This window comes from Streptomyces sp. HUAS MS02, from assembly GCF_055702265.1.
The window spans coordinates 1,930,763-2,046,105 of record NZ_CM146747.1; the positions used below are offsets into that span (position 1 = coordinate 1,930,763).

The 115,343-nt window shown below is 71.2% G+C and carries 86 protein-coding genes and 2 pseudogenes (2 of these 88 running past the window's edge); 37 read left to right on the plus strand and 51 right to left on the minus strand.

Annotated features, from left to right (window positions below; translation table 11 throughout):
- Window positions 1-1,544, minus strand: partial view of a SpoIIE family protein phosphatase gene (locus ACZ9QC_RS08310; protein WP_472919559.1) — the 5' portion only. The gene continues 862 nt to the left of window position 1, outside the view; the window shows 1,544 of its 2,406 coding nt (coding positions 1-1,544); it begins with the start codon at window positions 1,542-1,544; its stop codon lies beyond the left edge, outside the window.
- Window positions 1,545-1,639: 95 nt separating this feature from the next.
- Here ACZ9QC_RS08310 and ACZ9QC_RS08315 point away from each other — a divergent pair.
- A pseudogene (locus ACZ9QC_RS08315) lies at window positions 1,640-2,037 on the plus strand (protein kinase family protein); the annotation flags it as partial.
- A 144-nt stretch (window positions 2,038-2,181) separates the two neighbouring features.
- Here ACZ9QC_RS08315 and ACZ9QC_RS08320 read toward each other — a convergent pair.
- A complete protein-coding gene (locus ACZ9QC_RS08320) occupies window positions 2,182-3,417 on the minus strand; it encodes an IS701 family transposase (RefSeq protein WP_472915873.1) in 1,236 nt (411 codons plus the stop codon).
- Window positions 3,418-3,517: 100 nt separating this feature from the next.
- Window positions 3,518-5,023: a hypothetical protein gene (locus ACZ9QC_RS08325; RefSeq protein WP_472919560.1), complete on the minus strand. Its 1,506-nt coding sequence runs from the start codon at window positions 5,021-5,023 to the stop codon at window positions 3,518-3,520.
- A gap of 646 nt (window positions 5,024-5,669) precedes the next feature.
- Here ACZ9QC_RS08325 and ACZ9QC_RS08330 point away from each other — a divergent pair.
- Window positions 5,670-6,635 carry an alpha/beta hydrolase gene (locus tag ACZ9QC_RS08330; protein ID WP_472919561.1) on the plus strand — a complete coding sequence of 322 codons (966 nt, stop codon included), beginning with the start codon at window positions 5,670-5,672 and terminating at the stop codon, window positions 6,633-6,635.
- Between the two features lie 22 nt (window positions 6,636-6,657).
- Here ACZ9QC_RS08330 and fxsT read toward each other — a convergent pair whose 3' ends face one another.
- The 8 genes from fxsT to ACZ9QC_RS08370 all read right to left on the minus strand — a co-directional run bounded on the left by fxsT (window position 6,658) and on the right by ACZ9QC_RS08370 (window position 18,739).
- Window positions 6,658-10,647, minus strand: coding sequence for an FxSxx-COOH system tetratricopeptide repeat protein (gene fxsT / locus ACZ9QC_RS08335; protein WP_472919562.1), 3,990 nt, complete (start codon window positions 10,645-10,647; stop codon window positions 6,658-6,660).
- Entirely contained in the window at window positions 10,644-11,984 is a 1,341-nt protein-coding gene (fsxC, locus tag ACZ9QC_RS08340; protein ID WP_472919563.1) for an FxsC protein, read from the minus strand. The genes fxsT and fsxC overlap by 4 nt, the downstream gene beginning before the upstream one ends.
- A gap of 4 nt (window positions 11,985-11,988) precedes the next feature.
- Window positions 11,989-12,582, minus strand: a complete 594-nt coding sequence (locus ACZ9QC_RS08345) for a TIR-like protein FxsC (RefSeq protein ID WP_472919564.1) — start codon at window positions 12,580-12,582, stop codon at window positions 11,989-11,991.
- Window positions 12,583-12,826: 244 nt separating this feature from the next.
- A complete protein-coding gene (locus ACZ9QC_RS08350) occupies window positions 12,827-15,343 on the minus strand; it encodes an FxsB family cyclophane-forming radical SAM/SPASM peptide maturase (RefSeq protein ID WP_472921633.1) in 2,517 nt (838 codons plus the stop codon).
- 39 nt (window positions 15,344-15,382) lie between these two features.
- On the minus strand, window positions 15,383-15,538 hold the full coding sequence (fxsA, locus tag ACZ9QC_RS08355; protein ID WP_472919565.1) for an FxSxx-COOH cyclophane-containing RiPP peptide: 156 nt from the start codon (window positions 15,536-15,538) through the stop codon (window positions 15,383-15,385).
- A 195-nt stretch (window positions 15,539-15,733) separates the two neighbouring features.
- On the minus strand, window positions 15,734-16,633 hold the full coding sequence (locus tag ACZ9QC_RS08360) for an ATP-binding cassette domain-containing protein (RefSeq protein ID WP_472919566.1): 900 nt from the start codon (window positions 16,631-16,633) through the stop codon (window positions 15,734-15,736).
- 5 nt (window positions 16,634-16,638) lie between these two features.
- On the minus strand, window positions 16,639-17,715 hold the full coding sequence (locus tag ACZ9QC_RS08365; protein ID WP_230213363.1) for an ABC transporter permease: 1,077 nt from the start codon (window positions 17,713-17,715) through the stop codon (window positions 16,639-16,641).
- Window positions 17,716-17,722: 7 nt separating this feature from the next.
- Window positions 17,723-18,739, minus strand: coding sequence for a sugar ABC transporter substrate-binding protein (locus ACZ9QC_RS08370; RefSeq protein WP_472919567.1), 1,017 nt, complete (start codon window positions 18,737-18,739; stop codon window positions 17,723-17,725).
- Between the two features lie 482 nt (window positions 18,740-19,221).
- Between ACZ9QC_RS08370 and iolD the strand changes: the two genes are divergently transcribed.
- The gene (iolD, locus tag ACZ9QC_RS08375; protein ID WP_472919568.1) at window positions 19,222-21,099 is read left to right on the plus strand and encodes a 3D-(3,5/4)-trihydroxycyclohexane-1,2-dione acylhydrolase (decyclizing); all 1,878 of its coding nucleotides are present in this window, start codon (window positions 19,222-19,224) and stop codon (window positions 21,097-21,099) included.
- Between the two features lie 104 nt (window positions 21,100-21,203).
- Window positions 21,204-21,974, plus strand: coding sequence for a GntR family transcriptional regulator (locus tag ACZ9QC_RS08380; protein WP_472919569.1), 771 nt, complete (start codon window positions 21,204-21,206; stop codon window positions 21,972-21,974).
- Between the two features lie 42 nt (window positions 21,975-22,016).
- On the opposite strand, the gene ACZ9QC_RS08385 is transcribed toward ACZ9QC_RS08380, so the two are convergent.
- Window positions 22,017-23,168, minus strand: coding sequence for a Gfo/Idh/MocA family protein (locus tag ACZ9QC_RS08385; RefSeq protein ID WP_472919570.1), 1,152 nt, complete (start codon window positions 23,166-23,168; stop codon window positions 22,017-22,019).
- A 111-nt stretch (window positions 23,169-23,279) separates the two neighbouring features.
- Here ACZ9QC_RS08385 and ACZ9QC_RS08390 point away from each other — a divergent pair, with 111 nt between their 5' ends.
- On the plus strand, window positions 23,280-24,296 hold the full coding sequence (locus ACZ9QC_RS08390) for a LacI family DNA-binding transcriptional regulator (RefSeq protein WP_472919571.1): 1,017 nt from the start codon (window positions 23,280-23,282) through the stop codon (window positions 24,294-24,296).
- Window positions 24,297-24,353: 57 nt separating this feature from the next.
- Here ACZ9QC_RS08390 and ACZ9QC_RS08395 read toward each other — a convergent pair whose 3' ends face one another.
- Window positions 24,354-24,845 (minus strand): MarR family winged helix-turn-helix transcriptional regulator, encoded by a 492-nt coding sequence (locus tag ACZ9QC_RS08395; protein ID WP_472919572.1) that lies wholly within the window; start codon window positions 24,843-24,845, stop codon window positions 24,354-24,356.
- A gap of 151 nt (window positions 24,846-24,996) precedes the next feature.
- Here ACZ9QC_RS08395 and ACZ9QC_RS08400 point away from each other — a divergent pair, with 151 nt between their 5' ends.
- The gene (locus ACZ9QC_RS08400; RefSeq protein ID WP_472919573.1) at window positions 24,997-25,371 is read left to right on the plus strand and encodes a DoxX family protein; all 375 of its coding nucleotides are present in this window, start codon (window positions 24,997-24,999) and stop codon (window positions 25,369-25,371) included.
- 3 nt (window positions 25,372-25,374) lie between these two features.
- Here the strand turns inward: ACZ9QC_RS08400 and ACZ9QC_RS08405 are convergent, their stop codons facing one another.
- From ACZ9QC_RS08405 to ACZ9QC_RS08425, 5 genes are all read right to left on the minus strand, one after another.
- Entirely contained in the window at window positions 25,375-25,800 is a 426-nt protein-coding gene (locus ACZ9QC_RS08405) for an ankyrin repeat domain-containing protein (protein WP_472919574.1), read from the minus strand.
- A 77-nt stretch (window positions 25,801-25,877) separates the two neighbouring features.
- Window positions 25,878-26,543 carry a hypothetical protein gene (locus ACZ9QC_RS08410; RefSeq protein WP_472919575.1) on the minus strand — a complete coding sequence of 222 codons (666 nt, stop codon included), beginning with the start codon at window positions 26,541-26,543 and terminating at the stop codon, window positions 25,878-25,880.
- 5 nt (window positions 26,544-26,548) lie between these two features.
- Complete coding sequence (locus ACZ9QC_RS08415) at window positions 26,549-27,421, minus strand: carbohydrate ABC transporter permease (protein ID WP_472919576.1); 873 nt, start codon at window positions 27,419-27,421, stop codon at window positions 26,549-26,551.
- Window positions 27,418-28,359 carry a carbohydrate ABC transporter permease gene (locus ACZ9QC_RS08420; protein WP_472919577.1) on the minus strand — a complete coding sequence of 314 codons (942 nt, stop codon included), beginning with the start codon at window positions 28,357-28,359 and terminating at the stop codon, window positions 27,418-27,420. Before ACZ9QC_RS08420 ends, ACZ9QC_RS08415 begins: the two co-directional genes overlap by 4 nt.
- Entirely contained in the window at window positions 28,356-29,651 is a 1,296-nt protein-coding gene (locus tag ACZ9QC_RS08425; RefSeq protein ID WP_472919578.1) for an ABC transporter substrate-binding protein, read from the minus strand. The genes ACZ9QC_RS08420 and ACZ9QC_RS08425 overlap by 4 nt, the downstream gene beginning before the upstream one ends.
- A 64-nt stretch (window positions 29,652-29,715) precedes the next feature.
- Between ACZ9QC_RS08425 and ACZ9QC_RS08430 the strand changes: the two genes are divergently transcribed.
- The 3 genes from ACZ9QC_RS08430 to ACZ9QC_RS08440 all read left to right on the plus strand — a co-directional run bounded on the left by ACZ9QC_RS08430 (window position 29,716) and on the right by ACZ9QC_RS08440 (window position 32,620).
- Window positions 29,716-31,065 carry a Gfo/Idh/MocA family protein gene (locus ACZ9QC_RS08430; protein ID WP_472919579.1) on the plus strand — a complete coding sequence of 450 codons (1,350 nt, stop codon included), beginning with the start codon at window positions 29,716-29,718 and terminating at the stop codon, window positions 31,063-31,065.
- Window positions 31,066-31,434: 369 nt separating this feature from the next.
- Window positions 31,435-31,890: an SRPBCC family protein gene (locus ACZ9QC_RS08435; protein ID WP_472919580.1), complete on the plus strand. Its 456-nt coding sequence runs from the start codon at window positions 31,435-31,437 to the stop codon at window positions 31,888-31,890.
- A 76-nt stretch (window positions 31,891-31,966) separates the two neighbouring features.
- Window positions 31,967-32,620: a class I SAM-dependent DNA methyltransferase gene (locus tag ACZ9QC_RS08440; RefSeq protein WP_472919581.1), complete on the plus strand. Its 654-nt coding sequence runs from the start codon at window positions 31,967-31,969 to the stop codon at window positions 32,618-32,620.
- Between the two features lie 42 nt (window positions 32,621-32,662).
- Here the strand turns inward: ACZ9QC_RS08440 and ACZ9QC_RS08445 are convergent, their stop codons facing one another.
- From ACZ9QC_RS08445 to ACZ9QC_RS08470, 6 genes are all read right to left on the minus strand, one after another.
- Window positions 32,663-33,634 (minus strand): hypothetical protein, encoded by a 972-nt coding sequence (locus ACZ9QC_RS08445; RefSeq protein WP_472919582.1) that lies wholly within the window; start codon window positions 33,632-33,634, stop codon window positions 32,663-32,665.
- A gap of 112 nt (window positions 33,635-33,746) precedes the next feature.
- Entirely contained in the window at window positions 33,747-34,901 is a 1,155-nt protein-coding gene (locus tag ACZ9QC_RS08450; protein ID WP_472919583.1) for an XdhC family protein, read from the minus strand.
- Between the two features lie 69 nt (window positions 34,902-34,970).
- Complete coding sequence (locus tag ACZ9QC_RS08455) at window positions 34,971-36,416, minus strand: NCS2 family permease (RefSeq protein WP_472919584.1); 1,446 nt, start codon at window positions 36,414-36,416, stop codon at window positions 34,971-34,973.
- A 274-nt stretch (window positions 36,417-36,690) separates the two neighbouring features.
- The gene (locus ACZ9QC_RS08460; protein WP_472919585.1) at window positions 36,691-39,078 is read right to left on the minus strand and encodes a xanthine dehydrogenase family protein molybdopterin-binding subunit; all 2,388 of its coding nucleotides are present in this window, start codon (window positions 39,076-39,078) and stop codon (window positions 36,691-36,693) included.
- A 2-nt stretch (window positions 39,079-39,080) separates the two neighbouring features.
- The gene (locus ACZ9QC_RS08465) at window positions 39,081-39,683 is read right to left on the minus strand and encodes a (2Fe-2S)-binding protein (protein WP_472919586.1); all 603 of its coding nucleotides are present in this window, start codon (window positions 39,681-39,683) and stop codon (window positions 39,081-39,083) included.
- Window positions 39,683-40,573, minus strand: coding sequence for an FAD binding domain-containing protein (locus tag ACZ9QC_RS08470; protein WP_472919587.1), 891 nt, complete (start codon window positions 40,571-40,573; stop codon window positions 39,683-39,685). Before ACZ9QC_RS08470 ends, ACZ9QC_RS08465 begins: the two co-directional genes overlap by 1 nt.
- A gap of 274 nt (window positions 40,574-40,847) precedes the next feature.
- On the opposite strand from ACZ9QC_RS08470, the gene ACZ9QC_RS08475 reads away from it, so the two are divergent.
- From ACZ9QC_RS08475 to ACZ9QC_RS08490, 4 genes are all read left to right on the plus strand, one after another.
- Window positions 40,848-42,533, plus strand: a complete 1,686-nt coding sequence (locus ACZ9QC_RS08475; protein WP_472919588.1) for a PucR family transcriptional regulator — start codon at window positions 40,848-40,850, stop codon at window positions 42,531-42,533.
- A gap of 193 nt (window positions 42,534-42,726) precedes the next feature.
- A complete protein-coding gene (locus ACZ9QC_RS08480) occupies window positions 42,727-43,770 on the plus strand; it encodes a trypsin-like peptidase domain-containing protein (protein WP_472919589.1) in 1,044 nt (347 codons plus the stop codon).
- A 3,057-nt stretch (window positions 43,771-46,827) separates the two neighbouring features.
- Complete coding sequence (locus tag ACZ9QC_RS08485) at window positions 46,828-47,133, plus strand: acyl carrier protein (RefSeq protein ID WP_472921634.1); 306 nt, start codon at window positions 46,828-46,830, stop codon at window positions 47,131-47,133.
- Between the two features lie 144 nt (window positions 47,134-47,277).
- Window positions 47,278-48,054 (plus strand): hypothetical protein, encoded by a 777-nt coding sequence (locus ACZ9QC_RS08490; protein ID WP_215450023.1) that lies wholly within the window; start codon window positions 47,278-47,280, stop codon window positions 48,052-48,054.
- Between the two features lie 160 nt (window positions 48,055-48,214).
- Here ACZ9QC_RS08490 and ACZ9QC_RS08495 read toward each other — a convergent pair whose 3' ends face one another.
- Window positions 48,215-49,105: a GntR family transcriptional regulator gene (locus tag ACZ9QC_RS08495; RefSeq protein WP_472919590.1), complete on the minus strand. Its 891-nt coding sequence runs from the start codon at window positions 49,103-49,105 to the stop codon at window positions 48,215-48,217.
- Between the two features lie 198 nt (window positions 49,106-49,303).
- Here ACZ9QC_RS08495 and ACZ9QC_RS08500 point away from each other — a divergent pair, with 198 nt between their 5' ends.
- Both ACZ9QC_RS08500 and ACZ9QC_RS08505 read left to right on the plus strand, forming a co-directional pair.
- On the plus strand, window positions 49,304-50,170 hold the full coding sequence (locus tag ACZ9QC_RS08500; RefSeq protein ID WP_472919591.1) for a (2Fe-2S)-binding protein: 867 nt from the start codon (window positions 49,304-49,306) through the stop codon (window positions 50,168-50,170).
- A 337-nt stretch (window positions 50,171-50,507) separates the two neighbouring features.
- Complete coding sequence (locus ACZ9QC_RS08505) at window positions 50,508-51,569, plus strand: DUF2637 domain-containing protein (protein ID WP_472919592.1); 1,062 nt, start codon at window positions 50,508-50,510, stop codon at window positions 51,567-51,569.
- 155 nt (window positions 51,570-51,724) lie between these two features.
- Here the strand turns inward: ACZ9QC_RS08505 and ACZ9QC_RS08510 are convergent, their stop codons facing one another.
- Both ACZ9QC_RS08510 and ACZ9QC_RS08515 read right to left on the minus strand, forming a co-directional pair.
- Window positions 51,725-52,210: an ATP-binding protein gene (locus ACZ9QC_RS08510; RefSeq protein WP_472919593.1), complete on the minus strand. Its 486-nt coding sequence runs from the start codon at window positions 52,208-52,210 to the stop codon at window positions 51,725-51,727.
- Window positions 52,211-52,656: 446 nt separating this feature from the next.
- Window positions 52,657-54,159 (minus strand): protein phosphatase 2C domain-containing protein, encoded by a 1,503-nt coding sequence (locus ACZ9QC_RS08515; RefSeq protein WP_472921635.1) that lies wholly within the window; start codon window positions 54,157-54,159, stop codon window positions 52,657-52,659.
- A gap of 48 nt (window positions 54,160-54,207) precedes the next feature.
- On the opposite strand from ACZ9QC_RS08515, the gene ACZ9QC_RS08520 reads away from it, so the two are divergent.
- From ACZ9QC_RS08520 to ACZ9QC_RS08530, 3 genes are all read left to right on the plus strand, one after another.
- Window positions 54,208-54,387 carry a hypothetical protein gene (locus ACZ9QC_RS08520; protein WP_472922003.1) on the plus strand — a complete coding sequence of 60 codons (180 nt, stop codon included), beginning with the start codon at window positions 54,208-54,210 and terminating at the stop codon, window positions 54,385-54,387.
- Between the two features lie 977 nt (window positions 54,388-55,364).
- A complete protein-coding gene (locus ACZ9QC_RS08525) occupies window positions 55,365-56,348 on the plus strand; it encodes a helix-turn-helix domain-containing protein (protein ID WP_472919594.1) in 984 nt (327 codons plus the stop codon).
- A 45-nt stretch (window positions 56,349-56,393) separates the two neighbouring features.
- Window positions 56,394-56,876 carry a DUF456 domain-containing protein gene (locus ACZ9QC_RS08530; protein WP_472919595.1) on the plus strand — a complete coding sequence of 161 codons (483 nt, stop codon included), beginning with the start codon at window positions 56,394-56,396 and terminating at the stop codon, window positions 56,874-56,876.
- Between the two features lie 52 nt (window positions 56,877-56,928).
- On the opposite strand, the gene ACZ9QC_RS08535 is transcribed toward ACZ9QC_RS08530, so the two are convergent.
- From ACZ9QC_RS08535 to ACZ9QC_RS08565, 7 genes are all read right to left on the minus strand, one after another.
- A complete protein-coding gene (locus tag ACZ9QC_RS08535) occupies window positions 56,929-57,447 on the minus strand; it encodes a methylated-DNA--[protein]-cysteine S-methyltransferase (RefSeq protein WP_472919596.1) in 519 nt (172 codons plus the stop codon).
- Window positions 57,444-58,820, minus strand: a complete 1,377-nt coding sequence (locus ACZ9QC_RS08540) for a bifunctional transcriptional activator/DNA repair enzyme AdaA (RefSeq protein ID WP_472919597.1) — start codon at window positions 58,818-58,820, stop codon at window positions 57,444-57,446. Before ACZ9QC_RS08540 ends, ACZ9QC_RS08535 begins: the two co-directional genes overlap by 4 nt.
- 120 nt (window positions 58,821-58,940) lie before the next feature.
- Entirely contained in the window at window positions 58,941-60,056 is a 1,116-nt protein-coding gene (rsgA, locus tag ACZ9QC_RS08545; protein WP_472919598.1) for a ribosome small subunit-dependent GTPase A, read from the minus strand.
- Window positions 60,057-60,326: 270 nt separating this feature from the next.
- Window positions 60,327-61,859 (minus strand): cellulose binding domain-containing protein, encoded by a 1,533-nt coding sequence (locus tag ACZ9QC_RS08550; protein WP_472919599.1) that lies wholly within the window; start codon window positions 61,857-61,859, stop codon window positions 60,327-60,329.
- 226 nt (window positions 61,860-62,085) lie between these two features.
- The gene (locus ACZ9QC_RS08555) at window positions 62,086-63,411 is read right to left on the minus strand and encodes a radical SAM protein (protein ID WP_472919600.1); all 1,326 of its coding nucleotides are present in this window, start codon (window positions 63,409-63,411) and stop codon (window positions 62,086-62,088) included.
- A gap of 216 nt (window positions 63,412-63,627) precedes the next feature.
- The gene (locus ACZ9QC_RS08560) at window positions 63,628-63,999 is read right to left on the minus strand and encodes a hypothetical protein (protein ID WP_472919601.1); all 372 of its coding nucleotides are present in this window, start codon (window positions 63,997-63,999) and stop codon (window positions 63,628-63,630) included.
- A 167-nt stretch (window positions 64,000-64,166) separates the two neighbouring features.
- Window positions 64,167-65,174, minus strand: a complete 1,008-nt coding sequence (locus ACZ9QC_RS08565; protein ID WP_472919602.1) for a hydroxyacid dehydrogenase — start codon at window positions 65,172-65,174, stop codon at window positions 64,167-64,169.
- A 187-nt stretch (window positions 65,175-65,361) separates the two neighbouring features.
- On the opposite strand from ACZ9QC_RS08565, the gene ACZ9QC_RS08570 reads away from it, so the two are divergent.
- The 6 genes from ACZ9QC_RS08570 to ACZ9QC_RS08595 all read left to right on the plus strand — a co-directional run bounded on the left by ACZ9QC_RS08570 (window position 65,362) and on the right by ACZ9QC_RS08595 (window position 74,378).
- On the plus strand, window positions 65,362-66,618 hold the full coding sequence (locus tag ACZ9QC_RS08570) for an FAD-binding protein (protein ID WP_472919603.1): 1,257 nt from the start codon (window positions 65,362-65,364) through the stop codon (window positions 66,616-66,618).
- 132 nt (window positions 66,619-66,750) lie between these two features.
- Entirely contained in the window at window positions 66,751-68,052 is a 1,302-nt protein-coding gene (locus ACZ9QC_RS08575; protein WP_472919604.1) for an ROK family transcriptional regulator, read from the plus strand.
- A 249-nt stretch (window positions 68,053-68,301) separates the two neighbouring features.
- Window positions 68,302-69,561 (plus strand): ABC transporter substrate-binding protein, encoded by a 1,260-nt coding sequence (locus ACZ9QC_RS08580; protein ID WP_472919605.1) that lies wholly within the window; start codon window positions 68,302-68,304, stop codon window positions 69,559-69,561.
- Window positions 69,562-69,584: 23 nt separating this feature from the next.
- Window positions 69,585-70,550, plus strand: a complete 966-nt coding sequence (locus tag ACZ9QC_RS08585) for a carbohydrate ABC transporter permease (protein ID WP_472919606.1) — start codon at window positions 69,585-69,587, stop codon at window positions 70,548-70,550.
- On the plus strand, window positions 70,547-71,449 hold the full coding sequence (locus ACZ9QC_RS08590; protein WP_472919607.1) for a carbohydrate ABC transporter permease: 903 nt from the start codon (window positions 70,547-70,549) through the stop codon (window positions 71,447-71,449). Before ACZ9QC_RS08585 ends, ACZ9QC_RS08590 begins: the two co-directional genes overlap by 4 nt.
- Window positions 71,450-71,468: 19 nt before the next feature.
- On the plus strand, window positions 71,469-74,378 hold the full coding sequence (locus ACZ9QC_RS08595; protein ID WP_472919608.1) for a glycoside hydrolase family 2 TIM barrel-domain containing protein: 2,910 nt from the start codon (window positions 71,469-71,471) through the stop codon (window positions 74,376-74,378).
- Window positions 74,379-74,463: 85 nt separating this feature from the next.
- Here ACZ9QC_RS08595 and ACZ9QC_RS08600 read toward each other — a convergent pair whose 3' ends face one another.
- Window positions 74,464-74,970 carry a hypothetical protein gene (locus ACZ9QC_RS08600; protein ID WP_472921636.1) on the minus strand — a complete coding sequence of 169 codons (507 nt, stop codon included), beginning with the start codon at window positions 74,968-74,970 and terminating at the stop codon, window positions 74,464-74,466.
- Between the two features lie 14 nt (window positions 74,971-74,984).
- Window positions 74,985-76,697 carry a PHP domain-containing protein gene (locus tag ACZ9QC_RS08605; protein ID WP_472919609.1) on the minus strand — a complete coding sequence of 571 codons (1,713 nt, stop codon included), beginning with the start codon at window positions 76,695-76,697 and terminating at the stop codon, window positions 74,985-74,987.
- Between the two features lie 247 nt (window positions 76,698-76,944).
- Here ACZ9QC_RS08605 and ACZ9QC_RS08610 point away from each other — a divergent pair, with 247 nt between their 5' ends.
- Both ACZ9QC_RS08610 and ACZ9QC_RS08615 read left to right on the plus strand, forming a co-directional pair.
- Entirely contained in the window at window positions 76,945-78,264 is a 1,320-nt protein-coding gene (locus tag ACZ9QC_RS08610) for a jacalin-like lectin (protein WP_472919610.1), read from the plus strand.
- Window positions 78,265-78,356: 92 nt separating this feature from the next.
- Entirely contained in the window at window positions 78,357-78,941 is a 585-nt protein-coding gene (locus ACZ9QC_RS08615; protein ID WP_472919611.1) for a TetR/AcrR family transcriptional regulator, read from the plus strand.
- Between the two features lie 104 nt (window positions 78,942-79,045).
- Here the strand turns inward: ACZ9QC_RS08615 and ACZ9QC_RS08620 are convergent, their stop codons facing one another.
- Together ACZ9QC_RS08620 and ACZ9QC_RS08625 are read right to left on the minus strand one after the other, a co-directional pair.
- A complete protein-coding gene (locus ACZ9QC_RS08620) occupies window positions 79,046-80,815 on the minus strand; it encodes a DUF2264 domain-containing protein (protein WP_472919612.1) in 1,770 nt (589 codons plus the stop codon).
- Between the two features lie 283 nt (window positions 80,816-81,098).
- Complete coding sequence (locus tag ACZ9QC_RS08625) at window positions 81,099-82,145, minus strand: rhamnogalacturonan acetylesterase (protein WP_472919613.1); 1,047 nt, start codon at window positions 82,143-82,145, stop codon at window positions 81,099-81,101.
- 193 nt (window positions 82,146-82,338) lie between these two features.
- Here ACZ9QC_RS08625 and ACZ9QC_RS08630 point away from each other — a divergent pair.
- A pseudogene (locus tag ACZ9QC_RS08630) lies at window positions 82,339-84,016 on the plus strand (rhamnogalacturonan lyase B N-terminal domain-containing protein).
- A gap of 24 nt (window positions 84,017-84,040) precedes the next feature.
- Here the strand turns inward: ACZ9QC_RS08630 and ACZ9QC_RS08635 are convergent.
- Complete coding sequence (locus ACZ9QC_RS08635; protein WP_472919614.1) at window positions 84,041-85,453, minus strand: RICIN domain-containing protein; 1,413 nt, start codon at window positions 85,451-85,453, stop codon at window positions 84,041-84,043.
- An 11-nt stretch (window positions 85,454-85,464) separates the two neighbouring features.
- A complete protein-coding gene (locus ACZ9QC_RS08640; protein WP_472919615.1) occupies window positions 85,465-86,550 on the minus strand; it encodes a glycoside hydrolase family 43 protein in 1,086 nt (361 codons plus the stop codon).
- A 212-nt stretch (window positions 86,551-86,762) separates the two neighbouring features.
- On the opposite strand from ACZ9QC_RS08640, the gene ACZ9QC_RS08645 reads away from it, so the two are divergent.
- Window positions 86,763-88,880: an autotransporter gene (locus tag ACZ9QC_RS08645; RefSeq protein WP_472919616.1), complete on the plus strand. Its 2,118-nt coding sequence runs from the start codon at window positions 86,763-86,765 to the stop codon at window positions 88,878-88,880.
- Between the two features lie 18 nt (window positions 88,881-88,898).
- On the opposite strand, the gene ACZ9QC_RS08650 is transcribed toward ACZ9QC_RS08645, so the two are convergent.
- Window positions 88,899-89,897: an ArsR/SmtB family transcription factor gene (locus ACZ9QC_RS08650; RefSeq protein WP_472919617.1), complete on the minus strand. Its 999-nt coding sequence runs from the start codon at window positions 89,895-89,897 to the stop codon at window positions 88,899-88,901.
- Window positions 89,898-89,987: 90 nt separating this feature from the next.
- Here ACZ9QC_RS08650 and ACZ9QC_RS08655 point away from each other — a divergent pair, with 90 nt between their 5' ends.
- Window positions 89,988-90,479: a peptidase inhibitor family I36 protein gene (locus ACZ9QC_RS08655; protein ID WP_472919618.1), complete on the plus strand. Its 492-nt coding sequence runs from the start codon at window positions 89,988-89,990 to the stop codon at window positions 90,477-90,479.
- A gap of 57 nt (window positions 90,480-90,536) precedes the next feature.
- Here the strand turns inward: ACZ9QC_RS08655 and ACZ9QC_RS08660 are convergent, their stop codons facing one another.
- A complete protein-coding gene (locus ACZ9QC_RS08660) occupies window positions 90,537-91,919 on the minus strand; it encodes an amino acid permease (protein WP_472919619.1) in 1,383 nt (460 codons plus the stop codon).
- Between the two features lie 152 nt (window positions 91,920-92,071).
- Between ACZ9QC_RS08660 and mmuM the strand changes: the two genes are divergently transcribed.
- Window positions 92,072-93,025 (plus strand): homocysteine S-methyltransferase, encoded by a 954-nt coding sequence (gene mmuM / locus ACZ9QC_RS08665; RefSeq protein WP_472919620.1) that lies wholly within the window; start codon window positions 92,072-92,074, stop codon window positions 93,023-93,025.
- 104 nt (window positions 93,026-93,129) lie between these two features.
- Here mmuM and ACZ9QC_RS08670 read toward each other — a convergent pair whose 3' ends face one another.
- The 3 genes from ACZ9QC_RS08670 to ACZ9QC_RS08680 are packed head-to-tail and all read right to left on the minus strand — an operon-like array spanning window position 93,130 to window position 95,590.
- On the minus strand, window positions 93,130-93,942 hold the full coding sequence (locus tag ACZ9QC_RS08670; protein WP_316725082.1) for an ABC transporter permease: 813 nt from the start codon (window positions 93,940-93,942) through the stop codon (window positions 93,130-93,132).
- Window positions 93,939-94,892 (minus strand): ATP-binding cassette domain-containing protein, encoded by a 954-nt coding sequence (locus tag ACZ9QC_RS08675; RefSeq protein WP_472919621.1) that lies wholly within the window; start codon window positions 94,890-94,892, stop codon window positions 93,939-93,941. Before ACZ9QC_RS08675 ends, ACZ9QC_RS08670 begins: the two co-directional genes overlap by 4 nt.
- A 26-nt stretch (window positions 94,893-94,918) precedes the next feature.
- The gene (locus ACZ9QC_RS08680) at window positions 94,919-95,590 is read right to left on the minus strand and encodes a DUF4097 family beta strand repeat-containing protein (RefSeq protein WP_472919622.1); all 672 of its coding nucleotides are present in this window, start codon (window positions 95,588-95,590) and stop codon (window positions 94,919-94,921) included.
- Window positions 95,591-95,881: 291 nt separating this feature from the next.
- Here ACZ9QC_RS08680 and ACZ9QC_RS08685 point away from each other — a divergent pair, with 291 nt between their 5' ends.
- Window positions 95,882-96,613 carry a GbsR/MarR family transcriptional regulator gene (locus ACZ9QC_RS08685; protein ID WP_472919623.1) on the plus strand — a complete coding sequence of 244 codons (732 nt, stop codon included), beginning with the start codon at window positions 95,882-95,884 and terminating at the stop codon, window positions 96,611-96,613.
- On the opposite strand, the gene ACZ9QC_RS08690 is transcribed toward ACZ9QC_RS08685, so the two are convergent.
- The 3 genes from ACZ9QC_RS08690 to ACZ9QC_RS08700 all read right to left on the minus strand — a co-directional run bounded on the left by ACZ9QC_RS08690 (window position 96,593) and on the right by ACZ9QC_RS08700 (window position 101,293).
- Complete coding sequence (locus tag ACZ9QC_RS08690) at window positions 96,593-98,257, minus strand: nuclease/transposase family protein (protein WP_472919624.1); 1,665 nt, start codon at window positions 98,255-98,257, stop codon at window positions 96,593-96,595. The genes ACZ9QC_RS08685 and ACZ9QC_RS08690 overlap by 21 nt on opposite strands.
- A 237-nt stretch (window positions 98,258-98,494) precedes the next feature.
- Complete coding sequence (locus tag ACZ9QC_RS08695; protein ID WP_472919625.1) at window positions 98,495-100,078, minus strand: carboxylesterase/lipase family protein; 1,584 nt, start codon at window positions 100,076-100,078, stop codon at window positions 98,495-98,497.
- Window positions 100,079-100,369: 291 nt separating this feature from the next.
- On the minus strand, window positions 100,370-101,293 hold the full coding sequence (locus ACZ9QC_RS08700) for a LysR family transcriptional regulator (protein WP_472919626.1): 924 nt from the start codon (window positions 101,291-101,293) through the stop codon (window positions 100,370-100,372).
- Window positions 101,294-101,452: 159 nt separating this feature from the next.
- On the opposite strand from ACZ9QC_RS08700, the gene ACZ9QC_RS08705 reads away from it, so the two are divergent.
- From ACZ9QC_RS08705 to ACZ9QC_RS08715, 3 genes are all read left to right on the plus strand, one after another.
- On the plus strand, window positions 101,453-102,655 hold the full coding sequence (locus ACZ9QC_RS08705) for a cysteine desulfurase-like protein (protein ID WP_472921637.1): 1,203 nt from the start codon (window positions 101,453-101,455) through the stop codon (window positions 102,653-102,655).
- A 657-nt stretch (window positions 102,656-103,312) separates the two neighbouring features.
- Window positions 103,313-104,353 carry a LacI family DNA-binding transcriptional regulator gene (locus ACZ9QC_RS08710; protein WP_472919627.1) on the plus strand — a complete coding sequence of 347 codons (1,041 nt, stop codon included), beginning with the start codon at window positions 103,313-103,315 and terminating at the stop codon, window positions 104,351-104,353.
- Between the two features lie 190 nt (window positions 104,354-104,543).
- On the plus strand, window positions 104,544-106,673 hold the full coding sequence (locus ACZ9QC_RS08715; RefSeq protein WP_472919628.1) for an alkaline phosphatase family protein: 2,130 nt from the start codon (window positions 104,544-104,546) through the stop codon (window positions 106,671-106,673).
- Window positions 106,674-106,790: 117 nt separating this feature from the next.
- Here ACZ9QC_RS08715 and ACZ9QC_RS08720 read toward each other — a convergent pair whose 3' ends face one another.
- Entirely contained in the window at window positions 106,791-107,444 is a 654-nt protein-coding gene (locus tag ACZ9QC_RS08720; protein WP_472921638.1) for a hypothetical protein, read from the minus strand.
- Window positions 107,445-107,572: 128 nt separating this feature from the next.
- Between ACZ9QC_RS08720 and ACZ9QC_RS08725 the strand changes: the two genes are divergently transcribed.
- Entirely contained in the window at window positions 107,573-107,977 is a 405-nt protein-coding gene (locus tag ACZ9QC_RS08725) for a VOC family protein (RefSeq protein WP_472919629.1), read from the plus strand.
- A 115-nt stretch (window positions 107,978-108,092) separates the two neighbouring features.
- On the opposite strand, the gene ACZ9QC_RS08730 is transcribed toward ACZ9QC_RS08725, so the two are convergent.
- Entirely contained in the window at window positions 108,093-108,779 is a 687-nt protein-coding gene (locus tag ACZ9QC_RS08730; protein WP_472919630.1) for a helix-turn-helix domain-containing protein, read from the minus strand.
- A 218-nt stretch (window positions 108,780-108,997) separates the two neighbouring features.
- The gene (locus ACZ9QC_RS08735; protein WP_472919631.1) at window positions 108,998-110,122 is read right to left on the minus strand and encodes a YihY/virulence factor BrkB family protein; all 1,125 of its coding nucleotides are present in this window, start codon (window positions 110,120-110,122) and stop codon (window positions 108,998-109,000) included.
- A gap of 592 nt (window positions 110,123-110,714) precedes the next feature.
- On the opposite strand from ACZ9QC_RS08735, the gene ACZ9QC_RS08740 reads away from it, so the two are divergent.
- Window positions 110,715-113,201: a Pls/PosA family non-ribosomal peptide synthetase gene (locus ACZ9QC_RS08740; protein ID WP_472919632.1), complete on the plus strand. Its 2,487-nt coding sequence runs from the start codon at window positions 110,715-110,717 to the stop codon at window positions 113,199-113,201.
- Between the two features lie 13 nt (window positions 113,202-113,214).
- Window positions 113,215-115,343 carry the 5' portion of a non-ribosomal peptide synthetase gene (locus ACZ9QC_RS08745; protein WP_472919633.1) on the plus strand. It continues 379 nt past the right edge of the window, so the window shows 2,129 of its 2,508 coding nt (coding positions 1-2,129); it begins with the start codon at window positions 113,215-113,217; its stop codon lies beyond the right edge, outside the window.

The window sequence follows — 115,343 nt, forward strand, 5'->3', positions numbered from 1 at the left end:
GCCCCGGCGGACGTGGCCCCGGCGGGCGTGCCCCGGACGGTCCCGGCCTCGTCGTCCGCGTCGCCGTTCTCGCCGTTCTCTCGGTTCTCTCCGTCCGCGTCGTTCTCGTCGTTCTCGTCCACCTCGGCGGCGAGGCGGAGCACGACGTCGTCCAGGTGGGTGAGGAGTTCATCGGGTGGCAGATCGATGTCGGCCAGGGTGCGTACGGCGGTCCTGAGGCGCCCCATGGTGGCGGCGGCGTGGATGCCGTGCCCCACCACGTCGCCGACGACGAGCGCGACCCTGGCCCCGGAGAGGGGGATGACGTCGTACCAGTCCCCGCCCACGCCGCCCTGGGCGTCGGCGGGGAGGTAGCGGAAGGCGACGTCGACGGCGGACTGCCTCGGCGTGCGGCGCGGGAGCAGGCTGCGTTGCAGGGTGAGGGCGGTGGCGCGGGCGTGGGTGTACCGGCGGGCGTTGTCGACGGCGATCGCCGCCCTGGCCGCGATCTCCTGCGCGAGGAGCAGGTCCTCGTCGTCGAAGGCGTCCCGGTTGCGGTCCCGGCAGAACTGCGCGACCCCGAGCGTGGCACCGCGCGCCCGCAGCGGCACCACCAGCGTGGAGTGGACCCGTCGGCGCCGGCCACCACCGCCCCCGCCGTCGCCGTCGGTCTCCACCGCTCCCTCACCGTCCACCGCACCGCAGCCACCCTCAGCGCCGGCCTCGCCCGCGAACCCGGCGGCCCCGTACGGCCCCAGGTGGTCGCCGTCGAGGCGGTGCCTGGACGGCTGGCCCGTGGCCAGGGCGCGGGCCGGCGGGGAGCCGGGCGGGAAGGTGTGGGGCGGTCCGGGAGCGGGCGTGGGCGCCGGGGCGGGGTGCGCAGCCGATCGCTGGGCGACCCGGTGGAGCACGGGTGACGCGGGCGGGTCGTCCGGCGCGGCGTCGTGGGCGCCGAGCGCGGAGTCGAGCAGGTCGACGGTGACGAGGTCGGCGAAGTGCTCGGTGGCGAAGTCCGCCAGTTCCTGCGTGGTGCGGGCGATGTCCAGCGTGGTGCCGATGCGGACGCTCGACTCGTTCACCATGGACAGCCGCCAGCGCAGCCGCCGGTCGCGCTCCTGCTCGTAGGCCACGACGCCGTGCTCGGAGGTACGGTCCACGTACCCGGTCGCCGCCACGATCAGGCGGCGCGCGGCCTCGCTGACCAGGGCCGCGTCGTCGGTGCACCGGGGCATCTCCGCCAGCAGGTGGTCGAGGATGATGCCCTCGCCGAGCCGGAAGGACCGCAGGACCGCGCTCACGGGGACACCGTGCCGGGCGACACGGCGTACGCGCTCCAGTTCGGCGGACGACACCTCGATGTCGCCCAGGTCGAGGCCGTGCTGCAGGGCGGACAGCACCGCGACGACGTGCTCGGTGACGTTGTCCGAGGCCATGGCGTCGGGGTGCGCCCACAGTTCGGGCATCTCGCGGCGCAGGCACTGCTCCACCTCGGCGGTCAGCTCGTCCGCTCTGGGGAGGAGCTCCCGCGCGACACGGGCCACGAGACCGTCAGCCGTGGAGTCCACAGTCACGACGGTACGCCGGACAACCGCTTGGGCCCCACCGCGCGCCCTCCCGCCCCGCGCGCCCGGGACCGCCCCGGGGCGGTGCTCCTCGCGGCATGGACACGGTGTGGCGGGCCGGGGACGAGGCCCTCGAACGTCAGGTCGCGCTGACGCGTCTGCACGTGCAGGCACATCTGTCGCCCGACGACCTCACCCTGTACGAGCGCACGCGCCGCGAGGCCCGCAGCGCGGCCCGGATCGCGCACCCGAACGTGATCGTCGTCCATGACGTGGTGGACGACCACCTGGACACGAACGCCGACGGCCCCGTGGACGGTCTCCGGGGCGGCGCCGGGGCCGCCTCCGGTGACGGCCGGGCCCTGGTCCGGGCACGGTCGCCGCGCTGCGCGAGCCACGTACGCCGCGGGGCGTGCTGCACCGCGGCGTCAAACCCGGCAACGTCCCGCTCGGGGCCGAGGGCCGGGTCGTCCTCACCGACTTCGGCATCGCGATGCCGGCGGACGCCTAGTAGTGCTTCGTTAGGTTGTGGGCTGTCTGCGGCGTCTCCGAGGGCTGGGTAGGGGGCGGCCGCAGGTGGTGCAGGTACCGGTCCAGCACCTCAGCAGGTCCTGAAGGACGTCGAGGACCTGGTAGAGGGTTAGGCCGGTGTGCGGACTTTTGGGTCGAGCCGCCGCAGGGTGAGGAAGGCCTGGGCGGCGGTGACGAGGGTGACGTGGTGGTGCCAGCCGCGCCAGGTGCGGCCCTCGAAGTGGTCCAGCCCCAGGCCGTGCTTGAGCTCGCGGTAGTCGTGCTCGATCCGCCAGCGCATCTTGGCCCATCGCACCAGGTCAGCGGCCGGTGTGGTGGCAGGCAGGTTCGATATCCAGTAGTCCGTGGGAGTGTCCTGGCCGTCCGGCCACTCGACAAGGAGTGTCTGGACAGGCAGGACGCCGTCCCACCGGTTGCGGCCGCCGCCCGCCTCCTGGGCTGCGGCCAGGGACTGCTTGCCCGCGGGCCGCACCCTCAGCACCGCGAACCGTGAGGTCATCGCGCCCTTGCTGCCCTGCCTCCAGGTCACCTCGGTGAACCGCTCTGCCCCCGCCTGTGCTGCGAGGACACAAACGGCTCGCGGTGGGGTGCGGTAGCGGGGAAGGGTGGGCGGTCCGAGCCCGCCATAGGCAGGCCGGCCAGGCTCGGCATCCTCCGCATGGGCGACTTCCTTCCCGGTCAGGGCCAGGACATAGGCCAGCCCGCGCTCCTCCAGACCGAGCCGGAAGGGGGTGCTGACGCCGTAGCCGGCGTCGGCGACCACGACCGGCGCCTTCAACTGCCAGGTGGCGAGTGTGTCCAGCAGGCCGAGCGCCAGACGCCACTTCTCCCGGTGCACCACGCCGTCGGGGACGCCTGCCCTGCGGCATCGGTCCGGCTCGTCCGTCCACTCACGCGGCAGATACAACTGCCATTCCAACGGGCACGAGGCGGTGTCGGTGGCGGCATGGACACTGACCGCGACCTGGCAGTTCGCCCGTTTGCCGACCGCTCCGCAGTACTGGCGGGCCACCCCGACCGACGCCGTGCCGCACTTGGGGAACGACACATCGTCGATCACCCACACCTCGGGCCCGACAACTTGGGACAGCCGCTCGGCGATCCGCCGCCTAACCGGCAGCGGATCCCACGGTGACTGGCTCACGAACTGCTGCAGGGCCTGCATGTTCCCGTCCGGCAGACGCTCGGCCATCGGCTGGACCGACTTGCGCCGACCGTCCAGCATCAGACCCCGCAGATAACACTCGCCCCACCGCCGCTGATCACGCCGCGACAACGACCCGAACACATCGGCAACGAACTCCGCCAACTCACCCCGGAGCCGTTCCACCTCCCCCAACCTCACCCGAGGAAGCTGCCCACGAACAGCCGAGATCACCCAACGTAACGAAGCACTACTAGACCCTGACCGAGACCCGTCTTCGACACGGCCAGGGACGGCTTCGTCACGGGCGCCGTGGCCAGGACCCCGTGAGCGCCCGGCCTCCCGCCGGCGCCACGTGCAGCCGGAACCCCGCGACCTCGTGCGCCGGCCACCCCCGCGCGTACTCGGGCGGCCCGCCGCCCGGTGCGACGAGCGCCGCCACGGGCATGCGGTCGGCGGTGCGCAGGATGCCGCCTCGGGTGATGTTGGCGTTGTTGCCGCTGGTGTGGCCGGAGGAGCAGCCCGCGTAGTAGGCGATGGGGATGGCGTAGTCGCCGGTCAGCAGACACGGCGGCCGTACACCGAGGCGCCGCAGTTCGGCGGCGACACGGTCCCAGTCGCGGTGGAAGGCCGTGGTGCGGGTGACCGTGCGCTCCAGCACCGCGTACTGCACCGCCAGGTGCCCGACGAGCCCGAGGGCCACCACGGCCCCCGCGACCGGTCGCCAGGCCCCGCCCGGCCCTCTGACGAGATCCCACAGCGCGTCGGCGACCGGGATCGCCAGCAGGGCGTACGTGGGCAGCAGGAAGCGGGGGGCGGCGTACCCGATCAGGAACAGGTACGGAACGGCGGCCGTGGCGGCGCAGACCAGCGGGACCGCCGTGGGCGTCGCCCGTCCGGCCCGGACCGCGACGGCCAGGCCGAGAGCGGCCAGCAGCGGCAGGACGAACCACCAGGCGATGACCGCGGGGTGCGGCAGGTCACCGGTGCACGGCCGGCACAGCGTACGGCCCACCAGGCTGCGCACCTGGTCGTCGACGGCGATGTTCCAGCCCAGCCCGCCCTGGATCCGTGACGCGTCGGCCAGCCGCCGGGCGGGCCCGCCGAACTGGGCGTACGCCTCCACGACCCACGCGAGCACCCCGGTGGCGAGGCCGGCCGCCATCACCCCCAGGAGCCGCGGCCGCCGCCACCGCCGTACGAGGACCAGCAGCGTGAACAGCGGGAGGGTCACCCACACGGTGTCGGTGGGCCGCATCCACGCCATCAGGGCCGTGGCCGCGCCCGCGCCCCACAACGCCGCCCGGTCCTCCGGATCGTTCCGCGCCCGCAGGAAGCACCCCACGCAGCCGAGCGCGCCGATCGCGACCCAGTGGTTGGGCATGGCCTGCGGCCCGTAGAAGAGGGTCACCCACAGGGAGGCGAACAGCGCCCCGGCGAGCGCCAGCGCACGCGGCGGGAAGAGTCCTCGCCAGGCGCGCAGGGCGAGGTAGAGCCCCACCCCCGACAGCACCGCCAGATACACCCTCAGCACCACGGTGGACGAGGTCCAGACGACCACCGGTGCCACCAGCAACGGCACGCCTCGCGTGCGCGGGGCGCTGAAGAACGCCGCCGGCGCGTGCGGGCTGACCTGGCTGACGTACACCGTCTCGTCCCACCCGAGCCCCATCCCCGGTGGTACGAGCAGGAGTTGGGCCAGTGTGAAGGCTCCGGCGACCACGGCGACGGGGCCGGGCCTCGACGGCGCGGCCGCCCGGACGGCTACGGGCGCGACGACCGGAGCGGCATTCGAACTCATGCGCATGGACCCATCCCGGGGCGACACCGACAGACCTCTTACCCGACAAATGCATTTAAGGGGACAAAAGGATGTGCCGCCCGCCACGGCCCGGCGCCCCGGCGCACGTCCCGTGGTCCGCCCTCACCCACCCGGCGCAATGGGCCCGCCCCGCGCACGCCGTCAGCGATATGACGGCCGCTCAGCGCGTCACTGCGGCTACCACCGGCTCACCCCGGGATTCTTCGCACAGTTCCGGGTACCCGTCCCCCATCCGGAACGGGTCGTGGACGCGGTACCGGACCACGCCCGTGACACCCGCTCTTTCGGTGCGGGCAGTGAGACGCACCACTTCCCGGAACGTCAGCGTCCGTACTGCTCCTTACGGGTGGTCGCTCCTTCACCCAGGTGCGGGGGGCGGACAGGACCTCGGGAGCACGGTGAGGAGGCATACCCCATGACCCACTCGGTCATCACGAATTCCTCCCTCGTCCGGCGACCCGTGTCCCGGTGCACTACCTTGGGCCGTGCCCAGCCGGGCGGCCCACGTTTACCCAATTCTTGCCACATGAAGCCAGAACGGCTGAGCAGCTACTAGGAGCGGGGCTTCCCATGCGTAATGCTGGGAGGTCCCGCGCTTCACTCCACAGCCGCTGGCACGGGAGGGCATCGGGTGGTTAAGACAGTGAAGACGCCGACCGGCGGACGGACGATCGCCTACGAGACCTGGGGCGATCCCGACGCACACCCGGTGTTTCTGCTGCACGGAACTCCCGGAAGCCGACTCGGGCCCCGACTGCGCACGTTCGACCTGCACAAGCTCGGGGTGCGCCTCATCGCGTACGACCGGCCGGGGTACGGCGGTTCCGACCGTCATGAGCGTCGCAGAGTGGTCGACGCCGCCGAGGACGTCGCCGTCATCGCCGAGGATCTGGATCTCAAGAAGTACTCGGTGGTGGGCAGATCGGGCGGCGCTCCCCATGCCCTGGCCTGCGCGGCACGGAACATCGGCAGCCAGGTGGCGAGTGTCGCCGCGTTGGTCTCGCTCGCTCCGCCGAAGCCCGACAGCGAGGACGACAGCCCGGGCGACGCCGCCACCGACGGACTCGACTGGCCCGAGTGGCACAAGGAGATGTCCGAGTCCAATGTGTCGACCTACGAACTGCTGCGGCGCCACGCACCCGATGTGACCGAGCTGGGTGCGCTGCTGGCCCGCAACGCCGAGACCATCCGGCGCGACCCCACCGTGTTCCTCGCGTCGCTCCGCGGCGAGATGCCGAGCGTGGACCGGGTGATCGTCGAGGACGCCGGGATCCGCCAGGCCCTGCTCAGGAACTACCTGTCGGCGGTGGGCGAGGGGGAGGCTGTCGACCCCCGCGCGCCGATGGGCTGGGTGGACGACCTGGTCGCGTTCCGGCGGCCCTGGGGATTCGATCTCAAGGACGTCGACGGTTCCGTGCCCGTGATGCTGTGGCACGGCGAACACGACATCTTCGCCCCGGTCGCCCATTTCCGCTGGCTGACCAAGAAGATCCCCTCGGCCATGCCCAAACTGCAGCCCTCCGCGGCGCACTTCGCGGCGCTGCCCGCCCTGCCCCAGGTGCTGGCCTGGGCCCGGGACGAGGCCGGGCCCTCCTAGCGCCGGTCGCCCGCCCCGCGGATCAGATCGGGTGCGGCTCCAGGTCGAGACAGCTGAGTTTCCAGTCCTTCAGGGCCACCACACGGGGATGGTCCCTGCCGATGCGCTTGCTCAGCGCGGCCAGCGCGTCGTGATGGGTGGTGCGGGCCTCCTCCGCCCGGCCCAGATGGCTGAGGACGACGGCGAGGTTCCCGGCACAGGTCAAGGTCGACGGGTGCAGCGGGTCGAGAACCTCCCTGAGCATCTCGAACGACCCGACGCTGATTCTGCGGGCCTCGTCCCAGCTGCCGAGCGCCGCCTCCGCGACGGCCAGGTTCGCGTGGCAGATGAGCGCGAACGGGTGGTCCGCGCCGTTGAGTTCGGTGAACCTGGCCTGGGCCTCGCGGAGCAACTCCCGTGCCTCGGTGGCGGCTTCCGGGTGGATGGACCCGATGTCGTGCAGGAGCAGCACCGCGTGGTTGACCGAGCAGGCCACCGTGTGGGAGTGCCCTTCCCCCAGCGTGTCCCTCAGGTTCTCCTGCACCCTGCGGATCAGGTCGAGTCCTTCGTCGACCCGGCCCTGGGCGGCCATGTCACCGGCCAGGCTCATCTCCAGCAGCAGTTCCTCCGAGGTCGACTTCTCACCGTCCGGTGTGCTTCTGAGCACGTGCCGTACGAGCTCCTCGGCCTCCGCCGCCCGGCCCGCCCTGCGCAGGGAACCGGCCAGCCCCTTGGCCGTGTTCAGCACGGTCGGTGAGCCCTGGGTGAGGCGGGGATTGCGCAGACAGCGCTCGTAGGCGCGCCTGAGCAGCGCGACCGACTCGTCGTAGTCGCCGCAGTCACGCAGGTCACGGCCGAGGTTCACCGCCGACTCGATGGTCAGGGGGTGGTCGTGGAGCTGGATCGCCTCGCGGAGTTCCAGTGTTCTGCGGTCGAGATCGCGGGCCCGGTAGTAGTTGCCGGAGAGCCTCAGGGCTACCGCGAGGTTGTTGGCCGCGCTGAGCGTGCGCGCGTTGTCCTCGCCGTAGTTCTGGTCGTATCTGCGGTAGGTCTCCTCGTCGTACTGCAGGGCCTCGGTCAGCCGGCCCAGACCGCGCAGGTCGGCGGCGATGCTACTGGTGGTCATCAGGATGTGCTGGTCGTCGATGTCGTCCAGCACCTCCAGCTGCCGCTCCAGGACCTCCTGGTCCAGGGCGAGGGACTCCTCGTACTTGCCCTGGGCGCGCAGGATGTTGGCGATCTGGAAGCGCATGTGCAGCGTCCAGCGTTCGTCGGGCGACTCCTCCGCGGACCAGGCGGCCACCCGGCGCAGGCTGTAGTCCATGGCCTGGCTCAGCTCGCCCCGGCGGCGCAGCTGACGGACCCGGTCCACGTAGAGTTCCTTGATGCCCTCGTCGGGGGCCATCTCGGCCCAGGGGGTACCGAGGTGGGGCCAGATGATGCGGTACTTCTCCCAGGTGTTGGGGTTCTCCGGGTCGTCCCCGCTCGGCCGGGCGGCGATCAGCGAACGGTAGACCGCCTCCTGCGCGGCGTCGCGCTCCTCGGCGGTCATCTCCTCCCGCATCGCGCTCTGCATCATCCGGTGCACCGTCACGCTCCGGGCCTTGCGGTCCAGCGTGACCAGGGAGAACTTACTGAGTTCCTTGTAGGCGCGGGAGACCGTGCGCACCCCGCCCAGGGCGCGGGAGACCTCGTAGCCCTCCAGGAGATCCATGGAGATCTCCTCGGGGCTGTAGTACGAGCAGATCTGCAGCAGCTTCACCGCCGGCGGGAAGCTCTCCCGCAGCTGCCTCAGGCCGAACTCCCAGGTGTTGGTACCGGACTTGACGACGGCGCCCACCGAGTTGTCGTCGGGGGCTCCGGTGGCCTGCGGCTGGAGCTTCTTGATGTAGTCGCGTACGTCGGCCCGGGTCTGCTCGATGAAGGCCGCGGCCCGTTCGATCGCGATCGGCAGGTCGCCCAGGGCCTCCGCGATCTGGTCGGCCTCCGTCCAGCCGCAGTCGGGCAGCCTGCTGTGCAGGTGGGCGATGCTCTCGTTCCGCTCGAACACCGGGATGTCCACGGTGTCCACGAACCGTCCCCAGCCCTCGGCCCGCTGGCTGGTGACCAGGATGTGGCCGCTGCGGCCGTCCATCATGTACTCGGGCAGGTGGTCCGCCTCCGGGACGTTGTCCAGGATCAGCAGCCAACTGTCGTACCGGTCACCGTGGTTGAGGGCCTCGTACACCATCTTGGCCGTGTCGGTGGGGTTGGTGCGCGCGGGCAGGCCCAGCGCCTCGGCCATACCCGCGTACTGCTCGACGGCCAGGATCTTCTGCTCGGCCTGGATGTGCCAGACCACGTCGTAGTCGCTCTTGTAGCGGTGGGCGAACTCCTGGGCCAGCAGGGTCTTTCCCACCCCGCCCATGCCCTTCAGCACCAGCGCCCGGGTGTCGTCCTTCCAGAGCTTCTCCCGGATGCCCTCCAGGAGTTCCGTACGGCCGGTGAACGACGACGTGCGCAGGGGGACGCCGAAGACCGAGGGCTCGGTCTTCGGGAACCGGGGCAGTTTCGGCTCGTCGCCGGTGAAGTGGCTGCGCGAGAGGGAGTCGGCGCTGCGGCCGAACCAGGTCAGCAGGGCGTCGCGGCCGGCCTCACCGTCGTCGCAGCCCGTCATGTCGGCGAGCTGCTCCGTGAAAGGGGCCTCCAGGGACACCTGGTCGTCGACCTGCATCGAGACCAGCTGGTGCGTGCGCCGGTCGCTCTCCGCGTAGACCGCCTCCCAGGTGGTGCGGAAACGGGACGACCTGAGGTACGCCTCGGAGAAGATGACCAGGGTGTGCGAGGCCGACTCGACGCCCCGTTCGATCTCCTCCCGCACCTGCGAGCTCTCCGTGGTGCCTTCCTGCGCCAGGTGGACCTTGAAGCCCGCCTGCTCCAGCACCGCGCCCGCCCAGTTGGCCCAACTGCGGTCCTGCGGGACGAAGCTGACGTACACGTCGGAGATCCGCGGCGGGCGGTGGCGGGTGTACCGGTCGAGGGTCTTGTGACGCAGCGACTCGTCGATGCGGGGCATCGACTCGACCTGGCCGTCGGTGATGACCTCGGTGAGTCTCTCGTAGGCCGCGAGCAGGCTCTTGGGGTCCCCCGGCTTCTCCCTGAACGGGGCGAGGGTCTCCTCGTAGGAGTAGATGGGCCGGTAGGGGATCTCCACACTGCCCCAGTAGCTCTCCGGGTCCCGGTCGGGGATGTGCTTGCGCACGATACGGTCGAAGCGGTACTGGATCTGTCCCCGGGCGGCGTCGAGCCGGTCGGCCTCGGCGTTCTCCACCCGCATGGGCACGGGCAGGATCCGGATGTCCCGGTTGCCGTACAGCATTCCGTCGATGCGCTCGGCGACCCCGGCGGCGCCCTCGATGCTCTGGCTGCTCGGAGTGAAGCAGGTGACCACGGTGTGCGGCAGATTGACCGTGCAGATGTCGGAGATGTCGTTGAGCCCGGTGCGGCTGTCGATCAGGACGTAGTCGAAGTTCTCGACGAACTCGCGCTTGAGCCCTTCCAGGAACCTGGTGGCCAGGGGCCCGTCCATGAAGTCCTTCCAGTCGAACTGGGAGAACGCCGAGAGATAGCCCTTGTTCTTGGTGCCCGCCGGCATGTAGTAGAGCTGGCCGCCCGAGGGGAAGTTCCAGTCGACCTGGATGAGGCAGCTGTTGAGGGTGATCCCGTCGGCCGTCTCCAGGTCGGACGCGCTCGCGTAGTCGGAACCCAGCTCGAACTGCGGGAAGGTCTCGCCCCTGCTCTGCATCGAGCGCGCGAACTGGGTGGATCTGCTGACCAGTTCGAGCACGCCCGGCGTGGTCCGCAGCTGACTCTCACTCAGGAAGGGGTGCAGGAAACGGTCCAGACCGGGGGCGTCGAGGTCCCAGTCGACCACCAGGACGCGATTGCCCGCGGAGGAGAGGATCCAGGCCGTGTTGGCGAGCGCCATCGTCCGCCCCGTACCACCCTTGTACGAGTAGAACGTGATGATCCTGCGCGCGTCCTCGCCGGTCATGGCCTGCCCTCCACGCGACTGCCGTCGCTCGATGCCCCGTCGCCCCGGCCGGTGTCGGGCCGTCGGGGCAGGTCCGCACCGGTTTCCGAGATGCCCCGGGGAGCAGTGTCACCCCGGGGTAATTGTGAGTGAATGTACCGCAAGTACCGGATCTTGGTTGCCTCGGCCAGTTCGCCGAACCACCGGGTGAAGACATCCGCCCCGGCCAGCCCTCGTACCGCTTCCTGCTCCCCCACCCGGCCCTCGCTGATGAACCGGGGGAAGTTGGCCGCCAGCAGCCCGCGCAGCCGGTCGGACTGCTCCTTCGTCTGGAGGTCGTCCCCCGCCAGAGTACTCAGCACCGCGGTCCACGGACGCCGGGCCCGGTCGAACTCCCTTGCCTCGCGCGCCATTTGGGAGTTCTCCAGCGCCCAGGGGTCCACCACCAGGATCCATGGGGCGGTGGGGAGTTCGGTGTCCCGCAGCTCCGTCTGGAATTTGTCGAAGGGCTTCACGGTGGGCTCGAAGCCCAGGTTGCGGGCCAGCGCCTCCAGCAGTTCGACCAGCGGTCCCACGGCCGGGCCGTAGGGGCGCCAGTCGTCCACCCGCGGACCGTAACGCGTGCTGTCGCGGCCGACCGGTAATCCCCCCTCGGTCGGGGCGAGCACGGTGATGTGCAGCGGAGAGGCGAAGGGCGGATCGGCGAAGGCGTCGTCCAGGCCCGCCAGCGTCTCCGGCTGCGGCGCCCTCCCCGCGCCGCCCGCCGGCCGCGGCCGGGTGGGCCCCGTGGCCGCCAGGTCGACGATGCGCTGGGCCAGCCAGTCGGTCACCTGGGCGACCTGGGCGGAGACCCGGTCCGCCGCGCCCTCGTCCTCCGGGTCCGGCCGTTCGGACAGGTCGAGCACCTGGTCGAGCAGCCGGTGCAGCCCCATGGACGCGTAGTTCTCGGCGGCCTCGCCGATGCCGTCCGGCACCTGCGGGTACTGCTCCTTGACCTTCTTCGGCAGCGACGTGGGCGAGTACGGCGTCCACAGCACCGGCACGATGCTCGGCCGGTCCTCCGGGGTGGCCCCCTGGGTGACGGCGGTCCACTGCCGGCCGCACTGGGGGTTGCTGAAGTACCGCTTGGAGTAGAGCGGAACGAAGACCTGGCAGTCGAGCAGCGCCTGGACCGACTTCTCCCCCGGCGTCCCCGGCCGTTCGACGAAACCGGCCTCCTCCCGCGTCACTCTCGCGCGCCGCGCCACGTTGCCGCACAGTTCGTCGAAGAACTGGAAGACCAGACGATTCGGATCCTGTGCGGCGTCCCGGTGCCGGGGAACAGGAACCCGCGCATAGCTCATGAAGAACATCGGCATCCTGCTACTCCCCCTCGAAGACGTTCCGGAGGTCTTTGAACAGCTCCGTGTCGCACGGTTCAAGGCTGGTCTGCTGGGCCACCTTGACGATCATCTGGGCGAGCGCCCACACAGAGCTGCGGTACTTGGCGTGGCGGCCCGCCTGCTTCAGTCCGTAGAGGCCCGACTGCAGGTAATCCTTACCCAGATCGGGGTGGGCGTACTGCACCTTCGCCGCCACCGGCGGCAGTGTCAGATGCTGCTGCCCCACCCAGAGGACGGGAATGATCGCGTTGCCCGTGTACGGCCGGGTGCGAAGCTGTTCCTCCTGACGCCGGGCGAAGGCGTCCCATTCCTTTCCGCACCATTCCCTCTTGAAGTACCGGCTGTTGTAGATGGGAACGAAGACCCGGCAGGTGGCCAGGGCGTGTTTGAGTCTGCCCTGCCAGTCCTCGCCGAGGTCGATGCTCTGGTCGAGGAATCCGGGCGATTCCTCGCCGTCGTGATCCGTCAGCTGCATGATGTCGCTGCATAAATGGGCGTGGAACTGCTCCAGAGCCACGTCCGACGGGTCTTTCTTCGTCCTCGTGCCCGTTATCGGCAACCGTGCGTAACTCATGAAGAAAACGTACGGATCGGAGGAAACCGACGCCGGTGTCACCTGAGAAGCCGGATGAATCATGGACTCGCCTTTCCCCTCCCCCGTCGCCCACCTCGGGTCTCCCCATCCCGAGCATCACAGCTGAATCTCCTCCAGGATCCATTGGAACGCGAAACCCACTGTGGGTGCCAGGGGTCGACCCGAGCAAGTTGTACCGGACACCCGTGCCAAACCCGTGCCGAAAAGGGGAGTTGACCGGAGATCAGACCGCGATCGGACCGGTTTCGGCCACTCCGCCCAAGCTCTCGGCCTCACCCCGTAGCCCGCGTACGAAGCGGTGTCCCAGGGCGGTCAGGGAGCCGGTTCCGGCCACCGTGTCGAGGGCGTCCAGCACCGCCGTGCGCCACTTGTCCGCCTCGACGCGGGAGCGTTCGTACAGGGCCGGGCCGACCCCGGCCGCACCGCGGCGGACCCTGAGTCGCCAGATGTCGGCGACCGCGAGGTGGGCGTACGCGCCCTGCACGATGGCGTCCAGGGGCCGGGCGTCGGGGCGCCACAGCACGCGGTAGCGGCGGTCGTCGAGACCGTCGAGCAGGTCGAACATGTCGAGCATCGCGCCCAGTTTGACGTGCTGGTACTCGTGGACGATCAACATGGCCAGATCCTCGGCCGAGCGGGGCAGCGCGATGCCGACCGCCCCGAAGGCGTGCCGGGAGGTGGCGCTGACGTCATCGCCGGACGCCGCGGGCGCAAGCGGGGTCACCGTGGTCAGGCCTGCGGCGATCCCCTGCGCGTACTCGGGGTACTCGGTCCTGATCAACTGCCAGGCCTCCCCGAACATCGTCTCCCACCGTCGGAATTCGGCCTCGGACAGCCGGGGCAGGGGCTGGTAGCCGTAGCAGTCGCGGGAGGGGTCGAGGTCGTCGAGGGCCACTTCCAGCCCGTCGGCGGACAGATGGCGCAGGGGCTGCCAGCGCATGCCGTCGGGGGGCAGTTCCTGGCCCAGGGTCCGTCCTTCGACGGTGAGCGCGGTGTCGGCGGCCGTCACGGTGAGCGTCCCGGAAGCGCGACGACGGCTGTCGGCACCCAGCGACAGCCGTCCCAGGCCGGGAAGATGGATCGCCGCCCCCTCGGGCTCGTGCCGCAGCGGGACGGACAGGGTCAGCCGACCGCCGGCGCGTGCGACGGCCGACAGCGCGGCCTCCGCCGGCCGCCCCTCGGCCCGCCGGCGCACCGGCTGCCCGCACGCGAGGGCCCACACGCGCAGGTACGGATCGGCCAGCAGGACGTCCAGCGCGGCGGCGGGCAGGGCCAGGATCGCCTCCCAGCCGGGTCCCGAGTCGACCGGATCGCCGATTCCCGAGCCCGCGCCCGCAGCCGAAGCCACACCCGTACCCGCACCCGCACCCGAAGCCGCCGGAGTCGGCCCGGCGGTCAGTCCCGGGCCGGAGCGGGGGCCGGGGACCGGCCCTCGGCCGGGCGCCAGGGCCCGGCCCGGACCCGGACCCTGGGTGTCCGCGCGGCGGGCCGCCGCCAGCAGTGCCCTGCGCTGGCTGTTCTGGGCCGCCGCGAGGGAGCGGACGGCCGCCGCGCTGCCGTATCCGGCGGCCAGTTCGTCGAAGTGGGTCCAGGACAGGCCGTGCCAGCCGTGGCGGACGTCGGCGTCGTTGCGCTCCGTGGCCTGGACGTACTCGATGATCTTCAGCAGGTCGGCACAGTAGACGGAGGGGTTGTCGAACCCGTTGGAGGCGCGGTGGCGGTGTCCGTAGAGGCCGCCGCCGCAGACCGAGACGACGGGGCAGGCGCGGCACTGTGCGCTCAGTCCGTCCAGTCCGGCGCGGCGGGCCTGGATGCCCCGGTGCTCGGCGGCGTCCTCCAGGCGGTGGGTGGCGAGGTGCATGCCGGTCGCCGGGGCTCCCGGGTAGGCCGTCTTCAGCCAGTCCGCCTGTTCGAGGGCACCGTCGGTCTCGATCACGAGCAGGTCCGAACTGCCCAGTCCCAGTGCCTCGGTGAGGCTGCCACGGCCCCGGGTCAGCCGGCCGATGGACTCGAACATGCGGATGCGCATCGGCATGCCGTCGGCGGTCCACTCCTTGTGCACGGCGATCAGCCAGTCCGCGTAGTCGGTCTCGCCGCCGGGGCGGGGTGGCGGGAACTCCCAGGTGGCGTGCGGCAGCAGGAAGTCGACGGCGGGCGGGCGGAGTTCGGCCAGCGCCCGGTACACCTCCACCGGGTCGTTCTCGACGTCGATGGTGCAGAGCAGTCCGCCGAAGGCGGCTCGATGGGGAGGTGCGCCGAGGAGACGTACCGCGCGGACCGTGTCACGGTAGGAGCCGGAGCCGTCCCGTCTGATCCGGTGGCGGTCGTTGGACGCCTCGTCGCCGTCGAGCGAGATGCTGGTGACGATGGACTCGTCGACGAGCATCGCGCAGAACTCGTCGTCCAGGCGGAGGCCGTTGGTCTGCATGCGCAGGTCGAGTTCGGCCACGCCGTGCAGCGCAGAGCGGAGCGAGCGGGCGAAGCCGCGCAGCCGTTCCCGGCCTGCGAGCAGGGGCTCACCGCCGTGCAGGACGACGTGTACCCGGGTGAGGCGGTGCGCGGCCGCGTGTTCGGCGATCCGCCCGGCCGCAAGGCGGAACGTTTCGTCGGACATCGTCACCGGACGCCCGCGCCAGCTCTGGTCGGCGTGCTGGTAGACGTAGCAGTGGTCACAGGCCAGATCGCAACGGCTGTGCACCTTGATCACAAACTGGCGGAAGGGCCGCGCCGCCACCGTCACCGTCACCGGTACGATTCCTCGTCGTTCCGGCCAGGCCGGTCAGAGCGACGACTGGAAGGCGGCCACCGGCTCTCCGCCACCTGCGAGCATCCTTGCCATGGCGGACTCCTGCGCGGACTCGGGCACCTCGTCCAGCGAGGTGTCGTGCAGGTCCCTGACCACGCTCTTGGCGAAGGGCTGCTCGTACTTGTTCATAGGCGTCGTCTCCTCGGGCGTACGGCTCCGGGCGGCACACCTCATAGTGACGGCCCGGTAACCGAACAGCAAGGCGATCGCAAGCCAAGTCCGCTGACCGGCGGGAAGTCGTTCGCCGACCGGCGAGGGGGCCTTCGCGAGAGGCGCCCTCGCCGTGTCGTCGGCCGCGTGGCCGCTCACGAGGAGCAGCCGGGGTCAGGCGGCCCCGTCCTTCGAGGAGACCACGGGTGCGGTGAGGTCGTCCTCCTCGGGGAGTTCTTCGACGTCGACGCCGCGGACTTGGGCCAGCTCGTGCTTGAGCGCGGCCAGTTCGGTGCCGCCGGCCATGTGGTTGGTGAGTTCTTCGAGGCTGACCCGGTCGCGGGGGGCGCTCAGTTCGAGGGTGCCCAGGCGCAGGACGCTGAAGTGGTCGCCCACCATGTAGGCGTGGTGGGGGTTGTGGGTGATGAAGATGACGCCGAGGCCGCGGTCGCGGGCGGCGGCGATGTACTTCAGGACCACGCCGGACTGCTTGACCCCGAGCGCGGCGGTGGGCTCGTCGAGGATGAGGACGCGGGCGCCGAAGTAGACGGCGCGGGCGATGGCCACGCACTGGCGCTGGCCGCCGGAGAGGGTGCCGATGGGCTGGTCGAGGTCGTCCAGGACGATGCCCATGTTCCGCAGTTCCTCGTCCGCGGTCTTCTTCATCTTCTCGATGTCGAGGCGGCGGATCGGCCAGGGGCCCTTGGTGAACTCGGAGCCGAGGAAGAAGTTGCGCCAGACCGGCATCAGGGGCACGGTCGCCAGATCCTGGTAGACGGTGGCGATGCCGGCGTCCAGGGCCTCGCGCGGGGTGGTGAACCGCACCGGGTTCCCGTCGACGAGGACCTCGCCCTCGGTGTGCTGGTGCAGACCGGAGATGATCTTGATCAGGGTGGACTTGCCGGCGCCGTTGTCGCCCAGCACGCAGGTGACGCGGCCGGGGTGGACGGCGAGGTTCACCCCGTGCAGGGCGCGGACGTTGCCGTAGGCCTTGCCGGTGTCGCGCAGTTCGACCACGGGCGCCTGGTCGTCGGCCGCCGCTTCGGGGTTGCTGGTGGTGTTGCTGGTGGTCATGGGGTTCACCTCCGGGTGGCCTGGGCGCGGACCCACAAGTTGACGAGGGCGGCGATCAGGAGCATCACGCCGAGGAAGGCCTTGAACCAGTCGGGGTTCCAGTTGGCGTAGACGATGCCCTGGTTGACCATGCCGAAGATGAAGGCGCCGATGACCGGGCCGATCGCGGAGCCGTAGCCGCCGGTCAGCAGGCAGCCGCCGATCACCGCGGCGATGATGTAGAGGAACTCGTTGCCCACGCCCTCGTTGGACTGCACCGTGTTGAACGAGAACAGCAGGTGCATGCCGACGAACCAGGCGCCCGCGCCGACGCCCATGAACAGGGCGACCTTGGTGAAGTTCACGGGCACGCCGACGGCCCGCGCACTGTCCTTGTTGCCGCCGACGGCGAAGATCCAGTTGCCGAACTTGGTGCGCAGCAGCAGCCAGGTCGCGATGGCCGCGAAGACCAGCCAGTAGAAGATCGTGATCTTGAAGTCGACGCCGCCGATGGAGATCTCGGAGGCGAAGACGCTCTTGGCCTGGTCGAAGCCGTCCATGTCGGCGATCGAGTCGGAGGCCACGTTTCCGGTGAAGATCTTCGTCACCGCGAGGTTGGAGCCCTGGAGGATCAGGAACGAGCCCAGGGTGACCAGGAAGCTCGGCAGGCCCGTCCTGATCAGCAGCCAGCCGTTGAACGCGCCCACCGCCAGGGAGACGACCAGGGCGACGAGCACACCGGTCCACACGTTCACCGTCAGCTGGAAACTCAGGATCGCCGCAGTGAGGGCGGAGGTGGTGACCGCGACACCGGCGGACAGGTCGAACTCCCCGCCGATCATCAGCAGCGCCACCGGGAGCGCCATGATGCCCATCACCGAGGCCTGGTAGAGCACCGTCGCCAGCGAGCTCGCCTCACGGAAGGAGGGGGCGACGGCGAAGAAGAAGACGTACACACCGATCGCGGCGATCAGCGCGCCGACCTCGGGGCGGGCCAGCAGCCGCCGGCCCAGGGAACGCTGTGCGGTACGGCCGTCCTTCTGGGCGGCCGGCGGAGCCGGCGACGAGGAGGAACCCGTCGCCGGTGCCGTTGCGTGGGTCATGATCGGATCACCGAGTGCCCTTCGCGGCGAACTTGGCGATCTGGTCCACGTTGTCCTTGTCCACGAACGCCGGACCGGTCAGCACGGGAGCCTCGCCACCGCCGCTGTAGTTGCCGTTGTTCTTGTAGAGCCACAGCGAGTCCACGGCCAGGTAGCCCTGGAGGTAGGGCTGCTGGTCCACGGCGAACTCGATGTCACCGGCCTTGATCGCGTCCGTCAGCTCCTTGTTCAGGTCGAACGTCGCCACCTTGGCCTTGCTGCCCGCGTCGTCCACGGACTGCACGGAGGTCAGGGCGATCGGGGCGCCGAGCGTGACGACCTCGTCGATGGAGGTGTCCTGCTTGAGCTTCGCCGTGATGGTCGACTTCACCGACGGCATGTCCGTGCCGTTGACATAGAGGTTCTCGGTCTTGCCCTCGAACGTCTTCTTCACGCCGGCGCAGCGCGCCTCCAGGGAGACGTTGCCCTGCTCGTGGATGACACAGACCGCGTGCTTCGCGCCGGTCTCGTTGAGCTTCTTGCCGAAGGCCTCGCCCGAGACCTGCTCGTCCTGGCCGAAGAAGGAGAGCAGCCCCTGCTCCTGCCACACCTCCATACCGGAGTTGAGACCCACGACCGGGATGCCGGCCTTCTCCGCCTTGGCGATGACGTCCTTCATCGCGTCCGGCTTGGCGAGGGTGACGGCGATGCCGTCGACCTTCTGGTCGATGGCGTTCTGTACGAGGTTGGCCTGGTTGGCCGCGTTCGGGTCGTTCGAGTAGACGAGCTTGACGTTGTCCTTGTCGGCGGCCGTCTGGGCTCCCTTGCGGACAATGTCCCAGAAGGTGTCACCCTGCCCCGCGTGGGTCACCATCGCGACCGTCATCCGGGGGGTGTCGGCCTTGCCCGCGGAGGCGTTCGACCCGCCCTCCTCGGCCTCCTTGCCGCCGGAGTCGCTGGAGCAGCCGGCTATCAGCAGCGCGGAGGCCGCGGCCATGGCGAAGAAGGGGGCCACTCTGCGCGAGCGGGAGTACGTGCGGTCCATCTTTCCTGCACCTCACTGTGCGACAGGGGGAAAGGGAACGGGACAGCGTCGGGCGGATGCCCGCGCGACGCCGGACGTTCGAAGTCCGGATCATTGTGCCGGTAGGCCGTCTGCGCTGTTTCGTTGGGACGGGATACAAACCCCTGCCGGACCCCCCTGTCAAGACTTTGTTAAGACATCATTTCAGGAGCAGGTCAGGATGTCAGTACAAAACCTTGACAGGGGGTCGGTTCGGGTCCTAAACCTGGGATACATCCGGACCCGGGCGTTCGCACCCCCACGCGCGGCGGGTCTTCGCCGGCCCGCATCCCCCCACCTGAGGAGCGACGCGCATGCCCGAGCCCGCCGAATGCCTCGATCCGATCACGACGGCCGTATCGGAATCGATCTCCATCCGTTGCAGACCGGCGTCCCCGTCGCGCGTGTCGAGCTGAGCCCACCCGTACGAAATCCCCGCCACCACCCCAACCCGTGAGGTCCCGATGCCCCAGTCCCCCACCCGCCGGCTGACCGTCGCCCAGGCGCTGGTGCGGTTCCTGTCCGCGCAGTACACCGAGCGCGACGGTGTGCGCCATCGGCTGATCGCCGGAACCTGGGGCATCTTCGGCCACGGCAACGTCGCGGGGCTGGGCCAGGCACTTCTCGAGGCCGGTGAGGAGACGATGCCGTTCCACCAGGGCCGCAACGAGCAGTCCATGGTGCACGCCGCCGTCGGGTACGCCCGCCAGCTGAACCGGCTCTCCGCGCAGGCGGTCACCACCTCCATCGGCCCCGGCGCCACCAACCTGGTCACCGGCGCCGCCCTCGCCACCGTCAACCGGCTGCCCGTACTGCTGCTGCCCGGCGACTACTTCGCGACCCGCACCGCCGGCCCGCTGCTCCAGCAACTGGAGCACCCCACCGAGGCCGATGTCTCGGTCAACGACACCCTGCGCCCGGTCTCCCGGTACTTCGACCGGATCACCCGCCCCGAGGCGCTGATCCCGGCCGCCCTGAACGCGGTGCGGGTGCTCGCCGACCCCGTCGACACCGGCGCCGTCACGCTCGCCCTGCCGCAGGACGTCCAGGCCGAGGCGTACGACTGGCCGGAGGAGTTCTTCGCCGACCGCGTGTGGAACGTACGCCGACCCCTGCCCGACCCGGTCGAGCTGGCGGAGGCGGTGCGGGCGGTCCGTGCCGCGCGGCGGCCGCTGATCGTCGCGGGCGGCGGCGTCCACCACAGCGAGGCCGAGGAGGCGTTGCAGGCGCTGGTCGACGCCACGGGCATCCCGGTCGCCTCCACCCAGGCGGGCAAGGGCTCCCTGCGCCACGACCACCCGGCCGACCTCGGCGGCATCGGCCACACCGGCACGGCGGTCTGCGACGACCTGGCCCGGACGGCGGACCTGATCGTCGGTGTCGGCACCCGGTACACCGACTTCACCACCGCCTCCCACACGCTCTTCCAGAACCCGGACGTCCGTTTCGTCAACCTCAACGTCGCCGCGTTCGACGCCCACAAGCTGGCCGCCCGGACGGTGGTCTGCGACGCGCGGGCCGGACTCACGGCGCTCACCGAGGCGTTGGAGGGCCACCGGGTGGACGAGGCGTACGAGGCCGAGTACCGGGCAGGCAAGGAGCGCTGGGAGCGAGTCGTCGAGGCCGCGTACGCCGTCGCCGACGAGCACGCCGTGCCCACCCAGACCCAGGTGCTCGGCGCCCTGGACTCGGTCGTGGGCGACGAGGACGTGGTCATCAACGCGGCCGGCTCGCTCCCCGGCGACCTGCACAAGCTGTGGCGGGCCCGCAGCCCGCGCCAGTACCACCTGGAGTACGGCTACTCCTGCATGGGCTACGAGATCCCCGCCGGGATCGGCGTCCAGCAGGCGGCGCCCGGCACGGCCGTCTGGTCGCTGGTCGGGGACGGCACGTATCTGATGATGCCGACGGAGATCGTGACGGCCGTCCAGGAGGGCCTGCCGGTCAACCTGGTCCTCATCCAGAACCACGGCTACGCCTCCATCGGCGGCCTCTCCGAGTCGGTCGGCGGCGAGCGCTTCGGCACCGCCTACCGCTACCGCACCGCCGACGGCACCTTCTCCGGCGCCCCGCTCCCGGTGGACCTCGCCGCCAACGCGGCCAGCCTCGGCATGGACGTCATCCGCGCCAAGACCGTGAAGGAGCTGCGCGACGCGCTGGCGGCGGCCCGCGCCTCGGACCGGCCCACCTGTGTGTACGTCGAGACCGACCCGACGCCCACCGCTCCCCCGGCCGAGGCCTGGTGGGACGTCCCGGTCGCGGAGACCGCCTCGCGGCCCGCGGCCGTGGAGGCGCGCACCACCTACGACCGCGAGGTGGCCCAGCGGCGCCGCCACCTCTGACGGAGCCGCCGCCCTCCGGGGCGGCGGCTGCCGACCCCATCCCGGACCATGTAAGGACAATGCGTTGACAGGGGTTCCTGTCATCCGGACGGACGGATACCCTCATGGGCGTGACCAGCGCGACTACGGGGAGTACAGGGAGTCTCGGCCTCAGTGTCGACCGGAGCAGCCCGGTGCCGCTGTACTACCAGCTGGCCCGCCAGCTGGAGTCGGCGATCGAGCACGGTGCTCTCGGCCCGGGCAGCCTCCTGGGCAACGAGATCGAGCTCGCCGGCCGTCTCGGCCTGTCCCGGCCGACGGTACGGCAGGCCATCCAGTCGCTCGTCGACAAGGGCCTGCTCGTACGCCGCCGGGGCGTCGGCACACAGGTGGTGCACAGCCAGGTCAAACGGCCGCTGGAACTGAGCAGCCTGTACGACGACCTGGAGGCGGCCGGGCAGCAGCCCACGACCAGGGTGTCGCTGAGCGAGATCCGGCCGGCCTCCGCCGAGGTCGCGGCCGCCCTGGGCATCGCCGAGGGCGCCGACGTGCACCTCTTCGAGCGGCTGCGCCTCACCCACGGGCAGCCGGTGGCGTTCCTCTCCAACTTCGTCCCGGCCGGGCTGCTGGAGCTGGACACCGAACGCCTGGAGTCGACGGGCCTGTACCGGATGATGCGCAACGCCGGCATCACCCTGCACAGCGCCCACCAGAGCGTCGGCGCCCGTATCGCCACGGCCGAGGAGGCCGACCGCCTCGGCGAGCCGGAGGGCGCCGCACTGCTGACCATGCAGCGCACGGCGTACGACGACACCGGGCGCGCCGTCGAGTACGGCACCCATGTCTACCGGGCCTCCCGCTACTCCTTCGACTTCCAGCTGCTCGTCCGCAACTGACTCCTGGGCCAAGGGAGTTGGGGCGGGCGGCCCACCGGGGGCTCAGAGGTCCACCCAGGCGCCCGACTCTGCGGAGCGGCTCATCGCGTCCAGCGCGGTGGCGCTGTGCACGGCGTCGGCGAGGGTGGTGCCGTGCGGGGTGCCGTCGGCGATGGAGCTCAGGAAGTTGTACGCCTCGATCACCTTGAGGTCGTCGTAGCCCATGGCGTTGGCGGCGCCCGGCTGGAACGCGGAGTACGTGCCGTGGCCGGGGCCGACGTAGAGGGTGTGGACGGACTGGTCCTGGTAGGCGTCGCCCTTGCTGACGCCCAGTTCGCCCATGCGGCGGAAGTCCCAGAAGAGGGCGCCCTCGGTGCCGTGGATCTCGAAGCCGTAGTTGTTCTGCTCGCCGACGGAGACCCGGCAGGCCTCCAGCACGCCCCGGGCGCCGGAGGCGAAACGGAGCAGGCAGTTGACGTAGTCCTCGTTCTCGACGGGGCCGAGCTCACCGCCCGAGGCACGGGTGTGGCCGGCGGTGGCGCCGGCGGGCCGGGCCCGCTCGGGGACGAAGATCGCCGTGTCGGCGATGAGCGAGGCGATGTCGCCGAGCAGGAAGCGGGCCAGGTCCACCCCGTGCGAGGCGAGGTCGCCGAGGACCCCGCTGCCGCCGCGCTGCCGCTCGTACCGCCAGGTCAGGGCCCCCTCCGGGTGGGCCGCGTAGTCGCTGAAGAGGCGGACGCGGACATGCGTGACCGTGCCGATCTCCCCGGCCGCGATCAGTTCGCGGGCGGCTTCCACGGCGGGCGCGTTGCGGTAGTTGAAGCCGACGGTGCCCTGGACGCCGGCCTTCGCGACCGCGTCGGCGACGGCGCGGGCGTCGGCGGCGGTGAGCCCGACCGGCTTCTCGATCCAGATGTGCTTGCCCGCCTCGGCCACGGCGACGCCGATCTCCCGGTGCAGGAAGTTCGGCGCGGTGATGCTGACCGCCTGGATCCGCGGGTCGTCGAGCACCTCGCGCCAGTTCCGGGCGGTGCCGGCGAACCCGAACTGCCGGGCCGCCTCCTCGGCGCGCCCGGGGACCTCCTCGACGACGGTGACCAGCTCGGGCCGCAGGTCCAGCTGTGGGAAGTGGTGGGCCACCCGCGCGTACGCCTGGGTGTGCACCCGTCCCATCCAGCCGAACCCCACGACGGCGACACCGAGCCCACTCACCATGACTACCCTTCTTTGGACCGTTCCAAAAGCGTACGCCGCTCACACTGCGGGCATGCTCGGGCACTGTCAAGCCCTTTGACACGGACACCCCGCTGTGGAACGGTCCAGGCCATGAGACCTGGACCCGCGAGCCCGACGATCCGCGACGTCGCCGAGCGGGCCGGCGTGTCCAAGTCGCTGGTCTCGCTGGTGCTGCGCGGCTCGCAGCAGGTGCGCGAGGAGAAGCGGCAGGCGGTGCTGGCCGCCGTGGACGAGCTGGGGTACCGGCCGAACGCCGCCGCGCGCAGCCTGAGCGAGCGCAGGACCCACACGGTCGGCGTCCTCCTCAACGACATGCGCAACCCCTGGTTCGTGGAGCTGCTCGACGGCCTCAACTCCCGGCTGCACGACAACGGTCTGCGCATGCTGCTGGCCGACGGCCATCTCAACCGGCGGCTCGGCGAGGATCTCACCCGCACCTTCACCGAGCTGCGGGTCGACGGGCTGATCGCGGTCGGCACCCTGCCGCCCTCCGAGGCGCTGCGCACGGCGGCCGGGCTCGTCCCGACCGTGGTGGCGGGCGCCCGCGAACCCGCGCTCCCCCAGGTGGACGTCGTGGCGGGCGACGACCAGCACGGCGCCCGTCTCGCCACCGAGCACCTCATCGGCCTCGGCCACCGGCGCATCGCGCACATCGCGGGGGACGGTGTGGTCGGGGCGCTGCGCCGCCGCAGTTTCGAGACGGTGATGCGCGAGCACGGGCTGGGCGATCTGGCGGCCGTCGAACGGGGCGACCTGACGGAGGAGGGCGGCTACCGCGCCACGGTCCGGCTGCTGAACCGCTCCGAACGGCCCACCGCCGTCGTGGCGTTCAACGACATGGCCTGTGTGGGCGCGCTCTCCGCCGCCGAGGAACTGGGCCTGAGGGTGCCGCGCGACCTCTCCCTCGTCGGCTACGACAACACGTACGTCTCCCGGCTGCGCCACCTCTGGCTCACCACCGTGGACAACGCCAGCCACGACGTGGGCCGCACCGCCGCGCAGTGCCTGCTGGACCGCATCGCCGATCCGGGACGCCCCGCCAAGGTCGTCCTGACCACGCCGACGCTGGAGGTCCGGGGGACCACGGGTCCGCCGGGCGGCCGCTGAGAGGTCGTCCGGGCTCGTCGGTGTCGACCGCGCGCCCCGGGGCAGGGTGACGAGCTGTCAGCTGGATGGCGGCAGGCAGTGGTCGTCGGGCGCGACGGCCTGCCAGATGCGCCGTCCGATGTCCCTCAGCTGCCGCTGCTGGGCCCTGGTGAGCACGTCGAACACATAGCGGCGTACGGCGTCGGCGTGGCCCGGCGCGCTCGCGACGACCTTGGCGTGTCCGGCGTCCGTGAGGACGGCCAGGGTGTAGCGCCCGTCGGAGGGATCCGGCTCACGGCGCACCCAGTCGCTCTTCTCCAGCCGCTTCACCAGGTGGGAGAGCCGGGACAGCGACGAACCGACGTACCCGGCCAGGTCGCTCATCCGCAGCGTGCGCCCCTCGGCCTGGGACAGCATCGCCATCACCACGTACTCGACGTGACTGACGCCCGCCTCCCGCTGCAGCTCCGCGTCCAGCGCGCTCGGCAGCCTGAGCATCACACCCGCCAGCGCGTGCCAGGTCTCCATCTCCTCGTCGGTCAGCCAACGCGACTGGTGCGGTGTCTCCATGGCGCCCACTCTACGTGCAGCCGCCATCGACCAGGCCTGTTTCGGCCCGCCGAATGACTTGACGCTTCAAGTCGATCAGCCTACGTTGAGCCTCCACTTCTCTTGAACATTCAATCCATACGTACTCGTCTCCCCTGAGGAAGAACCTGCCATGAACGTCACTCTCTGGATCATCGCGGGCCTGCTCGCGGCCGCCTTCCTCGCCGCCGGCCTGATGAAGACCGCCCAGTCCAAGGAGAAGCTGTCGGCCTCCGGCATGACGTGGGTCGACTCCTTCTCCCCGGGCATGGTGAAGACCATCGGCGCGCTGGAGGGCCTGGGCGCCATCGGGCTGATCCTTCCGGCGGTCCTCGACATAGCCACGGTGTTCGTCCCGCTCGCGGCGACCGGTCTCGCCGTCACGATGCTCGGCGCGGTCGTCTTCCACCTCCGCCGGGGCGAGACCAAGGAGACGGCACCGAGCCTGGTGCTGCTGGTCCTGGCGACCGTGGTGGCCTGGGGCCGGTTCGGGCCGTACGCGTTCTGAGTCCTACTCCGCGTCAGGACGGGCGCCGCCCGTGAGCAGCACGGCCGCCGTCTCGGTGTGGAAGCCGGCGGCCGCCCAGTCGAGCGGGGAGCGGCCCGTGCCGTGGTCCTCGCGGAGGTCGGGATCGGCGCCGTGGGCGAGGAGTTCGCGCACCGCCTCGATGTGTCCCCAGCACGCGGCACCGCACAGCGGGGTGCCCTCCGCGCCGTGTCCGCTCTCGGTGTCGGGCGAGGCCCCGGCCGCGAGCAGCAGGCGCACGGTGTCGGCGGCCCCGTGGACGGCGGCCGCGTACAGGGGCGTCGTCCCCTCGGCGTCCGTCGTCTCGGCGGGGGCTCCGGCGCGCAGCAACGCGGCGACGGCGGCGCTGTCGCCGATCGACGCGGCCGACACCAGCCGGTGCGACAGTTTCTTCCGCCGCCGTCTGTTCACCGTCGCCCTGTCCCTTCGCGGTACGCCCGGGGCGTCGGCACGTCACACGGCGTCGGCCCGTCAAGGGCGTCAGCCCATCACACGCCCTCCCGTGTGGCGACCGCTTTTCCGCGCCCGTCGACCGGTCCGTGCACGTCGCCGAGCACCTCGCCGCGTACATCTCCGCGTACGTCGACGGCCGTGAGCGCCAGCGCCAGCAGCCCGGGCACGAGGAACGCGAGCGGCAGCAGCATCCAGGCGCTCGCCGCGGCAGTCGCCACGGCGAGGACGACCAGGGCGCTGCCGCCCGGATCACGCACCGCGTCGCGGGCCGCGCCCCGCACCGCCGCGGGCCAGTCGTCGACCGACTCGGGACGGGCGCAGGCCCGCAGACCGATCACGGCGGCGCCGGTACCCAGCGCGGCGGCGAGGAGGGCGAAGGCCCGGCCACCCGGGAGCCCGGCACCGGCGAGGGCCACGTCGACCAAGGCGAGGAACAGGCCGGTGAGGGCGAGGAACCCGGCGGCCAGGTCGCCCAGCCGCAGTCGCCGGCGCAGCGCCCCGAGGAACCGGGCGGCCGTGACCGGGCGGTCCTGCCGTACGCCTCGCAGGACCGCGCAGGCGGTGGAGAGCGCGGCCGGCAGGGTCACCAGCGGAAGGCTCACCACCGCCACCGCGACGCCCACGCTCAGTACGTCCGCGAACAGCGTCATCCGGGGGCCGAAGATCTCGCCCGCCTCCTTGTTCGTCCGCACGGGGCGCACCGCCCTCACCCCTTGATCCCGGAGTTGGCCATGCCCTCCACCAGGAACCGCTGGAAGGCGAGGAAGAACAGCACGATCGGGAGGAGGGCGATGACGGACATGGCGAACATCGGGCCGAACGCGGAGGTGCTGGACGCGTCCACGAAGGACCTCAGGGCCAGGGTGAGGGTGAACTTCTCGGGCGAGAAGAGATAGATCAGCTGGGTGAAGAAGTCGTTCCAGGTCCAGATGAAGGTGAAGATCGCGGTGGTGATCAGGGCGGGCCGGGTGAGGGGCAGGATCACTGAGAGGAAACTCCGGAACGGGCCGCATCCGTCGATACGGGCCGCCTCCTCCAGCTCCCTCGGCAGTCCGCGCATGAACTGCACGATGAGGAAGACGAAGAAGGCCTCCGTGGCGAGGAACTTCGGCAGGATCAGCGGCCAGTAGGTGTTCACCATGCCGAGCTGGTTGAAGATGATGTACTGCGGGATCAGCACGGCGTGGTGCGGCAGCATGATCGTCGCGATCATGAAGGCGAAGAGCGGCCCCCGGAAGCGGAAGCGCAGCCGGGCGAAGGCGTACGCGGCCAGGGAGCACGACAGGACGTTCCCGACGACCGCGCCACCGGCGATCAGCAGGGAGTTGCCGAGCAGTCGGCCCACCGACACGTCGTTGACGCCGTCGAGCGCGGTCTCGTAGTTGGACCAGTGAAGTCGGCTCGGCAGCAGGTCGAGACTGGCGATGACCTCGTCCGCAGGCTTCACCGACGTCGCCAGCAGCCAGGCCAGCGGGTACAGCATGACGAGGAGAGCGGCCAGACAACCGGCGTGCAGCGCCACCCGTCGCCAGGCGACAGGCTTGCGCAACAGGGGCGTTGCGGGTGTGGTGCTGGTCATCGGTCCCCCTCGGAGGCGTAGAAGACCCAGGAGCGGGAGGTGCGGAAGAGGATCGCGGTGACCGCGCCGATGGCGAGCAGCAGCACCCAGGCCATGGCGGAGGCGTAGCCCATGTGGGAGGCCACGAAGCCCCGGTCGTAGAGGTAGAGCGTGTAGAAGAGGGTGGAGTCGGCGGGGCCGCCCTTGCCCGCGCTGATCGCGAAGGCCGGGGTGAAGACCTGGAAGGCCTGGATGGTCTGGAGGACCAGGTTGAAGAAGATCACGGGCGACAGCATCGGGACCGTGATCGACAGGAACCGGCGCCAGGCGCTCGCGCCGTCCACCTCGGCCGCCTCGTACAACTCCCCCGGGATCTGCTGGAGTCCGGCGAGGAAGATGACCATGGGGGCGCCGAACTGCCACACCGTGAGCAGGGCCACCGCGAACAGCGCCCAGCCGGGCCGGTTGACCCAGCCGCCGGTGCCGAGGAGGTTGTCGACGGTGCCGCCGTCGTTGAAGATCGCCCGCCAGACCAGGGCGATGGACATGGAGGCGCCGAGGAGGGAGGGGGCGTAGAAGGCGGAGCGGTAGAAGCCCCGCCCGCGTTTCATGTTCCTCAGGGCCAGGGCGACCAGGAGGGCGAGGGCCAGTTGGAGCGGGACGGCGATGACGACGTACATCAGGGTCGTCGCCACCGAGCGCCAGTAGCGCGGGTCCTCGGTGAACATCTGGGTGTAGTTGCGCAGGCCCACCCAGTTCGGGGCGTTGAAGAGGTCGTAGTCGGTGAAGGAGAGGTAGAGCGAGACGGCCATCGGGAGCAGGGTCAGGACACAGGCCCCGAGCACCCAGGGGGAGAGGAAGACCCAGGCCGCGCCCTCGCGCCTACGGGGGCGCCCGGACCGGTCCGGCGGAGGAACTCCCTTCTTCCGTACGGTTGTCGGCAGTTGCGTGGCGGTCATGACCTCAGCTCCGCCTTCGCCTCGGTGAGGTAGTTCTCGGCGGCCTCACGGGGGGACATCCGCTCGTAGGACACCTGGTCGTAGTCGCGCTGGAAGGTGGTCTGCAGGGCGCTGTCGCCCGACGGGGGCGCCTGGGGCGGCGGGTCGAGCTTCCCTTCGACCGTGGCCTGGTAGTCGTAGATGGTCCTGTCGAAGTCCTTGAGGTCGGCCGCGATGTCCTCGCGGATCGACTCGTTGACGGGGATGCCCCGGGTGGCGCCGAGGATGTTGGCGGCCTCGTCGTCGTTGAGCAGGAAGTCGACGAGCCGGGCGGACTCCTCCGGGTGGCCGGAGTCGGCGGCCACCCCCATGAACATGGAGGGCTTGAAGTACTGACCCTGGGTTCCGTCCTCGCCCGCCGGCATGGGCGCGAGCGAGATTCCGGAGGGGACGAGCGCGAGGTAACCGCTCGCGGGGGCGTCCCAGTTGACGTCGGAGGCGGCCTTGCCCCGGCCGAGCGGGGTGTTCTCGACCGAGCCGTCGAGCTGGGTCGTCTGCTCGGCGGGCGAGACGGCACCCTCTCTGCGCAGCCGGTCGGTGAAGGTCCACCAGCGGGTCAAGTCATCGGCGTCGAAACCCGGTCGGCGGTCCTCGGTGTACAGGGCCTTGCCCTGGCCGCGCAGCCAGATCTCGAAGGCGTCCTCGCTCTGGCCGGGGTCGGTGCCGCCCGGCTCCCCCGTCTTCTCGGCCACCGTCCGCATGGCGTCGGCCCATTCGCTCCAGGTCCAGCCGACCCGGGGCGGTGCGAGTCCGGCGGCCCGCCATTTCTCGGTGTCGTAGACCATGGTCTCGGTGCCGCGGCCCTGCGGAACGGCGTACTGCCTGCCGTTCACCCTGCCGGTGGCGAGCAGTCCCGGTTCGAACTCGGCGGTGTCCAGGGCGCGTCGCTGTTCGGCGAGGTCGAGGAGCACGCCACCGGACGCGTACTGGTCGATCATCCGGTAGTCGAGCTGCATCACGTCCGGGGCGTCGCCGCCGGCGGCCTGGGTGGCGAGTTTCTGCTTGTACGCCTCGTAGCCGGCGAAGGAGGTCTGGATGTCGATCCCCGGGTTCTTCTTCTCGAAGAGCTCGACGGCCGCCTGGGTTCTGGCGGCCCGGTCGGGGTTGCCCCACCATGTGTAGCGCAGGACGACCTCGCCGCCGGTGCCGCCCGACCCGTCCGGTCCGGAGCAGCCGGTGAGCAGCGCGCAGAGCGCCAGCGCGGTGGCCGCCGCACGGGGTATCCAGGACTCCCTCGTCCTGATTCGGGGCATGAGTGGGTCACCTCTTTCGCTAGAAAGCGCTTCCCCCCACGTAGTGACCCTAGGGAAGGTCCGGATGTCACAACAAGACCCCTGCACCACCTCCCCGCAACCCCGCCGTGCGGCCGTGGTGGGTCTCGGTGCCCGGGCACGGATGTTCACCGAGGCCCTGACGGGTCCCTTCGCGGAGCGGATCGAACTGGTCGGCCTCTGCGACCCGAACGCGCACCGGATGGCCGTCCACAACGCCTGGATCGCCGCCGACCACCCGGGCCGTGCGCCCGTACCCGCCTACGCCGCCGGGGAGTTCGAGGAGATGCTGCGGCGCGAGCGGGTCGACCTGGTGGTGGTGTGCGGTGTGGACCGGACCCACGACCACTACATCGTGCGGGCCCTGGAGGCGGGCTGCGACGTCGTCACGGAGAAACCGATGACGACCGACGCGGAGCGCGCCCGCCGCGTCCTGGACGCGTGCCGCCGGACGGGCCGCGAGGTGCGGGTGGCCTTCAACTACCGCTACAACCCCGTCCACTGCGCCGTGCGGGAGCTCCTCGCGAGCGGGGAGATCGGCGAGGTCGGCTCGGTGCACTTCGAGTGGCTGCTGGATCTGCGGCACGGCGCGGACTACTTCCGCCGCTGGCACCGCGTCAAGGCGAACTCCGGCGGGCTGCTCGTGCACAAGTCGACCCACCACTTCGATCTGGTCAACTGGTGGCTCGGCACCCGCCCCGAGACCGTCTTCGCCCAGGGCGGCCTCTTCTTCTACGGCGACGAGGCGGGCCGGCGCCGAGGGCTCGCCCGCGACTACGCCCGCGCCCACGGCTCCCCCGCCGCCGCGGACGACCCCTTCGCGTTGCGTCTGGCGGACTCACCCGTCCTCAGCGCGCTCTACCTGGACGCAGAGGGGGCGGACGGCTACCACCGCGACCAGAACGTCTTCGGTCCCGGCGTGACCATCGAGGACGACATGGCGGTCCTGGTGCGCTACGCGTCCGGCGCCACCCTGACCTATCACCTGACGGCCTACTCCCCCTGGGAGGGCTACCGCATCGCCTTCAACGGCAGCGAGGGGCGTGTGGAGCTGCTGGTGGAGGAGTCGACGTGGACCCGGCCGCACGTCCCCGTCACCGGGGCGAGCCCGGTCCTGCACGGCACCGAGGCGGGCGAGGAGCCGGGCAGGACACAGCTGCTCGTACGGCGGTTCTGGGAGCGGCCGCGCGAGGTGAAGGTCGAGACGTCCGAGGGAGGGCACGGCGGCGGCGATGTCCGCATGCTGGCCGACCTGTTCGGGGAGCGAGTGCCGGACCCGTTGGGGCGGGCGGCCGACGCGGTGGACGGGGCACGGTCCCTGGTGACGGGCCTGGCGGCGAACCGGTCGCTGGAGACGGGAGTGCCGGTGGTGGCACGGGATCTGTTGGACGTGTGAGCCCGCGCCGGGGCGGTCGGCGCGGGGCGGCGCGAGTGTCTCGCCCCGACCGGCCGGGCCAGGCGAGCGGTTCAGGAGGTGCGGCGGGTCACCAGAGGAGGTCGAGGCGGTCCGGGGAGCGGTGGACCAAGGCCGTTCGCATGGTGATCCGTCGGCCGTCCGCCAGGCACAGGCCCGGCAGGCGGCTGATCAACACCGCCAGGGTCAGGCGGAGTCGTTCGCGGGCGAGTGGCGAGCCGGGGCACGTGTGGGTGCCGAAGCCGGAGGAGCCAGGAGGGCCTGGTGGGCGTCGGGGCATCCGGGCGCGACGCGGCCCACCGAGCGCCCCGGCACCCGCCTCCGCCCCGGCTGTTCCCTTACGCTCGCTCCGTGGTTCTCTTCCTCCTGGAACGCCTCGCTCCGCTCCCCGCGGACCACGCCTGGCGGCTCCTGACCGACTGGCCCCGGCACGCGGACGTCGTGCCGCTGACCCGCGTCACCGTGCGCACGCCTCCGCCGACCGGAGAGGGCACGGTCTTCGTGGCTCGCAGCGGTGTGGGGCCGCTCGCCTTCGACGACTCGATGGAGGTCACGCTCTGGCAGCCGCCGGAGGTCGGCGCGCCCGGCAAGTGCCGTCTCGTCAAGCGTGGTTCGTTCGTCACCGGCTGGGCCGAGATCGAGGTCCATCCGTACGGTGACGGCGCCTCCCGCACGGTCTGGCGCGAGGATCTGCGGGTGCGATGGCTGCCGCGCGTCTTCGACCGCCCGCTGGCGTGGACGGCGAGACGAATGTTCGGCCGAGCCATGGACGGACTGCTCGAAGCCGACGGCCGACAGCCGCACTGAGCCACCCGCTCCGACGAGCCCTTCGTGGCCCGCCGTTGGAACATCGTTGTCAGACCCTCCGTCTACTGTCCGAAGCATGAGCACACACCGCCACACCACCACCCGGGAGTCCTACGACACGGTCGCCACCGACTACGAGAAGCTGCTGAGAGACGAGTTGGCGAAGAGCCCGTTCGAGCGGGCCATGCTCGGAGTGTTCGCCGAACGGGTGCTGGGTGCCGGGGGCGGACGCGTCGCGGACCTGGGATGCGGGCCGGGGCGGATCACCGGGCATCTGGCCTCGCTGGGGCTCGACATCTGTGGCATCGACCTCTCGCCGCAGATGGTCGCCGTGGCCCGCTGGGCCCATCCGCGACTCCGGTTCGACGTGGGCACGATGACCGCGCTCGACTTCGAGGACGGCTGCCTGGCGGGAGCGCTCGCCTGGTACTCCACGGTGCACACCCCGCCCCACGAACTCCCGCTTGTGTTCCGGGAGTTGCATCGCGTCCTCGCCCCCGGCGGGCTCCTCGCGATGGCGTACAAGGTGGGCGACGGGTCCGCCCACCTGACTCATGCCTACGGGCACCCCCTCGACCTCGACGTCTACCGTTTCCCGCCCGAACGGATCGCCGAGATGCTGGGGGACGCCGGGTTCGTGGAGTCGGCCCGGCTCGTCCGGGAGGCCGACGGGCCGGGCACCACGGCGACCACCCCTCAGGCGTACGTGCTGGCGCGCAAGCCGGGGTGAGCCGCAGGGCGCCGTGGGCCGGGTATCTGACGCGGAACGGCGTCAGGACGGGCCCGGGTCTCCGTTGCGGTGGGTGGACAGGCCGTCGCGGCGGTCGCGGTCGCCGTCGCCCGTCGTGCTGAGGAGGGTGTCGCAGATCTCGCGGAGCTTGTCGGTGGCCTGTTTGGAGAAGAGTCCGCACAGCCCGGCGATGCCGGAGAAGCCGTACGGGTTGGTCGCCCCGGCGCCGGAGCTGCCGGCGAACAATCCGCCGCGCAGCAGGAGATAGACCAGGAGCGCCAGGGCCACCCCGATGCCGGCCCGCAGGAGGTACCACCACAGCCAGCTCGCGTAGAGCCGCCGGTTGCCGACGTACGTCGCGAACGACGTGGCCGCGTGGACGAAGCTGCCGAGCGCGCTGCACACGACCACGGCCAGCAGCATCGCGGTGTCGGCGGTCAGCGACCAGTCCCCCAGCCCGAACGGCGACCAGCGCGCGGTGGCCGTGGGCTCCGCCCCGGGCTCCACCGTCGCCAGCACCACCGGCCAGAGGGTCACCAGGGCTCCGCAGACGAAGACGACGTCGGTCAGGAGGAAGAGGCCCAGGATCGCCGTCGAGACGGTCGACAGTCGGCGGCGGTCGTCAGCGGTGCCCTCGCTTCCGGGGGCGGCGGAGTCGGCGTCGCCACCCGATCCGTCGTCTCCCTCCGAGCCGTCGTCGCCCTCCGAGCCTCCGTCAGCCCCGTCGCCCTCAGCGGTGCGAGGCTCGTCACCGCCGAGGGCGTCACCATTCGTGCCCGGGGCATCGCCGCCATCGGCGTCACGGTCCGAGGGCGCGTCGCCGCCGTCGCCGTCCCCGGCGGTTCTGGTGCCGGCGTTCCCGGCCGTGCTGCCGCCCGACCGCGTGCCGTCATCCGCCGCGGGCCCGGTGGCGGCGCCCCGCCGCCGCTCGTCCGCCTCCGCCTGCGCGCCCGTCGCGAGCCCGCCGTCCTGCCCCTCGGCCCCGCCCCCGTGCGGGCGCCCCCCACCGGTCATCGTGGTCAACTGTCCGCCCCCGTCGTGCTGTTGTCCTGTCGCAACGGTCGGGCCTGTCGTCCCGGGGGTCAAGTCGGCGGCACGGGCCGGGGTCAGGAGACGCCGGCCGGGGTCAGGAGACGCGGAGGCTCGGCAGTTCCGTGAGGGCGCGTGGGGCGTCGTGGTGGATCGGGGTGTGCGCGCCGGTCAGGGAGACGCCGCTGCCGCCCCGCCGGTCGGCGACGATCTCGGCGGCGATCGACAGGGCCGTCTCCTCCGGCGTGCGGGCGCCGAGGTCGAGCCCGATCGGGGACCTGAGCCGGGCCAACTCCAGCTCGGTGACGCCGACTTCGCGGAGGCGTTGGTTGCGGTCCAGGTGGGTGCGGCGGGAGCCCATGGCGCCGACGTAGGCGACGGGGAGCCGCAGGGCGAGACGCAGGAGCGGGACGTCGAACTTGGCGTCGTGGGTGAGGACGCAGAGGACCGTGCGGGCGTCGACGGAGGTGCGCTCCAGGTACCTGTGGGGCCAGTCGACGACGATCTCGTCCGCCTCGGGGAAGCGGGTGCGGGTGGCGAAGACGGGCCGGGCGTCGCAGACGGTCACGTGGTAGCCGAGGAACTTGCCGATCCGGACGAGCGCCGACGCGAAGTCGATCGCACCGAAGACGATCATCCGGGGCGGCGGGACCGAGGACTCGACCAGGACCGTGAGCGGCGCTCCGCAGCGTGAGCCCTGCTCTCCGATCTCCAGGGTGCCGGTGCGGCCGGCATCCAGGAGGGCGCGGGCCTCGGCGGCGACCGTACGGTCCAGTTCGGGGTGGGCGCCGTACCCGCCGTCGTACGAGCCGTCCGGGCGGACCAGGAGGGCCCGGCCCCGCAGTTCCGCCGGGCCGGAGACGATCCGGGCGAGGGCCGCCGCCTCCCCGCCCGCCGCCGAGGCGAGCGCGGCGGCGGCCACCGGGCGGACGGGGTCGCCCGCCCGCACCGGTGTCACCAGGATGTCGATGATCCCGCCGCAGGTGAGACCGACGGCGAAGGCGTCCTCGTCGTTGTAGCCGAAGCGTTCGAGGACGGGTTCGCCGTCCTCCAGCGCCTGCCGGCACAGGTCGTAGACGGCGCCCTCGACGCAGCCGCCGGAGACCGAGCCGATCGCCGTGCCGTCGGCGTCCACCGCGAGGGCGGCGCCCGGCTGCCGGGGGGCGCTGCCGCCGACGGCCACCACGGTGGCCACGGCGAAGTCACGCCCCTGCCCGACCCACCGGTGCAGCTCTTCGGCGATGTCCAGCATCTCTCGGTCTCCTCACAGACAACGGCTGCCCGGACGGTACTCGGCGGTGGGCCGCGAGGCCCGGACCGCCTAGTGGACGCCCAGCCAGCTCTCGATGGGGTCGAGGGCGAAGAAGACGACGAACACCGCCGTCAGGCCCCACATGAACGTGCCGATCTCCCTCGCTCGGCCCTGGGCGAGCTTGATGGCGACGTACGAGACGACTCCGGCGGCGACGCCCGCGGTGATGGAGTACGTGAACGGCATGATCACGACGGTCAGGAAGACCGGGATCGCGGTGGCGCGGTCGGACCAGTCGACGTGCCGGGCGTTCGTCATCATCATGGCGCCGATGACGACGAGCGCGGCCGCGGCGACCTCGCCGGGCACGATCGCCGTGAGTGGGGTGAAGAACAGACAGGCCGCGAAGAACAGGCCGGTGACGACGGAGGAGAGGCCCGTGCGGGCGCCCTCGCCGACCCCGGTCGCCGACTCGACGAACACCGTCTGGCCGGAGCCGCCGGCCACACCGCCGATCGCGCCGCCCGCACCGTCGATGAACAGCGCCTTGGACAGGCCGGGCATCCGGCCCTTGTCGTCGGCGAGCCCGGCCTCCGTGCCGACGCCGATGATGGTGGCCATCGCGTCGAAGAACCCGGCGAGGACGAGCGTGAAGACGATCATGCCGACCGTCATCGCGCCGACGTCGCCCCAGCCGCCGAACTCGACGTGCCCGAAGAGCGAGAAGTCCGGCATCGAGACCGCACTGCCGTGCAACTCGGGTGCGCCGCCCGCCCATTGCTTCGGGTCGACGACGCCGAGGGCGTTGAGGACGACGGCGAGGACGGTCCCGCCGACGATGCCGAGCAGGATCGCGCCGGGGACGCCCCGGGCCTGGAGCATGAAGATCGCGAGGAGGGTGACCGCGAAGAGCAGGACGGGCCAGCCGGCGAGTTCGCCGGTGGGGCCGAGGCTGACCGGGGTCGCCTTGCCCTGGTGCACGAATCCGGCCTTGTAGAAGCCGATCAGCGCGACGAACAGACCGATCCCCATGGTGATCGCGTGCTTCAGGGCCAGCGGGATGGCGTTCATGATCATCTCGCGGAGGCCGGTGACGACCAGAAGCATGATGATCACGCCGTACATCACACACATGCCCATCGCCTGCGGCCAGGTCATCTGCGGGGCGACCTGCGAGGCGATGACGCCGGAGACGGAGAGGCCGGCGGCGAGCGCGAGCGGGACCCGGCCGACGACGCCCATGAGGAGCGTGCTGACGGCCGCGGCGAGCGCGGTCGCCGTGATCAGGGCCTTCTGGCCGAGGGTGGCGCCGACGGCGTCCGGGCCGGAGAGGATGAGCGGGTTGAGCAGGAGGATGTAAGCCATCGCCATGAAGGTGGTGACGCCGCCGCGGACCTCTCGGGCGACCGTGGATCCTCGGTGGGTGATGTGGAAGTACCGGTCGAGACGGGACCGGCCGGCCGGGTCGGGGGTGCCGTCGGGGGCCGTCCTCGGCTTGAGCGACTGCTGGGTCATGGGGGCGTTCTCCCAAGGTTCACAGGGACACCCGGCCGTTGCACTGGGCTTCGGCGGGATTTGGGAAGGTGCGCCCGACGCGGGGGACGGCCCGAGACGAACGTGGTGGGTGTGTTTGTGGGGTGCGTTGTCGGGTGCGGTCCGGTGGGGGCTGGTCGCGCAGTTCCCCGCGCCCCTGGTTTTTCAGGGGCGCGGGGAACTGCGCGAGAAGCCCCACCGGACCCGCGGTCGCCAAAGATCCCGCACCCCCGAGCTCATAGGCGCCCGGCGGCCCCTATGCCGTGCCGGTCAGATGCTCCGGCCGTACCGGCGTCCTGTTCAGCTCCAGCCCCGTCGCGGAGCGAATCGCCGCGAGCACGGCCGGAGTCGACGACAGGGTCGGCGCCTCGCCCACCCCACGCAGCCCGTACGGCGCGTGGTCGTCGGCGAGTTCGAGCACGTCGACGGGGATGGTCGGCGTGTCGAGGATCGTGGGGATGAGGTAGTCCGTGAAGGAGGGGTTGCGCACCTTCGCGGTCTTCGGGTCGACGACGATCTCCTCCATCACCGCGATGCCCAGCCCCTGGGTCGTACCGCCCTGGATCTGGCCCACCACGGAGAGCGGGTTGAGTGCCTTGCCCACGTCCTGCGCGCAGGCCAGTTCGACGACCTTGACCATGCCCAGCTCGGTGTCGACCTCGACGACGGCGCGGTGCGCGGCGAAGGAGTACTGGACGTGCCCGAAGCCCTGCCCGGTGCGCAGGTCGAACGGTTCGGTCGGCCGGTGCCGCCACTCCGCCTCGACCTCGACGGCCTCGTCCCCGAGGACGTCCACCAGGTCGGCCAGCACCTCACCGGCGTCGGTGACGACCTTGCCGCCCTCCAGCAGCAACTCGGCCGTGGCCCAGGCGGGGTGGTACGTACCGAACTTGCGGCGGCCCAGCTCCAGCACCTTCTCGCGGACCAGCTCGCAGCTGTTGCGGACGGCGCCGCCCGTGACGTACGTCTGGCGGGACGCGGAGGTCGATCCGGCCGAACCCACCTGGGTGTCCGCCGGGTTGATCGTCACCTGGGTGACGCCCAGCTCCGTGCGGGCGATCTGCGCGTGGACGGTGATGCCGCCCTGGCCGACCTCCGCCATGGCCGTGTGGACGGTGGCGACGGGTTCACCGCCGACGACCTCCATCCGGACCCGTGCGGTCGAGTAGTCGTCGAAGCCCTCGGAGAAGCCGACGTTCTTGATGCCGACCGCGTAACCGACGCCCCGGACGACGCCCTCGCCGTGCGTGGTGTTGGACAGGCCGCCCGGCAGCTGTCGTACGTCCGCCGCCTCGCCCGCCGTGAGCCACTGCTGCTCGGGCGGCAGGGGCATCGCCTTGACGCGGCGCAGGAGTTCGGCGACCGGGGCCGGGGAGTCGACGACCTGTCCGGTCGGCAGGGCGGTGCCCTGCTCCATGGCGTTGATCTGCCGGAACTCCACCGGGTCCATGCCGAGCTTCGCCGCCAGCTTGTCCATCTGTGCCTCGTAGGCGAAGCACGCCTGGACCGCGCCGAAGCCGCGCATCGCGCCGCAGGGCGGGTTGTTGGTGTAGAGGGCGAGGGCCTCGATGTCGACGTCCTCGATGACGTACGGGCCGGCGCCGAGGGAGGCCGCGTTGCCGACGACGGCCGGGGAGGCGGAGGCGTAGGCGCCGCCGTCGAGGACGATACGGGCCTTGAGGTGGGTGAGCTTGCCGTCGCGCGTGGCCCCGTGCTCGTAGTGCAGCTTCGCGGGGTGGCGGTGGACGTGCCCGAAGAAGGACTCGAAGCGGTTGTAGACGATCTTGACCGGTTTGCCGGTGCGCAGGGCCAGCAGGCAGGCGTGGATCTGCATCGACAGGTCCTCGCGGCCGCCGAAGGCACCGCCGACGCCGGCCAGGGTCATGCGGACCTTGTCCTCGGGCAGGCCGAGCACGGGCGCGATCTGGCGCAGGTCGGAGTGGAGCCACTGGGTGGCGATGTAGAGGTCGACACCGCCGTCCTCGGCGGGCACGGCGAGGCCGGACTCGGGGCCGAGGAATGCCTGGTCCTGCATGCCGAAGACGTACTCGCCCTCGACGATCACGTCGGCGCGCTCGCGGGCCGCCGCCACGTCGCCGCGGATGATCGGCTGGCGGTGGAGGATGTTCGGGTGCGCGACATGCGCGACGTGGTGGTCGTCGCGGCCCTCGTGGACGAGGACGGCGTCCGGCGCGGTCGCGGAGGCCTCGTCGGTGATGACCGGCAGTTCGCGGTACTCCACCTTGATCTTGGCGGCGGCGCGGCGCGCGGTCTCCGGGTGGTCGGCGGCGACGATCGCGACGGGCTCGCCGTGGTGGCGGACCTTGCCGTGGGCGAGGACCGGGGTGTCCTGGATCTCCAGGCCGTAGTTCCTGACGTCGGTGGGGAGGTCGTCGTAGGTCATCACGGCGTAGACGCCGGGTGTGGCCAGGGCCTCGGACGTGTCGATGGAGACGATCTCGGCGTGGGCGACCGTGGAGCGCAGGATCTGGCCCCAGAGCATGTCCTCGTGCCACATGTCGGAGGAGTACGCGAACTCGCCGGTGACCTTGAGGGTGCCGTCCGGGCGGAGCGTGGACTCGCCGATGCCGCCCTTGGTACGGGAGCCCTGGGTGAGGTTGGTGGGCAGGCCGGTGGTTCCCATGATCAGACCCCTTCGGACTGCCGGGCGGCCGCGAGGCGGACCGCGTCCATGATCTTCTCGTAGCCGGTGCAGCGGCACAGGTTGCCCGAGAGCGCCTCGCGGATGTCCGCGTCGCTCGGGTTCGGGGTGCGCTCCAGCATCTCGTCGGCCGCGACCAGCAGACCCGGGGTGCAGAAGCCGCACTGGACGGCCCCGGCGTCGATGAACGCCTGCTGGATCGGGGAGAGTTCGGTGCCTTCTCCGGTGTGCGAGTCCTGCCCCTGGGCCGCCCACCGCTTGGCCTCGTCGAGCGAGGTCCCTCCCGTGGCGGGCGTACCGCACGCGCCGGACGCGCAACCACCGTGCGCGGCCCGCTGCTTGGCGAAGTCCGCGAGCCCCTCGACCGTGACGACCTCGCGGCCCTCGACCTGTCCGGCGGCCACCAGGCACGAGCACACCGGGACGCCGTCGAGGCGGACCGTGCAGGACCCGCACTCGCCCTGCTCGCAGGCGTTCTTGGAGCCCGGCAGCCCCATCCGCTCCCGCAGCACGTACAGCAGGGACTCGCCCTCCCACACGTCGTCGGCTTCCTGCGGACGGCCGTTGACCGTGAAACTGACACGCATTACGCGACTCCCTCCGTGGCGCGGGCGGTGCCGCGGTACGACTCCCAGGTCCACATGAGCGTGCGGCGGGCCATGACACCGACCGCGTGGCGGCGGTAGCTCGCGGTGCCGCGTACGTCGTCGATCGGGTTGCAGGCGCCGGCGCACAGGTCCGCGAACTGCTTGGCGACCGAAGGGGTGATGATCCGGCCGTTGTCCCAGAAACCGCCCTCGTCGAGGGCCGCGTTCAGGAACTCCTCGGCGGCCCGGGCCCGGACGGGGGTCGGCGCGGCCGAGCCGATGCCGGTACGGACGGTGCGCGACGACGGGTGCAGGGCGAGTCCGAAGGCGCACACGGCGATGACCATGGCGTTGCGGGTGCCGACCTTCGAGTACTGCTGGGGCCCGTCCGCCTTGTCGATGTGCACCGCGCGGATCAGCTCGTCCGGCGCGAGGGCGTTGCGCTTGACGCCGGTGTAGAAGTCGTCGATGGGGATGAGCCGCGAGCCCCGTACGGACTCGGCCTCGACCTGGGCGCCCGCCGCGAGGAGGGCCGGGTGGGCGTCGCCGGCCGGGGAGGCGGTGCCGAGGTTGCCGCCGACGCCGCCGCGGTTGCGGATCTGTGGGGAGGCGACCGTGTGCGAGGCCAGGGCGAGGCCGGGCAGCTCGGTACGGAGGTCCTCCATGATCCGGGTGTACGGGACGGACGCGCCGAGGCGCACCGTGTCCTCGCCGACCTCCCATTCGGAGAGTTCGCCGATGCGGTTCAGGTCGAGCAGATACTCGGGCCGACGGTGGTCGAAGTTGATCTCGACCATGACGTCGGTGCCGCCGGCGATCGGCACAGCCGTGGGGTGCTCGGCCTTCGCGGCGAGCGCCTCCTCCCAGCTGGCGGGGCGAAGGAAGTCCATCTGACCGGCTCTCTTCTTCGTCTCGAGTCGTTCTGTTTGAGCCAGATCGTGTGCGGCGGGCCCGGCTCGTTCATGTGCTGTTCATGTGTTCTGGGACTCAGTACACAGCGCCCTCCTCCACCCCGGTCAGTCACGGAAACTCTGAAGGAGTTGGCTGGCCAGGGCCCGCATCTTGTAGATTCGTATGAACAGAGGCCCTCTGCAACCTCTTGGTATTCCCCCGGAAACATCCTTGTTCCCGACAGGTCTCGACACAGGAACGGCGGCGACGAGAATGCGCCTGCGCGCACTGCTGGACACCGACGCGCTGGGCCTCAGGCTGCTCGGCGGCGAGGACGAGCTGGACCGCACCGTGCGCGGTGTGATGACCACCGACCTCAGAGATCCCAGCCGCTATCTCTCCGGCGGCGAGCTGGTGCTCACGGGCCTCGCCTGGCGCCGCGACGCCGCCGACTCCGAGCCCTTCGTCCGGATCCTGGTCGGCGCCGGGGTCGCCGCGCTGGCCGCCGGGGAGGCCGAGCTGGGCAACGTCCCCGAGGACCTCGTCGTGGCCTGCGCTCGCCACCGGCTGCCGCTCTTCGCGGTCAACGAGTCGGTCGCCTTCGCGACCATCACCGAACACGTCGTACGGCAGGTCTCCGGCGAGCGCGCCGGGGACCTCGCGGCCGTGGTGGACCGGCACCGCCGGATGATGACCTCCGGCCCGGCGGGCGGCGGCCCGGACGTGGTCCTGGACCTGCTCGGCTCCGACCTGGACCTGCGCGCCTGGGTGCTCTCCCCCGCCGGGCGGCTCGTGGCGGGCCCCGAGGACGCCGGGGGCGCCGGGGGCGCCCTCCCCGCCGAGCTGCGGGCGCGGCTGTCCGCCGAGCATCTGGCGGCGACGCGCTCCGGGCGGCGCGGACCGCACCGCGTGGCCGTCGGCACCACCACGTACTCGCTCTTCCCGATCAGCGGCACGGGCCGGGGCACGGGCTCCGGCGCCCGCGACGTGCGCGAGACCCTGCTGTCGGACTGGCTCCTCGCGGTCGAGGCCGACGCCGGGGACTGGCCCGCCGAACGGCTCGACCTGCTGCACGGCGTCACCCAGCTGATCGCGGTCGAGCGCGACCGCCGCGACGCGGCCCGTACGGTACGGCGCCGGCTCGCCCAGGAGGTCCTGGAGCTGGTGCAGGCGGGGGCGGCCCCGGCCGAGATCGCGGCCCGGCTGCGGGTGGCCGCACCGGTGCTGCTGCCCGGCCTCGGGGCGGCGCCGCACTGGCAGGTCGTCGTGGCCCGGGTGGAGTGGGAGGGCGACGAGGTCGGCAGCGGCCCGGTCACCCAGGCGCTCCTGGAGGAGATCCTCGTCGACCCGCTGTCCACGGGCCCCGAGCCCTCCGACCGCATCGCGGTCGCCCATACGGGTGAGGAGGCCATCGCCCTCGTCCCCCTCCCGGCGGTCTCCTCCGAGCACGACGGCTCCGAGTCCGGCATCCACGCCGACGCCCTCCTCGCGGCCGTACGGACCCCGCTGGGCGCCGGCCTCGACGACGACGGACGGCTCACCCTGGGCGTCAGCGCGGCCGTGCACTCCGCCGAGGGGCTGCGCGGCGCCCTGGAGGAGGCCCGGCACGCCCGCCGGGTGGCGGCGGCCCGCTCCGGCCGGGTGTGCGCGGCCGGCCACCAGGAACTGGCCTCGCACGTGCTGCTGCTCCCCTTCGTCCCCGACGACGTGCGACGCGCCTTCACGGCCCGGCTCCTCGACCCGCTGCGCGACTACGACCGGCGGCACCGTGCCGAGCTGATCCCCACCCTGGAGGCGTTCCTGGAGTGCGACGGCTCCTGGACGCGCTGCGCCGCGCGCCTCCATCTGCACGTCAACACACTGCGGTACCGGGTGGGCCGCATCGAACAGTTGACGGGCCGGGACCTCTCCCGCCTGGAGGACAAACTGGACTTCTTCCTGGCCTTGCGCATGAGTTGACACTCCACGAGCCTCCGCTCGCCGGACGCGACCTGTGCTTCCCGGCTCGCCTCGCACTCCGTTCGCCACAACATTCCGGCACGGCTCTTCAACTCCGTGAAGAGGGCGCGTCTGAGCGCGGGAGGCACACGTCGGCGCTTCAAATGGCACCATGGTGAACTCGGCATGCGCCGAGGTCACGGGGGAGGTTCCCATGGTCGAACTGACGCTTGAAGAACGCCAACGCCTCGTCACACTTCTGGCATCCATGCCGATCCTTTCCAACGAGTCGGGGCGGTCGGAAACCCTTGCCCTTGCGGGCCTGTCCGGCCTGGTGCCCCATATCGACCTCACAGGCCCGCCCCTCGTGGCGTCGAGTCGGATCGTCACCCACCTGTCGTCGTACGGACGGTATTCGCGCGAGCACGAGGCACTCGGCCTCTTCCTCAACCTCGTCCGAACGCTTACCGGCAAGGAGCAACAGGATTTCCTCGCGGACCTGTTGTTGCGGCATCGCATGATGGTCCCTGTGTCGCCCTCCCCCAAGGTCACCGCCTGGATGGGCCCCGACACCGCAGCGGGCATCGAAGAGAAGATCATCACGAGCAATACGCTCCGGCCGGTCCATTTCCTGGAACGGGCTCTGACTGCGGCCCGAGCGGTGTGCCACATCGAGGTTCGTTCGGGAGCGAAAGGCTGGACCGGAACAGGCTTTCTCGTCTCACCGGATCTGGTGCTCACCAACGAGCATGTACTCCCGGCTGCTGATCTACTCAGAGGGACCCGCTTCCAGTTCAACTACGAGGACGATCCGGCGGGCCATCCCCGCCCGATCGATCCCGTCGAGGCCAGCGGCCGTCTATTTATCTCCGACAGGAGCCTCGACTTTGCCCTGGTCGAGTTGGCAGGCGTGCCTGGCGACCGCTGGGGCTGGCTCGACGTAGCCGGAGCGCCACCGCAGCCGGGAGGACGTGTGAACATCGTCCAGCACCCCGGAGGACAACCCAAACAGATCGCGATGCAAAGCAACTTCGTGGAATACGTCGATGAGAACGTGGTCCAGTATGTCACCGCCACTCTCCCGGGTTCCTCGGGTTCACCGGTACTCACCGACAATTGGCAAGTTTGCGCGGTCCACCACGCCGGCGGCAATCTCAAGGAACCCGCGTCCGGCAGACACTACTTCCGTAACGAGGGCTTCCGCATGAGCAGGATCCTTGAGCAGCTTCCCACGGACGTTCTCTCCCAAATCAGCTGATCGACGACGAAGGACATCACGATGCACGACCAGGAGCCAGGTAGCCTGCGCGGCAGGCTGATCCAGAGCCTTGCTTCCCTCCCCGGTATGAACCAACCAGGACAACGGGAGTTTCTCCTGGAAAACGCCGGTTACGGAAACCTCACCAGGACTCTGGACGTACACGGAGGCAGTGCGGTCGCCCTTTTCACCTCTCTCGTCAACAGGCTCGCGCCACAGGGCCCCGGAGCGCTGGCGGACCTCATCGCCGACCTGGCCCGAGTGGCCGTCGCCGGAGTGGACCGCAAGGACCAACTAAGCGTTCTCGCGGACGAGATCCGCCGCATGGATCCAGCCGATCTCCAGGAACTGACCGCAGCCGGTACCCCTTTCGCGAACCTGCGTACTCGTGCACGCGAGAACACCCTGAGGGAAATCGCCGAAGTCAGCTCGAAGTATCTCCGCGACCTGTACTTCCATCACGAGGACCTAGAGGACCGCGTGACGGATTTCCTCTCGGACGACAGCGTCTGTCTGCTGGTCGTCTCGAAACCGGGACGCGGAAAGACCAATCTGCTGTGCTCTCTGGCCGAACGGGCCATGGACGAGTCATTGGCTCTGTTGATGTCCGCCCGTGTTCCAATCTCGGACCCCCACAGCTTGCTGACCCTGATCGCTGGCCGACTCGGCTACGGCTCTGACTGGCCGAGCTGTTTCGCCGACCTCGCCCGCGTGAGTGCCCTAGGCCAGCGCCCGCTGCTGTTACTCGACGCCATCAACGAATCTCCCGCCAAGCCGGACGACATGAAGGCTGCTCTGCACGAGTTGCTGCGCCAAGCGGAGAACGCGGGCCTCAAGGTTGTGATCACCTGTCGTACCGACTTCTGGCAGTTCTACCGGGCATCGTTCTGGTCGAGCTACGTACGCCAGCGGACCCTCGTCCCCACCGGCATCAGGCCGTCGGTCACCCATGTCGAGGACGTCCCGCTGTTTCCCGCGGACGCCTTCCCGCGCATCGCTGCACAGTACTTGGCCGCGTTCGGCATCCGTGGTCACCTTCGCGGTGAGGCCGCCGAGCGTTGCCGCCATGCTCTCGTGCTGCGCATTCTCTGCGAGGCCTACCGCGGCCAGGACATGGGCATCATCGACGACTTCCGACTCTTCAGGCTGTTCAAACTGTTCTGGGAACGGAAGGTCGAGCAGGTCGCAGACACGACCGCGCTCAAAGGAAAAGGGCCGGTGGCCGAACTCGTGCTGGAGGTCGCCCGCCTCATGCGAACGACTCGCAGTACTTCGGTTTCCCGCATCGCCGTCGCCGACCGATTGCGCTGCACCTCGGCTGAACTGGACAGCAGTGACTCTCTGTACAGTCGCGTACTCGACGAGGAAATCATCCTCGAGGAGAGCATCGACGAAGAATTGGGAGTACGCAACGTCGTCTTCATCTACGACCGGTTCGCGGAATACGTGCTCGCGCTCAGTCTCTACCTCGACGGGGGCTGGACGTCGAAGAATCCAGCCGCCGTCGTCTCTGACGCCAAGGCCTTAATGGATGAAGAGAGTGGATTCCCCTCGCTGCGCGGCGCCTTGGAGTTCCTCGTCCTCCGCCTGGAGGACATCAGAACCCCGGACCTGGTGCACATTGACGTGGTACGCACCATGCTCAACCACAACTGGAAGTGGCGGGGTATCGCGACACTGCTGGCCTTTCAGTTCGACCGCCGGAACGAGGCGCCGTTCTGGGACTTTCTCCACGAACTGGCCACGCACGAGGTCGACTTCGTGCGCCGCATCGTCGCCGAGCAGTCCCCACGGGTGACGGCGGACGGCGATCCGCGCGCCCTGCGGCTCCTCAACGATCTGCTATGGGACCCCAATAGAGGAGTGCGTGATGCAAGCCGACAGGCCCTGCTCCGCCTCTCCCCGGCGGCGGTGCCGCTGGAGGTAGACCTGCTTTTGGCGACAGCCCGGCAGGACGCCGCACTGCTCGCCGCGCGGCTGCTGGTCGAGGCTCCCGGTGACGACTTCGCGGAACTTCAGCGACGCGCGCAGTGGCTGGCGACGCACGGGAACAGCGGCCTGCTCACACAGGCCCTGGAGAAGGTACTCGCGACCAATCGCGACCTCGCCTATACAGAACTGCCCTGGCTGGCCGCTTGCAAAGCGGCCTTCAGTTCTGCGACAGGGCCGCATGCCGAGCGGTACCACGCGGCCGTGGTTGCCTGCCACGAGGAGCGCCTGGCGGAACTGGAAGACGACCGGCAGTTTGTCATCCGGCTCTACGAAGCCATCAACGAGGTGCTGCGCACGGCTGCGAACTCGGGGAAGGAGATCAACCCCCAGCAATATCTCGTCACGAGTCTCCACGAAAGCACCCAGGAAGAGCGCGACACGTGGCAACCTGCGCACTTCGGTTACGACCCCACGTACCGACGGGTTCCCAGCCCGGCGGTGACCGTCTGGCAGCGTCTGTTGCAGACACCTGATCTCCGGCCCCAGCTCATCCGGGCGCAGGTAGAACTCACGGGCTGGATCGAGCCACAGCGGATCGCCGACCTGTGGCATGCGACCTACCGAGTGGCCATGGCGCTCCAGGCGGTACGCGATCCGCGGCAGACCAGGGACAGCTGGCTCTCCTTCTGCCGGAACGTCGCCGCGCAAACCGGACTGGAGATGACGAATAGTACGGCCGCCGCGCTGGCCCACCCGGAGCAGCTCGCGCTGTGGGTGTGGCACAGCGAGTTGAAGCGCCGAGAGCGCAGTGGTGGAATCGGTGCGCTCGTCTCGCGGCTAGAGGCACTGCCGCCCGGCGAACTCATCAAGGAATTCGAGGCGTACCAGCATCATGTGCAACTGGCCCCGCGACCACTGGCCGATCTCCTGGAGGCCCTGTGCCTGGTGCTGCGCGGCAGGTCGACGCAACCCTCGCATATTCTCGCACCCCTGGTGATTTGGCACGAGTCGCACGACAGCAGGATCTTCGACGAGGCACTCGACGAGCTGCATTGGCTTGATCCCGACTCGTTCTGGTTTGTCGTCCAGTCTCTCCTCAACCACCCCGACCAGCGTCTCGTCAACATGGCGACGCGTGCCGGCGAGCGGGCGGAGGTGGTCGACGAGAGCCGGTCACGCAGCAAGCGGGAGATCCTCGACGGCTTGGCAGAGATCGTCAACGAGATCGCGGGCATTCCGATCGAGGACGTCTACATCGGAGCATCCTTTGCGGACGATCTGGACATCGACTCCCTGTCCATGGTCGAGCTCGTCGTCGCGTCCGAAGAGCGCTTCGAGGTACGGATCCCGGACAATGAGGTCAGGCACCTGCGCACCGTACGCGACGCCGTGGATTACATCGCCCGGCACAGCGATGCCGCCAGGACCTGAGATCCACCTGGCGCATCCAGCAATCTCGCCCCCGCGACTCACGACTTTGTGAATACTTTCACCCGCCCCCTTGGCCAGGCGGCGATGTTCGTGCTGAGATGCCGCCACCACTCAAAGCTCAAGGGCGTGCTCGGGGAGGGCAACGTGGCGCATACCGCCATGTCTGGTGACGGAACGACAGCCGGTGACGATCCACTCCAGACCGCGGTATGGCGGCTGCGCTCACGCGCCTGCTGGGTCGACGCCGCCGCCCTGATCGAACCCGACGGCCCACAGGCGTCCCTGCAGCGGACCGCGCTCCTCGTCGAGCGCTGTCTCTACACCGAGCAGGGCTGGGAGGACGCCGAGGACGCCCTGCGCACGGCGGAGGCGCAGGCCCGCACCGACGACGAGCGCGGCGCGGCGGCCTGCGAGCGCGGTCAACTGGCGTACGCGGCCACGCTGCTCGGGATCCGGGACCGCTCCGACGAGGCGCGGGCCGCGCTCGGCCGGGCGGCGGCCCTGATCGCCCCCGGCGCGCCCGGCCGGGCGCTGCTCGACTTCCGGCGGGGTCTCATCGCCGAGAACCTCGCCCGCTCGCCGCAGGCCGCACGGGCCGCCTATCGCCGGGCCCATGCGGGTGCCACCGCCCATGACGACCTGCTCCTGCAGTCCTTCACCTGGCGGCATCTCGCCGGACTCGCGCTGCGGGAGGGGGAGTTGGCCGAGGCGCGGCACGGCTTCGCCGAATCCCTGCGCATCCGGGAGGAGTTGGGTTACCTCGTGGGTACGGCGCCGGCGCTCGTGTCCCTCGCCGAGACCGAGACGGAGCCGGAGGCGTCGCGGCTGCGGGAGGAGGCGGGGCGGTTGTTCCGGCTTCTGGGGGGTGTACCGACGTGGTTGGCGCGGCAGTTGGCACCACCGCCGGCGGCGACGGCGTGACGATGGGGTGCGGTGAGGTGACCGGCGAGGGGCGCGTGCGGGTGCGTTGCCGGGTGCGGGTGAGTGGGGGCTGGTCGCGCAGTTCCCCGCGCCCCTGAGAAGCAGGGGCTGCGCCCCATGCTTTTCACGACCCCCACCGGGCCGCGGTCGCCGACGCCCCTCAGCCACCCACCCCGAAATGCTTCTCCACCAGACAGCACGCCGCTTCCAGGTCCTGTGCCACCAGCGCGTCCAGCAACGCGATGTGCTCCGCCGCGTCCGCCATCAGTTCCACTCGGCCACCGCCCCCGGCGACCCCCACGTGACCGCCGCCCAACGGCAGCTGTGTACGCCGGTGGAGGTCGTCCGTGATCTGCAGCAGCTGCTCGTTGCCGGACAGCCCGAGGACCCCCCGGTGGAAGGCCCGGTCCGCCTCGCCGTACGTCGCGCGGCAGCCGGAGGACGCCGCCCGGGCCGTCTCGTCGGCGAGGGGCCGCAGTTCACCCCAGCGGTCCGCCGGCACGGTGCGCGCGAGCCGCATGATCACCGGCACCTGGAGCAGCGCGCGCACCTCCGCCAGTTCGGCCAGCTCCCGGGCGCCCCGCCGTACGACACGGAAGCCCCGGTTGGGCACGACCTCGACCGCGCCCTCGATGGCCAGTTGCTGCATCGCCTCGCGCACGGGGGTCGCGGAGACCCCGAACCGCTCGCCTAGCGCGGGCGCGGAGTACACCTCACCCGGCGTCAGCTCCCCGCCGGCGAGCGCGGCCCGCAGCGCGTCGAGGATCTGCCCCCGCACGGAGGACCGCTGGAGGACCGGACGCCCCGGACCGCGCGGCAGCGGGATCGGGACCTCGCTGTGCGTGTGCTCGCCCCGGGCGGCGTCGGCGCCGGGCCCGCTGTCGCCGCGCACCGGGGCCGCCGCGCCGTCGGCCGCGATGCCCCGCTCCCGGTCGATGTCCGCGACTCCGGGCTGCGCGGGTACGCGATAGGCCGACGCCGGGCGAGCGGCGGCGGGGTCCGGCGCGCTCACGGCCGTGGCCTCGCGCGGTCGCGCTCCGGCCTGCTCCACGGGTCCTCCTCCGAGCCGAGTCGAGTGTCGAGTGGGCCGAGCGGTGCGGCCGACGGGGTACATGGGGGCGGTTAGGTCACTACTCGGGTTGTTACCGGTCGTAAAGCACCATAGGCGCACATGCCCTCAGTTCAAACCTCCACCACCTCGGGTAAGGTAAGCCTTACTTGGCAGCGATGGTGAAACGGCGGTCCCCGTATGCCCCAGTCAGCACCGGCACCGGCACCCACTTCACGCAGGTCGCCCGTGACGGCGGCGTACGCACGCCTCACCGAGGTCCTGCCCATGATCAGCGTGACAGAACTCTCCCCGACCGATCGATTGCCCGAAGGTGAGGGGTGGGTCTCCGCCGCCGGACTCGCGGCGGCGGGAGCCGAGCTGGACGCGTTCCTGGCGTGGGACGAGGCCCAGATACTCCGGGATCACGGCCGAAAGGGCCGCCCGGACGTGGTGGCGACCTTCGGACTGCACCGTTACTCCTGGTACGCCTGTCTGCTCTTCACGGTCCCCTGGTTCCTCCAGCGCCGGGTGCCGCGCTTCCCCGCCGAGCACGTGGCGTTCCAGCGCGAGCAGAGCCGACTGGTGGTGCGCGGTGAAACGTTCAGCTGCCTGCCGGACGATCCGGCGGCCGGTGACCCCGGCGCCCGCGTGGTCCCGGACGAGGAGGCACTGCGGGCCGAGGTGCGCGCCGCGTTCGCCGCGCACATAGAACCGGTTCTCGGCGGCTTCGGTCCGCGGATGCGGCGGCGCGGGCGCGCGCTGTGGGGCATGGCGACCGACGAGGTCGTCGAGGGCATCTGGTACGTGGCCGAACTCCTCGGCCCCGACGAGCAGGAGCGCTGCCGCCGCGAGCTGGAACTGCTGCTCCCGGGCGCGACCCGGCCGTACGTGGGCGCCGCGGGCTTCCGTGAACTGACCGGCCCGGGCGGCGAGTCGCTGCCCACCCGGGACCGGGCGAGCTGCTGCATGTTCTACACGCTGGCCCCGGAGGACACCTGCGCCACCTGCCCGCGCACCTGCGAGCCGGAGCGGATCTCCAAGCTGACGGCCGCCGCCACCGGTTGACGGCCCCTCACCACCGCCGGGCGGCGACCCGTCGGACGACCCCCCGGCGATCGCCCGCGGCAAGTGCCGTAAGATCCACTGCGGGTGGGAGCCTCGTTGGGTTACAGCTGGTTCACAAATTCCTCACTTTTCGCAGGAACTTTCCGTGGAACCACTCGAACGGGTAATCTCACTCGCACTCAACTCCCGTCCCTCGCGCGGTAGTTCGAGCAGAATGCCGCCTGGCGTCACTCATTGCACTTCTTTGGCGGTCTCTTGCCCCGAAACCCCCTGAGGGCCGCGAGGATTGGGCCACTATGGCGGGCGTTACGCCCTATCCCAATGCAAGGGACCCCTGATGAGATTGACCGACATATCGCTGAACTGGCTGCTTCCGGGCGCCGTACTGCTCCTGGGCATGCTGGCGGCGGTTGCGGTGCTCGCGCGCGGCAAGCGCGCCGGGGAGCACGCGAAGACAGAGGATTCATGGGAACGCAGTGAGGAGCGCCGCAGGCGCAAGGAGGCCCTCTACGGCACCTTCTCCTACATCCTCCTCTTCTGCTGTGCCGCGGTCGCCGCCGCACTTTCCTTCCGCGGCCTGGTCGGCTTCGGTGAGCAGAACCTGGGCCTCACCGACGGGTGGCAGTACCTGGTTCCGTTCGGCCTGGACGGTGCCGCCATGTTCTGCTCGGTCCTCGCCGTACGCGAGGCCAGCCACGGTGACGCCGCCCTCGGTTCCCGCATACTCGTGTGGACGTTCGCCGGTGCGGCCGCCTGGTTCAACTGGGTGCACGCGCCCAGGGGCCTCGGCCACGACGGCGCCCCGCAGTTCTTCGCCGGCATGTCCCTGTCCGCCGCGGTGCTCTTCGACCGCGCGCTGAAGCAGACCCGCCGTGCCGCGCTGCGCGAACAGGGCCTCGTGCCTCGTCCGCTGCCGCAGATCCGTGTGGTCCGCTGGCTTCGGGCCCCGCGTGAGACGTACAGGGCCTGGTCGCTGATGCTCCTGGAGGGCGTGCGCAGCCTGGACGAGGCCGTGGACGAGGTCCGCGAGGACAAGCGGATGAAGGAGGAGAACCGGTCGCGCAAGCGCGAGCAGGAGCGTCTGGAGCGTGCCCACCTCAAGGCGATCAGCCGGGGCCACCGGGGACTGCCCGGTCGTGGCGGCGGCGGTGGCGGTGGTGGCGGACGCCAGGTCGACACCACCGTGGAGCGTGTCCCGGCGGCCCAGGTGGCCTCGGACTCCGCCATATCCACGCCGGAGCAGCTGCCCGTGCGTACACGTCCCTCCCTGCAGCCCGTTCGCCACAGCGCTGACAAGTCGATCACGGTCGACCTCACCGCGGAGGACGACACCATGGCCCTGCCGCGGCTCGACTCCCTGGAGCGCAAGCTCAAGGACCTGGAGCAGCAGTTCGGCTGAGCCGACTGAGCGGTACGAGCGACACATCGGACAGGGGCGCGGCAGCGAGCCGCGCCCCTGTCCGTTGTCGTCGTCCGTTGCCTGTTGCCCGTCGTCCGTCGTCCACCATGCGATGTGCGAATGTGCGACGAGCGACGTCCGTGCGGTGGCGCCCGTCAGCCCTGGGTCAGCCCGCCGTCGAGGTCGAACCACACCGCCTTGCCCACCCCGTGCGCCCGTACGCCCCAGGCGTCGGCGAGGGACTGGACGAGAAGGAGGCCGCGGCCGTTCGTGCTGTCGTCGGCGGGCGGCACCCTCGGCCTGGGCCTGCGTCCCACGAAGTCCCGCACCTCCACGTGCAGTCCGTCGGACGAGACGGTCGCGGTCAGCACCGCGTCATGGTCGGTGTGGATGATCGCGTTGGTGACCAGCTCGCTCGTCAGCAGCTCCGCTATCTCCGATTTTCCCGGACGCCCCCATTGCCGCAGCAGTTCCCGCAGTGCCCTGCGGGCCTCGGGCACCGCCCTCAGGTCGGCCCGCCCGAGTCTGTGCCTCAGCTGTTCGGCGCCGGCCTTGTCCGCCGCGTCGCCGACCGTCTCCTCCACCTCTGCCGAGAAGGCCCCTGCCGCCGTGGGACCGCCCCCTCGCGCCTGCCTTTTCATGACCCCCGCCCACACGCCGATGACTAGTCCCCTCCTGCTCGAACACGTACACGGGGATCCATGCCCCGTCCGGATCGCGGCACTCATGTCGAATCGTCAACGACCGTCCGTACGCTTTCAAACGCACAGAGTCAAGCCAGCTGCCGGTACCGTGTGACAGCGCTTCCCGTCTCGTGAAAGCACCGCACAGCCCTACGAACCCGGCACCCCGGCCTTCTCCGGGCAACCCGGAGCGAACCCGCCCATGGGCCCCAACTGCCCATGCGGGACTGCCGATCCAGCCGTATGCCAGCGGGACACGACTGGCGTGGGAGCGGCGTATACCCCGGCCGGGCCGGACCACGCCCCCCGATGATGTTGATTGGCCGGAATGGAGCGCTGGTACAGGCCAACTCACGGCCCGGTGCGGCTGATTGACGCCCCTCCCCGCCCGCCGGTGGACTCCGTCAGGCCTCCCACACGGCGGCGGCCGTACGGTCGTCCGTGTACCCCTTGACCCTGACCTGGGCGTCGGCGAGGAAGGCGGCGAGACCGGGCGGCTCGGCGGCTGTCCAGCGGGCCGCCAGATGCTCGGCGAGCGGCGGCTCCCCGCGCAACGGTTCGGCCAGACCGCCGGTGCACAGCAGCAGGACGTCGTCCTCGCGGGCCACGGAGGCGCGGAAGCGGAAGGGTTCGCGGGGCGGGGCGGGAGCGGGTTCGTACGGGCTCGGGGGTGTCGTGATGCCGAGGTCCATGGTGAGGCGGTCGCCTTCGGGGGTCTCGTGCGGCAGCGAGCCGAAGCCGACCACCGGGGCCCCGGGTGTGTCGGCGACCCGGGGCTCTATGTCCTGCCACTCGCCGCCCCGCAGCCGGAACAGGCCACCCGCGCCGACCCCGAAGAACACGCGTGTACGGCACCCCGGGTCGGCCGGAAGCAGCAGACAGCGCAGGCTCGCCGTGTACTCGTCCGGGTCGAGCCCCTGTTCCACGGCGCTGGCGCGGAGCTTGCCGAGGCTGCGGTCGGTGAGGCGGTGCAGCCCCGACTTCAGATCGCCTCGCCGGGCGGCCCTGATGTCCTCCACCAGCCGCACATGGCTCAGCCCGACGGCCCGGCCGATCCAGCGGCACGCCTCGGCCGCCGCGCGGTGGGCTCCCGGGGTGGCCCGGGCACCGGTGGCCATGGCCACCAGGACGAGCGCCTGTTCGCCGAGGCCGAAGCGGGCGGTGAGGAGCGCGTCGCGGCGCGGCTCGCCCCGGTAGCGCGCGGAGTCCCCGCGCAGCGACGCGGCGCGCAGCGTGCACGCCCCGTAGCGCGCGCCGTCCAGCACCGTGTCCGCCACCACGTCCCCCAGGTCCTCCGGGTCCGCGGGCGGCAAGGCGGTCGGCTCCGCGTCGTAGGTGGGCGGGCCGGACCCCACGTACTCGACCCGCACCCGCCCGCTCTCCCCGACGAGCGACACCTCGTCCGCCTGGAGGGTGGGCAGGTCGAGCTGGGTGGAGGGCCGGGCGTCGGCCGGTTCCGGAGCCGGGGAGGGCTTCTCGCCGGGGCCGGAGGGTGGCTGCGCGGGGATGGGCGGCTGCGGCTGCTGAGGGCTCCGGGCGGGCGGCCGGCGCCATGGCATGGCCGCGCGGAAGCCCGGCGGTGTCGGCCCGGGTGGAAAGGTCAGGGGGCCCGAGGGCTGGGCCGAGGGCGGCTCCCAGGGCGCGGGCCGGGGAGTGAGCCCCCCGAGCCGGGGGTCCCGCACGGGCGCGGAGGCCGGCGGGTCGAGGGGTTGACGCGGGACGGAGGGGAAGGACGCCCGCGGAAGGGGTTCGGCGGACGAAGCGGAACCGGACGACCCACGCGGACCGGCATCCACCGGCGACGCGGCGGCAGGGCTCGACGAGGGGCGCGGAGGGACTGCGGGCGGGGCAGGTGCCGGGACGGGAGGGGCGGCCGGCCGGGTGGCCGGGGCGTCCCGGCCGTTCAGGTCGCGCCCTTCTTGGCCGTCCCGTCCGGCCGGGGCATCCTGTCCGCCTTGATCGGCACGCCCACCCAGGCCACCGCGCCCACTTGGGCCACCGCGCCCGCTCAGGTCGTCCCGGCCGCCTACGCCGTCACGCCCGCCCGGGGCATCGCGTCGGCCTTGGCCTTCGCGCCCGTCGAGGCCGCCCGGCGATTCCTGGCGCGGCACCCGGTCCGAGGGAGCACCCGGTGAGCCTTGAGGCGGCACCCGGTCCGAGAGGGCGCCCGGGGGGCGGTTCGAGCCGTACGGGGCCGTGCGCGGGACGCTCGGCGAGGCCGTCCCGGCGTCCGAGGCGCCCTCCCTGCCCGGCCGGCCTTCGGAAGCGTCCGCCCCGCTCGTCCCGCTGTCAGAACCACCCACTCCGGACGGCCGGCCTTCGGAACCGCCCGATCCACCCGATCCGCCCGGCCCGCTCCCCGAGCCGGCCGTCCGGCTCGGCCCTCCTCCCGGCTCCCCTCTGGCAGCCGACGTGCCCGGCACGGCCGCCCAGGCTCCCGACGTCCCCGGGACCGCTCCCCAGGCACCCCGCGCATCCGGCGGCGTACCCGGGCCGCTCGGCGTACCCGCGGAGCTCGTCGGCGTCGACGCAGCCGGTCCACCCGGGGAACCCGGCATCCCGTCCCCGACCGTGTTCGCCGCGGAGGCGTAGCGGTCGTCGAGGGAATCGGCCGCCACCGAGGGGCCCGTGTCCCCGCTCGTGTCGTCGTACAACTGCCGCCACCAGTCGTCCTCGTGACCGGTCGGCCTCTCCCCCTGCTGGCTCATGCCCCTAATTGTCCACCTCGGGGGCCGTATGAAAACGGGGCATCCGGAAAATCGGCCCCCGCAGCCGACGGCCCGTCGGCGTGTCGGACTACATGCCGAACTCCGGTGCGAGACAAGGGAGTCGGGAGGAGGACGGGAGGTGGGGGAGATGGGAGAGATGGCGGAAATGTGAGGGATGCGAGAACTGGAGGGGAGAGTGGCGTCCAGGAGCGCGCCGGGGTGACCGGGGCGCGGTGCGGGCGCGTCGGTCGGTCGGTCGGTCGGTCGGTCGGCCCGAGTGTGCGGCACGTTCCTGGGGTGCTGCTGTGCGACCCCGACTGCCGAAGGGACGCGCGGTGCGGTGATGATGGGCCGACGCGGAAGTGCGCCGAAGGGGCGCGGCGAGTGAGGGGCGGCGTCGCCGGATGCTGGGAGCGATCGGTCTCGACGAGACCCACGAGTCGGCGTACCGGGCCCTGGTGTCCGTGGGCGCCGCCGACGTACCGGACCTGGCGCGCCGGCTCACGCTCGGGGAGCAGGACACCGAGCGCGCGCTGCGCCGACTGGAGCGGCACGGTCTCGCCGCCCAGTCCTCCGCGCGCCCCGGCCGCTGGGTCGCCGCGCCCCCCGGTGTGGCCCTGGGCGCCCTGCTCACCCAGCGGCGGCACGAGCTGGAGAAGGCCGAACTGACGGCTGCGTTGCTCGCCGAGGAGTACCGGGCGAGCGCGGCTGAGCCCGCGGCGCACGACCTGGTCGAGGTGGTGATCGGCTCGGCCGCGATAGCGCAGCGCTTCCTGCAGCTCCAGCTCGGGGCCACGGAGGAGGTCTGCGCGATGGTCACCGGCGCTCCCATCGCGGTCTCGGGGCCGGAGAACAACCCCGCCGAGGAGCAGGCGACCGGTCGCGGCGTCGGTTACCGCGTGGTGGTGGAACGGGCCGTCCTGGACGAGGACGCCGGCCTCACCGAGCTGTCGGCCGCGCTGGGCCGGGAGGAGCGGGTGCGGGTCATGGACGAGGTGCCCACGAAACTCGTCATCGCCGACCGCACGCTCGCCATGGTCCCGCTCACCACCCACACCGCCGAGCCCGCCGCGCTCGTCGTCCACGCGAGCGGTCTGCTGGAGCTGCTGTCGGGTCTGTTCGAGTCGGTCTGGCGGCAGGCGCTCCCCCTGCGCCTGGGCTCCGGCCGGGTCACCGAGGACATCCCGGACGCCCCCGACGACACCGATCTGGAGATCCTCTCCCTGCTGCTGGCCGGCATGACCGACGCGAGCGTCGCCAAACAGCTGGAGCTGGGCCTGCGGACCGTACAGCGCCGGGTGAGACGCCTGATGGAGCTCGCCGGGGTGACGACCCGGCTGCAGCTGGGCTGGCACGCGTACGAGCGAGCCTGGGTGACCCGGGACTGACAGCACTGACCTGCGCTTTCTCCCACGGTCCGGCACTCTGGGCAGATGGGAGCGTGGGAACTCCTGCTGGTCGGGGTCGTACTGCTGCTCGGCCTGTGTGGAGTGCTGGTGCCCGGGATTCCGGGGTCCTGGCTCGTCTGGGCCGGGGTCATGTGGTGGGCGCTGGAGGACCCGCGGCCCATCGCGTGGTGGGTGCTGGTGGGCGCGACCGCCGTGCTGCTCCTGTCCCGGGCGGTCCGCTGGGGCCTGCCGCCCCGGCGCCTGGCGGAGAGCGGCGCGACCCCCCGGATGGGCGTGTACGCGGGGGCCGGGGCCTTCCTGGGTTTCGTCCTGGTCCCCGTGCTCGGCGCGATCCCCGGCTTCGTCGGCGGCATCTACCTCTCCGAACGGCTCCGCCTCGGCCACCCCGGCGCGGCGAGGGCCGCGACCCGTACGGCGATGCGCTCGGGCGGTTCGAGCGTCCTGGCGGAGCTCTTCGCCTGCCTGCTGGTCGCGGGGGCGTGGGTGGGCACGGTGTTCGGCGGCTGAACCGGCTGGGGCAGCCGAGACGGGCTCGGGCCGCCGCGGCCAGGACCTGGCGTCACATCCCCGTCCGGCCCGCGACTTCCGGCACGCCCTCCAGACCGAGGAGGAGGCGCTTGCGGCCGAGGCCGCCGGCGTAGCCGGTGAGGGTGCCGTCCGCGCCGACCACCCGGTGGCAGGGGCGGACGATGAGCAGGGGGTTCGCGCCGATCGCGCCGCCCACGGCCCGCACGGCGGCGCGGGGTGCGCCGATCCGGGCGGCGACGGCCCCGTACGTGATGGTCGCGCCGTAGGGGACGTCGTCGAGCGCGGCCCAGACGCGCCGCCGGAATTCCGTGCCCTCCCCGCGCAGCTCCAGCCGGAATTCCCTGAGTTCACCGGCGAAGTAGGCGGCAAGCTGTTCCTCGGCCGCCCGGAAGGGGGCCGGGTCGCGCAGCCAGCCCGGCTGCGGGACCCTGCCGCCCTTCTGCTCCGGTACGGAGAGGGAGGTGAGGGCGCCGGACTCGTCGGCGGTGAGGAGGAGTGGCCCGACGGGACTGTCGACGACGGTGCAGTAGGTCCGCTGCTCGGTGCTCACGACTGAACTCCCTGTTTCTGTGTCCGAAGATGTCTGAGGGCGTACGACCGCCAGGGCCGCCAGCTGTCCGGCACGGTCTCGGCCGGGGGTGCCACGTCGGGGTCGCCGAGCGCGCGGGTGCGGATCGCGGCGACGGTACGGGCGTCCAGGCCCGGCAGCCCGAGCAGGGCCGTCGCGGCGGCGTCCCGGTCGGCGCCGACGTCGAGGCGGCAGGTGCCGTCGTTGAGGGCGGTGGCGAGGGCGCCGAGCGGGCCGCCCGCGTCGGCCAGTGCCGCGGGTTCGGGGAACAGGTGCGTCAGCGTTCCCTGCGGTGCGTCCAGCCGCTTGCCGTACACCTGTACGAGCAGCGCCGCCTCGGCGCGACCTACGAGCGCGCGTACGGCGTACTCCTCCGGGTCGGCCGTGCCCGGCGAGCGCAGCCCCGGTCTGGCGGCGACGAGCGGGGCGAGCCGGGGGTCCTCGCCGAGGCGCTCGTCCACGGCGTACGGGTCGGCGTCCAGGTCGAACAGCCGCCGCAGCCGCTGCACGGCGGTGGTGAGGTCCCGGGGGTCGGTGAGATGAAGCCGGGCGTCGAGCCAGCCGCCGGAACGGCCTTGGGGGCGGACGCCCGGTCGCTCGTCGACCTCGGCGATCCCGGTGCCGTACGGGAGACGGAGGGTGCGCCGGTATGTGCGGTGGCCCGCTTCGCCGGTCGCCTCCTCGACGCCGGTGACGGCCTCGGCGGCCAGGACGTCGAAGAGGTCGGTGGACTGGTACGGGCCCCGGTAGGCGAGCCGGAGCGGGATGCCGGCCGTCCGCGGGCCGGTGGGCCGCCGGGGTGCGCCGGCGCGCAGGGCGCTGGGTGTCATGGCGTAGACCGCCCTGATCGTGTCGTTGAACTGGCGCACGCTGGCGAAGCCGGACGCGAAGGCGATCTCGGTGACCGGGAGGGTGGTGGTCCGCAGCAGGACGCGGGCGGTGTGCGCCCGCTGGGCGCGGGCCAGGGCGACGGGCCCGGCGCCGACCTCGGCGGTGAGCTGCCGCTGGACCTGCCGTGCGCTGTAGCCCAGCCGCACGGCCAGTCCGGCGACGCCCTCCCGGTCCACGACGCCGTCGCCGATGAGCCGCATGGCCCGGCCCACGGAGTCGGCGCGCACGTTCCACTCGGCCGAGCCGGGCACGGCGTCCGGCCGGCAGCGTCGGCAGGCCCGGAATCCGGCGGCCTGGGCGGCGGCCGCGGTCGCGTAGAAGCGGACGTTCTCCCGTTTCGGCGTCACCGCCGGGCAGCTCGGCCGGCAGTAGATCCCGGTCGTCCCGACGGCGAAGAAGAACTCCCCGTCGAACCGGCCGTCCCTGCTCCGCACGGCCTCGTACCTGGTGTCTTCGTCCTTCATGCCATCAAGTGTCGGCGACGCGGAGGAGCCGGGCTGGCGGCTTTCGGACACGACGCTGCCCCGCGCCCAAAGGGGCGCGGGGAACTGCGCGATCAGCCCCCACTCACCCGCGGCCAAAGATCAGCGATGGCCACCCCTCTTCGCCTCCATCGCCGCGCGCCCCTGCGCACCCCGCCGCTTCCACTCCTTGCGGATCTCCGCCCGCAGCCGGGCGTCGCTCTTGGCGACGATGCGCTGGTTCTCGCGGAGCAGCTTGCGGTAGCTGTCGAGCCGCCGCTCGGGCAGTTCACCGGACTCGACGGCGCCGAGGACCGCGCAGCCGGGCTCGGCGAGGTGCGCGCAGTCGTGGAAGCGGCAGTCCGCGGCCAGTTCCTCGATCTCGGCGAAGACCTGCCCGACCCCGGTCTCGGCGTCCCAGAGGCCGACACCGCGCAGCCCGGGGGTGTCGATGAGGACTCCGCCGCCGGGCAGGGCGAGCAGGTTGCGGGTGGTCGTGGTGTGCCGGCCCTTGCCGTCCACGTCGCGGGTGGCCTGGACGTCCATGACGTCGTCGCCGAGCAGCGCGTTGGCGAGGGTGGACTTGCCGGCGCCGGACTGTCCGAGGAGGACGGAGGTGCCGCCGGAGATCACCGCCGCGAGGACGTCGAGGCCCTCGCCGTGGGTGGAGCTGACCGTCAGCACGGGGACGCCGGGCGCGATGGTCTCCACGTCCTGCACGAGGTGCCCCAGCGTGACGGCGTCCGGGACGAGGTCGGCCTTGGTGAGCACGACCACGGGCTGGGCCCCGGACTCCCAGGCCAGCGCGAGGAACCGTTCGACACGGCCGAGGTCGAGTTCCACGGCGAGCGACACGGCGACGACCGCGTGGTCGACGTTGGCGGCGAGGATCTGTCCCTCGGCGCGCTTGGAGGAGGTGGAGCGGACGAAGGCGCTGCGGCGCGGCAGGTACGTGCGGACGTACCGGGGGTCGCCCGCGGGTTCCACGGCGACCCAGTCGCCCGTGCAGACGACCCGCATGGGGTCGTGAGGGGTGACGAACGCGGTGTCGGCCCGCAGCGGACCGTCCGCGGTGACGACGTCGCACTGCCCGCGGTCGACACGCACGACCCGTCCGGCGATCAGACCCTCGGCGTCGTACGGGGCGAAGGCGTCCGCCCAGGAGGTGTCCCAGCCGTACGGGACGAGGGGGTGGGAGGAGGACGACAGGGACGAGCCCGGGAAAGAGGAGAGAGACAAGGGGGACCCTTCACAGGGGTGGCCCGGCGGCGTCCGCGGACGCGAGAGAGGAGAGAAGTCAGCCGGTGGCCACGGAGGTGGACTGGATGGATTCCTGGATGCGGGCAGCGCCCTTCGCAATGACAGCCATCGGTCGACACCTCCTGTCTCACTGGTCGTGGCGACGGCGGCCGGAACGGCCGCCGTGCTCGGTGATCTCACCCTAGCGGGGGCCCGTGGGCCCCCGTCAATCGAATTTCCGCGCCGCGTTCCGTGCGTCGCGTTCCGCGCTCACTTCGCCCGGTCGCACTTCTTCCCGTTGAGCGTGAAGTCCACGGGAGCGGGGTTGTCGTAGCCCTCCCAGATGCCGAGGAAGCCGAAGCCGAAGGTGCCGCCGGCGGTGACGGTCTTGTTGTAGTCGGCGGAGGTGGCGGTGACCTTGGTGCCCTCCTGGTCGAAGGTGCCGTCCCACATCTGGGTGACGCGCTGGTCGGCCGCGTAGGTCCAGGCGATGTGCCAGCCGTCGAGGGCCTTGGTGGAGGTGACGGTGACGGTGCCCTGGAAGCCGCCGGGCCATTCGTTGACGACCTGGTAGCGGACGTGGCAGGTGGCGTCGGAGGGCTTGCCGGGGTCCACGGGCTGGTGGGTGACCCGGGCGGGCGACGAGGCGTCGCCCTGGGGTTCCTCGTTGCTGTTGCCGCCGCCCTTGTTCTCGCCCTTCCCGTCGTCCGTGCCGCCGGAACCGGGCTCCTCGGGCCGCGACGTGCTCTGCAGCTCCGACGACCGGCCGTCGGACGGGGCCCCGGTCACCGGGAACCTCGGGTCCTGCTGCACCACCGACGAGTCCCTGGCCGACGAGCCCTCCGCGAGGGTCTCGTCGTCGCCGAACGGCATGAGGGAGACCGCGAGCGCCAGCACGGAGACGAGGCCGGCTCCGACGAGCAGCCCGTTGCGGCTGAACCGGGGCTTCGCCTCCCTGCCCGGCGAGAATCCCCGGTCGGTGCCGGTGGAGTCCGCGCGCCCGGGGAGCAGTCCGGCCTCGGCCGCGCGGCGGCGGCGCTCCAGGTAGGCCAGTCCGCTCCAGCCGATCACACCGCCGGCGAGGGCGGCGGGCAGTCCCCCGCCGTGCAGGCCGAGGCAGGCCGCGGCCTCGGCGCACTGCACGCAGGTGGCGAGGTGGCGGGAGAGGTCCTCGGGAGTGTCGGTGCCGGGCGAGCGGGTGACCGCGTCCAGCAGCCGGGCGTAGGTGCGGCAGTCGGCGTGCAGCGGCGCGTCGAGCTGGCCGCGGTGGCAGCGGTCCCGGAACAGTGCGCGTACCTGGTGGAGTTCGGTTTCGGCGACCGCCGGGTCGAGGCCGAGCCGGCGGGCCACCGAGCCCAGCGGCAGCGACTCGACCTCGGCCAGCCACAGCAGGGCCGCGTCGGGTTCCTGCATGTCCCGCAGGGCACGCAGCGCGAGGGGGCGGTACAGCGGCGGGCCGGTGTACCGGGCGGCCTTGTCCGAGTTGAGCCAGAGACGCAGCTCGGGGTCGAGCCGGTGACCCTGGCCGCCCGCCTCCCAGGCGGCGGCGCTGGTCCTGACCCAGGTCAGGAGGAACGGTATTCGAGGCAGGCGCAGGGCGCGCCGTCCGGCACCGCGGTCGGCTCCCGCCTCGTACTCCAGGGCGTGTGCCTCGTGCATGCCGTTCGTGAAGGCCTCGGTGGCCAGTTGGGTCGCCGCGGCCGACCCGGACGTGCACAGGTCGGCGTACGACAGGACCGCGTCCCAGCACTCCGAGAACAGCGCGGCCTCGGCGGCGTCCTGGGGCTTCGGCAGGTCGGGCATGGGTCTCCTGCATCCAACAGAGCGAGGGGGGAAGTGGGCAAAAGTAGTCAACTGCCCTTTAAATCCAAGGCAGTTGGGGGGACCACCTTGCGATGGCCCAGAGCTTTTCACGCTTCCCACACAACTGACAAGCTACGTCTTCAAAACGTGGTTACCAGTGGTCACACTGTTGAGTTGTACGTACGCCGTCCCCGATCGACTCAACCGCCTCAGGAATTACCAGGAGTTACTCGGCGGAAACCTCCTCGACGGCCGGGAGGCTGTCCATGAAGGAGCTGACGGAGAAGACGGCACGGCCGGGTCCGGGCGGGCCGTATCCGGGCGGCGACGACAGCCCGAACTCGTCCATCGTGGCGCGGTAGGCCTGCAGCAGACGGATGTGGTACTCCAGCGGCGCGCCCTGCGGGTTGGCCTTGCCGAGCGGGGTGGTGGGCTCCGGGCACCAGGTGGTGAAGCGGGGCGTGATGCCGTGCGACATGAAGAAACGCAGACCCTCGGTGGTCGAGGCGATCGCCTCGTCGACCGTCTTGAACCCGAAGGGCTCGGCCATCTCCACGCCCGCCACGAAGTTGGGGATCACATTGCGCGCGCCGAAGACACCGGCCGAGTCCAGGATCCGCTTGTGCCACTCGTCGCGGCCGACGTACCGCTCCTTGCCGGGGCAGTACATCTTGAACAGGTACTCGTCCCACACCTCGTAGTTGGGGTGGTAGATCTTCACGCCGTAGTCGTGGAAGCGCTTGACGTCGTCCAGCGGCAGCGCCTGCGCGACGACCTTGCCGATCCAGCGGTCCGGGAAGCGCTCCTCGATGGCCTTGGCGTAGTGGCCGTAGAAGTCGGCCTCGTCGCGACCCGCGACCGTCTTGGTGATGGCGCCGCCGGTGAGCGTGTACGCGGTGGACGTCTTCGCCGTGTCGTACCGGTCGATGATCTCCAGGGCTTCGAGGACCTCGTCGACGTCCTTCACACCCGTGTACGGCCGGCCCGCCGCCTTGTGCTGGCGCCAGTTGTGGTTGATGTCGCAGTACTGGCACTCCTCCTTCGCGCCGAAGTACTGGCAGACGCGGAAGACGGTCAGATAGATGAGGTAGCCCCACTGGATGGTCGGGGCCACCTCCATCACGGACTTCCCGTTGGAGAGGGTGTGCTTGTAGTACTCCGGCATGGGCGGGACGCCGACGTCCGCGATGCGCTTGCCGTCGAGGTACAGGCCGAGGAGGCCGTCCTCGTCGGACGCCACCCGGTAGGGCGAGGACGGGTTGACCCGTACGGAGACGACCGTGCGCCGCAGGTCGTACGGGCCGCCGGTGAGGATGATCTCCTCCGGCGGGCGGCGCAGGGCGGCCTCGCCGAGCTCGGGGAGGGTGCCGTGGTCGAAGGAGAAGATGAAGTACGACTTCGGCTTGACCTCGCCCTTCTCGTTGTCGCTCAGCGCGGAGGCGTCGAAGGCCACGCCGCCCCTGAGCAGGTCCTCCTTGAAGACGGCTTCCCGTGGCACGTGCGGGAACCTCTCCATCAGGTCCTCCACCAGTGCGGTGCGGCTGCCATCCATCCCGTTGTCTCCTCGCTCCCGACGACGCGCGGGGGTCGCCCGCGCGCATTCCCCACGGTATGCCTCCGGCGGTCGGGCGGAGGGGGTGGGGGGTGGTTCGGGGCGTGGCGCATCCCAGCTCGGGGGTGGGGTGCGTCGGCTGGTGCGGGTGGTTCGTGATCGCGACAAGCCCCCACCGGAGTGGGGGCTCGAAGGCTCGGGTGCGCCTCGCGTGGGTCAGCAGTCGCGCAGCGGGTCCGTCTCGCTGTAGATGGCGGTGTCCTTCATCCAGCCGGACTGGCCGTTGTCGGCGACGGTCCTGAGCCAGCGGGTCGGGTGCGGCCCGCCCACCCAGGCCTGGTTGTCGAGCTTGCAGTAGAACCAGCTCGGGTTGGTGTTCATGGTCCCGACGACCTGGTTCGGGTTGGGGTAGAGGCGGTTGTTGCCGACCGATCCGTACACCGGGGCACCGGAGACGTTGTTGCACCACCACCTGATGCCGTCCTCGTGCCGCCAGCAGTTGGTCGCGGCGGACGCGGACGGCGCCGCGAGGGTGGTGCCGAGCGCGGCGGCCAGGCCGGCGGTGGCGACCAGCCATCGAAACCTCATGGACGTGTTCCTTTCCTCAGCACGTGCGTGTCCCGCACCGAAGCCTGCCGACTCACGAGGCGCGGTCGCGCCCCCTTTCGACCAGGGTCGAAAGCCGCTGGTGAGAGCTTTGTGGCCGTCGGCCGAGAGCCGGTCGCCGACCGTGGCGCGGCCTGGGGGGCCAGTGCTCAGGCCGTCCGCTCCAGTGCAGCCCGGTCGAGCGCGTACGCCGGCTCCTCCCCGGCGGCCAGTCGTTCCGCCTCCTCCGTGACCGCGAGACCGAGGCGGGCGACCTCGTTGCCCTGGGAGCCCGCCAGGTGCGGGGTGACGAAGGCGTTCGGGAGGTCGAGCAGGGGCGAGTCGGCGGGCAGCGGCTCGGGGTCGGTCACGTCGAGGATCGCGGAGAGGCGCCCGGCGCGCAGCTCGTCGACGAGGGCGTCGTGGTCGACGAGGGCGCCGCGCGCGGTGTTGATGAGGGCGGCCCCGTCGGGCATCAGGGACAGGGCGCGGCGGTCGATCAGGCGGTGGGTCTCCGGGGTGTCGGGGGCGTGCACGGTGACGATGTCCGAGGTGCGCAGCAGTTCGTCGAGCGGGAGCAGGGGGACGCCGAGGGCGGTGGCCCCGGCCTCGTCGACGTAGGGGTCGGTGAGGCTCACCCGCAGGTCGAAGGGGCGCAGCAGTTCGATGACGCGGCGGCCGATGCGTGAGGCGCCGATGACGCCGACGCGGCGGCCGTGGTTGCCGATGCCGGGGACGAACCCCCAGCCCGGCGAGACGCGCTCGGCACGCAGGCGTTCGCGGCGGCCGAGGATGTCCTTGCCGGCGAGCAGGATCATGGCCAGCGTGTACTCGGCGACGGGCAGGGCGTTGGCGGTGGCGGCCGTGGAGACGGTGATGCCGCGTTCCCAGACGGCCGGGGTGACGAATCCCTTCACCGAGCCCGCCGAGTGCAGCAGGGCCCGGAGCCGGGGGGCCGCGTCGAGGACCGTCGCGTCGATGCGGGGGCAGCCCCAGCCGGTGACCAGCACCTCGGTCCGGGCCAGCGCCGCCCGGACCCGGGGATCGGTGAAGTCCTCGGCGATCAGGGCGGGGTCGATGTCCACGGTCTCCCGCAGGCGGGCCAGCACGTCCGGCGGGAAGACCTGCGGAACGTTCTCGGCCGTCATGGCGAACAGTGCGCGGGGACGCTCGGGCAAGGAAGGACCTTCCGGCTGGAAAGACTGGGAGAGCTGGGAGAGCTGGGGGGGTCGGGAGAGCGCGAGGTCAGGGGACAGTAAGCGGTCTCTACGGTAGGCAGGGGCTCGCGGGGAGGTCAATGAACCGGCCGTCGCGCGGGGCGGAGAGGATGACCTCGACAGCTACGGCCAGCGGAGGGCATCAGGCATGACGACCGAGACCATCACCAACTGGGCCGGGAACATCACGTACACCGCCGGGCAGCTGCACCGGCCCGGGTCGGTGGACGCGCTGCGGGCCCTGGTCGCGGGCAGCGAGAGGGTGCGGGTGCTCGGCAGCGGCCACTCGTTCAACGAGATCGCGGAGCCGGGACCCGGGGGCGTGCTGCTGTCCCTGACCGGACTGTCGCCGGAGATCGAGGTGGACACGGCGGCCCGGACCGTACGCGTCGGCGGCGGTGTCCGCTACGCGGAGCTGGCCCGCGCGGTGCACGCCCACGGTCTCGCCCTGCACAACATGGCCTCCCTGCCGCACATCTCCGTCGCGGGCTCGGTGGCCACCGGTACGCACGGCTCGGGTGACGCGAACGGGCCGCTCGCGGCGGCGGTGCGCGAGGTCGAACTGGTCACGGCGGACGGCACCACGCTGACGCTCGCGCGCGGCGACGACCGTTTCGGCGGGGCGGTGACCTCGCTCGGGGCGCTCGGCGTGGTCACCGCGCTCACCCTCGACCTGGAGCCGGCCTTCGAGGTCGCCCAGCGGGTCTACGGTGAACTCCCGCTGGCGGGGCTGGACTTCGCGGCCGTGTCGGGGGCGGCGTACAGCGTCAGTCTCTTCACCCGCTGGCGGCACTCCGGATTCGACCAGGCGTGGGTCAAGCAGCGGGTGGACCGGGACGCGGCCGACTTCCCGTGGGCGGCGCCCGCGACCGAGGCGATGCATCCGGTGCCGGGGATGCCGGCGGTGAACTGCACCGAGCAGTTCGGGGTGCCCGGCCCCTGGCACGAGCGGCTGCCGCACTTCAGGGCCGAGTTCACGCCGAGCAGCGGGGACGAGTTGCAGTCCGAGTATCTGCTGCCGCGCTCGTTCGCCGGGGAGGCGCTGTGGGCGCTGGACGGGATCCGGCATGTCGTCGCGCCGGTGCTGCAGGTGTGCGAGGTGCGTACGGTCGCCGCCGACGAGCAGTGGCTGAGTCCCGCCCACGGCCGGGACACGGTCGCGCTCCACTTCACCTGGGTGGCGGACCCGGCGCCCGTGCTGCCCGTGGTCCGGCGGGTCGAGGAGGTGCTCGCGCCGTTCGAGGCCCGGCCGCACTGGGGCAAGGTGTTCACGGTCCCGGCGGCGGAGCTGCGGGCGCTGTACCCCCGGCTGGACGATTTCCGGGCGTCGGCCGAAGTCCTGGACCCGGCGGGGAAGTTCCGCAACGCCTTCGTACGGGAGGTGCTCGGCGAGTGGGTCGAGTGAGTCGAGCGAGTCACCGGGGGGACTTTGTAAACCCCCTTTCCTAACCCCTTGTAGAAAGTCCCTCCTCGCCATAACCTTGGCGCCGCGCCGGGGCAACAGGCCTCGTCATGGCCTGGAGGGATCGAGGGGATCATGTCGTCGGTGAAGCGCACCTCACGCGACATCCGCACCGCGAACCGCTACGAGGTGCTGCGCCAGATCATCGCCAAGTCTCCCACCTCCCGGCAGGAGCTGGCGGCGGCCACCGGGCTGAGCCTGGCCACGGTCGCCACGCTCGTCGGCGAACTGCTCGACCTCCGCATGATCACCGAGGTCGGGTTCGAGGACTCGGCGGGCGGGCGCCCCCGTGGTCTGGTGGCCGTCAACGCGTCGGGGGGCGCGTTGATCGGCGTCGACATCGCGGAGACCTACGTCCGTGTCGAGCTGTTCGACCTGGCGCTGAACGTGCTGGCCCGCGCCGAGGAGAACGTCCGTCCCGGTGAGAGCCTGCCCGAGCAGATGGTGGGGCACGTGGCCGCCGCCGTCGGCTCCGTGGTCGCGCAGGCCGGCACCGAGGGCGCCCGGGTGCTCGGCGTCGGGGTGAGCGTGCCGGGGCAGGTCGACCGCGCCACCGGCATCTCGGAGTACGCGCCCAACTGGGACTGGCACGACGTGCCGCTGCTCGATCTGCTGACCGAACACATCGCCTATCCCCTGCACCTGGACAATCCGCTGCGCGCGGTCGCGGTGGCCGAGCTGTGGTTCGGGGCCGCCCGCGGACGCGGGGACGCCGCGGTGATCACCCTCGGCACCGGCGTGGGCGCCGGGCTCGTCCTGGACGGCGGGCTGCACCGGGGAGTGAGCAACAGCGCCGGCGAGTGGGGCCACACGACGATCGTGCTGGACGGACGGCTGTGCCACTGCGGCAACCACGGCTGCGTGGAGACGTACGTGGGCGCCCCGGGGATCATGCTGAACCTCCGGGAGCTGAGTCCGCGCAGTACGCTGCTGCACCCCGAGGACCAGACGGCCACCATCGCCGCCCTGGCGCGGGGCGTGGCCCGGCACGACCCGGTGGCGGTCAAGGTGGTGCGCGACACCGCCCGATATCTCGGCGCGGGCATCGCCGACCTGGTCAACCTCTTCAATCCCGAGGTGGTCGTGCTCAGCAGCTGGGTCGCGGCCGCCCTGGGCGAGCCGCTGGTCGCGGAGGTGCGCGAGGCCGTCGCCCGGCACGCGCTGCCGCGTCCGATGGCGGCCACCGAGATCGTGCTCTCCCCGATCCCGAGCGATCCGGCGTGCCTGGGCGCGGCGACGTTCGCACTGGAGGGCGCGCTGCAGTCGGTCGGACAGAAACCGGGCACCCGGGCGGCGCCGACCGCGTCGCGGAACAGGCCCGCCGTACGCCGCCGAGGGCGGCCCGAAGAGCGCGAAAGCCTGCGCGAACACCCCTGAGCCGAGGGCCGCCGGACCCTGACCCGGCGGCCCTCTCTCCCCACGTCAACCCGCTTGCACCGCCCGGACGTTCGGAACGCCGAACCGAGTACAACGCTTCGAACAGACTTCGTCCAACCCCTTGCCGAAGCCTTAGTCGAAGGTTAACGTCCCGCACCGCAAGCCTCTTTGAGCCACTGAGCCATTCGGCACCGAGCCGCCGAGCCATGAGCGCAGAGCCGCAGCCGTACTCGAGACAAGGACGTCAGCATGTCGGCATTCAGGAACAGCAACTTCGACCGCCGTACCGCCCTGCGGGCCGCGCTGGGTCTGGCCGCCGCCGGCGGACTGGCCGCGTGCGGCGGCAACACCGGCCGAAGCAGCGGCGGGGGCCCCGGCCTCACGCAGTACTTCCACGCGTACGGCGAGCAGGGCACCGAGCAGGCCATCAAGCGGTACGCGAAGGCCTACAAGGAAACCAACGTCACCACCCAGTGGATCACCGGTTCCAACTTCGAGAGCAAGCTGTTCGCCACGCTGCTCACGGACAAGGCCCCCGACTGCTTCGAGTTCCACCCGCAGCTGCAGATGATCGAGAGCGGGCAGGTCGCGGACCTGACCGACCTGATAGACCCCGTCAAGGACGACTTCAACCAGGCCGACATCCAGTCGCACACGGTCGACGGCAAGATCTACGGCATCCGGATGATCGACGACCCGCAGTTCTTCTTCTACCGCCCCTCGCTGTTCGAGAAGGCCGGTGTCGAGGTCCCGACGACGCTGGAGGAACTGGCCGAGGCCGCCGCCAAGCTGACCACGGACAAGGTCAAGGGCGCCTACCTGGGCAACACCCTGCACTCGATGGTCAACCCGTTGATCTGGTCGGCGGGCGCGCAGCACCTCGACGACAAGAACCAGATCGCCTACCACACGGACGCGGTCGTCGACGGTTTCAAGCAGCTGCGCAAGATGTTCACCAGCGGGGACCTGCTGCTCGACGCCCCGACCGACTTCTGGGACCCGTCGGCGCTCAACCAGGGCCTGACCGCCATGCAGTGGTGCGGTATGTGGGCGATGCCGCAGATGCAGGAGGCGCTCGGTGACGACCTCGGCATCTTCCCGTTCCCGAAGGTCGGCAGCGCCGGCAAGCAGTCCGTCTACAACGGCGGCTGGTCGATGTTCGTCAACGCCAAGGGCAAGAACGTCGACGAGACCAAGGAATACGTGAAGTGGCTGTGGATCGACCAGAAGGAGTACCAGGAGGACTGGGCGCTCTCCTACGGCTTCCACATCCCGCCGCGCACCTCGATCGCGGAGTCCGCCGACAAGCTGAAGTCGGGTCTGCCCGCTGAGGGCGTGAAGCTCTTCAACGAGTTCGGCCACTTCGACAACATCGGCTGGACCCAGGCGAGCATCACCGCCCTGGAGGACGTCCTCGCCAACTCCGTGCGCAAGGGCGGCGACCCGGACAAGGAGCTGACGAAGGCCGACGCAAAGGTCAACAAGGAACTGAAGAAGCTCTTCGGATAGGCCGGCGGACAGGTACTCACGACATGTCGACCATCACCAAGGACGGCGTCTCCAGCCCCGCCCCGGCCAAGGCCACCCCGGTCAAGCCGCGGCGGGGGCTGCGGGGCTCCCCCACCTTCAACTTCTGGCTCTTCACCGGGCCGTTCCTGATCGGCCTGGCGATCTTCGTCTATCTGCCGATCCTGTGGAGCCTCTACCTGTCGTTCTTCGAGGCCCGCTTCACCGTCACACCGAGCGAGTTCGTCGGTCTCGACAACTACGTCACGATGCTGACCGACGAGGAGTTCATCCGCTCTCTCGTCACCTTCACGATCTTCGCCGTCTTCATCGTGCCGCTGACCTGGGGCACCTCGCTGGGCCTGGCGCTGATGGTGAACCGGCTCCGCTTCATGCGGGCGTTCTTCCGCTCGGTGTTCTTCCTGCCGACGGCGGTCAGCTATGTCGCCGCCTCGCTGGTCTGGAAGATGTCCATCTTCAACGGTGTCCGCTTCGGTCTCGCGAACACCTTCCTGGGCCTGTTCGGCATCGACAACACGGCGTGGCTGGCCAGCCCCGACCCGCCGTGGTACTGGATGGTCATCCTGACCGTTCGTCTGTGGCTCCAGGCCGGCTTCTACATGATCCTCTTCATCGCGGCCCTGCAGAACATCCCGCAGGAGCTGTACGAGGCCGCCTCGATCGACGGCGCCAGGCCCGGCTGGCAGACCTTCTGGCACATCACCCTGCCGCAGCTGCGCGCGACCTCCACCGCCGTGATCCTGCTGCTGCTCGTGGCCGCGTACCAGGCCTTCGACGAGTTCTTCAACCTGCTGAACAAGACCACCTGGGGCAGACCGCCCCTGGTCGAGTTGTACTACAAGGCCCTCGGCGACGCCCAGGACTACGGCGCGGGCAGCGCGGGCGCGCTGATCCTCACCGTGCTGATCTGCCTCGTGACCCTGCTCCAGGGCAAGTTCCTGGGATTCGGAAGGGGTGAGGAGTCCAAGTGACCACCACCACGACACCTCCGGCGGACCGCGTGGACCGGGCCGACGTATCGGCCAAGCCGCGACGGGTCCGGACCGGCAGTGTGATCGGCTCGACCGGGCTGTACCTCGCCACCGGCATCGCCGCGGCCCTCTTCCTGATCCCGTTCTATCTGATCGTCCGCAACGCGCTGATGACGGACCCGGAGATCACGGGCGAGGAATGGAAGTGGTTCCCCACCGACATCCAGTGGGGCAACATCAGCGAGCCGTTCGACGATCCGTCGGTCGACTTCGCACGCTCGCTGTGGAACTCGGCCGTCGTCGGCGTCCTGCACACCGTCGGCACGCTGCTGGTCTGCTCGCTGGCCGGCTACGGCCTGGCCCGTATCCCGTACCGGCACGCCAACAAGGTCTTCTACGCCGTCCTCGGCACCCTGATGGTCCCCACCGCCGTGACCTTCGTGCCCAGCTTCGTGCTGGTGTCGTCCCTCGGCTGGATCGACACCTACCGGGGTCTCATCATTCCGGGGCTCTTCAGTGGTTTCACCTGTTTCCTGTTCCGGCAGTACTTCCTGGGGTTCCCCAAGGAGCTGGAGGAGGCCGCACGGGTGGACGGGCTCGGTTACATGGGCGCGTACTGGCGGGTCGTCGTACCCAACTCGCTCAACTTCTTCGCCGCGATGGCGACGATCACGTTCATCAGCGGATGGAACTCCTTCCTGTGGCCCCTGGTCATCGGCCAGGACCCGAGCGCGTGGACCGTCCAGGTCGCGCTCTCGAACTACATGACCGGCCAGACCGTCAATTTCCACCTGATCTTCATGGCGACGGCCATTTCCATCCTGCCCCTGGTGTTCGTCTTCCTCTTCCTCCAGCGCTGGCTGGTGCAGGGCATCGCGCAGACTGGCATCAAGGGCTAGGGAACAAGCAAGGAGACCGATGTCTTTCCGCACCACCGGCACCACCGGCACCACCGCCACGACCGGCGCCGCCACCCCGTCCGTCGACTACGTCGAGGACGTCTCGCCCGGCCGCGGGGCCCTCGCGCCCCGCGCCTGGTACGCGTCCTCCGACGCCCGGACCCTGTCGCTGAACGGCGACTGGAGCTTCCGGCTGTCGCCGACCGCCGACGCGGAGGACGACTCGTTCGCCGCCGAGGGGTACGACGCCGGGGGCTGGGACCGGGTGGCCGTCCCGGGGCACTGGGTGATGCAGGGTGACGGGGCCTTCGGGGCGCCGATCTACACCAACCACCTGTACCCGTTCCCGGTGGACCCGCCCAGGGTGCCGTCGGAGAACCCGACCGGTGACCATCTGCGGTACTTCGACCTGCCGGACGGGTGGCCTTCGGACGGTGGCGCCGTGCTCCGCTTCGACGGTGTGGAGTCGTGCGCCCGGGTGTGGCTGAACGGCACGGACATCGGTGAGTTCAAGGGCTCCCGGCTGCCGCACGAGTTCGCGGTCGGGCACCTGCTGAAGCCGGCGGGGAACGTCCTCGCCGTCCGGGTCCACCAGTGGTCCGCGGGCTCCTATCTGGAGGACCAGGACCAGTGGTGGCTGCCCGGTATCTTCCGGGACGTCACCCTGCTGCACCGCCCGGCGGGCAGCGCCCTCGACTTCTTCGTGCACGCCTCCTACGACCACGCGGGCGGCATCGGGACGCTGCGCGTCGACTCCGACGTCGACGGCCGGGTCCTCGTGCCCGCCCTCGACATCGATGTCGCCACCGGCGAGCCGGTGACGGTCCCGGTCGAGCCGTGGACCGCCGAGACGCCCCGGTTGTACGACGGTGAGCTGGTCACGGCGGGCGAGCGCGTCCCGCTGCGGATCGGTTTCCGTACCGTGGTGCTGGAGGACGGCCTGCTGAAGGTCAACGGGAAGGCGATCCTCTTCAAGGGCGTCAACCGGCACGAGTGGCACCCCGTCAAGGGCCGCGCGCTGGACCTGGAGACCATGCGCGAGGACGTGCTGCTGATGAAGCGGCACAACCTCAACGCCGTGCGCACCTCGCACTACCCGCCGCACCCCGCCTTCCTCGACCTGTGCGACGAGTACGGCCTCTGGGTGATCGACGAGTGCGACCTGGAGACCCACGGCTTCACCGAGCAGAACTGGCGGGACAACCCGGTTGACGACGACCGCTGGACCCCGGCCCTGCTGGACCGCGCGGCCCGCATGGTCGAGCGCGACAAGAACCACCCCTCGGTGGTCATGTGGTCCCTCGGCAACGAGGCCGGCACCGGTCGGGGCCTGACCGCCATGGCCGAGTGGATCCACGGGCGCGACGGCTCGCGCCTGGTGCACTACGAGGGCGACTGGGACTGCCGGGACACCGACGTCTACTCCCGGATGTACGCCGACCACGCCGAGGTCGAGCGCATCGGCAAGCGTCTGGACGGCGGCACCCACAAGCGGCGCGAACTCCCCTTCATCCAGTGCGAGTACGGGCACGCCATGGGCAACGGTCCCGGCGGCATCGCCGACTACCAGCGCGTCTTCGAGGCGCACGAGCGCCTCCAGGGCGGCTTCATCTGGGAGTGGATCGACCACGGGATCAAGCACCCGACGCTGGGCTACGCCTACGGCGGTGACTTCGGCGAGGAGCTGCACGACGGCAACTTCGTCTGTGACGGCCTGGTCTTCCCGAACCGGACGCCCTCCCCCGGCCTGATCGAGTTCAAGAAGGTCATCGAACCCGTCCGGATCGAGGGCGACGGTTCGGCGGGGACGGTCCGGGTGCGCAACGCGTACGACTTCCAGGACCTGTCCTCGCTGGCCTTCGAGTGGGCGTACGAGGTGGACGGGAAGACGGTGGAGGCGGGCACCCTGTCCGTGCCCGACCTCCGGCCCGGTGAGTCGGCCGAGGTGAAGCTGCCGCAGCCGCCGGCCGGCGGACCGGCGGGCGAGGCGCTGTGGACGGTCCGGGCGCTGCTGGCCGAGGACACGGCCTGGGGGAAGAAGGACCACCAGGTGGCGTGGACCCAACTCCCGGCGGTCGAGCGGCCGTTGCCGACGCTGGTACCGGATCACGGCCCTGCGGCGAGCGAGAGGCTGATCTATCTCGGCCCGGCCTCCTTCGACGTCCGCACGGGTGCGCCGAAGACCATCGGCGGCGTCGACGTGACGGGGCTGCGGCTGGACGTGTGGCGGGCGACCACGGACAACGACGAGGGCGCCTGGAACGGCAACACCTGCTACAGCGAGCTGTGGCGGGAGCTGGGTCTGCACCGGGTCCGACACCGCCTGGACGCGGTGGAGTTGGGCGAGGACGCGCTGACCGTACGGACGCGGGTGGCGCCGGCGGCGCGGGAGGTCGGCCTGCGCGCGACGTACCGGTGGACCGCCGACGACACCCGTCTGAAGCTGACCGTGTCGGTGGAGCCGGACGGTGACTGGACCGTTCCGCTGCCGAGGCTCGGCATCCGCTTCGGGCTGTCGTCGGCGAACGCGGTGACCTGGTACGGCGGTGGCCCCGGCGAGGGCTACCCCGACACCAAGTCGGCGTCCATGGTGCGCCGTTACCACTCCTCGGTCGATGAGTTGCAGACGCCGTACGTGCGTCCGCAGGAGAACGGAGTCCGGCCCGACGTCCGCTGGGTGGAGCTGGGCGGTCTACGGATCGACGGCGACCCGGAGTTCGGGTTCACGGCCCGCCGCTGGACCACCGAACAGCTGGACGCCGCCGCCCACCTGACGGACCTTCAGGCGGGCGACACGGTGTGGGTCATCCTCGACCACGACCAGATGGGCATCGGCTCCCAGTCCTGCGGGCCGGGCCCCCTGCCGCAGTACCACCTGCCGGCGGAGCCGACGGAGTTCTCGTTCGTGTTCTCGGCGACGGGGTCGTAGGGCGGCGGGGACGGGAGGCGGTCGGCGGCGGCCCGGCCGTGACGCAGCCGCGTCCCGTCCCCGGCACCGCGTTTCGGTGGTCCGCTCAGTGGTCCGCGCAGCACGGTGTCGGTTCCGGGACCTCGAAGGGGACGAGGGTGCCGCCGACGGCGGGCATCGTGGTGAGGACCAGTTCGCCGTCCTGCCAGTACGGGCGCACATGGTCCTGGGTCATCAGCGGGGTGTCCGGGGACGGTTGCGTGGGCGTGCCCAGCACCGTCACCCGGGTGATCGCGGAGCGGTCGAGGACGTCCGCGACCGTCAGGGTGCCGGTCAGCGTCGTGACGCCGGGGTAGATCACGGCCCGCCCCATGGCGTCCGGAATGCCGGGCGCCACCTCGTGGGCGCGGGCCGCCAGCCGCTCCTGGACGGTGCTCAGGAGCGGCCGGGACGGCACCGCGAGGGACAGGGCGACCCGTGGCCGGTCCCCCCGTATCAGGTGGGTGCAGCCGAACGTGCCCTCGGGGAGAGCGAGTTCGGCCGCCAGCGTGTGGAGCAGGTGGTCTGCCGCGCGCAGGTCCCTGACCTCGGCGTCCACGGTGAGGGCATGCATGGTCGTGGTCGTGGTCACGAGGGCAGGACCCACACCGGGTTGGAGTAGAACCACAGGTCGCGCCACGGGTCGGCGTCGCCGACGACGTCGATGGCGGGGCCCGCCGGGTCGACGGCCGCGCCCATCGGGCCTACGGCCGAGCGGTTGCCGTCGCTGCCGCGCAGGCGGACGTAGAGCGGGCGGTCGACCCGGCCGAGTTCGTAGGTGAGCCGGACCGTGCCGGTGGACTTGTTCACCTCGTAGGACTTCACGACCTTCGCGGTCGGCGCGGTGAAGGTGTCCTTGTCGGCGGCCGTGCCCGTCACATCGCCCTGGATGACGTCGACGCGAGCCAGCCTGGGGACGAATCCGGCCCAGTTGGGGCCGCCGGCGAGCGCCACGTCGACGCTCAGGGTGACCTTGGTGCCCTTCTTGACGTGCAGGGCGCCGCCGAGGGTGGCCCAGCGGCTGCCCCCCAGGACGCGGACGTCGAGGCCGCTGACGAGCTGGCCGTGGTCGACCCAGACGCGGCCGGCGCGGATGCCCTCCATGACGGCGGCGTAGGTGAAACCGTCGGCGCCGACGTGGGTGCGGCTGTACTGGCCGGGCCAGTAGTCGCCCTCGGTGAGGTCGATCTTGCCGCTGTAGACGGGGTCGGTGTGCTTGCCGTTGGCGGTGTAGTCGCTGTCGGGACCGCCGCGCTTGGCGGTGTCCGTGTAGACGTTGTGGGAGTCGGAGTTGGCGGTGATCCACCAGGGCTTGCCCTCGGCGAGGAGGCTGTCCCACAGGCCGCCGACGGTGGCGGTCATCCAGTCGAAGCCGCCCCAGGTGCGGTAGCTCTCCAGGGGATAACCGGCGAAGGAGTTGGCGCCCGGGCTGCCGTCGTACAGACCGCGGGCGCGGCCCATGCCGACGGACTTCTCGATGCCGGCGGCCTGGTGGCCGGGCGCGCCCTCCATGCCGACGGCGATCCGGTGGCGCGCGGACGTGGCGTCGCGCCAGGCGCGGATCTCGTGCGGTGAGTCGATGCCCTTGCGCGCCGGGTGGTTGGCGAGCATCAGGATGTCCTTGACCTTGCGCCGCCGGACCTGCTCCGCGAGGAAGTTGAGGCCCGCGATGGCGAGGGCCTCGTTGGCGGGCGTCGAGTCGGTCGCCTTCTTCACACCGCCGTCGTAGTCGGTCTCGAACTGCTTGAGGACGGAGACCTCGTTCCTGCCGGGGTGCACGAAGACCGTGCCGTGCTCGGCGGCCGGGATGTTCCACTCCAGACCCTGGAAGACGAGGGTGTCCTCGTACGCGGCCCGGGCCTCCTTGATGTCCGGGTTGACCTTCTCCACACCGATCTTGGCGTGCGTCTCGTTGCCGTGGTCGGTGATGACCAGCCAGTCCATGCCGTGCTTGGCGCCCTGGCGGACCTGGTCGACGACGCGGTACTTGCCGTCGTTGCTGTACTGGGTGTGGATGTGGTGGTCGCCGGCCAGCCACAGGAAGCCGCCGCGCCTGCGGCTGTTCGGGGCGGCGTACGCGGGGGCCGTCGCCGCCGGGGCGAGGACGCTCGCGGCGGTCAGGCCCGCGCCCAGCAGACCGGCACGGCGCAGCAGGGTGCGGCGCGACTGCTGCTCGGGGGTCAGCGCCTCGTCGGGCACGGAGGTGTCGAAGGCGGCGGGGAGGGCGGCCGCCGCCCCGTGCTCGTGATCGTGCCCGTGGTGGTGATGCCCGTGGCCGTGGTGCGCGTGCCCGTGTCCCATGAAACGCCTCCTGGATGCCGCTGCCTTCCGCGGCCGCCTTCCGCGACGCGATCGCGCCGTCTGTGGAGGATCGAGGCGAAACATGAACGCTGAACGATCAGGGAGTTGCCGCCCGGTTCCCTGGATACGGCAAATCGCCACGCCCCTCACTGTTTCCCCAACTTACCTTGCACGTCACACTAGTTGACGTTGAACCTGAACACCGTTCATCTTCCCCTCACCCCTGCCCCGCCCTCGGAGAGTCCCCATGAGAAGACTGCTCGGCACCCTCGCGGCCGCCGCGCTCGCCGTCACCGGCCTCGCGACCACCGGCGCGACGCCCGCCGCGGCCGCCACCACCGGCACGTTCAACGTGCTCACCTACAACGTCGCGGGCCTCCCGGAGGGGCTGAGCTCCGGCAAGCCGGCGACGAACACCCCGCTGATCTCCCCGCGCCTCGGGGCGTACGACATCGTCAACGTCCAGGAGGACTTCAACTACCACGCGGCGCTGTACGCGGGCGACGACCACCCGCACCGCACCGCGACCAGCGGCGGCGTGCCCTTCGGTGACGGCCTCAACACCCTGTCGGACTACGCCTTCGAGGACTTCCAGCGGGTCAAGTGGAACAACTGCACCGGCACCAACTGCCTGACCCCGAAGGGCTTCTCGCTGGCCCGGGTCCGGCTCGCCGAAGGCGTGTTCGTCGACCTCTACAACGTGCACACCAACGCCGACTCCGACGACGCCGCCCTCGCCGCCCGCCGCGCCAACGTCACCCAGCTCTCCGAGTTCATCAAGGCGAACTCGGCGGGCAACGCGGTGATCGTCATGGGTGACACCAACACCCGCTACACGCGCACCGGCGACAACATCCGCTCCCTCGTGTCGGAGAACGGGCTCACGGACCCGTGGGTTCAGCTGGTCAAGGGCGGTGTCGCCCCGGCGCTGGGCGCGGACGCGCTGCTCTGCCCGACGACCGCGCCGACCAACGACTGCGAGGTCGTCGACAAGGTCTTCTACCGGGACAGCAACGTGGTCGACCTGACCGCCACCCGCTACAACAACGACTGGGCCAAGTTCCTCGACTCCGCGGGCGCCAACCTCTCCGACCACTTCCCGCACGCGGTCGACTTCTCCTGGACCGTCAACTCCAGGCTCCGGGCCAGCGACTTCTTCGGCGGCCCGCACGGCACCGCGTACTCCGACGCCGACAACCTGCCCTCGACGGTCTCGCCCCGCACCCTGACCCTGCGCGGCGCCTCCCGCCTCGACGCGGTCTCGCTCACGCACGACGGCGGTACGACGCTGACCCACGGCGGCACGGGCGGCACGGCGACCTCCCTCACCCTGGCCTCCGGCGAGCACCTCACCTCCGTGAAGCTGACGCAGGGCCAGAAGGACGGCCGTACCCGGATCTTCTCCGCCTCCTTCGGCACCGACAAGGGCCGCACCCTCGCCTCCGGCACGGCCACCTCGGACACGAAGACCTTCACGGCCCCGTCCGGCTGGCAGATCGTGGGCTTCACCGGGCGCGCGGGCGACGAGATCGACAAGCTGGGCGTCCTGTACGCGCCGATCGGCTGACCTGCGCTCCAGCCGTCGCACGGCCTCCGGACCCTTGATCACCGGGCGGTAGCCTTGGCGTTCCGGGTCCCCGAGGTGAAGAGGTGGTCTCCATGGCCCGTGCCGGGCTCACCGTCGACCGGGTCGTGGAGGCCGCGGCCGATCTCGCGGACGAGATCGGGTTCGAGAAGGTCACCCTGTCCGCCCTGGCGCGGCACTTCGGGGTGAAGGACGCGAGTCTGTACTCGCACGTCAAGAACCTCCAGGACCTGCGAACGCGGGTCGCCCTGCTGGCGGGCGGCGAGATGATCGACCGGATCGCCGAGGCCGTGGCCGGGCGCGCGGGCAGGGACGCGCTGGCCGCCTTCGCCGGGGCCTACCGGGAGTACGCCCTCGACCACCCCGGCCGGTACGCGGCCACGCAGCTCCCCGTCGACCAGGTCCTCGTCACCGACTCCCCCGCCCTGCGCCGCACCGCCGAGATCACTTACGGCATGCTCCGCGCCTACGGCCTCGACGAACCCGACCTGACCGACGCCGTACGCCTGCTGCGCAGCACCTTCCACGGCTACTGCGCCCTGGAGGCCGGCGGCGGTTTCGGCGCGGCACGGGACGTGGGCCTGTCCTGGGACAAGGCCGTGGAGGCGCTGCACGTGGCCCTGACCCACTGGCCCCGGGACGACCGGGAACGGGCCTAGCCACACCTACGGGCACACACGGATCTCCGGTGACATCGCGGTCCTGAAGGACGGGACGCCGACCTGGGCGTACGCGCCCGCCACCCCGTCCCGCACGGCCTCTCTCAACGCGGCCTCACCGACCACGAAGACCCTGAGGACCGCCCGTCCGACGCCGTGGCCGCGCGGTCGAAGCGGAACGCCGCCCGCTCGCCGTCGGCCCACGTCACGACCACGTCGTGCGGCCCCTCCGCCGCCACGGACACCAGGTCCGTGAGTGGCAGGGGGTCGGGGTCGGCGGTGAGCCGGGCGAGGACGACGAGGAGGGTGACGTCCTCCTCCGTCCGGCCCTCGCATCCGGGCCCGTCCGTCTCCGACAGGCCCGGGCCGTGCACGGGCAGGAGTTCGGCCCGTACGCCCTTCGCCGCCGCCCACCCCGTGACCCGCACCGGGGTGCCGGGTGCCGCGCCGCTCACCAGATGGGCACGTACCTCGACCGCGCCCCGGGCCACGACGAGGCTGGTGACCCGCACACCGCTGTCACCGACCGCGTGCCGGGACGCGGCCCACCCCTCCCCCACGCCCAGCGGCTCGATGTCGACACGTCCCGCGTCGCCGTCGACGATCACGCTGTTGTCGTACGTCCCGGCCGGCTGCGCCAGGGGTACGGGCTCCGTCACGGTCGAGTACGCGAGGCGGGTGTAGAAGGGGTCGTAGCGGACGTCCTCACTGCCGTGGTTGTGGAGGCGGACCAGGCCGTCCGAGCGTGTGGACTGCAGCAGCCAGTTGGGCGGGCCCACGGGGCGCAGCTCGTCCTCGCGTTCCACGGGACCCGGTTCCTCGGTCGCCGTCCACACCTCGTGGTCCGGCGGCAGGAGCAGGCCGAGGAAGCCCTTGCTGGCCCAGTACGGGGAGGCCGGTCCCGAATAGCCTTGCAGGACATCGGGGTTCGGGCCGTGCCAGCCCAGGGACAGCAGGCCCCGGTCGTCCACCGCGCCCCGGTCGAGGAAGTACTTCAGCGCGCCCGAGGCCAGCCGCCGTGTCTCGCCGGGCGACAGGGGGGTACGGCCGGTGAGGGCGCCCAGCCAGAGCGGGACGGTCGTCGCGAAGCGGTAGGTGAGGGAGCGGCCCTGGTGGAGCGGGGCGCCGTCGCCGCCGAACAGGCGGGCGTAGTCGCCGAGATGGGCCGCGAGGCGGTCGCCGTAGCGGGCGAGGAGGCGGTCGTCGTGCGCGAGCCAGGCGTGCAGCACCGGGTAGAGGTGCATGGCCCAGCCGTTGTAGTAGTCGAACTTGCGGCCGTCGCCGTCGGTGTACCAGCCGTCGCCGAGGTACCACTGCTCGATCCGGTCGAGGCGCTGCTCGACTACCCGGCGGGACAGCTCCGGTTCGTACCCGATCTCTTCGAGGAAGCCGCCGACGGTCACCGGGAACAACTCCCAGTTGCAGGGCCAGGGTTCGGCGGTGAGCGCGTCGCCGAGCCAGGCCGCCGCGCGCCGGCGGACGCCGTCGTCGAGGCGGTCCCAGAGCTGCTCGCGTGTCACGCGCAGCGCGAAGGCGATCGACGCGGCCTCGACGAGGGGCTGGCTCCGGTCCTCGATGCGCGGCCAGACGCCCGAGACGCCCGCGGCCAGGCCGTCGGCGTAGCGGCCGAGCGCGGTCTCGTCCCGGCGGAAGGCGGCGAGCAGGAGGGTGCGGGCGTATCCCTCCAGGCCGTCGGAGAGCCGGCCGGACCAGCTGGTGCGGTCGCCGGGCAGGTGGTAGAGGGCGCCGTCGGCCGTCGCGTACGGCTCCACGGCGGCCAGCAGCGTGTCGGCTGCCGCCTCCCAGTGGGCGCGGGTGTAGCCGGTGTACGGGCTGAGGGTGTGGTCCTCGTGGGGCTGCTGCGGGGAGGGCATGCGCTGCGCTTTCTGCTGTGGGTCGGGGGCGCCTGATAGCTCGGGAGTACGGGTGCCTCGGGCGGGTGCGGGTCGGTGGGGCTTCTCGCGCAGTTCCCCGCGTCCCTGAAAAGCATGGGCCGCGCCCTGTGCTTTTCAGGCCCGCGGGGGCCTGGTCCTTCAGGGGCGCGGGGAACTGCGCGAGCAACCCCGGCGCACCCGCACCCGACAACGCACCCACCCGGCTCCCACTCAGCCCCGGACCTGGGGCGCCCCGGTTCCGGTCGGGACGCCCCAGGCGTCTCTACCCCACCCTGGTCCGCCCCTCGGGCACCAGCCCCTGGGCGACGAGTCCGTCACGGACGAGGCCGGCGTAGACCGTCGCCCCGTGCACGGACGTGTGGGTGTTGTCCCGCTTCTCGTTGTACAGGTACAGCGCCTTGGACCCCTCGGTCCCCAGCGCCTCCACGAGCGCCTTCGTCCCGGCGGTGAGGTCGATCAGCGGCACCCCGCCCGCCGCGGCGACCTCGCGCGTGACCGCCGGATGGTCGACGCCGAGGCCGTTGACCAGCAGGGCGGTGCCGTTGTTCAGCGTGCCGTCGGCGTTGAACCAGCGGCGGACGATCGGGGTGACCAGGACCGGCCGGCCGCCCTTCTCGCGGACGCCCGCGACCAGGGTCTCCAGGTTGGCCCGGTAGGTCGCCCCGTCGGTCTGCTTGTCGTTGTGGGCCAGCTGGATCAGGACCAGGTCGCCCCGGCGGATCTGCGGCTGGACGGTGGCCCAGAGCCGGGAGTCGGCGAGGTAGGACACCGTGCTCTCGCCGGAGTCGGCGTGGTTGGCGACCGAGACGCCCTTGCGCAGGTACTGCGGGAGCTGCTGGCCCCAGCCGGAGTAGGGATCGCCGGGCTGGTCGCAGACCGTGGAGTCGCCGACCAGGAAGATCTGGCGGGCGCGCTTGGCCGGGGTCACCCGGATGTCGGCCAGCGCGGGCGCCGTACCGCCGATGACCAGGTCGAGACCGGGGGTGCCGTCGGGGCCCGTGGGCTCGCCCTCGGGGGTGCGGACGTTCACGGTGAAGCTGCGGGAGACGGGCTCGCCGGCCTCCGTGGCCGTCTCGGCGAGCAGCGTGCGGCGGGTCTCGCCGGTGACCTTCGTGCTCGCCGCGCTCTCCCCGCCGAGGCGGACCGTCACGTCGTACGTGCCGGCCGGGACGTCGAAGTGGCAGGCGTTCGCGGCGCAGTTCTCCAGGCCCGGTGCGGGGCGGCCCCGGTGCGCCTCGGCCGGTGCGGCCGCCAGGACGGTGCCCAGGGTCGCGGCCGCCGTCAGCGCGGCGACGGTGAAACGTCTCATTGCGGCTCCTCGAAGGGGTGACATGACCCGGCGGCTGGACGGTACATCTTTTGGCAAGCGCTTTCTAGCTGTCCGGCCACTTTCACAAGATTGTCAACTTCCCTACGGCGAAAGCCCTTTCGCGATAACGATTCAACTGTCACCCTTCCGAATCACCCGCACACCCCCCACGCACCTCCGAGGAGGCACCCCCATGTCCGCAACCCCCGACCGCTCGACGCTCGGCCGACGCGGCTTCGTCGTCGGTACCGCCGCCACCGCCGCCGGCGTCGCGCTCGCCGGGCCGCTGGCCGGCACCGCCCGCGCGGCGGCCTTCGGTTACACCGACGACGGCACCAACTACGTGATCGACACCGGCGCGAACCTCGTGTTCAAGGTCAGGAAGAGCAACGGCGACCTGTCGTCGCTGGTCTACCGGGGCGTGGAGTACCAGGGCTACGGCGGCATGAACTCGCACATCGAGTCCGGCCTCGGCACCTCCACCGTCACCATCAGGCAGTCCGGCTCGACGATCCTCGTCTCCGTCGCCCACGGCACGCTGCGGCACTACTACGCGGCCCGCAGCGGCGAGAACAACGTCTACCTGTGGACGAACAAGGCCGACACCTCGGTCTCCGCGACCCGCTTCATCGTGCGCGTGAAGGCGGGCCTGTTCCTCAACGACCAGCCCGACTCCTACACCTACGCGCCCACCACCATCGAGGCCTCGGACGTGTTCAGGAAGTCCGACGGGCAGACCCGCTCGAAGCACTTCTCCAGACTCCGGGTCATGGACTACGACTACGTCGGCTGGTCGGCGAACGGCGTCGGCCTGTGGATGGTCCGCAGCAACCACGAGAAGGCCTCCGGCGGCCCCTTCTACCGCTCGCTGCTGCGCCACCAGAGCGCGGACGGCGGCGGCCTCTACGAGATCCTGTACTACGGCCAGAACCAGACCGAGGAGCAGCGGTTCGGCCTCCAGGGTCGTCATCGCCTTCACGGACGGCGGGGCGCCCTCCTCGTCGCTGTTCCCGGGCACCCTGACCACCACGTGGGCGGACTCGCTCGGCCTGTCCGGGTACGTCTCCGCGAGCGGCCGGGGCCGGGTGGCGGGCGTCGGCATCACCGGGCGGAACACGGCGTACGCGTACACGGTGGGGCTCGCCAACTCGGCCGCCCAGTACTGGGGTTCGGCCCGCGCGTCGGACGGCTACTACTCCATCCCCGGGGTGCTCCCGGGGACGTACACCCTCACGGTCTTCAAGGGTGAGCTGGCGGTGTACACGACCTCGGTGACGGTCGCGGCGGGCGGTACGACGACGCTGAACTCGATCGCGATCCCGTCCACCAACGACCCGTCGAACGCGTCCGCGATCTGGCGGATCAACGACTGGAACGGCACGCCGAGCGGCTTCAAGAACGCCGATCTGATGACGTACGCGCACCCCTCGGACAGCCGGGCCGCCGCCTGGACCGGCAACGTGGTGATCGGCAGCGGGACCGAGACCTCGGCCTTCCCCTGCTACCTCTGGAAGGACGTGAACAGCGGGCTCCTCGTCTACTTCCGGCTGACCGCCGCGCAGGCCGCCGCCGCCCACACCCTGCGCATCGGGGTGACGACGGCCTACGCCAACGGCCGGCCGCAGGTGGTCGTGAACGACACCTGGACCTCGGCGATCCCCTCGCCGCCCACCCAGCCGAACACCCGCTCCCTGACGAACGGGTCCTACCGGGGCAACAACCACACGTTCACCTACAACGTCCCGGCGTCCGCCTGGCTGACGGACACGAGTCAGTACAACGTGCTGCGGATCAACGTGGTGAGCGGTTCGGGGACGACCTCCTACCTCAGCGCGGGGACGGCGATCGACGCGATCGACCTGCTGAGCTGATCGTCCGCATGGACTGACATATCGTCATGTTCCGCGCGTCCACTGCTGGTTCGTACCGCCATTGCACGTGTACGTGATGACGGCGGCCGAGTCGGCGGTGGACGCGCCGTTCACGTCCAGGCACTCGCCGCTCGCGCGGGAGACGACGTTGACGTGACTGCCGGAGGTCACCACCGACCACTGCTGGGCGGTGGAGGAGGCATCGCAGTTCTCCTGGGTGACCGTGGTGGCGTTCTCCTGGACGCACAGGGAGCTGTGCCGGGTGGCCAGCTGGTAGTAGCCGCTGCCGACGGACTTGAACCAGTACTTCTGGTTGGTGCCGCCGTTGCAGGCATACTGCTTGATCTGGGCCCCCGGCCACTGCGACCGGCTGGTGACGTCGGCGCACTTGGACGAGTGGCGGGCGATCAGCGTGTTGTACGTGGCGCTGGTGCCGCTGATCGTGCCGGTGGCCGTGTCGACGGTGACCTCCGGCGACCAGGACATGGACATCGTGGTCGAGGTGGGGAAGGTCAGCGGCAGCCAGACGTAGCGGGAGTCGTTCACCGTGCCGCCGAAGGAGTTGCCCCAGCGGTCGCCCAGGTAGAGGTACGAGGTGGTCGAGGTGCCCTGCACGGGCAGCACGTACGCGGTCTGCGAGCCGAAGGTCGTGGAGTCGCCGACGTCGGCCATGGCGGTCCACGGGCCCGCGATGCTGGTGGCGGTGGCGTACTGCTGCTGGTTGGGGTCCCAGCCCGTGGCGCCCGACGTGAGCATGAAGTAGACGCCGCCCCGCTTGAACAGGGCCGGGGCCTCGCGGTGGCCGCCGTGCCAGGGGTCGGCGACGAGGGCGGCGATGCCGGTGTAGTCGGCGGTGAGCCGGTAGATCTGCAGGTCGTAGTTCTCGCGGGCGGCGGAGATCATGTAGCCGGTGCCGTCGCTGTCCACGAAGGTGGTGATGTCACGTGACATGTGGGTGCCGAGCGGGCGGAAGCTGCCCCGCCAGGTGTAGTTCCCGTCGACGGTGTCGGAGACGGCGACGGCCGCGCGCGCCTCGCTGTAGTCGACGCCGTTCTCCTTGTGCATCCACATCACGTACTTGCCGGTGGCCGCGTTGTACATGACCTTCGGCCGCTCGATGTTGGCGGTCGCCAACTCGGGGTCGGTGGCCTCGGTCAGGACGTGATTGCGGAACTCCCAGGTCTTGAGGTCCGTGGAGCGGTAGGCCGAGACGTACCGGAAGGTGTTGTCGGTGTTGCGGTTCTCGCCGAACCAGTAGTAGTACGAGCCGACCTTGATGACGCCGCCGCCGTGGGCGTGCAGGGGGTTGCCCGAGGTGTCCTTGAACTGGGTGCCGTTGGGGACGGTCTGCGGTGCCGCCTGGGCGGGGCCGGCGGTCACGAGGGCGCCGGCCAGCGCCAGACAGAGCGCGAGGAGCATCGCGTACGCACGTCTCATCTCTGCTCTCCTTACCGGGTGTTCGGGGTGGGCGAGTCGGCCACGGGGACGCCGAAGTCGGGGGTGCCGTCGGGCTTCCAGCCGAGGCGCTGGATCCGGGTGTGGCGGTTGGGGTCGTCGAGGGGGTCGCCGACGATGTCCTTGTACTGGCGGGCGTGGTAGACGAGGACGTCGGTGCGGCCGTCCTCGGCGACGGTGAAGCTGTTGTGGCCCGGCCCGTACTGCTTGGTGGTGTCGTTGCTGGTGAAGACCGGTGTCGGGGACTTCGACCAGTTGGCGGGGTTCATGAGGTCGGCGTCCGCGTCGACGGTGAGCAGGCCCATGCAGTAGTGGGAGTCGGTCGCGCTCGCCGAGTAGGTCATGAAGAGCCGGCCATTGCGTTTGATGACCGACGGACCCTCGTTGACCTTGAAGCCGATGACCTCCCAGTCCAACTCCGGTGTCGTCAGGCGCACCTGAGGTCCCGTCAGCGTCAGCGGGTCGGCCATCCTCGACAGCCAGACCGCCGTGTTGTTGTTCATCCCGGGCTCGTGCTGCGCCCAGGCGAGATAGCGGGAGCCCCGGTGGGTGAAGGTGGTGGCGTCCAGGGAGAAGGTCTCCCAGGCCGTCCTCAGCTGCCCGCGCTCGACCCAGGTGCCCTTGAAGGGGTTCGGGTGGGAGTTCTCCAGCACCCAGATGCGGATCGCCCAGATGTCCTCGGCGGGCGCGGAGGCGAAGTAGATGTACCACTTGCCGTCGATGCGGTGGATCTCGGGCGCCCAGATGTGCGCGCCCATCACGCCCGTGGCGTGCTTGCGCCAGATCACGGACTCGGCGGCCGTCGACAGACCGCGCAGGGTGCGGGACCTGCGCAGGATGATCCGGTCGTACTCCGGAGCGGTCGCCGTGAAGTAGTAGAAGCCGTCGGTGTGCCGGTTGATGTGCGGGTCGGCGCGGTTGCGGACCAGCGGGTTGACGTACGGCGGCCTCGCCGCGTGCCGGGAACCGGCCGCGTGGGCGGCGGTCGTGGGCACCGCCGTGAGGGCACCGGCGGCCAGGGCGCCCTTCAGGAGCAGCCGGCGGTTCGGGGGTTCGGGAACGGTGTGGTCGCGACCCATGGGGCTGTGGCTTCCTCTCGGAGGGGGGAACAAAAGGAAACAGAAATGTTCGACATATCGCACAAGATCTTTCATTCCGAACGCCGAAAAGGTAAGGGCGTGTTACAGGGAGGTCAACGGGTTGCGCGCGACCAACACAGGCTCACAGGAACGGAATCGGGGTCCGGCGAGATTTCTGTTATCGGCGCGGACCCCGGACCGTCCCCCATGACGTGCGCACCCATATCCACAAGACAGCGTCGGCCGCCGGAGCCCTGGCGGTCACCGCCCTGCTGCTCGGCGCCCCGACGGCGACCGCCGCCGGCCCGCGCGACGCGACCGCCGACGTCCTGGCCGGGCGGGACGTCACGCTCGCCGGGGACACGGTGGTGACCGTGCCGTCCGGGACGACCACGTACGACGGCGTGTTCAGCGGCACCGGCACACTCACCGTGCGCGGCACCGGGACGCTGGTCCTCACCAGGGACAGCGACTTCACCCTGCCGAAGTCCCGGCAGCGGCAGCGCGTGCGCGTCCTCGGCGGGAACCACCCGTACGTCACCGTCACCCGCCCGGACCCGCCCGCCGTGACCGTCGCGAAGGGCGCGACCCTGCAGTACGGCGACAGCGGCTCGACCGGGGTGATCGGCCACTACCCGTACGGCACACCGGCGTTCCGGCTCAACCAGAACAACATCCGGGTCGACGGCACCCTGCGGCTCGCGCTGAGGGACGTCGCATACAACCTGGGCACCATCAGCGGCTCCGGCCTGGTCAGCCAGCCGAGGTTCCTCTGGGCCACCTGGGACCTGTCGGGCACCCACCCTTTCACCGGGGTCATCGACAACGGCACCCAGGTGAACGCCGGACGCCCGGAGTTCGCGACCTCGCTGCCGCGCGCCCGCAAGGTCCTCAACCAGGGCACCTGGACCGTCGACACCCCGCTGGGCCAGACCGTCACCCAGGGCATGGACTTCTACCAGCGCGAGTACGGCAGCGACATCAACGTCCAGTCGCGGCCGGGCAGCAAGGTGGTCCTCACCGGGCAGTACAGCTGGTCGGACCGGGGCGGTGACACGAACCCCTCGCTCAGCGACCCGGCCCTCAACTGGACGCCCGCACGCAAGAACGTCAACAAGCGCGGCACCAACATCAAGGGCGCCAACGTCCAGTGGGGCGACGGCACGACGAACAAGATCTTCATGCCGGGGACCGCCGAGACGGTCTACATCAACCTGCTGGCGGCCCGGTCGCGTTCCCTGCTCACGTTCGACTACAACGGGCCCGTGACCCTGGGCGCCCCCATCGGCGGTGGCGTCTTCCACGACACGCTCTCCGCACCCGGCGCCGGGGACGTCGTCATCAAGGGCACCAGGGGCAACGACGTCACCTTCGCCGCCGTGCAGTACTACAACGGCTCGACCACGGTCGAGAAGGGCGCGGTGCTGCGGCTGGGCAGCGGCAGGTCCGGGGGCGACGGCGGCCTGTACACCCGGGGCGACCTCACCAAGGTGGTCAACGACGGTTCGCTGGTCGTCCGGAACGTGGACAGGCCCGTGACGCTGTCGCGGGTGAGCGGCAGCGGTTCGCTCACCCAGTCGGGCAAGGCCACCACGACCCTGACGGGTACGGGGGTGACGTACACCGGGGCGACCAACGTCACCAAGGGCACGCTGGCACTCCGTTCGGGGGCGACGCTCGCCCGCAGCAGGACCGTCCGGCTCACCACCGCCGGCGCGCGGCTCGACGTGGGCGCCTCCGGGCTGAGGGTGACCGGGGCGCTGTCCGGCAAGGGCACCGTGCAAGGTGCGGTGACCAACGCGGGCGTGGTCGTCGCCGGCCTCACGGTGACGAGCGGCTACACCCAGACCGCCAAGGGCGAACTGGTGCTGCGGGAGGAGCCGTTGAAGGTGACCGGGGCGGTGAGACTGGCCGGTGGGCTGGACTTCGCGGCACTGGGCGACGTCGGTGGACCCGGCGAGACGGTCACCGTGGTCGACCACCGCGGCAAGGGCGCGACCACCGGGACGTTCACCGGGCTCCGGGAGGGCGCCGAGGTGCGGCTGGCCGACAGCACGTACCGGATCGGGTACAAGGGCGGCGACGGGAACGACGTCGTCCTCACCCGGGTGAAGGGCAGCCCGTCGCCGTCCGTGAAGGCCGCCGACGCGGGCTCCGGCCCCGGGGCGCGGGACCCCCGCACACAGAACGCGAGCGCCTCCGCCGACAGCCACCTCGGCTGGTGGCCGTACGCCCTCGCCCTCGGCGGTCTCTTCGGGCTGCTGGTGCCGGTGACCAGGCGCCGCGGGAACAACCGGCGCCGGGGCGGCCGGCACGCGGCCACGGGCTGAGCCCGGCGGCCGCTGTCCTCAGCCGTCCTGCCGGGGCTTCTGCTCCAGCAGGGCGGCTCCGAGCGGGGTCAGGGTGTGCAGGACCGTGTTGGCGTGACGGTGGCTGGCCATCAGTCCGGCGTCGCGCAGGACGGCGGTGTGATGGCTCGCCGTCGTGGGGGTCACGCCGGCCCGGCGGGCGGCCTCCGTGGTGGTGCAGCCGGTCGCGCCGGCCCGCAGGATGGCGGCGCGGGTGGTGCCCAGCAGGGCGTTGAGCGGTGGCGGGTCGACACAGCGGGTCGTCGCGGGCAGATGATGCAGGGGGTAGAGCAGCACGGGCGGGAGCCCGGGGTCGGCCAGGGCGATGGGCGCGTGCCAGCAGAAGTGGGAGGGGATCAGGAGCAGCCCCCGGCCCGCGAGGAGCACGTCGCGGCTGTCCGGGTACGGGGAGATCTCCAGGACCGGTGGCCGCCAGCGGATCGTGGGGCCCAGCTGGTCGAGCATCCCCTCGGTCCCGGCGTGGAACAGGGTGCGTGTGTGCCGGGCGCGTTCGGCCCGCAGCCGTTGCTCGATGTGCTCCTCGTGCGGGGCGATCACGGCACGGTGGTAGGCGCGCAGGGCGTCCACGAGTTGTTCCCGCATGCCCCGCTCGCCGAGCCGGCGGGTCCACGCCGGGGCGCCGACGGCCCGTTGCAGCATCTCGACCTCGCCGTCCACTCTCTCTTCCGGGGTCGCCAGGACGGCTTCCAGCCCGGCGTCCAGCCCCTGCGTGCCCTCCGGCGGTGTCAGGAAGTCGGGGAAGTAACCGGCGCGCGGGAAGAGCGGCAGCAGGAAGCTCTTCACGGTCCGGTCGAGCCCGGCCTGTCGCAGCGCGGCCCGCGCGTCGCGGAACCAGGAGGCGTAGGCCCAGCGGCCTTCACGCGTCTGGAGCCGGTGCAGGCTGACCGCGATCTCCCACAGCGCGTGGGGCTCGGTCGCCACGCGCACCTTGGTGAGGTCTTCGGGTGTGAAGTGAAAGCGGAGCATCCCGTTCCCCATGGTCGTCAATCTCCGACCTGCGTGTTTTCACTCCTCTCACATGAGCATGACAGCGCCGAGGAGTGCGGGAAACATGAATTCCCGCCAGCCGTGCCCACCGGCACGATCCAGCAGGAGAAGGGACCGGGGATGTCCTCGCACCAGCAGGAGAACGACCGGAAGTCCAGCCGCCGCCCCCGCCGCGCCCGCCGGGGCATCGCCACGGCGGCCCTCGCTCTCGCCACAGCCGCCGTCGGTCTCGTCGCCCCGAACTCCGCCAGTGCCGCGCCGCTGGCCTTCGAGTGCGACACCGGAGACGTCTGCGTCTGGAACGCCACCAACGGAACGGGCAACCGGTGTTCGTGGACCAACGCCGACCCGGACTGGTGGAGCGGTTCCGTGCAGTGCTCGTGGTCCGACACCCAGAACGTCAGGTCCGGTATCAACCGCGGCACGTCCTCCGCGTACAGGGCGGTCGCCTTCTACTCCGGCGCCAACTACACCGGCACCCTCGTCGGCTGCCTTCGGCAGAACGGCGAACGGGACGGCGAGGCCAACGTCAGGATCCGCTCGCACAAGTGGGTGGCCTCCGCCACCTGCTGACCCACGCCTGACGCGGGGCGGCTCGGGGGCCGAACCCAGGGGGTGTTCTGACCGTCCCTAGATCTCGCCTTCGGCCCCCTCCTGCCGCCCCCGCAGCCACACGTACACCGGGATGCCCGCGAAGAGGAACAGTGCGCCCTGGTAGACGGCCGCGTAACCGGCGCCCGCGATCAGCCAGAAGGAGAAGGCGAAGGAGAGCGCGGCGACGATCAGGTCGCGGGCCAGGCCGGCGGGGCGGACCCGCTCCCGCGTGCCGCGCGCCAGCCAGTACAGCTGGGCGGCGGCGGAGAGCAGATAGGGGACGCAGCCGGTGAACGTGGTGATGAGGACGAGGACACGGAACGCGGTGTCCGGGTCGTCCGCGTAGTTGACGACGATGAGGAGCGTGCCGAGGACGGCGGTGGCGAGGACGCCGAAGCCGGGGACACCGCCCTTGCCGACCCGGGCGAACGGCTTCGGGAAGAGGCCGTCACGGGCGGCGGCGTACGGCATCTGGGCGCTGAGCAGGACCCAGCCGTTGAGGCAGCCCACGATCGAGGCCACGGCGACCAGCGCGATCACCGTGCCGCCCCAGCTGCCGCCCGCCATCGCGTTGACGGCGTCGGCGAAGGGCGCCCCGGACTCGACCAGTTCCTCGTGCGGGACCAGGCCGAACACGGCGACCGTGCCGAGGATGTAGACCAGGGCGGAGGCGAGGGTGCCGAGGACGCTGGCGCGGCCCACGGTGCGCTCGGGGTCCTTGACCTCGCCGGCGCTGACGGCGGCCGACTCCACGCCCAGGAAGCTGTAGAGGAGGAGCGCGGCCGCGGCGGCGACCGCGCCGGGGGCGCTCTCGCCGGAGGCGTTGAACGGGCCGAAGTTGTCGGTGTCGACGAAGAACAGGCCGACGGTGGCGACCAGCAGCAGCGGCACGAACTTCAGCACGGTGGAGACGATCTGCACGGCGCCCACGTAGCGGGTGCCCGCGAAGTTCGCGGCGGCGGGCAGCCACAGGGCGGCCAGGGCCACCAGCGCCAGGACCGCCTTGCTGTCGCCCAGGGGTATCAGCACGTCGACGTAGCCGACGACACCGACGGCGAGCGCGGCGATGCTGACCCAGCACATCGTCCAGTACGACCAGGCCGACAGGAAGCCCGCGAAGGGGCCGAAGGCGTCGCGCGGGTAGACGTAGAGGCCGCCGGTGACCGGGCTGCGCCGGGCCAGCCTGCCGAAGAGCAGCGCGAGCAGGACGGCGGCCACGGAGAGGATGACGAAGGCGAGCAGGCTGACCGTGCCGTACGGGGCGACGGCGGCGGGGAGGGTGAAGATGCCGCCGCCGATGATGTTGCCCATGACGAGGGCGGTGGCGGCGGCGAGCCCGAACTTGCGGCCTGGGGCGGTCGCGCCGGGGGGCGAGGTCGATTCGGGCTCGGTGGCCTCGGGGGTGCTGGTCGTGGTCATGGTGGTTCCCGGGGGATGGGGCGGGGTGGGGACGGGGAGGGGTGGTGACGGGGAGGGCGTGATCGTACCGCCGAAGTCCACATGGTGGTCAATCTGTTCATGTACTGGACACACTCGGGGGCGGCCCAGGCACCTCGACTACCGTCGTCGGCATGACCAGCAACGCACCCGGCAGCTTCTCCCACCTCCCCGGCCCCCGCGTCGGCCCCTTCGCCGCGGCACTCGCCGACGACGTCCTCGTCCTGGACGGCGGCATGTCCAACCAGCTGGAGTCGGCCGGGCACGACCTGAGTGACGAACTGTGGTCGGCGCGGCTGCTCGCGGAGCGGCCGGAGGCGATCACCGAGGCCCATCTCGCCTACTTCGAGGCGGGCGCGAGCGTGGCGATCACCTCCAGCTACCAGGCCACCTTCGAGGGTTTCGCGGGGCGTGGCATCCGGCGCGAGCGGGCTGCCGAACTCATGGCGCTGAGCGTCGAGTTGGCCATCGACGCGGCCGTGGAGGCCCAGGACCGGGGCGTCACGCGCCCGCTGCTGACGGCGGCCTCGGTCGGCCCGTACGGGGCGATGCTGGCGGACGGCTCCGAGTACCGGGGCCGGTACGGGCTGAGCGTGGCCGAGCTGGAGCGGTTCCACCGGCCCCGGCTGGAGGCGCTGGCCGCCGTCCACCCCGACGTCCTCGCGCTGGAGACGATCCCGGACACCGACGAGGCCGAGGCGCTGCTGCGGGCGGTCCGGGGTCTGGACGTGCCCGCCTGGCTGTCGTACACCGTCGCCGGCGACCGCACCCGCGCCGGGCAGCCGCTGGAGGATGCCTTCGCGCTCGCCGCCGACGCCGAGGAGATCGTCGCCGTGGGCGTCAACTGCTGCTCGCCCGACGATGTGGACGGCGCGATCGAGACGGCCGCGCGGGTCACCGGCAAGCCGGTGGTGGTGTACCCGAACAGCGGCGAGACCTGGGACGCCTCCGCGCGGGCCTGGACCGGGCGGTCGACCTTCACGACCGAGCAGGTGGAGGGGTGGCGGGCGGCCGGGGCCCGGCTGATCGGCGGATGCTGCCGGGTGGGCCCCGAGGCGATCTCGGCCATCGCGAAGTCACTGGGCTGACCGGCCCGGGGCGTCCGCCGTGCGTGGCCGCGTGCGGGTGGATGAGGACTGAACGCGCAGTGCCCCGCGCCCCTGAGGGGCGCGGGGCGGCCGGGCTCCGGCGGCTACTTCGCCTCGCTGTCGTACTTCGAGGTGGACCAGAAGTAGCCGAGAACCGCGAGGCCCAGGCACCAGGCCACGGCGAGCCAGCCGTTGTGGCCGATCTCGGTGCCGAGCAGCAGTCCGCGCAGGGTCTCGATGGCGGGGGTGAAGGGCTGGTACTCGGCGATCGGCCGGAACCAGCCCGGCATCGTGTCGGCCGGGATGAACGCGCTGGAGATCAGCGGCAGCAGGACCAGCGGCTGCGCGCTGTTGGCGGCCGCCTCGGCGTTCGGGCTGGACAGACCCATGCCGACCGCGATCCAGGTGAGCGCCAGGGAGAACAGCGCCAGCAGCCCGAACGCCGCCAGCCACTCCAGGACCGAGGCGTCCGCGGAACGGAAGCCGATGGCGACACCCACGCCACCGACGAGCACCACACTGGCCACGCACTGCAGCACGCTGCCGGCGACATGCCCGACGAGGACGGAACCGCGGTGGATCGCCATGGTGCGGAAGCGGGCGATGATGCCCTCGTTCATGTCGGTGGCGACCGACACCGCTGTTCCGACGACGGTGCCGCCGATGGTCATCATCAGGATGCCCGGGACGATGTAGGCGATGTAGTCGGAGCGGTCGCTGCCGCCGATGCCCGCGCTCATCACGTCGCCGAAGATGTAGACGAAGAGCAGCAGCAGCATGATCGGGGTCAGCAGCAGGTTGAGCGTGAGGGAGGGATAGCGCCGCGCGTGCAGGAGGTTGCGGCGCAGCATCGTCGAGGAGTCACGGACGGCGAGGGCGACGGGGTTCGGTCGGGCGGGGGCCAGGGGGGCGCTCATCGGACGGTCTCCTTGGACTGGTTCGGCTGGGCGGGGACGTCGGTGCCGGTCAGGGCGAAGAACACGTCGTCGAGATCGGGGGTGTGCACGGTGAGTTCGTCGGCCTCGACGCCGGCGGCGTCCAACCGGTCGAGCACGGCGCGCAGTTCGCGCTGGGTGCCGCCGCTGGGCAGTTGCAGGGCGAGGGCCTCGTCGTCCCGGGTGACCTCGCGCAGCGCGGAGGCGGCGGAGCGGTAGGCGGCCGGGTCGGTGAAGCGGAGGCGGACGTGGCCGCCGGGTATCTGCCGCTTGAGTTCGTCGGCGGTGCCCTCGGCGACGATCCGGCCGCCGTTCAACACCGCGATGCGGTCGGCGAGTTCGTCGGCCTCCTCCAGGTACTGGGTGGTGAGGAAGACGGTGACGCCGTCGGAGACCAGCTCGCGGATGATCTGCCACATGTTGTGGCGGCTGCGCGGGTCGAGGCCGGTGGTCGGCTCGTCGAGGAAGATGATCCGCGGGCCGCCCACCAGGGTCATGGCGATGTCGAGCCGGCGCTTCATGCCGCCCGAGTAGGTGGAGGCGGGCTTCCGCGCGGCCTCGGTGAGGTCGAAGCGCTCCAGCAGGTCGGCGGCGACCCGGCGTCCCTCCTTCCTGGACAGGTGGTGCAGGTCCGCCATGAGGAGCATGTTCTCCTCACCGGTGATCAGCCCGTCGACGGCGGAGAACTGTCCGGTCACCCCGATCACGGAGCGGATGGCCTGGGGGTGCTGGTGGCCGCCGACCCGGATCTCGCCGGCGTCCGGGGTGACGAGCGTGGAGAGGATCTTGACGGCGGTGGTCTTGCCGGCGCCGTTCGGGCCGAGCAGGGAGAAGATCGTTCCCTCGGGGACGGTCAGGTCGACACCGTCGAGGACGGTCTTCTCGCCGTACGCCTTGCGCAGCCCGTGTGCCGCGATGGCCTGGTTCGTCATGGTGGGTGTCGCCCTTTCCGGGGTCGTCAGAGGCTGCGGGCGGTGATGTCGCCGTAGCCGGTGGTCGCGTGGATGTCGAGGCGGGCGCCGGTGGCCCCGCTGTTCCGGAGCGAGTTGTGGATCCGGCCGTAGGAGGTGCCGGCGTCCAGGGAGGCCGAGGCTCCGGTGGCGGCGCCGACGGAGATCTCGCCGTACCCGGTGTGCAGGGTGACGGTGCCGCCGGCGGCCTCGGTGATGCGCAGGTCGCCCTTGCCGCTGGTGATGTCGGCGGAGCCGTCCAGGCGGCCGACCAGTGCGTCGCCGGCCAGGATGTTCAGGCGGGCGCTGGCCGCCTCGTCGAGCTTGACCTGGCCGTGAGCGCCGTCGATGGCGACGTCGCCCAGCCGCCCGACGCCGCGGAACTCGGCGGCGGCCGCCTTGGCCTCGACATGGGAGCCGGCGGGCAGTTGGACGGTCACCTCCAGACTTCCGGAGGGGCCGAGGAGTTCGTTCTTCGCCGCCGGGGCCTGGATCCGCAGCACCCCGTCGCGGTAGTCGACCGTGGTCCGCTCGGCGGCCCTGACGTCCCGGCCCTTGGCGGCATCGGCGGGCCGGACGTCGACGGTGGTGTCGGCCCGGTCGGCGGCGATGAGCCGCACGCGTCCGGCGGGGATGTTCAGGACGGCGGAGATCGGGGCGGGGGTCTCGAACTTCTGCATGGTGCTCTCCTTCAGCTCTCGCTCTTCGGCTCTCGCCGTTCGCGCTTCGTTTCCGACAACGGAAAAGCTACGTTGCGTTCGACTTTCCGGCAACACTCTTGTTGCATCGATAGAGCATTCACGCAGGCCAGAGCCGCATTTTCATTGCAACGGGCTCGCGAGTAACGCAACAACCCCCACTCGAAACGTTGCAATGGATTGGGCGTGAACGCTATAGTCGGCGTCGGCGCATCACGGAGCACGGGCGCATCACGGAGCACGGGCGCATCACGGAGCACGAAGGAGACAGCGATGCCGGGAGGCAGGCTCACCCAGCAGGAACGCCAGCAGATCGCACTGGGGCTGGCCGACGGCCTCGCCTACGCGGAGATCGCCCGGCGCCTGGAGCGCCCCACCTCGACGATCACGCGTGAGGTGATGCGCAACGGCGGCCCCACCGCCTACCGCGCAGACCTGGCCCACCGTGCCACCGAACGCCGCGCCCACCGGCGCCGCCGGGCCACGCCCCGGGCCGCACAGACCCCCGAGCAGGTTCCCGGCCGCGACACCGAGGCCGTACGCGAGTACGAGGAGACGTTCACCCACGTCATGATGGCCTCGGGCATGCCCACGATGATGGCCCGGGTGATGGCCTGCCTCACCCTCACCGACAGCGGCAGCCTCACCGCGGCCGAACTGGCCGAGCGGCTCCAGGTCAGCCCGGCCTCCATCTCGAAGGCGATCGCGTTCCTCGACAGCCAGGGCATGGTCCGCCGGGAGCAGGGTGAACGCCGCCGGGAGCGCTACATCGTCGACGACGACGTCTGGTACCGGTCCATGATCGCCAGCGCCCGCGGCATCGCCCAGGTCGTCGAGACCGCCCGCCAGGGCGTCGGCGTCCTCGGCCCCGGCACTCCCGCCGGCGCCCGGCTGGAGAACGTCGCCCGCTTCCTCGACTTCGTCGGCGAGAACACCATCCGCGCCGCCGAGCAGGCCCGCGAGATCCTGCACACCAAACCGTTCCTAGGGACTGAGCGGGAGTGAGTCCTGTTGCCAGGACTCATGCTCGGCCGAACGCCCCGGACGGTGTTGGGCGTTCTGGTTGCCCGCGTTCGCTCCGCACCCGGCGCGCACGGATCGTGTCCGTGGTCCGGGGATGCGGGGGCGGGTTTCCTCACGCCCGGCAACACCTGATCCGGCCTGGACGGTCCGATGCCCCACCGCATCTCTCCGGTGCTGTGGGGGCGGTGCCGTCCGTCGCCGGATCGGGTGTTGCTGGGCGCGCCTTCCGATCGCCACGGCGGCAGCGTCGTGGCGAGTGGTCCTACGTGTCGTGGTGGTGAGGGGTTTCTGCCAGTGCTGGGCGCCCCACTTCGAGGTGTAGGCCGGGTCGACGGCGATGACGGCGATCCCCGTGGCGTCGGCCATGGAGGCCAGCCGGGCGCGGAGTCTGCCGGTGGGCATGCCGGAGACAAGCTGCCGGAAACGTGTGCGGCGGCCGTGTTTCTCCCGGGTCTTCTCGGCGGTGAAGTCCAGGTCCTCGACCGCGATCGCCTTCACCCCACAAACTCGGGCCCAGTGCAGGAGGCGGGTCAGGGCGTGGCGGACCTGGGCGTCGCGGTGGAGCGCGGTGCCGGTCAGGTCGTAGGAGAAGCGGCGCGGGCTGCCGGTCGGGTTGCCGTGAACGTCCAGGCGCCAGGCCGCGAGGTGATCGGCGTTCATGTCGACGCCGATCACCCCGTGGGCGAGCGCCGTCTCGATGGGGAGGGTGGGGGTGGGTGGGATCTGCCAGGAGGCGGTCACATACCAGCGGTCCCGGCCGGTATCGAGGTGGATGCGGTAGGCGATCGCCCGGTCGGCCGCGACGCGGTCCGCCCACTCGCCGCCCCGGTGCGCGAACACCACCCGGCACGCCAGGACGTAGCGGCCGCGCGCGGCGTTGGCCAGATGCGCCAGCGGGGCGGGCAGTTTGATGCTCACCTCGCCCTCGGGGCTGATGCGGATGGTCTCGTTGCCGTAGCGCTTGCCGGACTCCCCGTCCGCCTGGCAGAACCAGCGCTCCGCCTCCCACCGCCCCCGCCACGCGGACTCCGTCAGCCCAGCCGCCTCCAGGTGGTGCCGGGTACGGGCCAGGCGCTTGCCGCCCCGCACCACGTGCACGATGCCCGCCTCGCGGTCGGCCCGCGCGGCGGCCAGCCGGTCCTGCAGCACTTGCAGCCGCCGCGCCTTCGCATGCCACTCCCGCCGCGACCGGTAACCCCCCGGCGCCTTCCTCGTCCCCTTCTGCCCGACCGGCAGGGACAGGCGGCCCTCGATCGTGCGGATACCCGCTTCCAGGGTGTGGATGTGCGCGAGCTGGCCCCGGCGAGCCAGCGCCCACTGATCGTGCGTGGCCTTGGTGATACTGCCCGCCCAGCGTGACGACGACAGCGGCGTCAGCTCCCGCTTACGCACCGCCCACATCTCAGCGGAGTGGTCCACGCCGTCCCGGCAGCGCACCTTGAGGTCCTTCGCCGCCAGCGACCCCAGATGCGCGCCCACCAGCCGCAGCACCTTCTCATCACCCGGTGTCAGCTGCTTGAGACGGGTCCGCACGGCCACACCAGACGGCCCGGACACGACGAACGGCGACGCGATACTCCGCAGCTCACCCACCCTGCCGCCCCCCGCCGAAAGTCCCGTCGCCATGGGCAACGAGCACCTCCCATAAAGGTCACGCATTCGATGTGAGAACGTCAGTTCCTAGCTGAAATCAGCCCCACGACCGAGGCAACCTCCGGCACTCACTCCCACTCACCAGAACGTTCTTGAACACACTCCAGCGACAGCAGCTCCAAACCCCGGACGCCCACGGACGGCACCGCCGAACCGGGCGCGGACCACGAGTAGGGGCGGCCGTCCGCGGACGGCCGCGGACAGCCGGTCTCAGGGGCTCCGGCGGAAGCGGCGCAGGGCCGGCAGCGAACCTCCGCCGGAGGTGACGAAGGTGCCGGCGCCCTGGACTCTGCGCGGCCGCCGTGCGTCCGCGGCCCAGAGGGCGAGCTCGGGGTCGTAGGGGCCGTGGACGACGGTCCCGGCCGCCGGGGAGTCGAAGACACGGACCGGATGCGTGTGGTCCCAGACCGGCCAGGCCGGGTCGCCCGCCGTCGCGAAGCGGACCCAGGCGCCGTGCAGGGCGGTGACGAGGTCGCGGGGGGCGTGCTCGCCGGCGAGCTTGGCGGAGGCGGCGGTGTCGCCGGTGTCGAAGACGAAGCCGAGTTCGAGGGCGTGGCAGGAGCCGAGGGCGGGGAGGCCGGAGGACCAGGCGAACTCGTAGACGTAGGACCGGGCGTGGTCGACGCGGGCGTCCGCCACCCGGTGCAGGGGGACCCGGAGCAGGTGGTCGGTGACGAGCTGACCCACCAGGTCGGCGGTGCCCTTGTCAGGGTGGAGGTCGCGGTAGGCGCGCGGGACCTCGGGGCCGCAGTGGCAGCGGGCGCGGGCGCCGGCCAGCGCGACCGTCCCGAGGCGGTCGACTCGTTCCTGGAGGCCGCCGGGGACGAGCCAGAGCCGGTGCTCGTCGCGGGTCCAGCCCATGAGGAGGTCGATGCCCGGAGCCGCGCCGTGCTCGGTCAGCGCCTGGAGCGGGTCGGTGGGCAGCAGGTCGCCGTCGACGACGAGGCCGAAGGCGGGACCGCCGAGCACCGGGCTGCTGAGGCGGCCGACCTCGGCCTGTGCCTCGGCGAGCGCGGTCCGGTCCACGGCGGCGAAGGCCGCGGCGGTCGCCGGCACCTTGAGCCGGTTCGCCATCCGGCGGACCATCCGGCGCACCTTGTCGCGGTCCAGGGCCTCCGGCGGCCCGCTCTGCAGCACCGCCCGACGGAACAGGCCCCGGGCGCGGGGCATCGCCAGCAGCGCGCCGACGCTGATGGCGCCCGCCGACTGGCCGGCCAGGGTCACCTGGTCCGGATCACCGCCGAACGCCGCGATCGAGTCCCGCACCCACTCCAGCGCCGCCAGCTGGTCACGCAGCCCGAGGTTGGGCGGGGCGTCCGGGAAGAGGCCGTAGCCCTCCACGCCCAGGCGGTAGTTGAGGGAGACCAGGACCACCCCGTCCCGGGCGAAGGCGGCGCCGTCGTAGACCGGGACCGCCGACGAACCCCGGGTGAGGGCGCCGCCGTGGATCCAGACCAGGACCGGCAATCGGGCGCCGTGGCCCGGCTCCGGCGTCCACACGTTCAGGTTGAGACAGTCGTCGCCCGGGACGACGGGGTCCGACAGATAGCGGGCGAACGCCTCCGAGTACGGCGGTTTCGGGGGCGTCGGCCCGAAGGCTAGGGCGTCCCGCACCCCCGACCAGGGCTCGGGCGGGGCGGGCGGGAGGAACCGGCGGGGGCCGAAGGGCGGGGCCGCGTACGGGACGCCCCGGAACACCGCGATCGGGTCCCCGTGGCCGTCCCCGTACTCGTACGTGCCGCGCACGTCGCCGTACGGTGTCCTGACCACGGGGTCCTGCCGGTCTGCCGTCATCGCGCACCAGCTCCTCACGCCGCCCGCTCGTGACAACCGTCGTCCCCCTCAGAGCACCACATCCCTGCGCGGTATTCCGGTCGTGCGGGGGTCCTGAGCGGCCGTTCGGGCGACAGCGGGCGCGCCGGGCGACCGCGCCGGGGCGACCGCCGGGCGCGGGGCGGCGGCTACCTGACGTCCGGCCACGGTCGTCCGGAGCATCAGCTGGGCGCTCGCCCCACCGCCGACGAAGATGGTGACCGTGTGTGATCGCCGGGGGGGGGTGTACCGGCTCCGCGTTTCTCGCCGGTACTACGACTGGACGCTCTTCAAAGCCTCGACCAGCAGCGTGACCAACTCGTTGATGATCGGGGGGCGGATGCCGGGTCTGCTCACGGCGAGGACCTCACGGTAAAGCGGTGCGGCCTCGGGCGGAAGGACAACCCGTTCGACTCCGGGCTGGTCGCTCTCTCCGCTGATGAGAGTGGCCGGGATCAGGCCCACCGCCAATCCGGCTCTGATCATGGCCAGCATGCTGTGCAGGTCCTCGGTTTCCAGCGTTACGTCGAGAGAGATCCCCAGTTCTCCGGCCCACCGATGCAGCAAACGCCGATCGGGACTGTGCGCATGGCCTGAGGTCCATTCCAGCTCAAGGCATTCCGCCAGTTCCAACGGGCGACGGCCCGGCCGTGGGCCGGCGACGAGGACCAGCGGCTCGTGCCCCAGAGAGGTGATGGTCCACTCACCAGAAGTGGTCGGTGGGTCCTCGGGCAGGTATCGGTAGGCAATGAGCAGATCCAGGTCCCCCGATTTGACCTTGGGCAACCCTTCGTGTGTCTCCACGATGACGAGGCGGATGCGGGCGCCGCGGCCACTGGACTTGAGAGCAGACAGAATCCCGGGGAACAGGTGGCTCATCGCGCTGGGGTAGGCACCGACGCGCAGTTCGGCGATTTCACGGTTCGAGATGCCGTGGGCGGCGTCCTGGAACCGGGCAGTCGCCTCGAAGAGCGTCTCGGTCGCTTGCGCGAGGGAGCGGCCGGCCGCGGTCAGGATCAGTCGGCTGCCAGGGCGGCGGACGAGCAGCTCGATGCCCATGTCGCGCTCCAGCACGGCGATGTGCTGGGACACCGCGGAGGGGACGTAGCCGAGGGATGCCGCGGCTTCGGCCATGGAGCCACAGTTCACCACGGCCATGAAGGTGGACAGGAGCTTCAGGTCGGGCTGGGACTTCATGGATGGTGAACTTTCTCTTCTCGATCCATCGCTTTACGTGTTCTGCCGCCGGGTGCCAGAGTCTAGGCAACCTGCCGGAAGAACGCGCCTCACCTGCGCTGTCGCCCACCGCCCCCAGCCGTCCGCATGACCGCCGCACTTCTGCCGAAAGCCGAGGCCATGGCCATCGACCTGACCGCCCTCCGGGCCCACTTCCCCTCCCTCGACCACGGCCTCGCCTTCTTCGACGGCCCGGGTGGGACCCAGACCCCCCGCCCCGTCGCCGACGCCATCGCCGCGACGCTGACCGGCCCCCTCTCCAACCGGGGGGTTGTCAGCCCCTCCGAGCTCAACGCCGAGCGCGCCGTCGCGGAGTTCCGCGCCGCCTATGCCGACCTGCTCCATGTGCCCGCCGACGGTGTCGTCCACGGTCGCAGCGCCACCCAGCTCACGTACGACTTCTCCCGTCACCTGGCCAAGAGCTGGAAGGCCGGCGACGAAATCGTCCTCAGCCGCCTGGATCACGACTGCAACGTCCGCCCCTGGATCCAGGCGGCCGAGCGCGCCGGCGTGACGGTCCGCTGGATCGGGATCGACAGCGAGACCGCGGAGCTCGACCTCGATTCGTTCGAGCGGGCGCTGTCGCCTCGGACGCGGCTGGTCGCGGTCACGGCGGCCTCGAACGTGCTGGGCACCAAGCCGCCCGTCCGCCGGATCGCCGACCTGGCGCACGAGGTCGGTGCCCTGGTGTACGTGGATGGGGTGCACTACGCCGCCCACCACCTGGTGGACGTGCCCGCCCTGGGCGCGGACCTGTTCGTCTGTTCCCCGTACAAGTTCCTCGGACCGCACTGCGGTGTGCTCGCGGGAGCGCCCGGACTCCTCGAAACCCTCCACCCGGACAAGCTCCTGCCTTCCCCCGACACCGTGCCGGAGCGCTTCGAGTTCGGCACACTGCCCTACGAGATCCTGGCGGGTGCCACCGCCGCCGTGGACTTCCTCGCCGCGATCGACCCGGGCACGCGGGCCACGCGCAGGGAGCAGCTCGCGCATTCGCTGGGCTCCCTGCACGAACACGAGCAGGCGCTGCGCACGAGGCTGGAAGAGGGTCTGCGCGCTCTGGGCGACGCCGTCACCCTGCACTCGAAGGCGGCCGACCGCACCCCGACCCTCCTGATGACCCTCGAAGGCCGCGACGCCCGCGAGGCCCAGGTGCATCTGGCCGCACGCGACGTCCTGGCCCCCGCCGGGTCGTTCTACGCGTACGAGCCCTTCGCCGCCTTGAAGCTGGAGGACCCCGCCCTGCGGGTCGGCCTGGCGCCGTACAACACCGCCGACGACGTGGACAGGCTCCTCGACGGTCTTTCCTCTTTTCTTCTCTGAAGCTTGTCCCGTATGTGGCCGGCTGAGCCTCGCAGTGATGGCGATGCTCACGTCATCAGCAGGCGGTGGTCGATTCGCCTTTGCCCGATCCGGTCCGCCACCAGGCCGAGGAGCACGCGGCGATCGTCGCCGCGATCGAAGAGCCCCCGAGGCCGCCGGCCTCAACAACCCGACCCGGTAGGCCGTGGCGCCGGCGCGGGAGACCAGCTGGGCGGTGCGGCGACCGGTAAGAGGGCGCCCTACCCGTACTTCCCCTACCACCGCCAGGAAGGCTTCGCCCGCCTCAACCCACCAGTGGTCGCGCCTCCGCCCGCCGCGTGACGCCGACGGCAGTCACCGAAGCGGCGGTCCGCGCGTCCCACACTCACCGTCTCGCAGAGGGCGGCCAGGCGTCACGAAACGACGCGCCCAGATGGTGCGGTCCGGCCACCCCGCTACCGCTGCGGCGCTCCGAGCGGCGCGCCGACAAGGCTCCACTTGTTCGAGGTTTCGAAAGTTTCGACTGAGGTGGTCCTCTGAATTCCTGCTTCTTCCCGCCGTGTTGAGTTGGGCTTAACGTAGAGAGCGCTTGCTACGCGGCTCGGGATCGGCCGCGGGCGGAGCCCTGTTCGAAAATTTCACCGGCCCTCGGGACGGGCCCTGAGAGGTGGAGTCGCGATGGTGCGTGGCGGGAGCGCGACGGCCGGGCCGACGCTGGCGGTGGTGGCGCGCGAGGCCGGGGTGTCCGTGCCCACGGCCTCGAAGGTGGTCAACGGCCGCGAGGACGTGGCCCCCGAGACCAGGCGCCGGGTCACCGAGGCGTTGGACCGGCTCGGCTATGTCCGCAGACCCCGGTTCGAGGTGTCCAAGCCGCCCCGCATGGTCGACCTGGTGGTGCACTCCCTGGAGAGTTCCTGGGCGGGCGCCGTACTGCACGGCGTCGAGCAGGCCGCCCACGACGCCGGCCTGGAGGTCGTCGTCTCGGCCGGCCTGACCCGCAGCCGGGGCGCCCGCCCCGAACACGGCTGGTTCGACAAGTTGACCGCCCGCGGCTCCGCCGGCGTGCTCTTCAACCTGGCCGAACTGTCCCCGGCCCAGTACTCCTGGCTCACCCAGCATCGCATCCCGTTCGTACTGATCGACCCGGTTCTTGAGCCACCGCCCGGCGTCCTGTCCGTGGGCGCCGCCAACTGGCAGGGCGGGACGACCGCCACCGACCATCTGCTGTCCCTGGGTCACGAGCGGATCGCCGTGATCGCCGGCTACCGGCGCAAGATGTGCGGCAGCGCCCGGGTCGCGGGCTACCGCTCGGCACTCACGGCCGCGGGCCTGCCGTACCGGCCGGAGTACGTCCGTTACGGCAACTTCATGGAGACCACCGCCCGGCACCGGATGCTCCAGCTGCTCGACCTCCCCGAGCCCCCGACCGCCGTCTTCGTCTGCTCGGACAAGATGGCCCTCGGCGTCTACGAGGCACTGGCCGAGCGGGGGTTGCGGGTGCCGGACGACATCAGCGTGGTCGGGTTCGACGACCTTCCCGAGGCCCGCTGGGCGTCCCCACGTCTGACCACCGTCCGCCAGCCGCTCTCGGAGATGGCCCAGACCGCGCTACGGCTGCTGGTGCGGATGATGGAGGGCCACCAACCGGAGGGCACCCGCACCGAGTTGTCGACGCGGCTGGTGGAGCGGGCCAGTACGGGGGCGCCGCGCTCGGTCTGAGCCGGTGGGGCGGGGTGCTTCGCGGTTCGGTCAAGTGGTTGCGGGGGACCTCGGTTCGGGTGAACGGTGGGCGTCGTGGGACCGTACGGATAGGGATGGCCAATCGGGTGTCCCGGCGGTCCCGAGGCACCGGCCCACTCCGCTCCACCAGCACCGAGCTCCACATGCTCCACAGGGAAGGACCTTCGGGTTGTCGCACATACGCTCTCCGCAGCTTCCGGGACCGACGCCGACACCGGACGACGACAAGGCCCCGGAGGACGCCGCTCCTCCGCAGGGGGACACGGTCACGGAGACCGAGCCGACGGCGGAGACGCGGGCGGAGACACCGGCCGACAAGGCGGAGACGCCGACTGACAAGGCGGAGACACCCGAGAAGTCCGAGGAGTCCGAGGAGTCCGCGCCCACCCCCAAGGCAGATCGGGAGCGCTCCGAGACCACCGCCGAGCCCAAGACGGACATCACCGCACCCGACACGGACATCCCCGCACCCGCGGCGGAGTCCACCGCACCCGAGACGGCCGCCGCCGCCCCCGACACGGACGCCCCCGCACCCGCACCCGCCGCAGACGCCTCCGCACCCGAGACAGCCACTCCCGACGCGGACGCGGACCCGGACTCGGACTCCGGTGCGGACCCCGCCCCCACCGCAGCCCCCTCCCCCGGCTGGCGCGTGCGGCACCCCCGGGCCGCGCGTGGGCTCGCCTGGGCCGCTACGGTGCTGGCCTTCGTACTCGTGCTGTTCGCGCTCGTCGTGCCGAACGACATCACCGAGCTCGACCCCGGCCGGTTCCTGCGGATCCCGGCGGAGGGCATCCTCGTGGCGGGCCTACTGCTCGTCCTCCCCGCGAAGGCGCGCCGCGTGGCGGTCGTGGTGGTCGGCGTGGTGCTCGGCCTGCTGACCATCGTCAAGGTGCTGGACATGGGCTCGTACTGGACCCTGGACCGCCCCTTCGACCTGGTGCTGGACTGGATCCTGCTGGACGACGCGCTGTCGTTCATGAAGGACTCGCTCGGTGGGGCCGCCGCCCAGGCCGCGACCGTCGGGGTGATCGCGCTCGCGCTGGCGCTGCCCGTGCTGATGACGCTCGCGGTCGTGCGACTGAGCCGGCTGATGGTGCGCAACCGGCACACGGCGAGCCGTACGCTCCTCGTCCTGGGGACCGCGTGGATCACCTGCTCGACGCTGACCCTTGAGATATCCGACGTCCCCGTCGCCTCGCACAGCGCGGCCACCCTCGTCGAGAACCGGATCGAGGCGGTCAGCGACGGCCTGAAGGACGGCGAGGCGTTCCGCAAGCAGGCCGCGGTGGACGCCTTCGCCGACGTACCGCCGGAGCAGTTGCTGACGGGGCTGCGCGGCAAGGACGTACTGATCACCTTCATCGAGAGCTACGGCCGTTCCGCGATCGACGACCCGCGGATGGGCGAACCGCTCGGTGAGACCCTCGCGCAGAAGACACAGGAGCTGAAGGACGCCGGCTACGCCTCGCAAAGCGGCTGGCTGCGCTCCCCGATCACGGGCGCCGGCAGCTGGCTGGGGCACTCCACGTTCCTGTCCGGTCTGTGGATCAAGAACCAGTCGCGGTACAACCACCTCGTCGCGAGCGACCGGCTCACCCTCACCGAGGCGTTCCGCCGCACCGGCGCCTGGCGCACGGTCGGAATCGTGCCCGGCACCCAGAAGGCGTGGCCCGAGGGCAGGTACTTCGGGCTGGACCACATCTACGACTCCGACCAACTGGGCTACCAGGGACCGAAGTTCAGCTGGTCCACGATGCCCGACCAGTACACGCTGAAGGCCTTCCAGGAGCTGGAGCACGGCAGGGAGGACCGGGAGCCGATGATGGCGGAGATCATCCTGACCTCCAGCCACAACCCGTGGGCACCGATCCCGAGCACGATCCCCGAGGAGCAGATCGGTGACGGCTCGGTCTACCACTCCCTCCAGAAGGCCGAGGGCAAGAACCCGACGGAGGTCTGGAAGGATCCGCTGGCCGTCCGGGACGAGTACCGCAAGTCCGTCCAGTACTCGGTGACCAGCCTCGTCGACTTCGTCGCGAAGTACGGCTCGGAGGACACCGTGCTGGTCTTCCTCGGTGACCACCAGCCCAACAAGACGGTCACCGGCGACAACCCCAGCCACGACGTGCCGGTGTCGATCGTCGCCAAGGACCCCGAGGTGCTGGAGAAGATCTCCGACTGGGGCTGGACGGACGGGCTCAAGCCCGCCGACTCCACGCCGACCTGGCGGATGGACAAGTTCCGTGACCGCTTCATGACGGCGTTCGGGCCGCAGCAGCCGGGCGCCACGCCCTGATCGCCGACGCGCCACGCGGGAGGGCCGATCCGCCAGGTCGGCCCCGGGGTTGAGGCCACACCGCCGAGCCCCCGCACCGGGCAGGACCTCGGGGGCTCTTCCCGTGTCGGCGGGGGCTCAGCCCGAGGCGCCCACGTCGTCGCGCGGGGCCCCGTCGCCCGCCGGGGGCAGGCCGCCGCATTCGACCGGCATGCCGTGGGGCGGGGGCTTGTCGCGGTGACGGGGCGGGAGGAGGAAGGCCAGTTCGGCGTCGGTGGGGCGGTGGGCGGCGAGCGTGGCGGCCCGCAGGGCGTCGCGGTCGACGGCGGTCTCGGCGGCGCTGATCCGGAGGAGGTGCCCGTCCTCCGGTAAGGCGTACTCGTGCTGTCCCGCCGAGGTGCGGTACCAGGCGTCCCCGTCGCGCTCGCAGTGGACCGCCTCGCCCGTGCCCTGGCCCACCGGCTCCTCGGGGCAGCCGACGGCGGTCATCGTGCCCCGGTCGACGAGGAGCAGGAGCTGGGCGCTGTTCTCGTGGGACCAGTAGGCGGCGGAGAACCCGTCGTCGCCGTGGACGCCGACGGACTGCCGGGCCAGCGTGAACCCGGGGGACTCGGTGACGTAGACGAGCCCCGGCGCGAGGCCCAGCGCCTCGGCACGGGCGTGCAGTTCGGCCCGGTCGGGGAGCGGTGCCAGGGGCTCCCGGTCCCGGACCGCGACCTCCTCGGTCCCGCAGGCGGTGAGCAGTGCCGGCAGAAGCGCCAGCGGCAGCAGAACCCGCGCGGCACAGAGCATGGACATGCCCACCATCCTGCCGCACAGATGTTCCACAGGTGAGCCAAAGGCTCCGTTCCGTGAGAGCGCTTGCCCACGTGTCCGATTCCTTCAAGACCGGGCGTCGACCCGCGCCCTACGGTGGCCGCATGACTCCACGACTCGACGCGATCGGGATGGTGGCCTCGGACATGGCCGCCTCCGTCACCTTCTACCGACGACTCGGTTTCGCCTTCCCCGAGGGTGCCGAGAACCTGCCGCACGCCGAGGCCCGACTGCCGGGCGGGCTACGGCTGTTGCTCGACACCGAGGAGACCGTCCGCTCCTTCCGTCCGGCGTACCGCCCGGGGCCGGGCGGCGGCGCCGGGCTCGCCCTGCTGTGCGACAGTCCGGCCGAAGTCGACGCGGTGTACGAGGAGTTGACCGGCGCCGGGTACCACGGCGAACTCAAGCCGTGGGACGCGGTGTGGGGCCAGCGCTACGCCGTGGTGCTGGACCCCGACGGCAACGGCGTCGACCTCTTCGCACCCCTGCCGACGCCCGCCGAGGGGTAGCCGCCCGCGGGCGGGTGGCCTCCCACGGACGGGTAGCCACCCACCGACGGGTAGCCACCCACCGACGGGCGGCCACCCGTCGCGGCTACCGCCCGCCGGGGGCGGCCCGTCGCGGCTACCGGCCGCCGAGCAGTTCGCCGAGGGGAAGGCCCGCCAACTCTCGTACATCACGGGCGAGATGCGCCTGGTCGGCGTAACCGGTCCGGGCCGCCGTCTCGGCGAAGGGCACGCCGTCCCGGGCGAGCACGAGCGCCCGCTGCAGCCGCAGTACCCGGGCCAGTGTCTTCGGCCCGTACCCGAACGCGGCGAGCGACTTACGGTGCAACTGCCGTGCCCCGAGCCCGAGTTCGTCGGCGGTCGCCGCGACCGGCCGGCCCGCCCCGAGGGCGCCGACGAGCTGCCGCAGCGCCGGATCGGGTCGCCCCACCTCAGCCGCCCGCTCCAGGACCACCTCTTCGAGACCGCTCGCCGGATCGTCCGCCGCGTTCACCCGGGCCGTGAGCCGCCGCACGACCGCCGGTGACCACAGCTCGGCCAGGTCCACCCGCCGGTCCCGCAGCTCGTGGGCGGGTACCCCCAGAAAGCCGGGCGCCTGGCCGGGGAAGAACCGGAGCCCCGCCCACCTGCCGGACACCCCTTCGGTGACGTACGCCCGCGTGTCGGGCCCGGCGACCATGAGCCGCCCCTCGTTCCACAGCAGGTCCATGCATCCGTCGGGCAGCACCCGTCCCGCGCCCGGCCGGCTCGGGCTGTCGGTCCACACCACGGCCCCATCCAGCCGAGAGGTCCTTTCGACATACACATCGAAGAGGCTACGCCCGTGGCCATGGGCCGGCCCCGGCCGACTCAGGGGCTCGGGGAACTGGGGGAACTGGGGGAACTGCGCGAGCGACCCACCACGCCCCCGCAGACCGCAAGAACCCGCCATCACCCCCACCAGATGACGACGCGCCCCGCCCTGCCCCCTGTAGAACCCACCGTCACCCGGTACATGACAGCGCCCCCGGGCCGCCTCCGGTGCTATTCCTCGCCCTTCTTCGCCGGGGACCGCAAACGCGACGTCACGTCCTCCGGTGGCAGGAAGCGAGACCAGCGTTCGGGGAACTCGGAGGGCATGTCGGGGTCCTCCGGGTCGTAGGAGCGGGCGGCGGCCGCGCGGGCGACGTACTCGGCGGCCTGTTCCTCGCGGAGGCGCTCGTTCGCGGCGCGGGCGGCGGCCGTGGCCGCGGCGGGCCAGACACGGTCGATCGCGGCGTTGACGGCGGCGCCGACCAGGACGGCGAAGGCGCCCACGCCGATCCACAGGAGGACGGCGACGGCGGCCGCCAGGGAGCCGTAGATCGTCGCCCCCTCGACCGTGTTCGTCAGGTAGATGCGGAGCAGGAAGCTGCCCAGCACCCACATGCCGAGGGCGACCAGGGCGCCGGGGACGTCCTCGACCCAGGGGGAACGGACCGGCACCGACACGTGGTAGAGCGTCGTCAGGAAGACGATGGACAGGACGATCACGACGGGCCAGTAGAGGACCTGGACGACGGTCGCCGACCACGGGACGATCCGGACCACGGCGTCGGGGCCGGCCACCATCAGCGGTAGTGCGATCGAGCCGATCAGCAGCGCCACGAGGAAGAGCAGGAACGCCATGAGGCGGGTCTTGACGATGCCGCGGACGCCGTCGAGGCCGTACATGACGGTGATGGTGTCGATGAAGACGTTGACGGCGCGGGAGCCGGACCACAGGGCGAACAGGAAGCCTATGGAGATGACGTCGGGGCGACCGCCCTTCATCACGTCGTCCAGGATGGGCTGCGCGATCTGCGCGACGCCCTTCTCGGACAGGACGGTGCGCGACGCCTCCAGGAGGTTGAGCTCCAGGCTGGCGATGGTGTCGGCGCCGGTCCAGTCGTCGACGTAGCCGAGCAGGCCGATCATGCTGAGCAGCAGCGGCGGCACGGAGAGCAGCGTGAAGAACGCCGCCTCGGCCGCGAGGCCCAGGATGCGGTACTCGATGCAGGAGTTGACGGTGTCCTTCAGGAGCAGCCAGGCGGTCCTGCGCTTGGAGACGTCCCGGTAGAGGGCACGGGCGCGGTGGAGACGCCCCTGGGGGCTCTCCGGCGGCGGGAGTGACTGACTTGCTGGCTGCACGCCCTAACGGTATCCGCCTGCGCGTGCCGCCCTCACCTCCCGGTGCCGCCTGCCGCGCCACGGTCCGCGTGCGGCGCACGGCCCCCTCCGGTCGCGTCACGGGCCAGCAACAAAGGGAAACCCAGCAGAAATCAAAGGTGATTCCGAATCGCCTTTTCTGTCATGAACGTGCTGGCTGAATCGATGAGGGGACGGAAGTGGAACGCGCGAGCGCGTTTGCACCGCCCCTTTGGAAAGTTCCCCGATGGAACAGCCCGGGGATCCGGGTCCGACAGGTCGGACGAGATCGGAAAAGGGGCGGGAAAGCGTCAATCACCCGGCCTCCCTTGACCCGTTCGTGAATGTACCGAAAGAATCCGGATTGCATTCCACTGCGCCCCTCCGGACCAGATGCCGGCACAGCGCACACCGGGGGATCAGTCAAGGCTCCGACCAGGCCTGATCAATTCCGCCACAGCCGTCACCGCTCTCCGTTCCCGCAACTCTCCCCCCTCCTTCTGTCATTCCGCGCGCCGTCCCGTTCACCCCCGGGCGCCTTCCATCGCAATACCTGTCGCGGAGAAATTCAATGACATTGCCAGCGCCACGACCCGTGGCGGAAATACCGGGCGAGGTCCAGGGGGCCGAGCCGGACGCGGCGGAATCGTACACCGCCGTCGAGCGACTTCTCGCCGACATTCTCGCCGGAGTCGCACACATCGAACACGTGCCCGCAGAAAGCCATTTCTTCGACGACCTCGGTGCCAACTCTCTGACGATGGCACATTTCTGTGCCCGCGTCAGGAAGCACCCCGATCTGCCGTCGGTGTCCATCCGGGACGTCTACGGCCACCCGACGATCCGCGGCCTCGCCGCCGCGCTGACCGAGGCACCGGCCCCGCCGGCCGCCCCGCCCGAGCCCGCCGAGGCCGTGCAGCCGGGCAGCACGTTCCGCTATGTCCTGTGCGGTGTGCTGCAGCTGCTCCTCTTCGGCGGCTACTGCCTGCTCGCCGCCTCCGGATACGCACAGGGATACGAGTGGGTGGCGGACGCCTCCGGAGTGGTCGAGATCTATGTGCGTTCGGCCGTCTTCGGGGCGCTCGCCTTCCTCGCCCTGTGTGTCCTGCCGGTCGCCGCCAAGTGGCTGCTGATCGGGCGGTGGAAGCCACGGGAGTTCCCCGTGTGGGGCCCGGCGTACCTGCGGTTCTGGCTCGTCAGGAGCCTGCTGCGCACCAGCCCGATGGCCCTGTTCGTCGGCAACCCGCTGTACGTGCTGTACCTGAGGGCCCTGGGCGCCCGCATCGGACCGGGCGTCACCGTCCTCAGCCGCACCCTGCCGGTCTGCACCGACCTGCTGACCATCGGGGCGGGCACCGTCATCCGCAAGGACTCCTATTTCCTCTGCTACCGGGCGCGCGCCGGGCGCATCCGCACCGGCACCATCACCCTCGGCCGGGACGCCTTCGTCGGCGAGCACACCGTCCTCGACATCGGCACCGCCCTCGGCGACGGTTCCCAGCTCGGCCACTCCTCCGCGCTGCGGGCCGGCGAGTCCGTCCCGGCCGGAGAGAGCTGGCACGGCTCACCGGCCCGCCCCACGGACGTGGACCACATCCGGGTCCCCCCGCTCCCCCGTCGCCCCCTGCGCCGGGCCGGCTACGCACTCGCCGCCCTGCTCCAGACCCTGCTGCTGTACGTACCGCTGGCCGTCGGCGGCACCTATCTGCTGCTCACCGCCGCGCCCGAGCTGGACACCCTGCTCGACCCGGCCTCACTGCACGTCGGCTCGGGCCGCTTCTACGTCGAGGCGATGGCCCTGTCACTCGTGCTGTTCGCGGGCTCGATCGTCGCCGGGGCCGTCCTGGTGTTCGTCGTGCCGAGGCTGCTGCGCCCGCTGGTGAAACCCGACCGCGTCTACCCGCTGTACGGCTTCCACTACTCCACGCACCGCGCGATCGCCCGCCTGACCAACCTCAGGTTCTTCAAGTGGCTGTGCGGCGACAGCTCGTACATCGTCCCCTACCTCAAGGCCCTCGGATACGACCTCTCGCGGGTCGAGCAGACCGGGTCCAACTTCGGCACCGCCATGCAGCACGAGACGCCGTACCTGGTGAAGGTCGGCAGCGGCACGATGGTCGCCGACGGCCTCTCGGTCATGAACGCGGACTACTCCAGCACCTCGTTCCGGGTCTCCCGGACGGCGATCGGCGGGCACAACTTCCTGGGCAACGCCATCGCCTACCCGGTCGGCGGCCGGACCGGCGAGAACTGTCTGCTGGCGACCAAGGTGCTGGTGCCCCTCGACGGCGAGGTCCGCGAGGGCGTCGGACTGCTCGGCTCACCTCCCTTCGAGATACCCCGCTCGGTCGAGCGCGACAGCCGCTTCGACCATCTGCGCGAGGGCGCGGAGCTGCGGCGTCGGCTCACCGCGAAGAACCGCTTCAACCTGCGCTCGATGGCACTCTTCCTGTTCCTGCGCTGGCTGCACACCTTCGCGCTCACCGTCCTCGGCTTCGCGGCCTTCGACCTGTACGGGCACGTGGACGGCCCGGCGGCACCGCTCGCCCTCGCCGCGCTGCCCCTGACGGCCCTGGTCTTCAACGCCCTCTACTACGCGCTGGTCGAACGGACCCTGACCGGCTTCCGCCCGCTGCGCCCCCGGCTGTGCTCCATCTACGACCCGGTCTTCTGGCGGCAGGAGCGGCTGTGGAAGCTGCCCGACCGGCATCTGGAGGTCCTCAACGGCACCCCGTACAAGAACCTCGTCTGGCGGCTGCTCGGGGTCCGGATCGGACGCCGGGTGTTCGACGACGGGGCGTACATCACCGAACGGACGCTGACGGAGATCGGGGACGACTGCACCCTCGCCGCCGGCAGCAAGATCCAGGCGCACTCGCAGGAGGACGGCACCTTCAAGTCCGACCACATCACGATCGGCGCCGGCAGCACGCTGGAGGTCCAGGCGTTCGTCCACTACGGCGTGACGCTGGGCGAGGGGGCCGTGCTGGCGCCCGACTCCTTCCTGATGAAGGGCGAGGAGGTGCCGCCGCACGCGCGCTGGGGCGGGAACCCGGCGACGGAGACCACCGGAACACGGTAATCGGGGGAAGAACATGGAACGGTTGGAGCCGGGCGACGCTGCCCGGAAGTACTGGCACGAGGTGCTCACCGCCGGGGGGCGGACCGCGATACCGCGGTGGAGCACCGACCCGGCGAAAGGGGTCGCCGCCCACGAAGTACCCCTTCCCGAGGGGCTGTTGACCGCCGTCGACGGTACGGCCGCACTGCTCGCCGCCCACGCCAGGGTGCTCGCCACGCTGTCGGGCGAGGCCGAGATCACCACCGGCTGGCTGGAGGACGGCCGGCTGCTGCCCTGCCGGCTCACCGTCGCGCCCGGCGACACCTGGCGGGCCCTGCTGGCGCACACCCGCCGGGCCACCGCCGAGCTGCTGACGCACGCCGCCTTCCCGGTGGCCGCCCTGCGGCACGAACTCGGTCTCGAAGAACCGCCGTTCGAGACCGTGCTCGACACGAGCGGGGGCGACGGCGACCTCGCCGAGGACGTGGTCCTCCGGGTCGGGCTGGTGCACCGGGACGACGGTCCGGCGCTGCGGCTGCGGTACCGCACGGACGTGCTCGACGGGGAGGCCGCCGCCCGGATCGCCGGGTACCACGTCACCGCGCTCACCCGGCTCGCCACCGAACCGGACGCCGAGCACGCGCGGCGGAGCCTGGTCGCGGACGACGAACTCCGCTTCCAGCTCGACGGGTTGGCCGGCCCACGACGCGAACTGCCCGACCGCCGGGTGCACGAGCTGTTCGAGCAGCGGGTGGTGGCGCACCCGGACGCGGTCGCCGCCGTCCACGGCGACCGGCGCTGGACCTACCGCGAGCTCAACTCCCGTGCCAACCAGCTCAGTCGGGCCCTGCTGGTCCGGGGCCTCGGTCACGAGGGCGTCGTCGCCGTGGTGACCGAACGCAACCTGGACTGGATGGCGGCCGTCCTCGCCGTGTTCAAGGCGGGCGGCGCCTATCTGCCCGTCGAACCGCACTTCCCCGCCGAACGCGTCGCCACCACCCTCGCCCGGGCCGGCTGCGAACTGGTGCTCACCGAGCGGGGCAGCACGGCCACGCTGGACCGGGCCCTGGCCGGCCTGCCCGGGGTGCGCCGGCTGCTGGTCGAGGACGCCTACGACGAGGCCCACCCGGACTCCGACCTCGGCCTGGACATCGGACCGGACCGGCTGGCGTACATCTACTTCACGTCCGGTTCCACGGGCGAGCCCAAGGGCGCGATGTGCGAGCACGCCGGGATGGTCAACCACCTCCACGCCAAGCTCGACGACCTCGACGTCCGCGAGGGGGACGTGGTCGCGCAGACCGCGCCCCAGTGCTTCGACATCTCCCTGTGGCAGCTGCTGGCCGCTCCCCTGGCCGGCGGGCGGACCCTGCTCGTGGAGCAGGAGGTGATCCTGGACGTCGGGCGGTTCGTCGACCGGATCGCGGACGGCCGGGCGAACGTGGTCCAAGTGGTGCCGTCGTACCTCGAAGCGGTCCTCGCCCATCTGGAGCAGCACCCCCGTGAACTGCCCGACCTGCGCCGGGTGTCGGTCACCGGGGAGGCGCTGAAGAAGGAGCTGGCGCAGCGCTGGTTCGCCACCGAGCCGGGGATCCCGCTGGTCAACGCCTACGGGCTGACCGAGACCTCGGACGACACCAACCACGAGGTGATGGACCGCGCTCCGGAGGGGGACCGGGTGCCGCTGGGCCGTCCCGTCCGCAACGTCCGGGTGTACGTCGCCGACGAGCACCTCTCCCTCGTGCCGCTGGGCGCCCCGGGGGAGATCGTCTTCTCCGGGGTGTGCGTGGGGCGCGGGTACGTCAACGATCCCGAGCGCACCGCGCGGGCCTTCACCACCGATCCGTACCGGCCCGGTGAGCGGCTCTACCGCAGCGGGGACCACGGGCGCTGGCGGCCCGACGGCAAGCTGGAGTTCCTGGGCCGCCGGGACACCCAGGTCAAGGTCCGCGGCTTCCGCATCGAGATCGGCGAGGTGGAGAACGCGCTGCTCAAGGTGGCGGGCGTCCGGGACGGCGCGGTGGTGGTCGCCAGGGGCGCGCACCTGGTCGCCTTCCACTCGGGCCGGCCGCTCGCGGCCGAGGAGCTGCGGGACCGGCTGGCCGCGACGCTGCCGGCGTACATGGTGCCGTCGGTGTTCCACTGGCGGGAGAGCCTGCCGCT

Coding starts and splice junctions, on each gene's coding strand:
- ACZ9QC_RS08365 (WP_230213363.1), bottom strand. CDS start 17,715: ATGACCCACGCAACGGCACCGGCGACGGGTTCCTCCTCGTCGCCGGCT.
- ACZ9QC_RS08600 (WP_472921636.1), bottom strand. CDS start 74,970: ATGCATGCCCTCACCGTGGACGCCGAGGTCAGGGACCTGCGCGCGGCA.
- ACZ9QC_RS08675 (WP_472919621.1), bottom strand. CDS start 94,892: ATGACGAACCAGGCCATCGCGGCACACGGGCTGCGCAAGGCGTACGGC.
- fxsA (WP_472919565.1), bottom strand. CDS start 15,538: ATGAACAAGTACGAGCAGCCCTTCGCCAAGAGCGTGGTCAGGGACCTG.
- ACZ9QC_RS08525 (WP_472919594.1), top strand. CDS start 55,365: ATGCTGGGAGCGATCGGTCTCGACGAGACCCACGAGTCGGCGTACCGG.
- ACZ9QC_RS08650 (WP_472919617.1), bottom strand. CDS start 89,897: ATGGGGAACGGGATGCTCCGCTTTCACTTCACACCCGAAGACCTCACC.
- ACZ9QC_RS08680 (WP_472919622.1), bottom strand. CDS start 95,590: ATGCAGAAGTTCGAGACCCCCGCCCCGATCTCCGCCGTCCTGAACATC.
- ACZ9QC_RS08540 (WP_472919597.1), bottom strand. CDS start 58,820: ATGAAGGACGAAGACACCAGGTACGAGGCCGTGCGGAGCAGGGACGGC.
- ACZ9QC_RS08595 (WP_472919608.1), top strand. CDS start 71,469: ATGTCTTTCCGCACCACCGGCACCACCGGCACCACCGCCACGACCGGC.
- fxsT (WP_472919562.1), bottom strand. CDS start 10,647: ATGACCGGCGAGGACGCGCGCAGGATCATCACGTTCTACTCGTACAAG.
- ACZ9QC_RS08620 (WP_472919612.1), bottom strand. CDS start 80,815: ATGCCCTCCCCGCAGCAGCCCCACGAGGACCACACCCTCAGCCCGTAC.
- ACZ9QC_RS08605 (WP_472919609.1), bottom strand. CDS start 76,697: ATGGGACACGGGCACGCGCACCACGGCCACGGGCATCACCACCACGGG.
- ACZ9QC_RS08395 (WP_472919572.1), bottom strand. CDS start 24,845: ATGGAGACACCGCACCAGTCGCGTTGGCTGACCGACGAGGAGATGGAG.
- ACZ9QC_RS08505 (WP_472919592.1), top strand. CDS start 50,508: ATGAGATTGACCGACATATCGCTGAACTGGCTGCTTCCGGGCGCCGTA.
- ACZ9QC_RS08415 (WP_472919576.1), bottom strand. CDS start 27,421: ATGACCAGCACCACACCCGCAACGCCCCTGTTGCGCAAGCCTGTCGCC.
- ACZ9QC_RS08475 (WP_472919588.1), top strand. CDS start 40,848: ATGCGCCTGCGCGCACTGCTGGACACCGACGCGCTGGGCCTCAGGCTG.
- ACZ9QC_RS08390 (WP_472919571.1), top strand. CDS start 23,280: ATGAGACCTGGACCCGCGAGCCCGACGATCCGCGACGTCGCCGAGCGG.
- ACZ9QC_RS08580 (WP_472919605.1), top strand. CDS start 68,302: ATGTCGGCATTCAGGAACAGCAACTTCGACCGCCGTACCGCCCTGCGG.
- ACZ9QC_RS08625 (WP_472919613.1), bottom strand. CDS start 82,145: ATGAGACGTTTCACCGTCGCCGCGCTGACGGCGGCCGCGACCCTGGGC.
- ACZ9QC_RS08700 (WP_472919626.1), bottom strand. CDS start 101,293: ATGAAGTCCCAGCCCGACCTGAAGCTCCTGTCCACCTTCATGGCCGTG.
- ACZ9QC_RS08500 (WP_472919591.1), top strand. CDS start 49,304: ATGCCCCAGTCAGCACCGGCACCGGCACCCACTTCACGCAGGTCGCCC.
- ACZ9QC_RS08710 (WP_472919627.1), top strand. CDS start 103,313: ATGGTGCGTGGCGGGAGCGCGACGGCCGGGCCGACGCTGGCGGTGGTG.
- ACZ9QC_RS08585 (WP_472919606.1), top strand. CDS start 69,585: ATGTCGACCATCACCAAGGACGGCGTCTCCAGCCCCGCCCCGGCCAAG.
- ACZ9QC_RS08400 (WP_472919573.1), top strand. CDS start 24,997: ATGAACGTCACTCTCTGGATCATCGCGGGCCTGCTCGCGGCCGCCTTC.
- ACZ9QC_RS08555 (WP_472919600.1), bottom strand. CDS start 63,411: ATGGATGGCAGCCGCACCGCACTGGTGGAGGACCTGATGGAGAGGTTC.
- mmuM (WP_472919620.1), top strand. CDS start 92,072: ATGACCAGCAACGCACCCGGCAGCTTCTCCCACCTCCCCGGCCCCCGC.
- ACZ9QC_RS08485 (WP_472921634.1), top strand. CDS start 46,828: ATGGCGACGCGTGCCGGCGAGCGGGCGGAGGTGGTCGACGAGAGCCGG.
- ACZ9QC_RS08455 (WP_472919584.1), bottom strand. CDS start 36,416: ATGACCCAGCAGTCGCTCAAGCCGAGGACGGCCCCCGACGGCACCCCC.
- ACZ9QC_RS08420 (WP_472919577.1), bottom strand. CDS start 28,359: ATGACCGCCACGCAACTGCCGACAACCGTACGGAAGAAGGGAGTTCCT.
- ACZ9QC_RS08685 (WP_472919623.1), top strand. CDS start 95,882: ATGCCGGGAGGCAGGCTCACCCAGCAGGAACGCCAGCAGATCGCACTG.
- ACZ9QC_RS08480 (WP_472919589.1), top strand. CDS start 42,727: ATGGTCGAACTGACGCTTGAAGAACGCCAACGCCTCGTCACACTTCTG.
- iolD (WP_472919568.1), top strand. CDS start 19,222: ATGCCCCAGTCCCCCACCCGCCGGCTGACCGTCGCCCAGGCGCTGGTG.
- ACZ9QC_RS08380 (WP_472919569.1), top strand. CDS start 21,204: ATGGGCGTGACCAGCGCGACTACGGGGAGTACAGGGAGTCTCGGCCTC.
- ACZ9QC_RS08725 (WP_472919629.1), top strand. CDS start 107,573: ATGACTCCACGACTCGACGCGATCGGGATGGTGGCCTCGGACATGGCC.
- ACZ9QC_RS08635 (WP_472919614.1), bottom strand. CDS start 85,453: ATGAGACGTGCGTACGCGATGCTCCTCGCGCTCTGTCTGGCGCTGGCC.
- ACZ9QC_RS08430 (WP_472919579.1), top strand. CDS start 29,716: ATGTCACAACAAGACCCCTGCACCACCTCCCCGCAACCCCGCCGTGCG.
- ACZ9QC_RS08370 (WP_472919567.1), bottom strand. CDS start 18,739: ATGGACCGCACGTACTCCCGCTCGCGCAGAGTGGCCCCCTTCTTCGCC.
- ACZ9QC_RS08425 (WP_472919578.1), bottom strand. CDS start 29,651: ATGCCCCGAATCAGGACGAGGGAGTCCTGGATACCCCGTGCGGCGGCC.
- ACZ9QC_RS08345 (WP_472919564.1), bottom strand. CDS start 12,582: ATGAGTTACGCACGGTTGCCGATAACGGGCACGAGGACGAAGAAAGAC.
- ACZ9QC_RS08445 (WP_472919582.1), bottom strand. CDS start 33,634: ATGACCGGTGGGGGGCGCCCGCACGGGGGCGGGGCCGAGGGGCAGGAC.
- ACZ9QC_RS08670 (WP_316725082.1), bottom strand. CDS start 93,942: ATGAGCGCCCCCCTGGCCCCCGCCCGACCGAACCCCGTCGCCCTCGCC.
- ACZ9QC_RS08640 (WP_472919615.1), bottom strand. CDS start 86,550: ATGGGTCGCGACCACACCGTTCCCGAACCCCCGAACCGCCGGCTGCTC.
- ACZ9QC_RS08325 (WP_472919560.1), bottom strand. CDS start 5,023: ATGCGCATGAGTTCGAATGCCGCTCCGGTCGTCGCGCCCGTAGCCGTC.
- ACZ9QC_RS08560 (WP_472919601.1), bottom strand. CDS start 63,999: ATGAGGTTTCGATGGCTGGTCGCCACCGCCGGCCTGGCCGCCGCGCTC.
- fsxC (WP_472919563.1), bottom strand. CDS start 11,984: ATGCCGATGTTCTTCATGAGCTATGCGCGGGTTCCTGTTCCCCGGCAC.
- ACZ9QC_RS08660 (WP_472919619.1), bottom strand. CDS start 91,919: ATGACCACGACCAGCACCCCCGAGGCCACCGAGCCCGAATCGACCTCG.
- ACZ9QC_RS08450 (WP_472919583.1), bottom strand. CDS start 34,901: ATGCTGGACATCGCCGAAGAGCTGCACCGGTGGGTCGGGCAGGGGCGT.
- ACZ9QC_RS08615 (WP_472919611.1), top strand. CDS start 78,357: ATGGCCCGTGCCGGGCTCACCGTCGACCGGGTCGTGGAGGCCGCGGCC.
- ACZ9QC_RS08385 (WP_472919570.1), bottom strand. CDS start 23,168: ATGGTGAGTGGGCTCGGTGTCGCCGTCGTGGGGTTCGGCTGGATGGGA.
- ACZ9QC_RS08510 (WP_472919593.1), bottom strand. CDS start 52,210: ATGAAAAGGCAGGCGCGAGGGGGCGGTCCCACGGCGGCAGGGGCCTTC.
- ACZ9QC_RS08530 (WP_472919595.1), top strand. CDS start 56,394: ATGGGAGCGTGGGAACTCCTGCTGGTCGGGGTCGTACTGCTGCTCGGC.
- ACZ9QC_RS08575 (WP_472919604.1), top strand. CDS start 66,751: ATGTCGTCGGTGAAGCGCACCTCACGCGACATCCGCACCGCGAACCGC.
- ACZ9QC_RS08360 (WP_472919566.1), bottom strand. CDS start 16,633: ATGACCACCAGCAACACCACCAGCAACCCCGAAGCGGCGGCCGACGAC.
- ACZ9QC_RS08570 (WP_472919603.1), top strand. CDS start 65,362: ATGACGACCGAGACCATCACCAACTGGGCCGGGAACATCACGTACACC.
- ACZ9QC_RS08690 (WP_472919624.1), bottom strand. CDS start 98,257: ATGGCGACGGGACTTTCGGCGGGGGGCGGCAGGGTGGGTGAGCTGCGG.
- ACZ9QC_RS08440 (WP_472919581.1), top strand. CDS start 31,967: ATGAGCACACACCGCCACACCACCACCCGGGAGTCCTACGACACGGTC.
- ACZ9QC_RS08705 (WP_472921637.1), top strand. CDS start 101,453: ATGGCCATCGACCTGACCGCCCTCCGGGCCCACTTCCCCTCCCTCGAC.
- ACZ9QC_RS08610 (WP_472919610.1), top strand. CDS start 76,945: ATGAGAAGACTGCTCGGCACCCTCGCGGCCGCCGCGCTCGCCGTCACC.
- ACZ9QC_RS08550 (WP_472919599.1), bottom strand. CDS start 61,859: ATGCCCGACCTGCCGAAGCCCCAGGACGCCGCCGAGGCCGCGCTGTTC.
- ACZ9QC_RS08695 (WP_472919625.1), bottom strand. CDS start 100,078: ATGACGGCAGACCGGCAGGACCCCGTGGTCAGGACACCGTACGGCGAC.
- ACZ9QC_RS08720 (WP_472921638.1), bottom strand. CDS start 107,444: ATGCTCTGTGCCGCGCGGGTTCTGCTGCCGCTGGCGCTTCTGCCGGCA.
- ACZ9QC_RS08465 (WP_472919586.1), bottom strand. CDS start 39,683: ATGCGTGTCAGTTTCACGGTCAACGGCCGTCCGCAGGAAGCCGACGAC.
- ACZ9QC_RS08470 (WP_472919587.1), bottom strand. CDS start 40,573: ATGGACTTCCTTCGCCCCGCCAGCTGGGAGGAGGCGCTCGCCGCGAAG.
- ACZ9QC_RS08460 (WP_472919585.1), bottom strand. CDS start 39,078: ATGGGAACCACCGGCCTGCCCACCAACCTCACCCAGGGCTCCCGTACC.